Consider the following 114323-nt stretch of genomic DNA (forward strand, 5'->3'; position numbering starts at 1 on the left):
ACCGAACGGCGCTGGAAAGACCACCACCCTGGACGTGTGCACGGGGTTCGCCCGGCCCGACGGCGGATCCGTGCGGGTGCTCGGGCTCGACTCGTGGCGGGACAGTGCGGCGCTCAGGCCGCGGATCGGCGTCATGCTGCAGGCCGGCGGATCCCATGCCGCCGCACGGGCCGGCGAGATGCTGGACGTCATCGCCCGGTGCGCCGCCCGCCCCCTCGACACCGGTTGGCTGCTCAGCACTCTCGGTCTCCAGGACGCGGCCCGCACCCCGGTGCGACGGCTCTCCGGTGGCCAGGTGCAGAGGCTGAGCCTGGCCATGGCGCTGGTCGGGCGGCCCGAACTGCTCTTCCTCGACGAGCCCACCGCGGGGATGGATCCGCAGGCACGTCACCTGGTGTGGGACCTGCTGCGAGCGGCCCGCGCGGACGGTGTCGCCATTCTGCTGACGACACACCTGCTCGACGAGGCAGAGCTGCTCGCTGACCGGGTGGTGATCATCGACCGCGGCCGGGTGGTCGCCGACGGCACACCCGCGGAGCTGACGGGCGGGGCGACCGGGCAGTTGCGCTTCGCGGCCACCGCAGGCCTCGATGTCGACCTGCTGCGGTCGGCGCTGCCGGACGGCTTCGCGGTCCAGGAGACCTCGAGCGGCCGGTACCTGGTCGAGGGCGACATCGTCCCGTCGACGGTGGCCACCGTGACCTCGTTCTGCGCGCGGGTCGGCGTGATGCCCGGCGATCTGCAGGTCGGCCGCCGCTCGCTGGACGATGTGTACCTGGAACTGACGGGCAAAAGGATCCGAACATGACGTCACCACCCGCCCCGGCCTGGCAGGAGCAGTTCCCGCCCGGCACCTTCGCCGCCGATCCGGCTCCCGCACCGCCGATCCGGCGGATTACCGCCACCGCGGGTCTGGAACTCCGGTTGACGCTGCGCAACGGCGAGCAGCTGCTGCTGGCGATCGTCATACCGCTGGTCGCACTGATCGGCGGAACGCTGATCACCGTCGTCAGCCTGCCGGAGCCCAGGATCAACGCCGTCGTTCCCGGTGTGCTGGTGCTCGCCGTGCTGTCCTCGGCGTTCACCTCGCAGTCGATCACCACGGGGTTCGACCGGCGGTACGGGGTGCTCAAACGGCTGGCGGCGGCCGGAGTCAGCCGGTCGCAGCTCATCGCGGGCAAGTGCGCGGCAACGCTGGTCGTGATCGCGGGCCAGGTCGTGGTTCTCGGGGCTGTCGGGCTGCTGATGGGCTGGCAACCGCACGGCAACCCGTTGTGGTTGCTGGCCATCATCCTGCTGGGGACGGCCGCCTTCATGGGGCTGGCGCTGCTGATCGGCGGCACGCTCCGCGCGGAGGCGGTGCTGGCCGTCGCCAACCTGATCTGGCTGGTTTTCGTCATGGTCGGCGGCATCATCGTGCCGCTGGATCAGTCACCTGCCGCGCTGCGGACCATCGGCGAACTGACCCCGGCCGGTGCCATGTCGCAGGCGCTGCGGGCGGTCCTGCAGGACGGGGCGCCGCCGCCGCTGCTGGCCGTGGTGATCTTGGCGGCATGGACAGCGGTGGGCTGGGCGGCCACCGTACGGTGGTTCCAATGGCAATGACGACCACTTCCCGCGACGCGGCGCCCATCGACGGGCGGCCGTGGTGGCGCCGGTCGCCCTCCCTGCGCCTACAGCGGATCTTCGCCTGGGCGGCGGTGCTGACCAACGGCGGGATCGCCGTCACGGGTGCGACCGTGCGGGTCACCGGCTCCGGGCTCGGCTGCCCGACCTGGCCGGAATGCCATCCCGGATCTGTCGTGCCGATCAGCAGGGCGGACCTGTCGTCGTTCCACCAGGCGATCGAGTTCGGCAATCGCACGCTCACCGGCGTCGTGTTGATCGCCTCGCTCGGCACCTTCCTGCTGATCTGGCGGGCCCGACCGAAGCGGCCGAGCCTGATGTGGCTCGCCCTGGTGCTGCCGCTCGGTGTGCTGTTCCAGGCCGTCTGGGGCGGGATCACGGTGCTGACCGGGCTGGCCTGGTGGACCGTCGCGCCGCACATGCTGGTGTCGCTGCTGCTGCTCTTCGTCTCGATCGTGGTGCTGGTCCGGCTCGGTGAAACCGACGATCCCCCTGTGCCCGTCATTCCGCGCCCGTTGCAGGTGCTGACCTGGGTGACCGTCGCCGTCCTCGGCGCGCTGTGCACGGCGGGCACTCTGGTGACCGCGGCCGGCCCGCACGGCGGCGATGACGCCACCCCGCGACTGGACCTCCCGGTCCGGGCACTCGCACAGGTGCACGCCGACCTGATGTTCGCCTACCTCGGACTGCTGGTGGCGATGGCGGTGGGCTACCTCGCCGTCCGGGCCCCGCGCCGGCTGATGGTGCGGGCGTGGGTGCTCGTCGCCGTCACCGCCGGCCAGGGACTGATCGGCCTGGTGCAGTACGCGACCGGTGTCCCCGAGGTTCTCGTCGTCGCCCACGTACTGGGTGCTGTTGTGCTGACGGCTGCGGCCGCTGCGGTGGCGATGGCGACGCGCACCCGCGGTCCGGCACCCGGCGGGCCTCAGCCGGTGACCCGTCCGGCGGACAGGTCGGAGACCCGCACCGTCACCGGCGTCACGGTGGACGCGCTCGACACGTAGGCGGCGACGCCCACCGATCCCGCTGCCTGCAACGCCGCGGTGGTGTCGGTGGCGGTGAGCTGCCAGGCCGCCGGTTCGGCGGTTCCGGTTTTCCAGACCTTCAGCCGGAGCGTCGTCGGGGCGGTGCCGGTGACCTGGAAACGGGCGGCGACCGAGCCTCCGCCGGCGATCGTCAATCCGGTCGGCGCGATCTCGGGCTTGACCGTCACGGCGGTGCTGGTGCCGGTCAGTGCGGTCAGCTTGATCACGACGGAGCCGTCCGCACGGACCCGCGCTCCCGCCTGATACTCCAGGTTCGTGCCCACCCGCCGGCCGATCAGCGTGATGTAGGTGCCGTTCCCGGTCGCCAGCGCGCTCGTCTTCAGCGTCGTCCTGAAATCGGTGTCCGTGGACGACACGGCTTGCAGGACAGCGGAATCTGTCTCGCCCGCCTTCGCGGTCATCGACCCGACGCCGCCCCCGACGGAGTACTTCGAGGTCAGCCCGCTGACCGTCCAGGCTCCACCCTTGTCTGCCGATCCCCATCCGGCGGACAGCGTGCGCGCGAAGGAGTCGGCGGCGAACGGACCGGTGGGAGCCGCCGTCGGTGTCGCGGTCCGGCTGGTGCTCGCGGTTGCGCCGGCATTGTCGGTGACGGTCAGCGCAACCGGGTAGGAGCCGGCAGTGACATAGGTGTGCGTGCTGGTCAGACCCGTACCGGTGCCGCCGTCGCCCCAGCTCCAGGAGTAGGAGGCGATGGTGCCGTCGGGATCCGCCGATCCCGCGCCGCTGGCCGTGCACACCAGCTGTGCGCAGCTCACCGCGGCGACGGCGGACGGCGGCACGTTCGATCCGCCGCCGGTGACGGTGACGACGCGCGACACGCTCGAGGACGTGCCGCGGTTGTCGGTCACCGTCAAGGTCACCGTGTACGACCCGGCGACCGCATAGGTATGCTCGCCGATCGCCCCCGCGCCGGTCGTCCCGTCACCCCAGCTCCAGGCGTAGGACGCGATGCTGCCATCCGGATCCGCCGAGCCCGCGCTGTCCGCCGAGCAGTCCAGCAGCGTGCAGGCGGAGGTGAATGCCGCCGACGGCGGCTGGTTGGTCGGCCGCGCGGAGAAGTCCCGGAAGCGCAGCACGATCGGGCTGACGGTCGAGCTGCTGGACAGGTACGGGCTGACGCCGACCGATCCCGGAGCCTGGAGACCGGCGAAAGAGTCGGTCGCGATCAGTTGCCAGGCGGCAGGCTCGGTGGCCGTGGCCTGCCAGACCTTCGCCCGGATGGTGGTCGGGGCGGTGCCGGTGACCTGCAGGCGGATCTTGGCCGCCGCACCGTTCGCCATCGCCACCGCCGGAACGATGATCTGCGGCTTGAGGACGACGGCGGTCGACGTTCCGGCAAGGGAGGTCAGCAGCAGCCCGAGTTGCCCGTCGGCCCGGACCATCACCCGGGCGCCGTACTCGAGATTCGGGCCGGCCCGGCGCCCGATGATGGACAGGTAAACCCCACTGCCGGTCGGTAACCGGTCGGCAGCGAACGTGGTCTGCAGATCGGTGTCACTGCTGCTCACGGCGGGTAGCACTGCCGTGTTGGTCTGCCCGAGATTCACCGTGAGGGAACCGGTTCCGCCGCCGACCGCGGAGTTCGCGGACGAGCCGACCGTCCAGCTGCCGCCGACGTCGGCCGCCCCCCAGCCGCTGGCCCTGGTGCGGGCGAACGAGTCGACGGCGAACGGCTGGCCGGGTGCGCTGGTCGCCGTGATCACCTTGGACAGGGATGCACTGCGACCCAGGTTGTCGGTGACCAGCAGGGTCACCGTCCTGGCCCCCGCGGCGGCGAAGGAGTGGCTTGCCGTCACGCCCGTGGACGTCGCGCCGTCACCCCAGTCCCAGGCATAGGACGCGATGCTGCCGTCCGGATCGGCGGACGCGCCGGCGTTGACCAAGCACGCGAGCTCGACGCAGGATCCGGAGAACGCCGGTACGGGAGCCTGATTGGTCGGCGATGTCGCCCAGATGTCCGTCACCGCACCGGCTGTCGCACTGGCACCCAGCGGGGCGAGGCCGTACATGTCCTGCAGGGTGCGCAGCACGTTGTAATGCGTGATCCGTTCCGGGTACTGCCCGGCGCGGACGCCGGCGCCGGCGAAGATGGTCGGGATGCGGTTGCCGGCGGTGTTGTCGTCCTCGTCGAACGTGACGATCAGCAGGCTGTTGTGCAGCTTCGCCCACTGCAGATAGCCGTCGAAGCGGTCACGCAGCCAGCTGTCCGCCTGCCCGATCGTGCCGTCGTGCATGTCGTTGAGCAGGTTGGGAACCACGATCGACACCGTCGGCAGGGTCGCCCAGTCGGTCGGCAGGCTGGTGAGCGGCTGGTTGACGCTCGCCGGCAGGTTGGTGAAGTTCACCCACGGGTTGTGCTTGCGCGCATATCCGCCGGTCGCTTGGCAGCCGGTGTAGCCCGCACTGGGCATCGACTCGGAATACCCGGTGAAACTGAGCCCGGCGGCGATCAGCTGAGAACCGAGGTTGTCGGCGGTGAGGGTGTTGGGGCAGGTGTTGTCGACGACCCCCTGCAGCCCTCCGGAGAACAGGGCGATGTAGTTGGGCTGGCTCGGATGTGTGACGCCGTAGGACTGCGTCATCGAAGCACCCTCGCCGGCCAGCGAGTTGATGTACGGCGCCGCGGCATTGGGGATGATGCTGTCCGCGGAGTGGTTCTCCATGATCACCATCAGCACGTGGTCGTACCGGGGAACCGCCGTCGCGGCCACCGCTGACGGCGGCGCGATGGTGGCCCCCAGCACGAGCCCGACGACGAGCAGCAGCCCGACCGCACTGGATGACGACGACCGTCGCATGTTGGCCCCCCGGCTCACCCGGCGCGTCCGATATGGCTACGCCGTGCTGCGGAGCGTAGACCCCGGATCGCTCGGGAACTACCTTTTGTCCACTTTACAAGCCTTCCGAGGCCATCTGGTCACCCTGCGTGCTGGATCAAGTCAGATCGAGCCGAGCCCCGGAGCCGGCGCGTTCGCCAGCACCTCCTCGTAGCGGGCCTGCCGGATCCCGTTCACCAGTGCGCGGGATTCCTCGCGGTCGCGGATCACCTTTGACACCACGACGGTGGCGAACATCGAGCACAGGATGCCCATGCCGATGGTGTACCGCTGCTGCACGGAGACGTCGAGCAGCCAGATGTTCGCCAGGTTCCACGCAGCGGTCGTCACCAGGAAGGCGACGGCCGCACCGAAGAACGCGGACGTGTGCTCGTTGACCAGCTTGGGGTTGGACATGGCAAACCTTTCGGGGTCGGTCGTACCGGGGCAGAGAGGTACGCGGGAGGTGTGCTGTGCGGGACTGCTGGAGGGAGCGGCGGTCAGCTGTCGGAACGTCGTCGGGCCTGCCGGACCGGTGCCGCCGCCCGGCGGTGCTTGCTGCTGACGACCGCCTTGGAGAAGCTGTGCCGGCGGCCGTCCATCTGATGGACGCGCAGCACCTGCTCCAACTTGGTGTGACGGATGCGGGCGGCCTGTTTGCTGATGCCCTGCGCGTCACCGATCTCGCCGTAGCTGGGTTGCGGCACGGACGACCGCAGTGTGTGCACCGACTGGGCCTCGATGATGTCGAGGACCAGCCTGGCCTGGGAGATGAGCCGGATCTTGGTCAGCTCGAACTCGAGTTCGCTGTCCGACGTCGGCGGCACCGCGGCAGCGTCCGCGAGCAGCGTTGCGATGTAGTCGTACATCTCGTCGAGTTCCACGTCACAGACACTGCACCAGACAACGGAAGTTGTCAACGACAATTTAAATTGTCATTGCCGCGCCTCTCGGACGATGCCGGTCAGCGACCTCTTCCGGCCATCCGTTCGCGGTCTTCCGGGCTCGGGCTGATGGTCGCGGACAGCTCACGGTTCCAGCCGTCGGCGACCGGGATGCCGGCCTGCTCGCAGATCTCCGCGGCGATCTCGACGCTGCCGGCAACGGCGTCACCGAACGCACCGTCGTCGGCGACCACGACGATGCGGGCACCCACCCGGCCCAGATAATTGATCACCGCGACACCCTTGCCGCCGTGCGCGGCGACGAAATCTCGCAGCTCCCCGACCTTCGCCTGATCGGACCCGGTCAGCGCCGCGGTGCTGTGGTCGCCGGTGCCGGCCGAACCGGCCGGCGTGCTCACCAGGGCCAGCCGAGAACCGGCATGGCGACGACCGAATCGACCGCCCACGCCACCGACACGCCGGTCAGGTACAGGTTCGAGAAGTGGAACAGCGTCATCGGTTTCGCGGTCGACCCGCGCAGCACCCGCTGGTGCAACAGGTGCGCCATCGCCAGGAACCAGAGCCCCACCGGAACCGCGACAGCGGCGTAGATCCACGACGAGGCGGGCACCAGCAGGAGCGAGCAGGCAACCATGGCCCAGCTGTAGAGCACGATCTGCCGGACGACCTCCCGCTCGGTGGCGACCACCGGCAGCATCGGAACACCCGCGGCCGCGTAGTCCGCGCGGTACCGCATCGCCAGTGCCCAGGTGTGCGGCGGAGTCCAGAAGAAGATCACGCCGAAGAACACCCAGGCCGGCCAGCCGATGGTGCCGGTCACCGCGGACCAGCCGATGATGACCGGCATGCAGCCGGCCAGGCCGCCCCAGACGATGTTCTGCGAGGTGCGGCGCTTGAGCACCATGGAATAGACGAAGACGTAGAACAGGATTGCGACCACTGCCAGCACCGACGCCTGCCACGTCGTGGTCAGCCACAGCTCGACCGCGGCCAGTACGCCCAGCACGATCCCGAAGATCAGCGCCGCTCGGGTGGACACGGCGTGCCTGGCCAGCGGCCGCCCTCGGGTCCGGCGCATGAGGGCGTCGATGTCGGCGTCGACGACGCAGTTCAGCGCATTTGCGCTGCCCGCGGCGAGCGTGCCGCCGACCAGTGTCGCGATCACCAGGGTGATCGGCGGGACACCGCGCTGGGCGGCGAACATGGCCGGGATGGTGGTGATCAGCAGCAGTTCGATGATCCGCGGCTTGGTCAGTGCCACATAGGCGCCGACCCTGTCGCGAAAACCGACCGCGGGCCCGGGCTGCGGAGCACCGTCGGTCTGCTGGGCGGCGAGGGCCGCCGACGCGGAAGAAGCCAGGTCCGGCCCGTCCTGCTCGGCCGGGTCCGACCGCGATACGACCTCCACGTCACTCCTTCTCGACCTCGGGACGACGGGCCACGCAGGCATCGGCCCGTCCGCACGACGGTGCGACAGACGCAACCCGCAGTCATCCTATGTGGGCGACCCCGGGCGCGCCGTGACCGGGCCGTGCAAGCACCGCGCGCCCGACAGTTGGTCCCCCCGGCGGCCCTCCCGGCGATGATCACGCCGTGCGTTTGGTCCCCCATCAGGAGGTAACCCTGTCCGTACTACTGTTGATGTGCTGATCGCCACCGGCGTTCGGTTGATCTGCACCAATCAGACACGTTCCGCGATTGCCTCCGCGTCTGCTGTGGCGATCGCCCGCCCAGGAGGTCGCTCGCTCGTGACCATGTCAGCCGCCACTGCCGATATCGCCGCCCTCACAGCACCTCATGTGCCGGACGACTGGTCGGAGGTCGACACCCGTGCGGTGGACACTGCCCGGGTCCTCGCCGCCGATGCGGTGCAGAAGGTCGGCAACGGCCACCCCGGGACCGCCATGAGCCTGGCGCCGCTCGCCTACACGCTGTTCCAACGGGTGATGGACCACGACCCGACCGATCCGCACTGGGTGGGCCGGGACCGGTTTGTGCTGTCCTGCGGGCATTCCAGCCTGACGCTCTACATCCAGCTGTACCTGGCCGGCTTCGGTCTGGAAATCGACGACCTGAAGTCGCTGCGGACCTGGGGATCGCTGACCCCCGGGCACCCCGAGTACCACCACACCAAGGGTGTGGAGATCACCACCGGGCCGCTCGGACAGGGCCTGTCGTCCGCGGTCGGAATGGCGATGGCCGCCCGCCGCGAACGTGGCCTGTTCGACCCGGATCCCGCGCCGGGTGAATCGGTGTTCGACCACTACGTCTACGTCATCTGCTCCGACGGCGACATCGAGGAGGGCGTCACCTCCGAGGCCTCGTCGATCGCGGGCCGCCAGGAGCTGGGCAACCTGATCGTCTTCTACGACCACAACGAGATCTCGATCGAGGACGACACCAACATCGCACTCTCCGAGGACGTCGCTGCCCGCTACGAGGCGTACGGCTGGCACGTGCAGAAGGTGGAGGGCGGCGAGAACGTCGTTGGGATCCTGGAGGCCATCGAGGCCGCGAAGGCGGTCACCGACCGGCCCTCGTTCATCCAGCTGCGGACCGTCATCGGGTATCCGGCACCGAAGCTGATGAACACCGGCAAGGCGCACGGCGCGGCGCTCGGCGACGAGGAGGTCGCCGCGGTGAAGAAAATTCTCGGCTTCGACCCGGACGCCACCTTCGACGTCGACGACGTCGTCATCAAGCACACCCGGCAGGCCGTGGACCGCGGCGAGACGGCGAAAGCCGCATGGCAGCGACGTTTCGACGAGTGGGCGAAGGCCAATCCCGAGCGCAAGGCGCTGTTCGACCGGGTGACCGCACGCGAGCTGCCCGACGGCTGGACCGACGCCTTCCCCAGCTGGGACCCCGACCCGAAGGGGGTCGCGACCCGGGCGGCGTCCGGCAAGGTGCTCAACGCACTGGCCCCGGTGCTGCCGGAACTGTGGGGCGGATCGGCCGACCTCGCCGAGTCCAACAACACGACGATGAGCGGCGAGCCGTCGTTCGGGCCCGCGGCCGCGAAGACCTCGCACTGGGATGCCCAGCCTTACGGCCGGACGCTGCACTTCGGCATCCGTGAGCACGCGATGGGCGCCATTCTCACCGGCATCGTCATGCACGGACCGACGCGGCCCTACGGCGGCACCTTCCTGACGTTCTCCGACTACATGCGCGGCGCGGTCCGGCTGGCGGCGGTGATGGGCGCACCCGCGACCTACGTCTGGACGCACGATTCGATCGGTCTCGGCGAGGACGGCCCCACCCACCAGCCGGTCGAGCACCTCGCGGCACTGCGGGCCATCCCGGGGCTGTCGATCGTCCGGCCGGGCGACGCCAACGAGACCGCCTTCGCCTGGCAGGCGATCCTGGAGCGCCAGCACGACTGGTTCTCCGGCCCGGTCGGCATCTGCCTGACCCGGCAGGCGATCCCGGTCCTGGAGGGCACCAAGGCCGAGGGGGTTGCCAAGGGCGGCTACATCCTGGCCGACGCCGACGGTGACCTGCAGGTCATCCTGATCGCCACCGGCTCCGAACTGCAGATCGCGGTCGAAGCCCGAAAGACGTTGCAGGAGCAGGGCATCGGAACCCGCGTGGTCTCCATGCCGTGCCTGGACTGGTTCCAGACCCAGGACAGCAGCTACATCGAGTCCGTGCTGCCGTCGGCCGTCACGGCGCGGGTCTCCATCGAAGCCGGGATCGCCCAGCCGTGGTGGCGCTGGCTGGGCGCCCACGGCCGGCCGGTCTCACTCGAGCACTACGGCGCGTCGGCCGATTTCAAGACGCTGTACAAGGAATTCGGGATCACCTCGGAGGCCGCCGTCGCGAACGCGAAGGATGCTCTGGCCGCCGCATCCGATGGGACCGGACCGAGCACCGAGTCCAGCCCGGACCAGCTCGCGCATGCCGGCACGGACACCTCGGGACCCGAGCGCACCGCGCCCAACTGACGCATTGCACTCCATCACCAGCATCGACCTGACCACACATCGAGAAGGAAGCTGATCGCGATGACCACTCCCCAGAGCTCCAACAACCCGCTCGCCGATCTCGCCGAAGCAGGGGTATCGCTGTGGCTGGACGACCTGTCCCGCCAGCGGCTGCACTCGGGCAACCTCAAGGAACTGATCGCCGACAAGCACATCGTCGGGGTCACCACCAATCCCTCGATCTTCCAGGCGGCGCTCAAGGACGGGGCTTCGTACCAGAAGCAGCTCGACGAGCTGGCCGCCCGCGGCGCCGGTGTCGACGATGTCGTCCGTGAGGTGACCACTGACGACGTCCGGGACGCCTGCGACCTGTTCACCGCCACCTTCGAGTCGTCCGGACACGTCGACGGACGTGTCTCGATCGAGGTCGACCCGAGGCTCGCGCACGACACCGAGAAGACGATCGCGCAGGCCCAGGAACTCGCCAAGATCGTCGATCGGCCGAACGTCCTGATCAAGATCCCGGCGACTCTGGCCGGGCTGCCCGCCATCACCGCCGTGACCGCCGAGGGAATCAGCGTCAACGTCACGCTGATCTTCTCCCTGGAGCGGTACGCCGCAGTGATGGATGCCTACCTCACCGGACTGGAGCAGGCGAAGTCGAACGGTCAGGACCTGACCCAGATTCATTCGGTCGCTTCGTTCTTCGTTTCCCGGGTGGACAGCGAGATCGACAAGCGGCTGAAGGCGATCGGTAGCCCCGAGGCGCAGTCTCTGCTGGGCGAGGCCGCGATCGCCAACGCCCGGCTCGCCTACCAGGCGTACGAGCAGACGTTCACCGGACCCCGCTGGGAAGCACTCGAGGCCGCAGGCGCCAACAAGCAGCGCCCGCTGTGGGCCTCCACCGGCGTCAAGGACCCCGCTTACGACGACACCCGTTACGTCGTCGAGCTTGTCGCGCCCGGAACGGTCAACACCGCGCCCGAGAAGACGATCGACGCGGTCGCCGACCACGGCGTCATCCGTGGCAACACGATCCATGGCACCTACGGCGCGGCATCGGCCACGTTCAGCGCACTGGAAGCCGTGGGTGTCGATCTGAACGACGTGTTCGAGGTCCTGGAGACCGAGGGCGTCGAGAAGTTCGAGCAGGCCTGGGGCGAGCTGCTGGAGTCGGTCAGCCAGGAATTGGCCAAGCACTCCAAGGGCTGACGCGGCGCCGCCGAATCGACGATGCTTCGGTGTAGACAGGCGGAGCACCACCCGTTCGGCTCCCGCATTCTGACCTGAGAGGACCTCGGCCATGGCTCCCACGGCGCTCAACCCGCTCCGCGATCCGCGCGACAAGCGGTTGCCCAGGATCGCCGGACCGTCCGGAATCGTGATCTTCGGCGTCACCGGGGACCTGTCACGCAAGAAGCTGATGCCGGCGATCTACGACCTGGCGAACCGGGGGTTGCTCCCCCCCGGTTTCGCCCTGGTCGGGTTCGCCCGGCGGGATTGGGCCGACGAGGACTTCAGCAAGGTGGTCCACGACGCGGTCCGTGAGTACGCGAGAACCCCTTTCTCGGAAGAGGTCTGGCGGCATCTGGCCGAGGGGTTCCGGTTCGTCCAGGGCGCGTTCGACGATGACCTGGCCTTCGACAATCTTGCCCAGACCCTCACCGACCTGGACCGGATCCGCGGCACCGGCGGCAACCACGCGTTCTACTTCTCCATCCCGCCGGGTGCGTTTCCCCTTGTGCTGCAACAGCTCAAGCGTTCGGGGCTGTGCGAGCCGAAGGGCGAGGAGTGGCGGCGGGTCGTCATCGAGAAGCCGTTCGGGCACGACCTGAAGTCGGCGGTCGAACTGAACACCCTGGTGAACGACGTCTTCCCGTCCGAGTCCGTGTTCCGGATCGACCACTATCTCGGCAAGGAGACGGTGCAGAACCTGTTGGCGCTGCGGTTCGCCAACCAGCTCTACGAACCGATCTGGAACAGCAACTACGTCGACCACGTCCAAATCACCCAGGCCGAGGACATCGGCGTCGGCGGCCGCGCGGGCTACTACGACGGCATCGGCGCCGCCAGGGACGTCATCCAGAACCACCTGCTGCAGTTGATGGCATTGACCGCGATGGAGGAGCCCGTCGCCTTCGACCCCAAGGACCTCCGCAGGGAGAAGGTCAAGGTCCTCTCGGCGGTCCAGCTGCCCAAGGACCTGAGCACGGGCACCGCGCGCGGGCAGTACGCGGGCGGCTGGCAGGGCGGCAGCAGGGTGCTGGGATACCTCGAGGAGGAGGGCATCTCCAAGACGTCCACCACCGAGACCTACGCCGCCGTCAAACTGCTGGTGGAGAACCGGCGGTGGGCCGGCGTGCCGTTCTACCTGCGCACCGGGAAGCGCATGGGCAAGCGGGTCTCGGAGATCGCCGTCGTCTTCAAAAGAGCGCCGCACCTTCCTTTCTCGCACAACGACACCGAGGAACTCGGCTCGAACATGCTGGTCATCCGGGTTCAACCCGATGAGGGCGTGACGATCAGATTCGGCTCGAAGGTGCCGGGCCCGGCGATGGAGGTCCGCGATGTGTCGATGGACTTCTCCTACGGGCAGTCGTTCACCGAGGCGTCCCCGGAGGCCTACGAGCGGTTGATCCTGGACGTCCTGCTCGGTGAACCGTCGCTGTTCCCGCAGGACGAGGAGGTCGAGCTCTCCTGGAAGATCCTCGATCCGATCGAGAAGCACTGGGCCCGCAGCGCCGGTCAGCCCGAGCAGTACCTCCCCGGTTCCTGGGGTCCGGCGAGCGCCGACGCGATGATGGCCCGCGACGGCCGCGCGTGGCGGCGACCATGACAGCGCCGTTCGTATCTCGAGCCGCATCGCATCTGGGGAGCCACCGGTGATCGTCGATCTGCCCACCACGAATTCGTCCAAGATCAACAAGACACTGGTGGACATGCGTGAGAAGGGCGGCTCGGTCGCGCTCGGCCGGGTGCTCACCCTGGTGATCGTCACCGAGGACGCTGCCACCGAGGATCCGATCGCCGCGGCCAACGCCGCATCGTTCGAGCATCCCTGCCGGGTGATCGTGGTCGCCCGTGGTTCGCGGCGCGCCTCTCCCCGGCTCGACGCGCAGATCAGGGTCGGCGGTGACGCCGGGGCCAGCGAGGTGGTGGTGCTGCGGCTGTACGGTCCGTTGGTCGACCACGCCGCCTCCGTCGTCGTGCCGCTGCTGCTGGCGGATGCGCCGGTTGTCGCGTGGTGGCCCGGAGAGGCCCCGGACATGCCGGCCGAGGACCCGATCGGCAAGCTCGCCCAGCGGCGGGTGACCGATGCAGCGTCGGCCAAGCGTCCGGTGGCCCAACTGGCGAAGCGCCGGGAGTCCTACCGCCCCGGCGACACCGACCTGGCCTGGACCCGGCTGACCCGCTGGCGCGGCCTGCTCGCGTCCACCCTCGATCAGCCGCCGCACGACAAGGTCACGGCCGCGGTCGTCGCCGGTTCAGCCGATTCGCCGTCGGCCGATCTGCTCGCCGCCTGGCTGGCGCTGGCTCTCAAGGTGCCGGTCGAGCGGGTGAAGGCACCGAGCAAGGCCGGCCCGGGCCTGCATTCGGTCGTCCTGAGCCGCAAGGCCGGGGACATCAGCCTGGTCCGTCCGCAGACCATCACGGCCGAGTTGAAGGTGGGTGGCCAACCCGAGCGTCGCATCGCCCTCCCCCGGCGCGGCCTGCGGGACTGCCTGTCCGAGGAGCTGCGCCGCCTGGACGCTGACGACGTCTACGCGGAGGTGTTGAACAAGGGGATGTCCCTGGTGGCCAAGTACGCCGAGGCCAAAACGGCGTCCGCCGCCAAAGGCGGCACCCCTGCTGCGAAGACCGGGAAGTCGGCGCCGTCACGCAGGGCTCCGGCCAAGGCCGCGTCCGCGGAACCCGCACCGGACCGCGAAGAGGTTGCGAAGAGTGCCGTCGCCGCGTCGGAGGGACCGTCCGACGCACCCGGCGGCACCGAGGAGATGACCGCGGCGGGATCCGACGCGCCCTCCGCCTCGGCGTCACCTGGAGCTGACGGCGCGGGCCGCACCCGGGCCCGGCGGGCGTCGCGCGGCTCTTCGGGCGGTGCAGGCACCGGGCCCACCCGGCGCCGCAGTGCGGCCCGGAAGTCGGGGTCGTCGTGACGCCGGAAGTCGTCATCCACGGCACAGCGGAACTCCTGGCGGCGACGACGGCCGCAAGGTTGGTCACCAAGCTCGTCGACATCCAGTCCTCGGGCCGGATTCCCGCCATCGCGCTGACCGGCGGCGGTGTCGGCACCAGCGTGCTGGCCCATCTCAACGCCTCACCGGCGCGGGATGCGGTGGACTGGAGCCGGGTGGAGATCTTCTGGGGTGACGAACGTTTCATCCCTGCGGCCGATCCCGAGCGCAACGAGCTGCAGGCCAGGCAGGCCCTGCTCGACCATGTCGCGGTGGATCCCGCGCGGGTGCACCCGATGGCGGCGTCGGACGGACCGTTCGGCACCGACGTCGACGCGGGCGCCGGCGCCTACGCGGACCTTGTCGACGGCCGCGACGGGCTCGACCTGATCATGCTCGGGATGGGTGACGAGGGCCACGTGGCATCGATCTTCCCCGAGTCGCCCGCGGTGTACGACACCCGGCCGGTGGTCGCCGTACGGAACTGCCCGAAGCCCCCGCCGACCCGGATCTCGTTGACCCTGCCGACCATTCGGCAGGCGACCGAGGTGTGGATCATCACCGCGGCCGCGAGCAAGGCCGGAGCGGTCGCCATGGCGCTGGGCGGCGCCGGTGAGGTCGCCCTTCCGGCCGCCGGGGCGATCGGCAGGGCGCGCACGTTGTGGTTGCTGGATCGCCAGTCGGCGTCGGCGTTGCCCGCCGGCATTTCGCGTTCGCCGGTGTCCTGAGACGCTCACCACAACGGGAGGGCCCGTCGTCCCGCCGACTGCGAGTGCTCGCTAGCGTAGGTCCACAGCCCGCCGCATCCGCGCCCCGCCGTCCGGGCGTTGCGGCCGGCCCCGGATCAATCAGTGCTGGTGCCGTCACAGGACGGTGCGAGAACCCATCTCAAGGAGGAGATCGCATGAGTAAGCAGCCGGTCACGGTCACGGTCACAGGCGCAGCGGGTCAGATCGGATACGCCTTGCTCTTCCGCATCGCATCCGGCGCCATGCTCGGACCGGAGACCCCGGTCAAGCTCAACCTCCTCGAGATCACCCCCGCGTTGAAGTCCGCCGAGGGCACCGCGATGGAGCTCGACGACTGCGCCTTCCCGCTGCTCGCTGGTATCGACATCACCGACGACCCGAGAGTGGCGTTCGACGGCACGTCCGTGGCGTTGCTGGTGGGCGCACGCCCGCGCGGCCCGGGGATGGAACGCGCAGACCTGTTGCAGGCCAACGGCGGGATCTTCAAGCCCCAGGGTGAGGCGATCAATGCCGTTGCCGCCGATGATGTCCGGGTGCTGGTGGTCGGCAACCCGGCCAACACCAACGCACTGATCGCGCAGACCCACGCGCCGGACGTACCGGCCGAGCGGTTCAGCGCGATGATGCGACTGGACCACAACCGGGCGCTGACCCAGGTCGCCAAGAAGCTGGGCGTCGGCGTGACCGAGATCCGGCACATGACCATCTGGGGCAACCACTCGGCCAGCCAGTACCCGGACCTGTTCCACGCCGAGGTGAACGGCAAGCCGGTCGCCGACCAGGTGGAGAGTGCCTGGCTGCGGGATACCTTCATCCCCACGGTCGCCAAGCGCGGCGCGGCCATCATCGAGGCCCGCGGCGCGTCGTCGGCGGCCTCGGCGGCCAACGCCGCCATCGACCACGTGCATTCGTGGGTACTGGGAACTCCGGCCGACGACTGGGTGAGCGCCGGCATCGTCTCCGACGGCTCCTACGGAGTCCCGGCCGGCCTGATCTCCGGGTTCCCCGCCACCTCGAAGAACGGCTCCTGGGAGATCGTCCAGGGCCTGGACATCGACGACTACTCGCGCGGCAAGATCGACGCCTCGGTGGCGGAACTGGTCGAAGAGCGTGACGCCGTCAAGGGTCTCGGCCTGATCTGATCCCGGGTAGCCGGGTTCGGCGCCCACCATCAGCGCATCGCAACAACGTCCGTGTGCACCGGACAACCTCCGCGGAGGTTGTCCGGTACACACGGACGTTGTTGCGTCACGGGCGCCGCACATGCACGATTCAGTGGCTCGGCTGCAACGCCGCCAGCTGCCCGTCGATGATCGCCAGCGGACGGTACCGACCGATCTCGTCGCGGATTCGCGCCGCGTTGTCCCGGTAGCGCGACTCCCTGAGCACTCTGACCGTTGCACGTCTGATCCTGCGCGGGCTCGGCCGTTCGGTGTGCAGATTCACTCCCAAGCCGAGGTATTCGACGTGGGCATTGTTGTCGTTCTTCCCTTCTCGCGTGCCCGCCACGACCACCGGAACCCCATGGCTCATGCTCAGCAGCAGGCTGCCGCTGCCGCCATTGCAGATGAAGGCGTCGACCTTCGGCAGGACGGCATCGAAGTCGATCCAATCGGTGATCACGACGTTCGGCCGAGCCCAGGTGCGCCGCAGGCGTTGGGTGCCGTGCCCGCCGGTTGCCACGATCACCAGGCACGGCGTCTCGGAAAGAGCCTCGAGTGCCGGGATCATCAACTTGCCGGGGTCGATGTTGTCGACGGTTCCCTGTGAGACCAGGACCGTGTAGCGATAGCGCCCGATCTCCGGCGGCAGGTCCGCGACCTGGTTGGGGTCACGGTACGGATGACAGGCACCGATGTGGATCGAGGCGTCGGTTTGCTCCCGCGGGTAGGCCAGTCCCGGAACGCCGTTGAGAAAGGCGCGATCCGCGACCCGCACGGATTCCTCCAGCACCGACCAGCTGATCGGCGGCACCCCGAAATCGGCCAGTGTCCGATTGTAGACGGCCCGCAGATGGTCGTAGACCATTCGGTTCATCCCGTACCTCACCCCCCGGTAGACAGCCCGGCCCATTGCGGAGCGCACCGGCTTCAGACCCAGGAACCCCGGCGGGAGATGCGGGGCGTCCACGGGTGACTCCGACCCTGGTTCGAGTGTGAAGACCCGCTTGCCGAGCACGTCCCGGATCAACCGGGCCCCGTAGAAGGCCCCATCGCAGAACAGCAGGTCGAACGGGAACCGCTCATTGATCTGACGGACGTCCTCGAGGAACGCAGCGACGTTGGAGAGAAAAATCTTCTCGCCGTCGAACCTGATCAACGCCGGCCCACGCAGGGACGCCCGCTCCGGGAACAACTCCGGGATCGTCGCGCCGGTGACCTCGGTCGCCCGGTCGAACGGTTCGTGCGGGATGCCAAGGCGTTCCAGCCGGGGGGCCATGCTGGCGCCGGTGTACCAGCGAACCTCATGGCCTGTCCTGGCAAGGTGGACCGCGATGCCGGTCATCGGGTTGAAGTGCCCGTCTGCGGCCAGACACGCGAACAGGATTCTCATCTCACCGTCTCCCTTCTGGTTCGTAACGAGTCGCCGGCTGCGACTCGGCGTGGTTTCCTGCCAAGCACCCTGCGCGCCAACAGGATCGGCCAGACGGGGAACGCCAGGTAGGCCGGCAGACCGATGACCGCGGCGGCCGCCAGCAGGACCTGCTGCACCGTTGACGCCGCCGGTGCGAGCGCGCCGGCGGCAGCCAGGGCAGTGCCGACCAGCGCCGCGGCACCCACTGTCCGGCCGAATACGGCGACGGTGTCGGGCAGCACGCCCGCCCGACGACCGGCGCGGTTGACCACGACGAGCCAGCCGAAGATGACCGGCAGAGCCACACCGGCCACAGCGAATTGCGCGGTCAGCGACACCACCCCGGACAGCATCAGCGGGGCGACCACCGCCAACGCTCCCATCCCCGCGACAGCGCCGCCAGAAAGCAGCCTCAGCAATTCGGACGGCGGGACCGTCCGGCGGAGGTGGATCGCGACCGGGATCAGCGCCGCCATGGAGATCGCGCCGGTCACGTCGTTGACGGGACCCAGCCACGCCCACCGACTCGGGGTATCGGACCACGGCGCGGCCATCGCGAAGAACCCGGCCAGCGACACGTTCGCCACGATCCCCGAGACGCCGCTGATCACGGCGAAGATGGCAGTCCTTCGACGGCTCAACAGGTGCTTCATGGCACCATTTCTCCGTTACTCCGGCCGGTTGGCTGCCGCGCCGCCGAGCCGGAACGGGCTGGAGACGCCCTCGTACACGAGGTGCACCACCATCCCAGCGGTCGCGTGTTCAAGGTTGTGGCAGTGCGCCATCCAGATTCCGGGGTTGTCCGCCAGGAGAAGTACCTGCCATACCTCGCCGGGGCGAACGTCGAACGTGTCCAGCCAGAGTGGGCTTCCACTCGACGCCACGCCGTCCCGCGAGAGCACCAGCACCCGGTGACCGTGCGGATGCATCGGGTGCGTCTCGGAGCCCCGATTGACCACCGTCAGCCGGACAAGTTCGCCTGGGCGCACCACCATCGCGGGCACATGCGGATGCACCTCGCCGTTGACGGTCTGCGCGAAAGAGGGAACGCCACCCAGGAATCGCAACTGTCGATCCAGCACCAGAGTCAGGTCGCGGTCAATTGGACGGTCGGTGAACCCAGGCACAGCAGCGCGACGGCCGTACGACAGCAGGTCGAGGTCGGAGCCGTCGATGAACTGCAGACGGTCTCGAGGTGGATCCGCGTTCGGGACCAGTTCCAGCCCGGTTTCCGCTGCACCCTCCATGGCGAGTGACACCGGGTTGCCGGGCATCTCGAAGGTGGCGTCGTACCGCCCGCCGGCCGGGATTCGCAGAGTCGTGCCCTGTAATTGCGTCGGGCCGACGAGATCGCCACCGTCGACAGCGGCGACGGTGAACGCCGTTCCGCCGAGGGAGAACCGATGTGGCACCGAATCCGTGTTGATCAACCTGAGCCGGACCGCGCTGTGCGGTGTGACGGTCCGGCGGTCCACCCCGTCGCCACCGTTGATCAGCGGGATGCCCTCGATCGTGTGTGCCTCGACGACCAGATCGATTCCACTGCTGGTCCGGTCAACGGCGCCACCGGACGGCTCGACGACGAGCGCCCCGTACAGACCGCGACCGACCGCCTCGGAGGACACCTGATGTGCGTGGTACCAGAACGTCCCCGACACCGTTGCGGGGAAACGGTAGGTGAATTCCTTGCCCGGTCCCACGGCGTCCTGGGTGACTCCGGCCACGCCATCGTCACCGTTCGGGACCGGGTACCCGTGCCAGTGCACTGTCACACCGTCGGCAATGTCGATGTTGCGCAGGACCACCTCGACGAAATCACCCCGCTGCACACGTATCTCGGGTCCGGGAACGCTCCCGAAGGTCCATGCCTCGACCGTACGGCCGGACGGAAGGGTCAACGGCTGCTGCCGCGCAGTCAGGGTGAACGTTCGGATCCGTGCGTCGTCGGGGGCTGCCTCCCGCAGGTCTGCCACGGAGATGCCCGGTGCTGCAGCCACGCTCGTCGGACTGCCGGTCCCCTGGTGCGGATGACCCGTCGCGCCGATCAGCACCGGCTGCAGGTCCCGGTACAAGCCGAATGCAACACCGGTGGCGACCGGCAGCAGGCACAGCACCAGCAATGCCGCCGCCACCCTGGGCCGGTGGCGGCCGGTGACCTTGAGCCAGGTCAGTCCGGTCACTCCGAGCAGCATGGTGAGGACGATGACTGCAGCGGTGAGCGTGAGCGGGTAACCCACGGCGAAGGTGGTGATCACTCCACCGGCGCTGGCGAAACCGGCTGCGAACAGCGCGGCGGCGCCCCTCCTGATCCGGTTGGCCCGGCCCCCGTCGCGGGCAGTACGACGGCCGACTTCACGAAGGAGGACCGGACCGGCGAGTGCGATAGCCAGGCCCGCACCGGCCAACGCCAGCGGCACCGCCAGCATCACCTTCTCGGCCGTGAACCACCACCCCCGCGACAGCAGCACGACAGCGACGGTGGCGCGTCCCACGACGGCAACCACAGCCACCACGGCGACGGCCACTGCGGCGATCGCCCGCCTCCGGGTAGTGCCGCCGATCAGCGACAGCAGGAGCGACGCGGCGCCGACGAACAGCCCCGTCGCGAGCACGAGGAGCAGCAGGTCGAGCGCCGACAATTGTTGCGTCGTCACGGGTGGCTGCCCTTCCAGGTCCGGTCAACTCGCCGGAGAATCACGAGGTGGCGATGTCGCGATCACGCGGACGGAGCCCTGCGGCAGTATCTGAATCGTGCGTCACGGCGGCAGTCTCCACATCTTCGGTCGCCGGTGCGTTGAGAACAGGACCGGTGCCCAACCGGGCGAACTGCCTGGCCCGCAGGAACACAAGGATGCTGGTGCCCAGGACGCACAAACCGTTGATCGCATGCAGACCGAGAATCAATTGGCCGGCGAGATTGGTCCGGTCCTCCGACGCGCCCGCCAGACCGGCGATGATGAACAGCACCGTCTGCAGGATGAGCAGACCGAACGGGATCGCTGTCAGCCCGATCAACCGGCCAGGCGCCCTCGCCGCGGCTGCTGCCGCGATGGACAGCAGGCACAACACCGGTAGCACGATCCGGCCGTTCATCTGGTGCAGGATGAACTGTGAGTCGTTGTCCGGAGCCGTGAAGACACCGAAGGCGGCAAAGTAGAACTGGAGGATGACGGACACCATCAGTAGGCCGGTGATGGCGACATAGACCTTGCGCATGACGACTCCTGGGATCGACGACTCCTGGAAGCATCGCGGCGCAATGTCCCGGGCGTCACGGGACATCCGCCCCCCAGGACCAGGGATTTACGCGATTCCGCCGAGACCGGCGTCGCGTGCCTTTGCGATGGCGCCGGCGCGGTCCGCGACCTGCAACTTGACCAGGATGTTCGAGACGACATTGCGAATGGTCTTCTCGCTGATGCCCATGCTGCCGGCGATCGCCGGATTGCCCCAGCCGCGTGCAAGCAGGTCCAATGCTTCCCGCTCCCGTGGCGTCAGCTGGACGAAAGGCCCGCGGTCATCAGCGATTTCGTGAAACCACCCTGGGAGCCGGCGAGCCACGGCCGCTCCCAGGATCGCCTCACCACGGGCAACTGCCCGGATGGCGGCCAGAATGGCGTCGGGCTCTGCGGATTTCACCACGTAGCCGCGGGCGCCGGCCTGCATGGCCCTGAAGACCAGGGCATCGTCGTCGTACATGGTCAAGATGAGGATCGCGGTGTTCGGGGCCTGGTGCAAAATGCGACGGGCGGCGTCCACGCCGTTGAGCTCGGGCATGTTGAGGTCGAGGACAACCACCTGCGGCGACAGCGATTCCGCAAGCCGGACCGCCTCCAATCCCGTGGCTGCCTGCCCGACGACGGCGAGATCCACTGTTGCACAGAGCAATCCGGTCAACCCGTCACGGTAGACGGGATGATCGTCAGCGAGCAGGACCCGCACCCGGCCGTCGTCGACCATCACAGATCCTCGGACAGTGGGAGCACCGCTGCGACACGCGTTCCGCCGTCCGGACGCGTCAGGTGCCGGCAGTCACCGCCCAATTCCCGGGCGCGCTCGCGCATCGCCGTCACGCCGACCCCGGCACGGAAGTCGGCCGGCAATCCACTTCCGTCGTCATCGATGTCCACTGACAGCTCCGTCCCGGTGCGACGAAGACGCACCCAGCAGTGCGTTGCCTGGGCATGCCGTGCCGCGTTCGTCATCGCACCCATCGTGATGCGGTACGCCGCCACCTCGACGGCCGCGGGGAGTGCACGTCCGCCTGCCTGCCGATCGATGTCCCCCGCGTCGATGACGACCTCGAGGGGGGACAGTTCGGCGGCACGGTCCTGCAACGCGAGAACAAGTCCACGATCGTCGAGCGCGGGTGGACGCAGGTCGTAGGACAGCGCCCGTAGGGCACGGGCCGCGGCGCCGGCGTCGCGGCCGATGGCCGCGAGTGCGGAGGCGAATCCTGCCCTCCGATCCGGTTGCTCGACGAGCAGGCGCGCTGTTTCGGCGCGCAGCGCAATTCCGGCGACGGTGGGTCCGATCTCGTCGTGCAGCGTGCGACGCAGGACGCGTCGTTCCTCTTCCCTGGCCAGGACCAATCGCTCCCGTGATCGTTGCAGTTCCTGGGACAACAGCACCTCGCGAACCGCCGCGGCCACTTGCCTGGAAAGGTCGGCGATGAGCCTGCGTTCGGACGATGAGAAGTGTTCTGTCGGAGCTCTTCGAGCAATCCGCAGCTGCCCCACCTGTTCGCCTCGGAACAGGAGCGGTACGTCGTACAGCAGTGCGTCGTTCGCCGGTCGGCTCCCGACCGACGCTTCCCCTGGGTTGTCCTCGCCGTGCCAGACGATACCGACGTACGGCACCCGCAGCGCCCTCGCGACGTCGACGGCGACAGCTGGCAGGACCACGGTCCGCCGGGCTGCGGCGGTCAACTGCTCGGCGACACGACTCAGCGCTGTGTACGGGTCGTCCCGGTCGCCGTACAGCAGTGTGTTCACCGCGTGCTGCAGCCCCACCCGGAGCGGGTTGACCACGACCGCGACCACGGCCACCCCGGCCACGGCTGTCGGCGTCGTTGCCGGCGCCGAGAATGCCGCGGTCAGGACTGAGACAACGCCGAGGTAGAGGGCGACCACCAGGACCGTGAGCGCCGAGTACACCAACGTCCGACCCAGGAGGGCGTCCAGGTCGAACAGCCGGAAACGGGTCAGTGCCACCGTCAGGCCACCGACGAAGAGCAGGCCAGGTACACCGATCGCACCGGCCGGCAGCAGCGGTGTCCCGGTGATCAACTGAGGAATCATCCAGAACGCCAGAACCAGTAGGATCGATGCGGTTCCGGACGCTCCCACCCACAACAGTTGCTGCCGCTCGATGGAATTTCGCCCGGGAGGTGATCGGAAGATCCTCGAGCAATAGACACCCAGACCGGTCAGCAGGCAGCCAACGGTGATGAGGGACTGGACGACGATCGTCCCGTGCACCCAGCCGGTGAACGTCGAATCACCCGCGAGCGAGATGGCACCGAGGACGGCCCCGCCGACCAACCACAGCGCGAGCGGAGTGGTCTGCAGCACCATCCGTGGCATGACCCGGCCGGCGACACGGTGCCATGCCGTCGGGAAGAGGGCGGCGAAAGCGAGCAGCCCGCCCCAGGACACCGAATACGCTGCCCCGACGTTGGCCAGGAAGAGCCACCTCGGGAAGCCGCCGAACACGGAGTGCACCGGCAGGCCGAGCACCGTTGTGGTGGTGCTTGCGAGCAATCCGGATGACAGCAACAGCAGGGCGCCGGCCGCAGGATCCGCGCGGCGTCGTCCGAAGGCGTAGCAGCCGATACCGAACAGTGCGATGACGAACGCCATCGTGGACCACGATCCCGCAAGCAGCGACGGCACGCCCGAGGCCCGCATGGGTACGGTCAGCACGCTGACCGCGCCGTTGTCCACGATGGTCATCGACACCTGATCACCCAGCGCGGTTGCCGCAGTGACGACGGCCGTTTCCGGCACAGCACAATCACCGACCGCCTGCGGGCTGACGCCGAGTGCCGACCACTGCTGGGCGGCCGGGAACACCGTCGAGCATTCGGCCGGCGTGAACGCCCGCCAGCCCAGGAACCAGGCACCGACGGCAAGCAGCGCCGCGCACCCGGCTGCGATCCCCCACAGCGGTTCCTGACCGGTCCGAGCCTGCTCCACCGCTACAACTTGACAGGTGGTCGATTCGGTCACAAGGGGACAGCCACGCTGCCCGTCGGCGGATCAGATCTCGTCGGGCACCGGGGCGCTCGCGCCGGTCAGCGTCATGAGGACCTCGTCCAGCTCGTCCGGCCGGATCAGCACCTCACGCGCCTTCGAACCCTCCGACGGCCCGACGATGCCGCGGGTCTCCATCAGGTCCATCAGCCGGCCCGCTTTGGCGAACCCGACCCGGAGCTTGCGCTGCAGCATCGACGTCGAGCCGAGCTGCGAGGTCACCACCAGATTGATCGCCTCGATCAGCAGGTCGAGGTCGTTGCCGATGTCCGGGTCGACATCTATGGCGGCGTCCGCCTTCGCGGCCGTCACGCCTTCGTTGTAGTCCGGGGCGGCCTGCGACTTCGCGTACTCGACCACGGCATGGATCTCCGCGTCGCTGACGTAGGCGCCCTGGATCCGAATCGGCCGGGACTGCCCCATCGGCAAGTACAGCCCATCCCCCATCCCGATCAGCTTCTCGGCGCCGGGCTGGTCCAGGATGACCCGCGAGTCGGTGAGCGACGACGTGGCGAACGCCAGCCGGGACGGCACGTTGGTCTTGATCAAGCCGGTGACCACGTCCACCGACGGCCGCTGGGTGGCGAGCACCAGGTGGATCCCGGCGGCCCTCGCCTTCTGGGTGATCCGGACGATCGCGTCCTCGACGTCGCGGGGCGCCGTCATCATGAGATCGGCCAGCTCGTCGATGATCCCGAGAATGTAGGGGTAGGGCCGGTACACCCGCTCGGATCCGGGCGGCGTCACGATCTCGCCGCTGAGCACCTTCTTGTTGAAGTCATCGACGTGCCGCACTCCGTGCGCCAGCATGTCCTGGTAGCGCTGTTCCATCTCCTCGACGAGCCAGGCCAGCGCGGCGGCGGCCTTCTTCGGCTGGGTGATGATCGGCGTGATCAGGTGCGGAATGCCCTCGTACGGCGTCAGTTCCACCATCTTCGGGTCGACCAGGATCATCCGGACCTCGGCCGGTGAGGCGCGCTGCAGCAACGACACCAGCATCGAGTTGACGAAGCTGGACTTGCCCGAACCTGTTGCGCCGGCGACCAGCAGGTGCGGGGTCTTGGCGAGATTGGCGGTGACGAAGTTGCCCTCGACGTCCTTGCCCAGCCCGACCACGAGCGGATGATGATCAACCCGCGCCGCTGGGGCGGCGAGAACATCGCCCAGCCGGACCATCTCGCGATCCGAATTCGGCACTTCGATGCCGACGGCCGACTTGCCGGGGATGGGTGCGAGCAACCGCACGTTGTCGGTGGCGACGGCATAGGCGATGTTGCGGGTCAGCGCGGTGATCTTCTCGACCTTCACGCCCGGACCGAGTTCGACCTCGTAGCGGGTGACCGTCGGGCCGCGGGTGAACCCGGTGACGGCGGCGTCCACGTTGAACTGCTCCAGCACGCCGGTGATCCGCTCGATCATGTCGTCGTTGGCGGCGCTGCGGACCTTCGGCGGCGCACCGAGTTTCAGCAGTTCTGCGGGCGGCAGCTGGTAGGCGTTCCCCATCTGGTCGAGCCGCAACTGGGTGGGCTCGGTGACCTGGGTGCCCGCGTCAGGGTCCGGCACCGCCGGGCGAACCACTCGCGCACGACCGCCGCGCGGAGCCGTCGCCGGAGCGGCCGGTTGCGCGACGAGCGGGGTGGTCGGGGCACCGGCATCGACGACGACCGTGTCCGGGTCGGCCGCATCGTCGGCGTTGGCGGCCTGCCGGCGGCGGGCCGGCCTGCGCAGCCTGGTGGTGGCGAGATCGGCGTCCGGATCGAGGGAGACCTCCCCGCCGGCGCGGTAATCCTGAGCGTCGGTGTTCCCGTCCGGCGCGGCCCGGCCTTCCCGCACCCGACTCCAGTTGTCCCGAATCCGGCTCGGCACCTCGACCAGCGGCACCCCGGAGATCAACAGCACGCCGAACCCACCGAGCAGCACCAACAGCAGGATGGCGGGCACGGTCGTCACACCGATGTACAACGGCTGACCGACGAGCCAACCGACGGTGCCCCCGGCGTTCATTCGCTGGCCGATGGAGTCCGTGGCGCCGTCGGGGAGGTCGTCGGCGTGCAGGACGTGCAGGATGCCCGCGACCGACATGGTGACCGCCGCCGTGCCGACGATGCGCCGGCTGCGGTGCTCGGGGTCCGGCTCGGTGCGCATCAGGACGACGGCGATCACGACCAGAGCGATCGGGAAGACGACGGCGATCGCGCCGATCCAGACCCGCACCGCGTCATCGGCGAGACCGCCCACCGGGCCGGCGGCCTGCAGCCAGGTCCCGATGGCACAGACAACGGCGAGCGCGATGAGGCCGAACGCGATGCCGTCCCGGCGGTGCACCGGATCGATGTCCCTGGTAGCGGCCGCTCCGCGGCCGATGGCCCGCACCAGGCCGCCGAGCCAACGCGCGGCGACCAGCCACAGCCGTTTGAGCCCGCGCCCGATGCCCTTGACGGCGGTGACGAGCGGCGACGGCTCGTACGGCTGCGGAGCGGATGCTCGTGCTGTGCCGCCGGATCCGCTTCGTGAGCCGGTGCGGGCCGGAGCCCGGGTGCTGCCGCTGCGAGTTGCGCCCGTCTTGGGACCGGAACCCCTCGCCGGCGCCCGACCGGCCGAGCCGGCCGCACGCGGTTCGGCGCGCCCTCCGGATCGGGAGTTGGCGCGCGGGGGTGGTGCGGACGTCTTTCCGGCCATGGCGAGCACGCTATCCGTTCCGTCCCAGGAACCCCACCCGCCACACCGGCTCCGGCCCAGCCGCCGGGTTTGGGCGTCGCCGGCCACGGGCACTGTGCCAGCGAATCAGTCGATCGAGCGGCCCTGCTGCGGCCGGCGAAGGGCGGGCGCAGATGTCGACCAGCGAGCCGGATGCGTTCTCCGAGCGCGGCGATCACGCCGAGGCGGCGGCCTACCACGGCGGTGGCGTGTACAGCGGCGGTGAGTTCGCCGGTGGTGACGTCGAGCGGTACGACCGCGAGGCGCTCGACCCCGACAGCGCCCGTGGCGGCACCTCGCCCGACGGCGCAGACACGGCCGGGAGCGATCTGCCGGAGCGCGCCTGATGGCCCTGCTGATCGAGGACTACGCGCTCCTCGGGGACACCCAGACCGCCGCGCTGGTCGGACGTGACGGTTCGATCGACTGGCTGTGTTTCCCCCGGTTCGACAGCGGCGCCGTCTTCGCGGCCCTGCTCGGCACCGAGCAGCACGGGCGCTGGCTGATCGCCCCGGACGCTCCGGTGACCGCCACCCGCCGCCGGTACGAGGGCGAGAACCTCATCCTGGAAACCGAATTCGACACGGCGGACGGGACCGTGCGGCTGATCGACTTCATGCCACCCCGCGGTGAGGCGCCGGACGTCGTGCGGATCGTCGAGGGGGTGTCGGGACAGGTGCGGATGCGCATGCACCTGCGCATGCGGTTCGACTACGGCCGGGTGGTGCCCTGGGTGCGGCGCGAGGACGGTGCACTGGCCGCCGTCGCCGGGCCCGACTCATGTTGGCTGCGGACGCCGGTGGAGACCCGGGGCGAGGATCTGGCCACGGTCGCCGAGTTCGTGGTGGAGCCCGGCGATCGGGTGCCGTTCGTCCTCACCTGGCGCGAGTCCCACGCCAGCGCACCGGTTCCGATCCACGCCGACCACGCGCTGCGGGACACCCGCGAGTACTGGGCCGGGTGGCTGGCGCACTGCACGTATGACGGCCGGTGGCGCGAGGCCGTGATCAGGTCGCTGATCACCCTGAAAGCACTCACGTATGCACCCAGTGGCGGCATCGTCGCCGCACCGACGACCTCCTTGCCGGAGAAGCTGGGCGGTGTGCGGAACTGGGACTACCGCTTCTGCTGGTTGCGCGATGCGACGATCACCCTGCAGGCCCTGATGTACGCCGGCTTCGAGGAGGAGGCACGGGACTGGCGGAGGTGGTTGCTGCGGGCGATCGCCGGCGACCCGGCGGAGGTGCAGATCATGTACGGGGTGGCCGGCGAGCGCAGGCTGCCCGAATACCTGGCGGACTGGTTGCCCGGCTACGACGGCAACCCGGTGCGGATCGGCAACGAGGCGGTCGATCAGTTCCAACTGGACGTGTACGGCGAGGTGATGGACGCGCTCTACCAGGCACGGGCAACCGGCCTCAGCGGCGGGGCGAGTACCTGGGCATTGCAGAAGGCGCTGATGAAGATCGTCGCGGATCGGTGGCGCGAGCCCGACGAGGGCATCTGGGAGGTGCGCGGCGGCTCCCGGCATTTCACCCACTCCAAACTGATGGCCTGGGTGGCGGCCGACCGGGCCGTTCGCGGCGTCGAAAAGTTCGGCCTGGACGGACCTCTGGCCGAATGGCGCAGCCTTCGGGACGACATCGCCGCCGACATCCTCGAGCACGGCTACGACGCCGCACGCCGCACCTTCACCCAGTTCTACGGCTCCACCGAACTCGACGCGGCACTGCTGATGGTGCCGCTGGTCGGGTTCCTGCCGATCGACGACGAGCGGGTGATCGGCACGGTCGCGGCCATCGAAAAAGATTTGCTGGTCGACGGTTTCGTCCAGCGCTACACCCAGGACCACGAGACACGCACCGACGGCCTGCCTCCGGGCGAGGGCGCATTTCTGGCCTGCACCTTCTGGCTGGCCGACAACTATTCGCTGATGGGGCGGCAGGCGGACGCCGAGGAGATCTTCGAGCGACTGCTGGCCTTGCGCAACGACGTCGGCCTGCTCGCCGAGGAGTACGACCCGGCGGCCGGTCGGCTGGTGGGCAACTTCCCGCAGGCGTTCAGCCATGTCCCGCTGATCAATACGGCGCGCAACCTGTCCGCCGCCGGTGGTCCGTCACATCAGCGCGAGAAGACCACCGAGGCCGGCCGGGAGTCAGCCGAGAAAGCCTGATCGCCCTGGGCTCGGATTCGATCGGGCCCGGTCACCCCGGCCGGTGACAGACAGCCTCGAGATTGATCCCGTGCGGATCGTCGACGAACGCGCCGTAGTAGTCGACGTGATATTCGGGGTGGACCCCCGGTGGTTCCCGTGTTGTCGCCCCAGCGTCCAGTGCGGCTCGGTAGAACGTCTCGACGTCGGCGCGGGAATCCACCGTGAATGCCACGTGCATGTTGGTTCCGACAACACCCCGGTCGATCAGCCAGAAATAGGGTTTGACCTCCGCGAGACCGAAGCCGGTCATCGCCGGCTGGTCCTTGCTGTCGTCGGGCGGGATTTCCAGCATCTTGGTGATCCCGATGGACGCCAGGATCGGTTCGTAGAAAGCGACAGCGGCACCGAGGTCGGGGACGGCGATGTTGAGGTGGTCGATGCGGGATCCGGAACGGTCGATCATGTCTCTCCTTTAGCAGGGGTCATGATCAACCGTGACACGAGTCCCGGACAGGGGGTGTCCGCTATTGGCTGGTTGTCGTCCGGTCTTCTCGATGCTGGGAACGCTCCGCTGATCCGGCAGGGACCAGGATTGCTCACCGTCGGACTGGAAGGTCGCTGTGTCGACGATGACCACCCGGACCTGGCGCATGAGCAGCGAGAGGAAGAGATCACTCTGCTCGTCGAGGGGGCGGTAGGGATTGACGCCCACGACGAGCGCGCCGGCGGGGCCGACCTGCCCCCGCGGCGTCAGCGGGAGCACCAATGCCTGATCCGGCGTCAGCGGGCCGATCGGGCCGGCGAGCAGCAGTCCGTCCATCCGCCGACGCAAACCACCCTCCAGCGCGCCTCTTCCGGTCCGGACGACCAAATCGATGACGCCTTCGAACAACGCATCACCGGTTGCCTGCACGGAATCGGGAACCATCCCGTACTGGGCAACGCGGTCCCAGCGTTGGCCGTCCCCACGCAGGTAGACCATGGCGAACGGAGCCGTCTCGCGGTGCTGCGCCAGCACATCGACGACAGCGGCGCAGGTCTCGCCGGTTGTCCGGCCCTGGAGGACCGGGACCGCCCCGACGTCCCGGACGACCTCCATCTGCCGCTTGCCGAGGACCTGAGCGGTGGTCTCGCTGGATGTCATCACGTGGCCGAGAACGGCACCGTCGCCGTCCCGGATCGGCGTGCCGGAGAAAGAGAAATAGGATTCCTCCGGGCAATTGTCCTGCACGAGGATCAGCTGTTCGTCCGGACGACTGCTGACGGCGAGATCCGCAGGAGCGTCAAGACCGATAGTGATGCGGCCGGAAAGGTGCAATGGACACTGCCGGGCGGCGAGGCCGAGCGCACGAGGATGTTGATCACCGAGTTGGGGCGCGAAGCTGTCGTTGTAGACAGTCACGAGGTCGGGGCCCCATGCGACCAGCGTCGGCCCGGGCGAGTCCAGGCAGAATTGCATCGTCGACCTCAGCGCCGCCGACCAGGTGTCGACCCGACCCAGGGACGTCGCGGCCCAGTCGAGTCCTCGGCATAGACCGCGCATCAGGCCGGGGCCGGCGAAGAAACTCTTCGCTGAGTCCATACCTGTCACCAGCCCCGGTTGCCACAAGTCCCGAAAAAGCAACGACACGACACACTGTATTCGCCCGAGCGACCAGGAATCGCCCCAATTGGTCCAACAGGTGGCCGCGCGACGCCTTCGTGTCCTCGAAGCCCGTCACGGAACCTCGCCGAACACACCCCGACGGGTGGAGGCGGTGTCACGGTCGAGACCGAACCTGCGGTATCCGTGGAACGATGAGAGCCTGCACTTGACCGGTCAGCACAGATCACCCGGGGGATGGTCGCTGGTGGACGAAGAACACGTGGTCGTCGACGATGTCGGGAAGAACCGGGTGGCCGGCTCGGGCATGTTCCCGGCGATCGCGGACTATGCGTTCCTGTCCGATTGCGAGACCAACTGCCTGATTGCACCGTCCGGGGCGGTGGAGTGGATGTGCCTGCCGCGACCCGACTCCGCCAGTGTCTTCAACACGATGCTCGACCGGGGCGCCGGAGCTTTCCGGGTGGCGCCATTCGGCGTGACGGTGCCGACCGCGCGCCGGTACCTGCCCGGCACACTCGTCCTCGAGACGACGTGGCAGACCCCGACCGGTTGGCTCGTCGTCCAGGACGCGTTGATCATGTCGCCCTGGCACAACACCGACGATCGTTCGGCGACGCATCGGCGGACCCCGACCGACGACGACGCCGCGCACTGCCTGCTCCGCACGATCCGCTGCCTCAACGGCACCGTCGACCTCTCGGTCAGCTGCGAGCCGGTCTTCAGCGACGCCCGTAAGGCGGCCCGTTGGCGGTACCCGACGGACAGTTACACCGAGGTCGTCGCGACGGCGAAGGGTCAGCCGGCGTTGCGGCTGACCGGCTCCCTGCGGATGGGAGTGGAGGGACGCGCCGTCATCGGCCGCACGACGATGCGGCGCGGAGAGGTGCACCATGTCGCGTTGACGTTCTCCGAATTGCCGGCGCCGAAAGACACCGGCGAGGCCCTGGAATGGCTCGAGCACACCAACCAGTACTGGCGACAGTGGTTGGCGCAGGGCCGTTTTCCCGATCATCCTTGGCGCGGCTATCTGCAGTCGTCCGCGCTCGCACTCAAGGGCCTGACCTACGCGCCCACCGGGGCACTGCTCGCGGCGGCAACCACGTCGCTGCCACAGGTCCCCGGCGGCAATCGGAACTGGGACTACCGGTACACCTTCGTCCGGGACGCCACCTTCGCGCTGTGGGGTCTGTACACCCTCGGTTTCGATCGGGAGGCGAACGACTTCTTCTACTTCATCCACGACACCTGCCACGAGCATCCCGAGGATCTGCAGGTCATCTACGACGTCAGGGGAGATCGCCCACCCGGTGCCACCTCCCTGGACCACCTCACCGGCTACCAGAATTCGGAGCCGGTGCGGATCGGCAACGACGTTGCCACCCACCATCAGTACGGACCCTCGGGCGCACTGCTCGACTGCATCTACCTGCACACCCGAACCCGTGACCAGCTGCCCGAGGAACTGTGGCCGTTGGTCATCGCGCAGGTGGAGCAGGCGGCCGCCCACTGGACCGAGCCCGACCAGGGAATCTGGGACATCGGCGGTGCACCGCGGCACTACACCGCCACGAAGATCCTGTCGTGGGTGGCCGTCGACCGCGGGGTGCGGTTGGCGCGGCTACACGACTCGCACAGCACGGCGGACAAGTGGCAGCTGATCGCGGACGAGATCCATGCCGACATCCTCCTGAACGGTGTCGACGACAACGGCGTGTTCACCCAGCACTACGGCTCCAGCACTCTTGATTCCGCTCTGCTGCTCGCTCCCCTGTTCCGCTTCCTGTCGGCCGACGATCCGCGCATCCGGGCAACGGTGCTGGCCATCGCCGACCGGCTGGGCGTCCATGGCCTGCCGCGCCGGTACGGGACTGCCGGTGACGCCGAAGGTTTCGACGAACGGGAACCGCCGTTCCTGCTCTGTTCCTTCTGGCTGGTCTCCGCGCTCACCGAGATCGGCGAGATCGACAGAGCGCGGGCGCTGTGCGAAAGACTGCTCGCGCACGCCTCCCCGCTGGGCCTGTATGCCGAGGCGCTGGACCCGGTCACCGGGCGCCACCTCGGCAACTACCCGCAGGGCCTCACCCACCTCGCGCTGATCAACGCCGTCACCCACCTGATCCGCGCCGAGCACGCCTCCCGCACCCACACCTTCTCGCCGGCCAACCAGCCCGCCGGCTGAAATCCGGGGCGGTCGGTGCGGCGTGGTCTCCCCCCGTCGAGAGACGCCTGAGCAGGGTTTCCGACGCTCCACAGCGCCGATTTCCCTGCTGAGCCGTCAGCCGACCTGAAGAGCCAGGCCAGATCCGTCGAGCGACCGTGCCTGGCCACCAAGAACCCTGCGGAGACTCTTGATAGGAAACCATCTGGTTTCCTATACTCGACCCGTGGAGACGGTGTTCCGGGCGCTCGCCGACCCGACTCGGAGGGCGTTGCTCGACGCGCTCTTCGAGCAGGACGGGCAGACACTGGTCGCGCTGACGGCTCCGCACGACATGACGAGGATCGCGGTCGCGAAGCACCTGCGACTGCTCGAGGAGGCAGGTCTGGTGGTGAGCCGACGCCGGGGCCGGGAGAAGGTCCACTACCTGAACACGGTTCCGATCCGGCTCCTGCACGACCGCTGGGTCAGCAAGTACACCGAGCCCTGGGCCGCCGGTCTCGCCGGCCTGAAAGCCGAATTGGAGCATTCCATGGAGAAGGTGTTCGAGATCTATATCCGGACCACCCCGGAGCGGCTGTGGCGGGCCATCACCGACCCGGAGATCCGCGCGAAATACCATTTCGGTGCCGGCATCGCCTCGGAATGGACCACGGGCTCGCGGTACGAGCTGAAACATCCCGGAGCCGACGGCCCGCTCGCCGAGGGCGAGAACCTGGTCGTAGAGCCGCCGCGAAGACTCGTGCAGACAATGCACACCCTGTGGAGCGAGGAAGCAGAACGTGAGGGCACGTCACGGGTGAGCTGGGAGATCGAACCCGTCGGAGATTCCTGCAGGCTGACAGTGACCCATGACCAGCTCAGCGAAACCGCGCCACCCGAGATCTACGGCGGGTGGCCGATGATCCTCTCCGGCCTGAAGACCTGGCTGGAAACGGGCGAAACACTCACCACGCCCGGCTCACTCATGTACGGCTCGCCCGACAACGGAAGGTGAGAGCGCAGACCCGACAACGACTGTCGACCACCACCGCCCGACCCACGACAGCTCGTCCAACAAGCCAGGAAGGAATGCCATGCCGATGACCACCATCACCGACATCCGCACGATCGGAATCACCGTCGCCGATCAGGACAGGGCCCTCGAATTCTTCACGGCCGGACTCGGATTCGAAAAGCGCCTCGATGCCCCGATCAGCCCGACAATGCGCTGGATCGAGGTCGCACCACCCGGGGCCGGTACATCGATCGCCCTTGTCAGCGGAACGCCGGATCCGACCGGCGGCACCGACACCGCCGTCCGGTTCACCGTCCCCGATGCGGCGGCCGAGCATGCCGCATTGCGGGCGAGGGGAATCGACGTCAGCGACATCATGCGATGGGACGGCGTCCCGCCGATGTTCACCTTCGACGACCCCGACGGGAACAGGTTCGTGATCGTCGGGGTGCCCGAATGACCACGAATGACGCCACTGTTGTTGCCGGCGCGGAAACACCGCTGGACAAGACGTTCACCGCAACCCTGCAGAAGAGCGACGCCAAAGGCGGCTGGACATTCGTCGTCACGGACTGGACGGCCGAATTTTTCGGCACCCGCGGCCTGGTCAAGGTCGTCGGAACCGTCGACGGACACCCGTTTCGCAGTTCCTTCATGGCCCTCGGCGACGGCACGCACAAGCTGCCGATCAGCGCGGCGATCCGGGATCAGATCAAGAAGACGACGGGCGACTCAGTGACGATCCGGCTCACGGCGCGACTGCCGAAGTAACGCGCGTCAACGCGTTCTCCCACCGCCTGGTGGTGTGGCCGATGGTGCACGGCAATCCACCCGACGTCCGGTGGCGGCTGCGGCCCGGGGATCGCGCGTCACGAGACGCCTGATCCGGTTGTCCCGCTGACGAACCGCACCACGGCGGTTCGCCGGGTTGTCCGCATCGAGGTCGATCACATCAGCGGGCCGCAGCATTCACCACATCGGGCTGAAGAAGTACACGTCCTGTTCCGCACCACCATCCTTCCGTCGCGAGGGTCGGGGGTCCAGCGATCTCCGACGGATGAGCGATTATGTCGTCTCAGCAGTGCTGCAGCGGGAGTGCCGGGGGCCCCCGCTGCCGGCGCCACGCACGTCCGGGTGGCACCTGCCGGCCCCACGGCGGCGTTCGCGTCCTCCGCGTCCCCTGTGCGGCCGCCCCTGATCGTCCACCGTCGGGGGCGTCCGACACCGTCACCCTGGCCGGTGGTGGTGTGCGAAGCTCCGCGGCCTCACTGACGATGCCGTCGAACTCGGCGCGCAGCCACTCCTCGTCGTCACAGACCAGCGCCCAGAATTGGGCGTCCACAGTCTCGGAACCGAGCACTGCGTCGACATTCTCTGCTTGGGCGTCGGCGTGACCCATCGCTTCTCACCACCTGCCACGGTCATCGTCAGGGCGTTGATGTGTGTCACCTGGTGTCCTCTTCTTATAACATCCGCCGAGATCGGCACGCAAGGGTTCGACAGCAGTTTCTCGGCCAGCCGGAGTCGAGACAACGCCCGCAGCAACAACACTCGCGTGATCTCGGGTCACTGCGCCGACGGCTGCCGTTCTCCGGACCGGCTGCGTGTGCCGATCCGCCGCCAGACCCAGCTGGACGCGACATGCCGGTCGTGCAGGACGTATTCGCTCGTCGAGTCGTCGTACAGCGTGGTCTCCAGCAAGCGACGCTCGGAACCCCTGCCGGCGAAAAGGATCTCGTCATCGGCTTGCAGCCTGAAATCGTCGCCCGGGGTGAGCGTGCTGTCCTCGCCGCGCTGCAGGAGGAGTGGCACGACGGCGAGCCTGCTGTCCCGGTCATCGGGACTGCGCAGCAGATCACCGAGCAACGGGCCGTCTCCGGCCAGCCACTGACGCGCCCCCGGCGCCTGAGCATCCCGCAGCTTGATCTTCCACAGCTCCTGCAACCGCCGGCCGCAATTCTGGGTGATCCTGCCCAGCAGCTCAGACGCCCACTCGTCTCCCCGCGCCGGCATCTGCTGCAGGAAGCGCCAGAGCAGCGGGGTGCTCAGCTGCGCATACATCTCGTGCGCGACAACCTCCGTCGGCACCAGCAACGAGTCGACGGTCACCGCGGCGAACAGTGGCGCGCTGGTCTGCGAGTTCTGCCGGGCCGCTACGAACAGCCCAGGGTTGATCCGGCGGGCGGCGGCGATCAGCGACAGGTTCGTGGTGTCGTTGTCCGTGCCGGCGACGAAGCCCACCGCCGTGGCGAGGTCGGCCTTCGCCATCACGGTCGGTTCGGACCCGTCGCCGATCAGGATCGACGGGTCCGGGTCCGCCACCGCGGCCGGCTCGATGATGGTGACCTCGAGTCCTTCAGCGCGCAGGTCCGCGGTCAGTTCTTTGCCGAAGCGCCCGTAGCCGCACATCACCCATCGGCCCTCGGTCGGCGGCCGGCCACGCTTCGGACGCTCGGCACCCGGCCCGCTCTCCAGCCAGGTCAGCAACTGATAGGACGCCGGAGCCCGCAGCGCGAGCCGCAGGTGATCGCCGAACCTGTCGAAGGGGTTGACCACCGACGGTGTCCCGAACGCGTGCATCCGGAACTCGATGGCCGGCGACACCGTGCGGGCGATCACCGGCAGCTCCGGTCGCAGCAGCGACGCCGCCATCGTGACCGCGAGGTTGACCTCGTCATCGCTGGTCAACGCGAGCACGCCGGAACAGAACGGGTGGTCCAGCCCGGCGATGGCCAGATGGTGCGGGTTGCGGACATCCCCTGCCAGACCCGGGATATCGGCGTGGTAGGCGACCAGGTCCAGCGAGTCGATCCGTTCCGGTGACTGGTCGATGACGACGAACTGCTGGCCCAGCGCATCGAAGGACCGGCCCAGCAGCTCTCCGGTCTGGCCGTAGCCGGCGAACAGCAGGAACGGCTCCCGCAGCCGTTTGACCTTCCGGCGGAAGCGCTGCAGCGCCAACGCATTGCGGAATGCCCGGTCCTGGATCAAGGTGAGCAGCGACCCGATGGCGTAGGCCCAGCCGATCACCGTCAGGTAGATCGAGATGGTCACCCACATCCGCTGGTTGTCGGTGAACGGATACGGCAGTTCGCCGAAACCGATCGTCGACGCGGTGTAGCTCATGAAGTAGAAGGCGTCGAAGAACGTCATGTGGAACGGTTCGCCCGCCGGGTCCTCGCCCGGGATGAGCACCAGTCCCAGCACCGAGACGGCGAAGATCACGATCAAGGTGATCAGCGGCGCCCGCATCCGGCGCATGATCACGAAGATCGTCTCCGACGACTGGTCCCCCGTGCCGAGCCGGGCCCGCCAGCTGACCCGCGGGCGTTCCTCGTCGTCCTCGCCGAACAGTTGCTTCCAGAAGACGAGCAGGACGTTACTCACGCGGACACCGCGTCACCGGCGATGGAAGGAGACGGTCTCGACGACCAGCAGCACGACGGACACCAGGTTGGCCAGCAACGCTCCGCCGGACAGCGACACCACGCTCGACATCGCATGGGCGTCGACACCGGCCGCGGATACGTTGGCCGCGTATCCCCAGGCCAGGGCCGCGGCCAACAGCTGCAGGTCCGCCACCAGGCTCGTCGCGAGGTGAACGGCGCCGATCTGGGTGCGATCACCGAACTTCAGCACCGTCGCGATCAGGCTGACCACCAGCGCCGCGAACAGCTCGTACTCGTTGTGCAATTCCGGAATGGAGATGTCGCCGATGAAGAACCCGAAGTTCAGCGTGGCGGCCAGCAGCACGAAAAAACCGAAGATGACCTTCTCGAGATTCACGACACCCCCTCGGGCCTCGGACGGCGTCCGCCACGGTGACCATAAACGGCGCCGCGCCGTGCGGCCCGCTGAATCGCCCTATCGCTGGTCGCGAAGTGTGATCGAGCCACCGGCGGCGGTCTCCATCGGCATCACCATGCCCGGGGCTTCGTCCTGCACCGGCTCAGTCGCGACTCCGCTGACCCTGGACCGGTTCAGCCGGCGCTCCAACACCCTGGCCAGATAGGACAGCGCCAGGTTGATCACCACGTAGATCAGCGAGATGACGATGTACACCTGGATCAGCGTGTGGGTGCGCGCCGTCAACACGTTCGCCGTCCGCAGCAGTTCCGGGAAGCTGGCCGCGTAACCGAGAGTCGAATCCTTGAGCAGGGAGACCAGTTGGGTCACCAGCGACGGGATGATCAACCGGATCGCCTGCGGGAAGATCACCAGCCGCATCGCCTGCCAGTAGGTCAGCCCGACGGCCAGCGAGGCCTCCAATTGGCCGCGGGGCAGCGCGTTCACGCCGGCCCGGAAGATCTCCGCCAGAACCGCCGCGTTGCACATGACGATGGGCACGCAGATCTTCCAGAAGATCGGCAGGTTGATGCCCAGCGGCGGCAGCGCCAGGACGAACATCAACACCAGCAGCAACAACGGGACGGACCGGAACACCTCCACGTATGCCGTACCGAACCAACGCAGGGCCTTGTTGTGTGCGAGCCGGAGCAGTGCGAACAGGACGCCCAGCGGCAGGGCGATCAGTCCGGAGACCACGGTCAGCTTCAGGGTGTTGACCAGCCCGTTCCAGAGGAACGACCGCACGTACGGCAGGGTGAAGACATTCCACTTCTCCGCCGTCAGCTGTCCCGCGTCGGCGAACCGGGCGATCGCCACGTACACCACGGCGACGATCGCCAGCAGCGTCAGCACGGTCGCGATCCGGATGCGCCGCAGGGCACGTGGACCGGGCTCGTCGAAAAGCACCCGCGTCGCGGCACTCACGACGGGACCCTCACCGCTGCACCGTGACGCGGCGCTCGATCCAGCCGCCGGCTGCTCCCGACAGCAGCGCGATCACGACGTAGACAGCGGCGATCGAGGCGAACACCGCGAAGCCGCCCGCGTACCGGTTGTTCAATCCCTGGCCGATGGCGGTGACGTCCTGGATGCCGATCACCGACGCCAGTGAAGAGCCGATCAGCGTGCCGATCCAGACGTTGACCAGCGGCTGGACCATCGAGCGCACCGCCTGCGGGAGGATGACGTAGCGCAGCGACTGGGTGAAGGTGAGGCCGATCGACCTGGCTGCCTCGGCCTGACCGACCTGCACGGTGTTGATACCCGTCCGGATCGACTCGCAGACGAAGGCGCCCGCGAACATGGCCATCGCGACGACCGCGCTGTTGTAGAGGCTGAACAGGATCCCGATGTCCGGCAGGCCGAACACCACCAGGAACAGCAGGCAGAGCAGCGGAATGTTCCGGAAGAACTCCACGTAGACCAGCCCGACCGCCCGCAGCGGGGCGATCGGGCTGATCCGCATGACGGCCACCAGGACGCCGATCACCATCGCCCCGACGAAGCTGAGCACCGCGATGGACAGCGTGATCCGCAGGCCGTCGAGCAACGGTGCCAGGTTGGACAGCACGATCGTCACGGGCGTCTACTCCCTCGGTTCTGCCGGACCACCCGGCCGGCGGGCGGATCAGGATCCGGGCACGGACCCGATCGCCGGCGGCGCCGGTGCATCGCCCTCGACCACGGTGCCGATGGTGGCCTTCCACAGCGCGGCCCACGAACCGTCGTCCTGGATGGTCTTCAGCCAGGCGTCGACGAACTCTTTCGCGGACGGATCGTCCTTGGTGACTCCGATGCCGTAGGGATCCACGGTGAACGGCTCCCCCACCACCTTGACGTCCGGATTGCTGATGGCGTCGCTGATCAGGATCGACTGGTCGATGACATACGCATCCGCCCGGCCCTGGGTCAGTGCCGCGACGCATTCGGCGTCGTTGGTGTACGGCTGCAGCTTCGCGGTCGGCACCTTGTCCTGCAAAGCCGTCAGGGAGGTCGAATTGGTCTGCGTAGTGACGTTGCGGCCGGCCAGGTCCTCCACGCCGGTGATGTCGGTGTTGTCGGCGCGAACCATGATCGCGGCGCCCGAGATCAGGTACGGACCGGCGAACGCGACCTTCTCGGCCCTCTCCGGAGTGATCGAGTACGTCGCGAAAACCCCGTCCACCGACCCGTTCTGGATCAGCGTCTCCCGGGTGTCGACCGTCGTCACGGTCAGTTCCGTTGTGGGCTCGCCGAGGATGTACTGGGCGAGCATCTGGGACAGCCCGGCGTCGAACCCGACCACCTTCCCGGTCTCCAGGTCCAGCAGCGAGAACAGTGCGCCCGTCTCAGTTCCGCCAGTGCGCAGCACTCCACGGTCCTTGATCGCCTTCGCCCACGGGCTTGCCTCGATGGTGGCGTCATCGGCCTTCGGCGCGTTCGCGATCACGCCGTCGTAGGTGGCCACATCGATCTCTCCGGAGCCGCTGCCGGTGATCTGGGCGACGGAGGCGGAGCCGCCGGCCGATCCGGTCGCGGAGCCCCCGGCCGAGCCACCGGCACTGCCCGAACCCGCACCGCCGGACCCGGTGGCGCCGCTGGTACCGGCCGATGTCACCGCCGCGGCGCTGCTCGCCGGGCCGCTGGTGCCGGTCGCGGACGTCGCCGCCGGTTCGCTGCCGGACGAGCACGAGGCGACCAGGAAGGCGGCCAGCACGGCGGCGGCGCCGGCACGCAGCCGGCGGGTCGATGGCGGCATAGTTTCCTCCGATAAGTTTCCGTCGTGCCGGTGACAGCCGGACGGGAGGTCGATGGGGCGAGAATGGGGCGGGACGGGCGTCGGGCCGCACAAGAGATACCCGCCATTAGCGGCGGCAAACACCGGCTGCGGCACCCGGGAAAGGTGAATCGATGCGAACTGCGACGATTGTGGTGGTCTTCGTCAGCCTCGCCGTGATTCTCGTCCTGATCGGGATCATGCTGGTGCACTGGCGACGCTTCCGGGCCGAGACCGATCGATACCGCGCCTGGCAGGCCGTCTACGGGCAGCGCGGCGCAAAGGTCGCGCTGACGGCGGGATTCGTCGCGCTCGCCGTCCTCGTGGGGGCGCTGCTGGCCTTCCAGGACCAGCCGATCCCCTGAACTGTTCGAACGAATAGCCCGGGCCCCGACGGGTACTGCACTGGCAGCCGTACTCGAAGACCCGGGTGGAAGGCGGACCGGAGTGACCCATCTACAACAGTCCCCGGCGGAGCCGACCAAACCGGCCGGCGCATCGGAACCGAGCGAACCGGCTGGTGCGGAACGGGCGCCCGGCCGGGTGATCGCCGGGTCGTCGCCGGCCGTGACCGACTGGGTGCCATGGCATTTCGCCGGCCGCGGCCCGGTGCCGACGGCCACCGGCCGGGTCCGGAAGCGGTGGCGCAAGGTCGCTGCCCGGACGTTGAGCAAGGCCTGGGGCGATTCGCTGTTCGGCATGAGTTCACAGGCCGCGTTCTGGTGTGCGCTGTCCACCGCACCGCTGCTGCTGGCGCTGCTCGGGCTGGTCGGCTACGTGGCGAACTGGATCGGCCCGGAGACGATGGGCGAGATCCGGGAGCAGACCACCGTCTTCCTGCACACCGTCTTCAACGAGGAGGTTGCCGACAATCTGGTCGGCAACACGGTCGACGTCATCCTGAACAACGGCCAGGCGGACGTGGTCTCGATCGGCCTCATCATCAGCCTGTGGGCCGGATCCTCGGCGATGTCCGCCTTCATCGAGTCGATCACCATTGCGTACTGCCAGCACGAGGTTCGCCACCCGGTCATCGAGCGTTTCTTCGCGCTCGGCCTGTACGTCGGTGCGCTGACGGCAGGAATCCTGATTGTTCCGTTGCTGGCGATCGGGCCCGATTACCTGCCCGGAATGTTTCCCGTCTCGCTCCGGCCGACGGTGAGCACCATCATCGGGTGGGTTTATTACCCCGGCCTTGCCATCGGCATGATCGTGCTGCTGACGACCCTGTACAAGGTCGCACCGAAACGCCGGCACACCTGGAAACGGGGGCTGCCGGGCGCGGTCCTGGCCGCGGCGGTCTTCTTCGTCGCGAGTGCGGCCCTGCGGCTGTATCTGTCGTACGTCTACAGCCACGGCCTGACGTACGGGGCACTGGCGACGCCGATCACGTTCCTGCTGTTCTATTACTTCGCGTCGATGGCGATCATCATCGGCGCGCAGTTCAACAATGCGCTGCTCGAGTTCTACCCGCCGCGGCTACCCCGCCGGCTGCGGCGCCGCTACCAGGCCCGCAGGCCCGTTGGCCAGGATTCGGACCAGCCGGGCATGTTCAGCGGAGCACCCGACGCAGGGGATCATCAGCAAGCGGACGATCAGGAAAACGGCGCTGCGACAGGTGACGTCGTCACAACCGGACGTCCGCCGGCCCATCCGTGACCGGCAGTCCGGCGGCCAGCCAGCCCTCCACGCCGTCGATCATGTCGGTGGCCCGCCAGAGGCCGAGCGACCGCAGGCTGGCCGCCGCGAGCGAGGAACTGTACCCCTGCCGGCAGACGACGATGATCTCCATGTCGTGACCCGTTACCTCGGGGATCCGGTCGGGGCTCGCCGGGTCGAGTCGCCATTCCAGCACGGTCCGATCGATGACCAGGCCGAACGGCAGGGTGCCCTGACGGCGCCGCTGAAGGTCGGTGCGGGTGTCGATGACCAGCGCGCCCCTCGCGACGGCCGCCGAGACGTCCGTCGGCGCGACCCTACGCAGGCCCGACCTGGCCTTCTCCAGGATGGTGTCGACGCCGTCGGAGTCCGCCGCGCGGCCCGTGTCGTCCATTCCCGCACTGTCCATCCCAGCAGTGTTCCGCACGCACCGGCCGGCCAAACCCGCACCGCCCGATCAGCGCACGGCAGCGTGAGATCACCGATCGGGTAGCGATTCCCGGGGCGGGCCCGACCGATACCGGCGCAGCGGCAGCGACCCGGAGTCGATCGCCTCCCCGATCGCGTTGCGCACGGCGACCACCCGCCGCGGATCGGCCGCCGCGGGACCGGCGGAGCTTGCAGCGCTCGTGCCGACGCTGACGACCAGATCGCCCCGGCGGAGCACGGCCGGTGACCGGGCGCTCCCGGCCGCCGCGTTGTCCGAGCGGACGCAGAACGAGCGCTGCGCGTCGGCGTCGCGCTCGACGGCGCCGTCGGTCGCCGGGTCACCGGTGGCTGCGAAGACGAGCCATGCGCCCTCCAGGTCACCGGCCCGGTAGCACCGGCGACGCCAGCTGACCGCTCCCGCCCGATGCCGGTCGACGAGTTCCGGGCACGCCTGCGGGGCGACGAGCAGGACCGTCGCGCCGGCCTCGAGGCACCCCGAGACCTTCCGCGCGGCAACCGCTCCCGCCCCGACAACGACGACCCGCCGACCGGCCAGACTCAGGTGCAGCGGCAGGGTGGCCGCCGGGCTCTGTACCGGCAGGGCCATCGGGTGTGGCGTCATCGGGTGATCAGACGCCTTCCAGTTTCTTGGGAGACTCCCGGATGTAGACGAACCAGGTGACCGCGAAGCAGATCGCGTAGAAGACGATGAAGGCGATGTACGCCGCGTCGGCCGTCTTGTAGGTCAGGAAGGACTGGCGGAAGGCCAGGTTCACCAGCACTCCGCCGAAAGCGCCGATGGCGCCGGCGATACCGATCAGGGCTCCGGCGTGACGCTGCGAGCGGGCGATCGAGACGGCGGGGTCGGCGCCGTTGATGATCTCGGTGCCGGACTTGGACCGGAAGATGGCCGGGATCATCTTGTAGACCGATCCGTTGCCGATGCCGCTGAAGGCGAAGAGCATCACGAAGCCCACCAGGTACAGCGGGAGTGACTGCATCAGGGAGGCGGCGAGGACCACCGCGGCGCCCAACGCCATGGCGACGAAGTTGACGAAGGACACCCTGGCGCCGCCGAGCTTGTCGGCGAGATGCCCGCCGACGGGCCGGATCAGCGAGCCGATCAACGGCCCGATGAACGTCAGGTAGGCCGCCTTGACCGGCGTCGAGAACGTGTCGGCGAACTGCACCTGCAGCACCTGACCGAAGGCGAAGCTGAACCCGATGAACGAGCCGAACGTGCCGATGTAGAGCAGCGAGATGATCCAGGTGTTGCGGTCCCGGCTCACGTCACGCATGGCACGCTTGCTGTTCTTCATCTCCGTGAGGTTGTTCATCTTCAGCGCCGCACCGACGGCCGCCGCGAGGATGAGCGGGATGTAGATGACGACGAGCAACCGGGGCTCGCCAGCCCCGACCGTCGCGAGGATCAGCAGCCCGACCAGCTGCACGACCGGTACCCCGAGATTGCCGCCGCCGGCGTTGATCCCGAGCGCCCAGCCCTTGAGTCGCTGCGGGTAGTAGGCGTTGATGTTGGTCATCGACGAGGCGAAGTTGCCGCCGCCCACACCGGCAGTGGTGGCCATCAGCAGCAGCGCTGTGTAGGAGATCCCCGGCTCGAGGAAGATGCCGATCAGCGTGGTCGGGATCAGCAGCAGCAACGCACTGACGATCGTCCAGTTCCGCCCGCCGAAGGTGGCGACCGCGAACGTGTAGGGCAGCCGCAACAGGGCCCCGGCCAGGGTGGGCAGCGCCGTCAGCAGGAACTTGCCGGCCGGGTCGATGCCCCATTCCGGCCCCATGAACAGCACGATGACCGACCACAGGCTCCAGACGGAGAAGCCGATGTGTTCGGAGAGCACGGAGAACAGCAGGTTGCGCTTGGCGATCGGCGCACCCCTGTCGCGCCAGAACTCCGGGTCCTCGGGGCGCCAGTCTTCGATCCAGTACTTGCCGTGGTGCCCTTCCGGAATGGATGGGTCGGTGGGCGTGGTCGCCAGCTCGGTCTGAACCGGCGTCATCTCGGAGGGTGTGCTCATCGTTGTCCTTCTGTCGCGGGGAAGCGCCGCCGGCCTCGGAGAAGATCAGTGCGGCTGCAGCAGGATTTGCCCGTCGCTGTCGACATCGACATGCCAGGTCTGCAAAGGGTTCTGCCCGGTGGTGGAGCATCCGGTGGAGAGTTCGAACGCGTTCAGGTGCAGCGGGCACAGGACGATGGACCCGTCGATCTGGCCGTCAGCGATCGGCCCGCCGCGGTGCGGGCAGACGGCGGACACGGCGTGCACGGCGCCGCTGCGCAGCCGGAAAACGGCGATCTGCTGGCCGTCGACGCCGAAGGCACGGCCCTCCCCGATCGGGATCTGCTCGACGGGGCCCAATCGGTGTGCCGCTCCGTCGACGGTGACAGGACCGCTGGGGGCGGTCATCGGACCGGCACCTGGGGCAGCACTTCCAGCGGCAACGAGGTACGGAATTGACCCGCGGTGGCCGGCGCGGCGCCCTCCTGCCACGGATCGGTGTAGTCGTCGATGGAGGCCTGCATCCGGGCGTCGAGATCGGCCGCGATCCCGAGGCTGTCCTCGACGACGATCTCCCGCAGCAGCTCGATCCCGATCCGCGGCACGAAGGCGTACGTCCGCTCGAGCCACTTGGCATTCTCCCGGTAGTACTGCATGAAGCGCCCGGTGAGCGTCTTGACGATCTCCGGGTCGTCGACGGTGGTCAGCAGGTCACCCTTGCGGATGTGCGCGCCGGCCGCGCCGCCGACGTAGATCTCCCAGCGGCCGCCGTCGATCGCCACCACACCGACGTCCTTGCAGAGCGACTCGGCGCAGTTCCGGGGGCAGCCGGACACCGCGAGCTTCAGTTTCGCGGGCGATTCCAGGCCCTGGAAACGACTTTCGATCTCGATGCCCAGCTTGGTGGAATCCCCGACGCCGAACCGGCAGAACTCCTTGCCGACGCAGGTCTTCACCGTGCGGAAGCTCTTGCCGTAGGCATAGCCGGACGGCATCCCGAGGTCGGCCCAGACGCTGGGCAGGTCCTCCTTCTTGATGCCGAGCAGATCGATCCGCTGACCACCGGTCAGCTTCACCATCGGCACCTTCCACTTCTCGGCGACGTCGGCGATCCTGCGCAGTTGCGCCGGTGTCGTCACGCCGCCCTTCATCTGCGGGACCACCGAGAAGGTGCCGTCCTTCTGGATGTTGGCGTGCACCCGGTCGTTGATGAACCGGGCGTCCTTTTCGTCGATGTACTCGTCGGCCCACATCATCTTCAGCAGCGAGGCCAGACCCATCTTGGATTTGGCGTCTTCCGCGCCCGCCGGGGCGAGTTCGGCGAACACCGAGGACACCGACTTCAAGCCCTTGTCCCGGATGACGGCCATCAGTTCGGGCTTGTCCATCGGGATGCCCGGCACGTACCAATTGGCGCTGGGGTCGACCTCGACCTTGTCACCCGCCGCCCATTCGACGATCTGGCACACCAGGGTCTTGCACGAGCCGCAGCCCTTGCCCGCCCTGGTCTTGTCCATCACGCCGGTCACCGACGTCGCACCGCTCTCCACACAGGCCACCAGTGCGCCCTTGGAGATGCCGTTGCAGTTGCAGACCTGCGCGTCGTCGGCCAGTTCGGCGGCGCCCACCTCCGCCGCGGGTGCGCCGAGGTTGAACAGCATCTCCAGCCGTTCCTCGGGCAGCGGCAGCCCCTGGTCGAACGCCTGCATCAGGAACGCGACCTTGGACGTGTCGCCGAGCATCGTTGCGCCGATGAGCTTTTCGTCCCTGATCACCAGCGACTTGTAGACCCCGCGACGGGGCTCGGAGAACACTATGTGCTCGTCGGTGTCCCGCTCGGGTCCCTGCACGCCCATCGAGGCGACGTCGACGCCGGCCACCTTGAGCTTGGTGGCGGTCCGCGAACCGTGGTACGCGGCGGCCGGATCGGAGCCGGTGACATGGTCGGCCAGCACCACCGCCTGCTCCCACAGCGGTGCCACCAGGCCGTAGACCTCACCGCGGTGCTGCACGCACTCGCCGACCGCGTAGACGTCCGGGTCGTCGACGGTGCGCATCTGGTCGTCGACGATGATCGCCCGCTCGACGGTGAAACCGCTGGTGACCGCCAGGTCGATGTTCGGCCGGATCCCGGCAGCGACGACCACCATGTCGCACTCGAGCAAGGGATGGTCCAGCAGGTAGACCCCACGGACCTTGTCCTCCCCCATGATCGCGGTCGTCCGGGCCTTGGTGTGCACCTCGATGCCGAGCGCCTCGACGCTCTTGCGCAGGATGTCGCCGCCGGCCGGGCCGATCTGCGCGTTCATCAGGTGCGGTCCGGCGTGCACCACGTCGACCTGCAACCCGTAGGCCTGCAGCCCGCGGGCGGCCTCGAGCCCGAGCAGCCCACCGCCGATGACGACCGCGCGGCGGTGGTCGTCGTGCTGGGCGTAGGCGATCATCCCGCGGGTGTCGTCGATGGTCCGGAAGGCGAACACCCCGGGCAGCAGTTGGTCGTCGTCGGTGCGCAGTCCCTCGATGGCCGGCATGAAGGACCGGCTACCGGTGGCGATGATCAGCGTGTCGTAAGGGGTGACCTGGCCATCGTCTGAAAAGACGACCTTGGAGAACCGGTCGATGCGGGTTGCCCGGACCCCGGCGTGCAGGGTGATGTCGTTCTCGACGTACCACGGCAGGCTGTTGAGGAAGATCTCCGCGTCGGTCTCCTCGCCGGAGAGCACGTGCGAGAGCATGATCCGGTTGTAGTTGCCGTACGGCTCGTCGCCGAACATGGTGATGGTGAACTGCTCGGCGCCGCCGCGGGCCAGGATCTCCTCGACCGTCCTGGCGCCGGCCATACCGTTGCCGATCACCACCAGGTGGCGGCGGGTGTCTGCCTCGTCCATGTGCAGGGACTCCTCGAATTCGGCCATCGGGTCGTCGTTCAACTCCCCGTCTGCGGTATCCCGGTTGAGGACCGTCATCAGACCTCCACGAGGCCGACGTCGACGATCACGGAACCGGTGAGGCCGTCCGGCGCCGCGAGGTGCAGCTCGACAACCGTTCCGCCCTCGAGGTCCTCGACGACCCGGAGCGGGACGTGCACGTCGGACTTGGCGCCGATCGGGAAGTAGCGCATCGGGACGCCGTCGCGCATCAGCACCAGCGCGATGAGCTCGTCCGCGGTGTTGCCGCCGCGGAAGTACAGCGCCTGCGCGACGGAACCGTCCGGCACGACATAGCTCAGCGCGGGATCCAGCGGCGCGGCCTTGTCGATACCGGTTCCGGTGAATTGGTAGATCCCCTGCAGGAATCGATTCTTGGTGTGCATGCGGACGTCCTTCGGGCTCGTCGGGCGGGAAATGGACAGGCGGCGGGTCGGGAGGCGGGTCGGCCGGGGGGTCGGGATCGCTGGTCGGCCGGCCCGCGAGGCTGCGGTCGCCGTGGAGAAGGGCTGCACCGAAGGCTGCCTGGGCAGCAGCGCCAGCAGGTCGGTCTCGTCGGGACCGCCGACCCGGGTCAGGCTCACCGCGCAGGACTTGAACTCCGGCATCTTCGACAGCGGGTCCAGGGTCGGGTCGGTGAGCGAATTGGCGTTGGATGCACCACCCCAGTGGAACGGCACGAACAGCACGCCCGGCCTGATCGCATCGGAGAGTTGCACTCGGAAAACCGCTGCGCCCCTTCGGCTCCTGAGCTCGACGATGTCGCTGGCCTCGAGGTGGAGCCGCCGCGCGAGGTCGGGGTGAATCTGCACGTGCGGGTCCGGGACCATGGTCGGATTGAGCCGGCGGGTCTGGGCGCCGCTCTGATACTGGGTCAGCAACCGGCCGGTGGTCAGCACGTACGGGTACCCGGAATCGGGCCTCTCGCCGGGCGGCTGGAAGGCCACCGGCAGGAAACGCGCGCGGCCGTCGGGCGTCGCGAACTGCTCGCCGAACAACCGCGGCGTTCCCGGGTGATCGGCGCCGGGGCACGGCCAGAAGACGCCCTTCTCGGCGTCGATCCGCTGGTAGCTGATGCCGGAGTAGTCGGCGATCCCACCGGCACTGGCCCGGCCGAGTTCGGCGAACACCACCGCCGGGTCGTCCGAGAAGTACTGCCCACGCCCGAGTTCGCCCGCCAGCCGGGTCAGCATCTGCAGGTCGTCCAGCACCCCGACGGGTGGCGGCAGGGCCTTGCGGCGGCGGATGACCCGCCCTTCGAGGTTGGTCATCGTGCCGTCCTCCTCGGCCCACTGGGCCGTCGGCAGCACGACATCGGCCAGCGCGGCGGTCTCGGACAGGAAGATGTCGGACACCACCAGCAGGTCGAGCCCGGCCAGCCGGCTGCGGACCCGGTTCGCGTCCGGGGCGGACACCACGATGTTGGACGCGAGGACGAGCAGTGCCCTGACCCCGCCGTCGGTGCCGAGACGGTCGATCATCTCGAATGCCGACTTCCCGGGCCGCGGAAGATCTTCCGGGTCGATTCCCCAGACCGCGGCGACATGCGCACGGGCGGCTGGGTCGTCGAGCCGCCGGTAGCCGGGCAGCTGGTCCGCCTTCTGCCCGTGCTCGCGGCCACCCTGGCCGTTGCCCTGGCCGGTGATGGTGCCGTACCCGGACGCGTGCCTGCCGGGCAGGCCGAGCGCAAGCGCCAGGTTGATGAAGGCCTGCGCGGTGTCCGTGCCGTTGCTGTGCTGCTCGGCACCGCGCGCCGTGAGGATCATCGCCGATGGCGCCGACGCGAGGGCGTGCACGGTCTCCCGGAGGTGAGCGACGGAGATGCCGGTGATCCGCTCGACCCGGTCCGGCCAGTAGGCCCCGACCGCCGCCCGCACCTCGTCGAAACCGGTTGTCCGGCCGGCGATGTAGTCGGTATCGATCAGCCCGTCGCGGATCGCGATGTGCAGCAACCCGTTGGCCAGTGCCAGGTCCGTACCCGGTGCCGGCGAGAGGTGAAGGGAGGCACCGTCTGCCGTGGCGCTGCGCCGTGGGTCGACCACGATGTGCTTCGCGCCGGCCGACCGCCCCTGGTCGAAATATTGCATGGCCGGGGGCATCGTGTCCGCGGGATTGGCCCCCACCAACAGGATCGCAGCCGCGTCGGCGATGTCGGCCAACGGGAACGGCAGCCCGCGGTCCACACCGAAGGCCCGGTTGCCGGCGGTTGCCGCCGACGACATGCAGAACCGGCCGTTGTAGTCGATCGCCGACGTCCGCAGCGCCACCCGGGCGAATTTGCCGAGCGTGTATGCCTTTTCGTTGGTCAGCCCGCCGCCGCCGAACACACCGACACCGTCCCGGCCGTAGCGCTGCTGCACCGCACGGATCCCGTCCGCGACCAGCGCGAGCGCCTCGTCCCACGACGCGGGCCGAAGCGGGCTCGAGCGGTCACCGGGTACGTCACGCACCAACGGGGTCAACAGGCGGTCCCGGTGGTCCAACAGTTCTGCAGCGGTCCAGCCCTTGGAACAGAGCCCACCCCGGTTTGTCGGGAAATCCTCCTGCGGCTGCAGGGTCGCCGGCCTGTCGCCCGCCACCATCAGGATCCCGCACTGCAGCGAGCAGTACGGGCAATGGGTCGCGGTTGGACCGGCGGCGCTCGCGCGTCGGCCGGCTGTGCCGAGGGGAAGGCTCACCCGGCAAGTGTCGGGACCGGATGTTTCAGCAGCTAACCGTCCGTGTTACGTCGGCGATTGCAGATGCGTAATTTCTGTCATTGCGCGGAAACATCGGGAACGAAGTGCGGCAAAACGGGCTAACCGTCGTGGTCGCTGCTCGGATGGTCCTCGGTCGAATGCTCGTCGGTCGAATGCTCGTCGGTCAGGACGGCCGCCAACCCCTCCGCTTGGTCCGCCGCGTCCTGCAGCACCGCAGCCAGGCTGGTGGCCTGCGCGGCGGCATCGGTCAGCAGACCTGCGAGGTGCTCGGCCTCCGCGTCCGGCAGCATGGCCGCCGGGTCCGGGTCGCCGATCAGCAGAGCGGCCGCGTCGGAGTCGTGGACGAGCGGACCGACAACTTCCGCGATGGAGTCCGCGGTCGCCCGCAGTTCCGGGGCTGCGTGTTCCAGCTCCTCGGTGGCGGCATAGAGGGTGTCCGCGATTGCGGGCTCGCCGTCGATGTCCGGTACAGCGCGCTCCCAGTCACCCGGGTCGGCACCGCCGGTCGCGCCGGCCCGCCCGCCACCGTATTCCTCGCCGGCTGCCTGTTCGCCGCTTGCCCGCTCGCCGCTCATTCGACGCCACCCATTCGATGATTGTGGCGCGACACCGTCCCCATGACCACCTGTTCGCGATGGCCACGGGGACGGATCGTTGCCGCTTACGGCTTGAGCACGACCTTGATGCAGCCGTCGGACTTCTCCTGGAACGCCTTGTAGGCCTGCGGAGCCTGGTCCAGCGGCACGGCGTGCGTCGTCAGGTCCAGGACACCCAGCGGATCCGCCGGGTCCTCGACCAGCGGCAGGATGTCGTCGATCCACCTCTTGACGTTGCACTGACCCATCCGGACCTGGATCTGCTTGTCGAACAGGTCCATCATCGGCATCGGGTCGGCGGTGCCGCCGTAGACGCCGCTGATCGAGACGGTGCCGCCCCTGCGGACGATCCCGATGGCGTCGTGCAGCGCCGTCAGCCGGTCGACACCCGCGGTCTCGATCAGCTTCTGGGCGATCGCGTCGGGCAGGATCCCGACGGCGCTCTGTGCGAGCTTCCCGGCGGTGGCACCGGCGGTGCCGTGTGCCTCCATCCCGACAGCGTCGATCACCGAGTTCGGCCCGCGGCCGTCGGTCATCTCCTGCAGCGCCGCAGGCAGGTCCTCGATCCCGGTCGGGTCCAGCGTCTCGATCCCGTGCCGTTCGGCCATTGCCCGGCGCTCCGGCACCGGCTCGATGCCGATCACCCTGCTGCCGAGGTGACGGCCGATCCGGGCCGAGAACTGGCCGACCGGGCCGAGCCCGATCACCGCCAGGGTGTCACCGGCCGGCACATCGGCGTAGGCGACGGCCTGCCATGCGGTGGGCAGGATGTCGGACAGGAACAGGTAGCGCTCGTCCGGCCCGTCCGGGCTGACCTTGATCGGGCCGTAGTGGGCCTGCGGCACCCGCAGGTACTCGGCCTGTCCACCGGGCACCGATCCGTACAACGACGTGTAGCCGAAAAGTGAAGCGCCCTTGCCCTTCTCACGCACCTGGGTGGTCTCGCACTGCGACTGCAGACCTGCCGAGCACATGAAACACGTCCCGCAGGAGATGTTGAACGGGATGACCACCCGGTCGCCGGGAGCGATGTGCGTGACGTCTGCTCCCACCTCCTCGACGATGCCCATCGGTTCGTGACCCAGGATGTCGCCCTTGGCCAGGTACGGGCCGAGCACCTCGTACAGGTGCAGGTCCGACCCGCAGATGGCCGTCGAGGTGATCCGGACGATGGCGTCCGTCGGTTGCGAGATGATCGGGTCGGGAACCTCGGTCACCTGGACGTCCCGCTTGCCCTGCCACGTCAATGCCTTCATGTCGAACTCCTCTTCCGTCGGTGTCGCACCCGTCGAGTACCCGCGGTCCGGAGACGGAAAACGTTTCGGACGCAACCGGATCGGGCAATCGCCTGTTGGGGCCGATACCCGGCAGCGCGCATCCACCGGGTGTGCCGAGCAGGTAAAAAGCCCATAGGCATCCGCGCAGCGGGCACAGCAGAGAGGCAACTCGTGGCACTCGGATCAGCAATGGGCGGCGCCGGCACGCGCCGGCAGGTAGCCCTCGTCACCGGCGCCTCCAGCGGGATCGGCCGGGCCACGGCGATCGCCCTGGCCGGGCAGGGCTGGAACCTCGTCCTGGTCGGCCGCGCCCTGCAGAGTCTGCTCGAGGTCGAGGCGGACTGCCACGAGTTCGGCATCGAAATCCTCGTCACCGCCGCCGATGTCGGCGAGCAGGAGGAGGTGGACCGGGCCTTCCAGGCCGCCGTCGAGCGTTTCGGGCGGGTTGATGCGGTGGTCAACTCGGCGGCCGCCGTCGGCTACGGGCGCTTCGAGGACGTGCCGGCGGAGGTCTTCGACCGGGTGATCGTGACGAACCTGCTGGGCACCGCCAACGTCGCCCGGGCATCGTTGCGCCGGTTCCGCGAGCAGGGCGGTGGGCACTTGATCCTGCTGGGTTCCCTGCTCGGCAAGATCGCCGTGCCGTTCATGAGTCCGTACGTGACGAGCAAGTGGGGCGTGCACGGGCTGGCCCGCATCCTGCAGATCGAGGCGCGGCAGACGCCGGGCATCGACGTCAGCGTGGTCTCCCCCGGCAGCGTCAACACCCCGGCGTACCTGCAGGCCGCCAACTACGCGGGCTGGGAGGGACGACCGCCGCCGCCGATCGACCCGCCGGAGAAGGTCGCCCGGGCGATCGTCCGGACGCTCACCTCACCCCGGCGCGACCGCTCCGTCGGCGTCGCCAACCACGTCGTGGTGCTGGGATTCCGGCTCGTGCCCGCCGTGTTCGACGCACTGGTGACGCCGCTGATGCGGCTGGGCGGGCTCTCCAAGCGGCCGCTCGCCCCGCACAGCGGCAGCGTTCTCGAGCCCCAGCCGGCGGGCGACGCAGCACACGGGCCATGGGCCCGGCTGGGCCGGCGGACCACCGAGCACCCCGCCGATGCGTCCGCGGGTGCTCCGGCAAGTGCGCGCGTCGGCTGAGACCTAGAGCTCCGGAGCCCGCCAGCCGGTGTCGTCACGGTGCAGTTCGATGACGGCGGTGACAGCAGCGACCGGGATCGGTCCGTAGATGTGCGGGAAGAGTTCGTCGCCGCCGGTCAGGTTCTCCGCCACCACCGGCGCCCCCACCAGCTCCGGGTCGATGGTCAGCAGACAGAGCGGTTCCTCGAGGTCGGCGTAGAAGCGCTGCAGCACACCGGGAACCTGCCCTGCGTAGGAGGCGTGCACGAACCCCTCCTCGGCCAGGGTGCGGCCCCGGGACGAGATCGAGTACGTGCCCGACCGCTGCGCCGATTCCCAGTCGCTGACCAGGCTGCAGTGGTAGATCGGCCTACTGGTCGCGGAACTGATCGGCGCGCCCACGGGGTCACACAGCCAGGACGGTGGGCACGATCATCGGCCGGCGGCGGTAGGTGTCGCCGACCCAACGGCCCACGATCCGGCGGACGGATTGCGCGACCCGATGCGGGTCGGTGACCCCGTCCGCCTCCATCCGGGCCAGTTCCGCCTCGACCAGCGGCACCACGGCGTCCAGCGCCTTCGGATCCGCGGAGAAACCGCGCCCGGAGATCGTCGGTGACGCCACCGCCCGCCCGGTGTGCGAGTCGATCGCGACGGTGATCGAGATGAACCCGCCCTCGCCCAGGATCAACCGATCCGACAGGGTGTCCTCGCCGACGTCACCGACGGCGTTGCCGTCGACGTAGACCATGCCGACCTCGATGTGGCCGCTGATCCTGGCCTTGCCGTTGATCAGGTCGACCACGGTGCCGTTCGGCGCCTGTACGACCCGCTCCGGTGGGACACCGGTGGACACCGCGATCCGTGCCTGGGCCCGCAGATGCCGCCATTCGCCGTGCACCGGGATGACGTTCTTCGGCCGGACGGCGTTGTAGAGGAACAGCAGTTCGCCGGCCGACGCATGGCCCGAGACGTGCACCTTGGCGACGCCCTGGTGGACGACGGTGACGCCGACCCTCGCCAGCTCGTTGATGACGGTGAAGACGCTGGTCTCGTTACCGGGGATCATCGAGCTGGCCAGGATGACGGTGTCGCCCGAGCGCAGGTTGACCTGACGGTGCTCGCCGCGGGACATCCGGGAGAGCGCCGACAGCGGCTCACCCTGCGATCCGGTGGAGATCAGCAACACCTGGTCGGGCGGCAGGTCCAGCACCTTGTCCAGGGACCGGACCAGCCCGTCCGGAACGGTCAATAGGCCGAGATCCTGGGCGATCTGCATGTTCCGCACCATGGAGCGGCCGACGAAGGCGATCTTGCGGTTGTTCCGGTAGGCGGAGTCGATCATCTGCTGCACCCGGTGCACGTGCGAGGCGAAGGACGCGACGATCACCCGCTGGGTGGCCTTGGAGATGAAACTGTCGAGCACGGGCCCGATCTCACGTTCCGGCGCGACGAACCCGGGGACCTCGGCGTTGGTCGAGTCCACCATGAAGAGGTCGACACCTTCGTCACCGAGCTTGGAGAATCCGCTCAGGTCGGTGAGCCGGCCGTCCAGCGGCAACTGGTCCAGCTTGATGTCGCCGGTGTGCAGCACGGTCCCGGCCGGGGTGCGGATGCCGACCGCCAGGGCATCGGGGATGGAGTGGTTGACGGCGTAGAACTGCAGGTCGAACGGACCCACGGTGCGCCGGTCGCCCTCCGCGACGACCTCCAGCTTGGGGGTGATGCGGTGCTCGCGGGACTTCGCGGCGATCAGCGCCAGCGAGAACCGCGCGCCGATGACGGGCAGATCCTTGCGCAGCCGGAGCAGCCACGGCAGGGCGCCGATGTGGTCCTCGTGGCCGTGGGTGATCACCACGGCCTCGATGTCGTCGACCCGGTCCTCCACCAGCCGGAGGTCCGGCAGGATGAGATCGACGCCCGGCTGGCCGTCCTCGGGGAACAGCACCCCGCAGTCGACGACGAGCAGGCGGCCGTTGTACTCGTAGACCGTCATGTTGCGGCCGATCTCGCTGATCCCGCCGAGCGCCACCACCCGGAGCGCTCCCTTCGCCAGCCTCGGCGGCGGGTCGAGCTTGGGCGTCGGCGGTACGTACGCGGCGGAGCCGCTGGATGGAGTCACAACAAAGGCCCGATCTCGTCGAGGTCCCGGGCGATCTGCTCGGTCTGATGGTGGGTGGCGGGGATCTGCGGCAGCCGGGGGTCACCGACGCCGAACCCACGCAGCCGTAGCGCGGCCTTGGCGAACACCAGGCCGGCGCCTCCCCCGCAGCGGCCCATCGCACGATGGGCCGGCAACAGTTCCATGTGCAGCCGACGGGCGGTGACGTAGTCGCCGGCCTCCGCAGCATCCACCATCGCCCGGACGTGCGGCCCGACGACGTGCGCGATGATGCTGACGATCCCGACCGCGCCGACGCTCATCCACGGCAGCGTGAGCGGGTCGTCACCGGAGTAGTAGGCCAGGTCGGAGCCGGCAATCACCTCTGAACCGGCCAGCAGGTCGCCCTTGGCGTCCTTGACGGCGGTGATCCGCGGGTGTTCGGCCAGCCGGAGCAGGGTGTCCGGGGCGATCGCGACGACCGACCGCGGGGGGATGTCGTACAACATGATGGGCAGGTCGGAGGCGTCCGCGATGGCGGCGAAATGGGCCAGCAGGCCCTCCTGCTGGGGCCGGGAGTAGTACGGCGTCACCACGAGAGCGCCGTGCGCACCCGCCTTCTCGGCCGCCTTGGCCAGCCGCACCGAGTGCGCGGTGTCGTAGGTGCCGACCCCGGTGACCACCGTCGCGCGGTCGCCCACGGCGTCAACGACCGCCCGGATGACCTGCTCCTTCTCGGCGTCCGTGGTGGTCGGCGATTCGCCGGTGGTGCCGTTCACCACCAGGCCGTCGTTGCCCTCGTCCACGAGCTTCTCGGCCAGCAGGCCGGCGGCCTTCACGTCCAGCTCGCCGGTCGCCGTAAAAGGTGTGACCATTGCCGTCAGGACTGTGCCGAACGGTCGACCTTGCCGCCCTGCGGGGCCGGCGATGAGCGTCGTCATATCTGAGAAACCTACCGGCCCGGGGCAGCCCGCTCGGCCACGACCCGGTGCGACCGGGAAAAGCGATGCCCTCAGAGGCCGCGGTTGAGCTGTTCGAGTGCTCGAACGGCCTGCGGATCACCCGTCAGCTCGACCCGGCAGGCGTCCCGGCCGGAGAGCCAGATGAGGATCTCCCCCGGCTCGCCGGTGATCGTTACGGTCGGCTCACCCGCCTTGAGCTCGATCAGGTCGTTTCCCGGGACCGCGGCGACGACGCCGACCGGTGATTTCCGGACGGCGAGTTTGGAGATCCGGGAATCGACCATCCCGATCAGCGTCTGCCTGGTGTCCTCATCGAAGGTGCGCGGCTCCCAGCCGCTCTGTCCGCGCCTGGCGTCCTCGTGGTGGATGAACATCTCGCCGCCGTTGGCGATCTCGTCGACCTTGTCCCAGCTCATCGGGTTCCACTTCTGCGGGCCCGCCCGGTATTCCTCGACCAGCTCGGTGAAGGGTCGGCCGCTGTACCCGGCGGCGACCTTCTTCGTCCACCCTTCCAGTGGCTTGACCATCGTCCCGATCGCGGCATCCGGGCGGCGTTCGCGGATCAACAGGTGGGTGAGCAGGTCTCGGGTGTCCCAGCCTTCGCACAGGGTGGGCTGGTCGGGACCGAGGGTGACGAAGAGATCGGCGAGGGCCGCTCGTTCGGATTGCGCCAGGTTCATGTTCTGCACCGTACGTGGCGACCCGCGGCGGTCCGGCCCGATGAGCCCGGTTTGCTGCGGCGGCGGCCATAGGCTGGCCGGGCGCAGCGGCCTGCAACCGATCAGCGCGGGCGACCGTCTGTTCCGTGACGGCCGGAGCAGCACCAGCATCAGGGGAGACCACGTGACGCAGAAACCGACAGGATCCTTCCGCCGAGCACTCACGGTCGCCGCTCTGGTGACCTGCGTCGGGGGCGTCACGGCGTGCAGTTCCGGTGCACCCAGCACACCCGCGCCGTCCGGTGGGTCGGCGGCGGTGTCGTCGACCGCCTCCAGCGCCTCCAGCGCCTTCACCGCGTCCGCCGAGGCGACGACCTCGGCAGCGCCGGCGCCCCCTGTCACCGGCATGCCTCCGGCGCCGACGTCAGTTCCCATCGCCCCGCCTGCCAGCGAGTCCTTCGTTCCGAGTTCCGCGCAGGCCGGCGGCACGGTGTCCCAGCTGCGCGGCACCCTCGAGGCGGGAGTGGAATCGGGCTGTGTCGTGCTCACCGACGACAGCGGGACCGTGCTGGCCAACCTGATCGGGGTGGACACGGTGACCACGCCACTCGGCTCGACCGTGGTGGTCACCGGGAAGTTCCAGCAGGACCTGATGACGACCTGTCAGCAGGGCAAGCCGTTCGCGGTGGCGTCGATCGAACTGCCCTGATCCGGCCGACCCCCCTCCGGCTAGCCCTCGCCGACCAGCGGTGATGCCGCGACGGCCGTGCCGTCCGGTAGCTCGCTGACCCTGAAGTCTGCGAACACGTTGGGCGCCAGCGCTTTCAGCTCCAGCAGCAGCGCGACCGCGAGCGCCCTGATGTCCACATCGGCGGCCTCGGTGGCGCGCATTCCGATGAAGTGGCGCCACGCCCGGTAGTTCCCGGTGACCACGATCGCCGTCGTCGTTGCGTTCGGCAGCACCGCCCGCGCGGTCTGCCGGGCCTGCTTGCGGGCCAGCGTGCCGTCCGGAGCCGATGCCGCCCGCTCCTCGAGCGCGGCGAGCAGAGAGTCGTAGGCCGTGGTGGAACTGGCGGCCGCCGCCGTGAAGATCTCGTGCAGCTGGGGGTCGGCCGCGATCACCTCGGGTTCGACCAGCTCTGGGCCGCCGGGCGGCACGAAACGCTGGGAGAGCTGCGAGTAGGAGAAGTGCCGGTGCCGGATCAGCTCATGGGTGACCGAGCGGGAGATGCCGGTGATGTAGAAGGTCGCGGTGCTGTGCTCGAGCACCGACAGGTGGCCGACCTGCAGGATGTGGTCGAGGTAGCCGGCGTTGGTCGCGGTGGCCGGGATCGGCTTGGACCAGGACTGGTAACACGCCCGGCCGGCGAACTCGGCGAGCGCCTGCCCGCCGTCGGCGTCGGTCTCCCAGTCGATGTCGTCCGGCGGCAGGAACTCGGTGCGGCCGATCAGCCGGACGCGGAACCTGCCGACGGAGCTCAGAGCCCCCCTCCGGCGGCCGCCGGCGCGCCCGAGTCATGACCCGAGTCGCCCACGTCCTCCCGCGCGAGGTAGGTCTCGACGTCGAACCAGTCGTTCCCGGCGCGCTGGGCCACGTTCAGCAGCGTCGTCATCGAGGCCACCTCCTCGACCTGCTCCTTGAGGAACCACAGCATGAACTGCTCACCGAGGAAGTCGCTCTCGGCCCGCGCCGTGGCGAAGAGGGTCTTGATCTGGTCGGTGACGGTGCGCTCCTGGGTCAGGGCCAGGGCGATCGGCTCGACGATGGTCTGGAAGTCGCCCTTCACCTCGTCGACCCCTGGGATGGTGATGGCCAGCTCCCGGTCGAGCATCCATTGCACGATCATCATCGCGTGGTGCCGTTCCTCGGTGGCCTGCCGGTAGAAGTGCCCGGCCAGTTGCGGCAGGTCGTGCGAGTCGTACCAGACAGCGATGGCGATGTACTGCTGGCTCGCGTTGAACTCGTGTCGCACCTGCTCCCGCAGCAACGTGACGAAGTGGCTCGGGCTGTCGGTCTGGGGGACGCTCATGACGGCAGTTTAGGCATGACGTCAACTGCCCTTGAAGTGGCGTCAGGATGGTGTCATAGTGGTGTCATGGACCTCACCAAGTACCTGCAGAACCTGCGCGACGACCTGCTCACCGCAGCGTCCGTCGGCGACGAGAACGCCCGCAACGCGGCGGCCATGCTGGCCGGCGCACTGGAGCCGGCCGCCCGGCTCGCGATCATGAACGCACTGTCCGACCTGGCCGCGGAGGTGACCGGCGCGCTCCAGGACACCACTGTCGAGCTCCGGCTGGACGGCCGCGACGTCCGGGTCGCGGTGACCCGGCATGCCGAGGAGCCGGCAGCCTCGTCCCGCCAGGACGACTCGTATTTCACCAAGCGCACCAACGACGCCCGCAACGGATCCTCCGACACCACCGGCGAGGACGCGTCTGCGGACGATCTCCGGCACGCAGTGCAGGACGCCGGCGGCGAGCTCTCCCGGACCACGGTGCGGCTGTTCAACGAGCTGAAGTCGCAGGCCGAGCGCGCGGCCTCCGAGCAGGGCGTCTCGCTCAACACCTACATCTCCAGGGCGGTCTCCGATTCCGTCCGCTCGGCGGTCCCGGGCAGCAAGCCGGGTTCGCGCGGACCGGGGTCCGGCGGGCGGCACGTCACCGGCTACATCCGCGGCTGAGCGTCGGCACCAAACGTCCGGCACTGGGCGTCCGGCACCGCCTCCGGGCGGTCCTTCCGTCGAGCACGAACCCCCTTCAGCACAGATGAGGAATCAGACATGCACACCTTCCTGACCCCGGAACCGATCACCGTCGAGATCCGCAACGCCTCCGGCGAGATCCGGGTCGACCTGGCCGACGTCGCCTCCACCACGGTGGACGTCGTGGCCAGCACGTCCCACCCGCTGGGCTTCCTGGACGACGTCATCCGCGCCGCCAAGTCGCAGTTCGCCGGCGACCGCAAGGCCTTCGCCGGGGGCCGGCCGCGGTTCGACGACCCTGCCGGTGCCAGCGGTGACTTCGCCGACGATCCGGTCGAGCGCGTCCGGGTGGACCTGCGCGACGCCGTCGACGGGCAGGCCGGAACGCTGATCGTGGACACCGACCCGGCCCGCAACGGCTGGAAGTCGTCGTTCACCGTGCACGTGACGGCTCCGCTGAACTCCGGGATCCGCATCCAGAGCCAGTCCGCCGACGTCTCCGTCACCGGCCGGGCCGAGCGACTGGAGGCCAGGACCGCCTCGGGCGAGGTTCGGGTCGACGACGTGACCGGACCGTCCGTGGTGCAGACCGCGAGCGGTGACATCCAGATCCGGACGACCGGCAGCTGCGACCTGCGGAGCGCCTCCGGCGAGATCCGCGCCAGGGCGGTCACCGGAGAGGCCGTCGCGCACTCCACCTCCGGCGACGTCGAACTGGACGCCACCGGCGGGAACGTCAACGCCCGCACGGTCTCCGGTGAGATCAGGGTGCTCGACCTCACCGCCGGCCGGGCCGAGTTGACGACCGTCTCCGGCGACGTCGAGATCGGGCTGCACGCCGGGTCGTTGGCCGCCGTGGATCTGAGCACGGTGTCCGGGCGGACCGATACCGATCTGCCGGTCAGTGACGACGCGCCGGCAGAGCAGGACGACGATGCCCTTCGGCTCGAGCTGAAGGTCAAGACCACCTCCGGTGACATCCGGATCCGCCGGGCAGCCACCGCCCAGTAGCGCGTTCGTTGCCCTGACCGGGCACCCGTGTCGGGCATCCGGTCAGGGCGTCCGGTCAGGGCACCAGCCGCAGCGCCAGCCCGCCGCGCCGCGGGTCGGCGGCCGGACCGTCCGCCGCGACGACGGCGACCCCGCCGAAGTACGGCCGCTGCTCCGGCCACTGGACGACCTCCTCGCCGTCCTGTTCCAGCGCGGCGATCACGTCCTGACCGAAGCCCGGTTCCAGGTGTACGGTGTGCGGCGCGACCGACATCCGGGGCGCAGCAACGGCTTCCGCGGCGGCGTGCCGGTCGATGACGATCTTCGTCAGCACCTGCAGCAGCGCCGACCTGATCCTGCTGCCGCCGGCCGCGCCGCCGGCGAACAGCAGGCCGCCGGCCCGGTCGGTGACGACCATCGGCACCATCATCGACGGCATCCGCTCCCCCGGCAGCAACGCAGCGCGCAGCAGTTCACCTTCCCCCAGCATCGAGTTGCCGTGCACCCCTCCGGTCCAGATCCCGGATCCGAGACCGAGCGAATGTGTTGCGGCACAGGCATTTCCCTGCTCGTCGACGGCGACGACGGTGGTGGTCTCGGACCGCACCGCCGTGGCGCGTAGTGCGCGCACCATGCTTCGTGCCCGTTCGACGGCCCCGGTTCGGTGCAGCGTCTCGTTCAGCACGGCGGCCGTCCGGCCGAAGTGATCGAGGTCGTCGGCCCTGACATGGATGACACCCGGGCCGAACGGCACGTGCTCGACCGGCAGCTCGCGGACGTGGTACTGCGACATGTCGTCCTCGGACAGCGCGCCGCCGTCGGCCCGCACCTCGGCGACGAAATCCCTTCCCCTGCTTCCGGTCGTCAGCGCTTCCGGTCCGAAGTTGAGGTAGTCGTCGAGGGTGTCCGCGAGCCCCTCGTGGTGCAGCAGTTCGCCGCCGGCGAGGGTCCGGCGGCCGCCGTTGCCGTCCGGCTTGGAGTAAATGGCGACGCCGTCACCGAGCACCATGGCCGCCGCGACATCCGGCAGCAGCTGGGCGTGCTGCAACGGAAAGGGTGTCCCCTCGTGCGCGAGGCTCCTGGCCGGGGCGACGATCTCCGACCAGGGCAACCTGCCGAAGGCGTCGTGCAGGGCCGCGACCCCCCGCGGCGTGCCCGGCACCGCCACGCTGGGTCCGCCCACCGCGTAGGGCACCTCGACCTCACCGAAGGCGACCCGGATCGCCCTGGCCGGTTCGGGCACGGTGCCGTCCAGGCCGGGTACGGCGACGAAGAAGTCCAGGCAGTGCACCTGGCCGGTGGACGCCTCGTACACGGTGGCGAACCCGCCGCCGCCCAGCCCGGTGAACAGCGTCTCGGCGACGCAGCCGGCAAGGATCATCGCAGCGACCGCGTCGGCCGCCGAACCGCCCGCGACCAGGATGTCCCGTCCGACGGTCGCGGTGGAGGGATGGCCGGCAGCGACCGAAGCCGGCAGAGTTGTCACCCGGGCAGGCTACCGAGCGTCATCCCGGGCCGCGCCGCGAGTGTTCGCCACAGATCGCCCCGTTGCATGACGACGATCTCGTCCAGTCCCAGCCACTGGGCCATCCGCGTCAGTTCGACGGCTGCGGCGTCCGCCGCGACGACCGGGTCGGCGGCAGTGACCGGGTCGGCCTCGATCCAGGACGCCTGCACCAGCAGCCGGGACGTCGCCCGATCGGCCTTGAGGTCGAACCGGCCGGCCAGAGCGTCACCGACGAGCAACGGGAAGACGTAATACCCGAAGCGCCGCTGCGGTTCCGGGGTGTAGATCTCGATCCGGTAGTGGAAACCGAACAGCCGCTCGGTCCTGGCCCTTTCCCAGACCAACGGGTCGAACGGGCACAGCAGGGCGGCGCCGGTGACCTTCCGCGGGATCCGCGCGTCCGTGTGCAGGTAGGCCTGCTCCTTCCATCCCTCGACCCGCACCGGCCGCACCCGGCCTTCCTCCACCAGCTCCTGCAGACCGCGGCGGGTGGCGGCGACGCTCAGCCGGTAGTAGTCGGCGATGTCGCCGGCGGTCCCCACGCCGTGCGACCGGACCGCCAGTGCCGTCAGCTCGCGTTGCGCATCCTCCACCGAGGGCGTCGACGTTGCGCTGACCGAGCGTGGCAGGACGCGTTCGATCAGGTCGTAGCAGCGTTCGAACCCCCTGCGGTAGGACACGCCGATGGCTCCGGTCAGAAACAGGTACTCGCACGCCGTTTTGGTGATCGACCACTCCCACCACCCCGAGGTCCCCCGACCCGGTGCCTCCAGCGCCTTCTCGATGTCGCCGGCCGAGCTGGGCCCGCGCTCGTCGATCACCCGCAGCACCGTGTCCAGGAAGCCGGGGTGCTGCCGATGGATGGCATCCACCCGCGGCGAAGGCCTCCGTGCCCACTCCTGTTGACGCCAGCGCAACAGCGGGTGCACGTGGACCGGGATCAGCGACGCGACGTGCGCCCAGGCCTCGACGAGCAGGCGTTCACTGCTGCGCGCGGGCCAGGCGGCGCCCTCCAGCAGCGAGTACGGGTAGGGGCCCAGCCGGCTGAAAACGGGCAACAGATGCGCACGGGCCAGCACGTTGACCGAGTCGATCTGCAGCAGGCCGATCGCCTTGACGAGCCGGTTGAGGTGCCCGCGGTTGACCGGCCGGCGGGTGTCCGACCCGTCCGGCGGCAGCGACCCGGCCGGCGGCAGCGACCCGGCCGGCGGCAGGGATCCGACCGGTAGCAGCGGGGCGACCGGAGGCAGAGCGGAACCGAGCTGTTGGGCGGCGATGGCGATTCGTCTGGCCTGACCGGCGGTCAGCAGCTGCTCGGCCGAGCGCGATGGCCGCCGGGCGGTCAGTGGCGAACTCATTCCCGGCATGCTGCCACCGGCCACCGACACCCCGGGCATCGCACTGTCACCACAGACGCCCTGGAGGTCGGGTGGGCCGCCGGCTGCTGGCATGCTGGAGCCGACCGGCGGTCCGGCAGGACGGCTGCGAGAGGGAGGTTCGGTGGCGTCCAGCACGGTACGGCGGGCCACGGCGCTCGACGCGGCCACCATCGCCGGCCTGCAGATCCAGGTGTGGCAGCAGGCGTTCTCGGACCTGTTGCCGGCCGAGGTGGTGCTGGCCGATCCGACCGCGCACGCAGCGGTGTGGGATGCCAGGTTGCGTCAGGGCGGTCCGGTTCTGATCGCCCATGAAGGCAGCGAACCGGTCGGCTTTGCGGCGGTGTCCGGTGAGGTCGACGACCACAATCTGCTCGCGCCGATCGGCGAGATAGAGGTTCTGTACGTGGTACCGCGGTGGGGCCGGCGGGGACACGGCGGACGGCTACTGGCCGGTGCCGCAGCGGAACTCCGCCGGTTGCGGGCGACGAACGCGACCTGGTGGATACCCCAGACGGACAAGGCCAGTGCGGGATTCCTCACCTCGGCAGGCTGGTCCGCCGATGGCCTGCGCCGTGAACTCGACACCGGCGGTGAGCCCATCTTCGAGATCCGGTTCTCCGGCGGCGTCGACCTGGTCGCCGTCTGAGGCCGGGATACCGCCCGAGTCCGGGACACCGTTCGAAGGCCGGGACACCGTTCGAGGGCCGGGACACCGGCTGCTCAGGCGTTCGGCGGCCCGTCCGCCGAGCCCGCCAGCTCTATCGCGTGCCGCATGGTGGAGCGGGCGCGCTTGCGATCACCGGCGATGTCGTAGGCATGCGCGAGCCGGTACCAACCCCGCCAGTCCTGTGGCGCGGCTTCGACTTCCGCCCTGACGACCTCGAAATGGGCGTCGGCGGCGTCTCTCTCGATCCGGCCGGACGCCCGTCGCGGTAGGTCCGTGTCGTCGGGCAGGGCGTCCTCCGCGGCCAGCCGGCGGGCAAGCCGCTGCGTCTGCAGTCCGAACCGGAGCTCGTAGCCGACCAGCACGATGCCGATGATCGGCAGGATCAGCACCCCGATCCCGAGCGCGATCCCCGCCGCGGAACCGGAGGTGATCAGCGCGACGGCGCGACCGGCGAGCAGACAGAAGTAGACCAGCAGGACGGCGACGAGAATGCCGACGACGATCCGGATCCGGACGCCTTTGTTCACGGGTCGATCACCGTGCCGGGTCGATCAGAGTCGCGACAGCGGAACTTTCAGGACGCGCCAAGTCAGTCCAGACCCAACAGTTGCTCGAGGCCGACGGTCAGCCCCGGCCGTCCGGACACCGCGCGAACGGCGGTCAGCACGCCCGGCATGAAGGAAGACCGGTGCAGCGAGTCGTGGCGGATGGTGAGAGTCTCGCCGGCACTGCCGAGGATCACTTCCTGATGCGCCACCAGGCCCGGCAACCGGACCGAGTGGACGTGGATGCCGTCGATGATGGCACCGCGGGCGCCCTCGGTCTCCAGGGTGGTGGCATCGGGGACGTCGCCGAGCCCCGCCTCCTTCCGGACGGCGCCGACCGCACGGGCCGTGGCCACCGCGGTGCCGGACGGGGCGTCGGCCTTGCCGGCGTGGTGCAGTTCGATGACCTCGGCGGATTCGAAGAAGCGGGCTGCCTCACGGGCGAAACGGGTGGTCAGGACGGCCCCGATAGCGAAGTTGGGCACCACCATGACGCCGATCTCCGGCTTGGCGGTGAGCCACTGCCGAATGGTGTCCAGCCGCTCGTCGGTGAATCCGGACGTGCCCACCACCGCGTGGATGCCGTGGTCGACGGCGAACCGGATGTGCTCCATGACCGCTGCCGGGTGGGTGAAGTCGACGACCACCTGACTGCCCGCGTCGGCGACGGAGAACAACCACTCGCGCGCGTCAACAGTCGCGACCAGGTCCATGTCGTCGGCCTCGTCGATGGCCTGCGCGGCCTCGGTGCCCATTCGGCCCCGGGCCCCGATCACCCCAACGCGCAGCAACTCGTCGGTCATCGGATCTCTCCCGGTGTCTGCGTCATCAGGGCGCGCCTCGTTTCGCTCGTACCGCGGACCGACCCCGTTGGGCCGACGCTTGCTCAGCCGACGAGTTGGGTCAGCTCCGCGGGCAGATCATCGCTGGAAGCGTACGGCCCGACCACCGCAGCCGACAGCGGACGGCTCAGCAGGCGTTTCGCCAGGGCGCCGACATCGTCGGCGCTGACCGCCCGGATGGCGGCGAACTCGTCCTCGATGGTGCGGAATTCCTTCCGCACCAGCACCGTCTTGCCGATCCTGCTCATCCGCGACTCGGTGTCCTCCAACGAGAGCGCGAGCGAACCGGTCAGCTGACCCTTGACCCTGGCCAGTTCGGCGGGCTGCAGGCCGGACTCGGCGATCAGCGCCAGTTCCTGGCCGATCAGCTTGGAAACCTCGGCGAGATGTTCCGGGTGGCAGCCGGCGTAGACCGAGAAGGAGCCGATGTCGGCGTAGGCGGACGTCGCCGAGTAGCACGAGTAGGCCAGGCCGCGTTCCTCGCGGATGCTGCGGAACAGCCGTGAACTCATCCCGCCGCCGAGCGCCGCGGAAAGAACAGCCAGCGTCGTGCGCCGTGGATCGTTCCGGTCGCCGGCCGGCACGCCGATACACAGGTGCGCCTGCTCGGTGTCCCGCTGCTCCACCGAGGGCAGGCGGAGCGGGACGACGGTCCCCCGGCTACCGGTGCGGAACGCTGCAGGGGAGGATGCCGCGTCGGCCGCGGTCAGTCGCTCGCGGAACGCGGCCCGGACCCAGCGCAGCACGTCCGCGTGCTCGACTCCGCCGGCGATCGCGATGACCATCTTGTCGGGGCTGTACCGGCGGCGGTAGTAGCCCGCCACCTGGGTGCGGCTCATCGCACTGATCGTGTCGACGGTGCCGATCACCGGAGCGGCCACCGGGTGTCCGGCGAAGACCGCGCCGGCGAACAGATCGGCGAGGGTGTCCTCGGGATCGTCGTCGCGCATGGCGATCTCCTCGAGAATCACCATCCGCTCGGTGTCGACGTCGGCCGCGGCGATGGTCGCGTCGAGCACCACCTCGCAGACGATGCCGACCGCGAGTTCCGCCTCCTCGGCGAGAATCCTTGCGTAGTAACAGGTGTACTCGTGGGAGGTGAAGGCGTTCAGCTCACCGCCGACGGCGTCGACCGCATCGGCGATGTCGTACCCGGTTCGGTGCTTCGTGCCCTTGAACAGCAGGTGTTCCAGGTAGTGCGAGGCGCCGGCCAGGCGTGGGGTCTCGTCGACCGACCCCACGCCCACCCAGACACCCACCGAGGCGCTGCGCGCACCCGGGACGCTCTCGGTGACGACCCGCAAACCGCCGGGAAGTTCCGAGGATGTCACCGTCGAACCGTCGGTTCCCCGTTCGAGGACCCGGGTCCTGGTGCGCGCCGCCACCGGTCTCAGACCTGCGCCGCTACGGCGTCGGCCGCTCCATTGGCTGCTGCGTCAGCAGCCTCTTTGTCCTCAGCGCCGGCCTGCACCGGAACCAGGCTGATCTTGCCGCGGGCGTCGATCTCGGCGATCTCGACCTGCAGCTTGTCGCCGACGTTGACGACGTCCTCGACCTTGGCGATCCGCTTGCCGCTGCCCAGCTTGGAGATGTGCACCAGGCCGTCGCGGCCCGGCAGCAGCGAGACGAACGCACCGAAGGCGGTGGTCTTCACGACGGTCCCGAGGAACCGCTCGCCGACCTTGGGCAGCTGCGGGTTGGCGATCGAGTTGATGATGTCGATCGCGGCCTGCACGGCGATGCCGTCCGGCCCGGACACGAAGATCGTGCCGTCGTCCTCGATCGCGATGTCCGAGCCGGTCTGCTCGGTGATCGAGTTGATCATCTTGCCCTTCGGCCCGATGACCTCGCCGATCTTGTCCACCGGCACCTTGATGGTGGTGATCCGCGGCGCGAACTGGCTCATCGGATCGGGCTCGTCGATCGCCTCGTTCATCACCTCGAGGATGGTGAACCGGGCGTCGCGGGCCTGCACGAGCGCACCCCGCAGGACCTCGGACGGGATGCCGTCGAGCTTGGTGTCCAGCTGCAGCGCGGTGACGAAGGTCTTGGTGCCGGCGACCTTGAAGTCCATGTCACCGAAAGCGTCCTCGGCGCCGAGGATGTCGGTCAGCGCGACGTACTGCACGGACGAGGTGCCGTCCTCGGCGGTGACCGTGTCGGACACCAGACCCATGGCGATGCCGGCGACCGGTGCCTTCAGCGGCACACCGGCGTTGAGCAGGCTCAGGGTGGAGGCACAGACCGAGCCCATCGAGGTGGAACCGTTGGAGCCCAACGCTTCCGAGACCTGCCGGATGGCGTAGGGGAACTCCTCGCGGGTCGGCAGCACCGGCACCAGGGCGCGCTCGGCGAGCGCTCCGTGGCCGATCTCCCGGCGCTTGGGCGAACCCACACGACCGGTCTCACCGGTGGAGTACGGCGGGAAGTTGTAGTTGTGCATGTAGCGCTTGCGGTTCTCCGGCGACAGCGTGTCCAGCTGCTGCTCCATCCGCAGCATGTTCAGCGTGGTGACGCCCAGGATCTGGGTCTCGCCGCGCTCGAACAACGCGCTGCCGTGCACCCGGGGCAGGTAGCCGACCTCGGCGCCCAGGGTGCGGATGTCGGTCAGCCCGCGGCCGTCGATGCGGACCTTGTCCTTGAGGACGCGTTGGCGGACCAGCTTCTTGGTGACCGAGCGGAACGCGTTGCCGATCTCGGAGCTGCGGCCGGCGAACTGCTCGCCGAGCTGCTCGTAGACGGCGGCCTTGATCTCGTCGGTGCGGCCGTCACGGTCATGCTTGCCCGGGATGGTCAGCGCCTCGGCGAGACCGGCGGCCTCGGCGGCTGCGGTGACGGCCTCCAGGACGTCGTCCTGGTACGGCGGGAACACCGGGAAGTCGGCGACCGGCTTGGCGGCCTTCGCGGCCAGCTCGGACTGCGCCTCGCACAGCACCTTCAGGAACGGCTTTGCGGCCTCGAGGCCCTCGGCGACAACCTCCTCGGTCGGCGCGGTGGCACCGCCCGCGATCAGCTCGATCGTGTTGGAGGTGGCCTCGGCCTCGACCATCATGATCGCGACGTCATCACCGGCGATCCGGCCGGCGACGACCATGTCGAAGACGGCCTTCTCCAGCTGGGAGTGGGTCGGGAAGGCGACCCACTGCCCGTCTATCAGCGCCACCCGGACACCGGCAACCGGCCCCGAGAAGGGCAGGCCCGAGATCTGGGTGGAGGCCGAGGCGGCGTTGATGGCGAGCACGTCGTACAGCTCGTCCGGGTTGAGCGCCATCACCGTGATGACGACCTGGACCTCGTTGCGCAGGCCCGCCTTGAACGTCGGGCGCAGCGGCCGGTCGATCAGCCGGCAGGTCAGGATGGCGTCCTCTGACGGACGGCCCTCACGACGGAAGAACGAGCCGGGGATGCGTCCCGCGGCGTACATCCGCTCCTCGACGTCGATCGTCAGCGGGAAGAAGTCGAACTGCTCCTTGGGGTGCTTGCCGGCCGTGGTGGCGCTCAGCAGCATGGTGTCCTCGTCGAGGAACGCCGCGACGGATCCGGCGGCCTGCTGGGCAAGCCTGCCGGTCTCGAAGCGGATGGTGCGGGTGCCGAACGCGCCGTTGTCGATGACGGCTGACGCGCTGAAGGCGGTGGTGTCTGACATGGGTCTCCTCTTGTGCCCAGCCGGATCGGCTGGATGGAGCCACGGACGTCCCGTCACGAGCACCGGCGACGGCGCTGAGTTCTTCGGCGTGCCGGCCTTCGATCGAAGCCGCCGGAACGTCGGGCGCGGGCGCACGCCGCAGACGTTCCGGTGGCCACTACCGAGGACCGGCCGTGATGGTCGCCGCGAACTCAGTCACGCTGAGGATGCGGGCGGGCACGTGGGTGGCACTGGTGTTGTTCAGTTGTGGGTCACCCGGGGTGACCGTGCGGAAGGGGGCGAGCGTGGTCCGTTGTCCCCCTGGACTGACGCCCGGCCCGCTGCGGCAATCAATCACCGCAGCGCCGGCGCCCGCGCCGGGACAGGCGGTTCGCACTGTCCCGACGCCGGCGGAGCACTATCGGCGCAGGCCGAGCCGCTCGATGAGTGAGCGGTAGCGATTGATGTCGACGGTCTGCAGGTAGCGCAGCAGCCGGCGACGCTTGCCGACGAGGCCGAGCAGGCCGCGACGGGTGTGATGGTCGTGCTTGTGTTCCTTGAGATGCTCGGTCAGATCGGCGATCCGCTTGCTCAGCATCGCAACCTGGGCTTCGGCCGACCCGGTGTCGGTCTCGTGCAGGCCGTACTCGCTCAGGATTTCTTTCTTCTGCTCAGTGGTCAACGCCACAGGTAGTACTCCTCGGTGTGTCTGTCACGTGCACGTCCCGCTCCGGACGGAATCTGCCGGGGGGATGACGGTACCGGCCGCCACGGACTGCAGCCGGACCCAACAGGTGATCCTACCAGCGGCAACGATGCGTGACGATCAGCTGTGGTCGCGGTGCGGCGGAAGCCGACTGTCAGCTCACGGACAGTGCTTCTGCCGGCGCGCTACCGGCCCGCTCGTGCGGGTTCACGTTCGCCCCCAGAGCGTAGGTGAGGTGCCCGCCGAGGTAGCCGCCGGCGCTCAGCAGACCGGCACCGGCCAGGGCGAGGACGGCGCCGCGGCGGTGTCGTCCGGCGACCCGGGCCCGCCAGGACGCGGTGTACAGCGCAAGCGCGGCCGTGTTCGCGGTCATATGCACCAGGCCCACCCGGCGCGCGGTGCCGGTGGTCCCGCGCCAGTCGGACAGGCCGGTGACGACGGCGCCGGCGGCGCAGACGATGCCGAGACCGACCAGCCGGCGGGCGGCGACCTCGTTGCCTTTGGTCGCGTCGAGGGCACTGGCCGACACCCACGCACCGATCGGCGCCGTAACCAGGAGGGGGTGAACCGGGTGGCCGAGCCAGAAGCCGCTCAGCGCCGAGCGGATCGGCGGCGTGAGCACCGTGTCCAACCCGCCGGCCAGCCGGTCGGCCGGCCCGTCGAGCGCATCGGCGTTCTCGATCGAGGCAACAACGTTCTGGAAGAGAGGCACGCCCGGGTAGTACCCCATCAGGGGCCGTCGCACCGCGTTAATCAGGTCCGCGTTAATCAGGTCTGCGTTAATCGGGTCCGCATCAATCGGGTCCGCGCTCATCGGGTCCGGGCCGGTCGCGGGTGGTGACCACGACTGCGACGCCACCGCAGGTTCTGGGGTACGGCGATCGCCGTTCCGCCGCCCGCGCGACACGGCTCACGTCGTTCTCGTTGGCGCAGGTCAGCCGCCGCCTGGCAAGATGGAGCCGTTAAGTTACCGACCGGTAGGGGGCTCCCATGGCCAAGCTGGGATGGCGTGTGCGGTCGCTCGCGTGGGTGCTGGCGCACGCGCCCGGCGGATCCGTCGACACGATGACGCCGGAGCAGATGGTCCGAGCGCAGGAGCGACTCGCCGGGCACGGCAAGCTTGCCGTCGGTGTGACGGGCACCGTTGCCAAGGGCGTCATCACCACCAACCGGCTGATCGAGCAGGACGGCGCCAGGGTGCCGGTGCGGATCTACCGTTCGGAGAGCCAACCGGACGGCGGCCCGGTCATCGTTCACTTCCACGGGGGTGGCTGGACCCTGGGCGCGCTGGACCAGTCGGACTGGCTCTGCAGCGAGGTCTGCCTCGGGGTCGGTGCCGTGGTGGTCTCGGTCGACTACCGACTGGCGCCGACCCACCGCTTCCCCACCGCCGTGCTGGACAGCTTGGCGGCCGTCACCTGGGTCGCGGAGCACGCGGACGAACTCGCGGTGGACGCGGGCCGGCTCGCCGTCATGGGTGACAGCGCCGGCGGGAACATCGCGGCCGTCGTCACGCAGATCTTGCGCGACCGGGGCGGCCCCCGGATCACCCATCAAGCCCTGATGTACCCGGCCACTGACCTGCGGACGCCGGAGGACTTCGACCCCAGCAATCCGGCGAGGTCGGACTGGCCGATCCTGTCGTCGGCCAGCATGGTCGGTTTCCGCAATCACTACCTGGGCCCGGACGGCGACGCGAACGATCCGATGGCCTCGCCGATCCTCGCGGCGGACCTGTCCGGATTGCCGCCGGCACTAATCCAGGTGGCCGAGTACGACCCGCTCCGCGACGACGGCATCCGTTACGCGCGGGCGCTGCAGGCCGCCGGCACCCCGGCCCGGCTGACCGAGTACGTCGGCATGCCGCACGGCTACTTCAGTTTCCCGAAGGTCGTCCGCGGCAGCACGATGCAGGCGCTCGCCGAACTGTGCGCCGAGCAGCGGTACGCCCTGCACGGGGTTCCGGTGCTGGATCGCAGCGTTCCGCACAGCCCGCCCCGCCCCGGCGAAACCCCCGTTCCCGCAACGCCTCCCGATCCGGCCGCGTCACGTCCGGTGGAGGGCCACGACGTGGGGCGGCATCAGGTACCGCAGCACACGGCGGGCGCAGTGGCGGACTGACGTCCGGAATTTCACCAAAGCCGCCCGAGACCGTCGCGGGCCGTACTTTTCATCCCAAAATATCCGGGTGCAGACAAATTCAGGTGGATTCTTGGCCTCAATGTGACCCGCCGTATGTGTAGAGTCACTGACGGATGTCATCACCACGCTGTAGCGCTGGTTGAACTCGATCGGTGCGGGGGCGCCTACTGAGAGTTGAGGCGACCAAGTGAATACCCGTCGTCAGCGCGGACTCGCCACCATCGTTGCAGTGTGTGTCGCGTTCTCGGTCGCATCGACGACGCCCGCGGCGGCTGCCGATCCACCATTCGTCGGTTGGTCGGCGACGATTCCCGCTCTGACATATCGGTACGAACCGACCAGCCTTGACGACTGCGTTGCAGGCCGGCCGTCGTGTGTGGCAGACACCATCCGGGAAATGCACAACCGCTTCACGCCATTGGCATGGAGCTGCAGCCACCAGGCCATCTTCACCTTGGCCTATTTGCGCACCACCGAGCAGTACCTGAGCTTCAGCGGAGAACCGGGGTTTCTCCGGGATCCGGCTTTTGTCAACCATCAGGATGTCGCGTTCGCGCAGATGTATTTCGACGCCTATGACAATTTCGCGGCGGGCCGGATCGCCCAGGTTCCCCCCGCCTGGCGGGTGGCATTCCGCGCAGCCGACGGCAACCAGGTCGACGGCATGGGGGATTTGCTGTTGGGGATGAGTGCCCACGTCAACAGGGATCTGCCTTTCGTGCTCGCCGCCATCGGTCTGACGATGCCCGACGGCTCCAGTCGCAAGCCTGACCACGACCAGATCAACATCATGTTGAACCACGTCGTCCAGCCCCTGGTGGAAGAGCTGAGCGCCCGCTTCGACCCGTCGATGGCGATCGCCCCCACGCCGTACGGCATCGGCTTCACCGGGCTGATGCAGACGCTCATCGTGTGGCGTGAGGTGGCCTGGCGGAACGCGGAGCTGCTTGTCGCGGCGCCGACCGCCGCCGCCCGGGACGTTGTCGCCGCTCAGATCGAGGTCTCCGCTGAGGTGACCGCCAACGCGCTGATGGCAGCCAGCAGGTACCTGCCGCCACTGAAGACGACGGAGCGGCGGGACGACCATTGCGCCGCGCACCGTAGCCGGTGACACACTCCATCGGCAGGCGCTGGTGGGGATCGATCGGGTCCCTCGAGAGCGCGCGCGACGCCTCGCCTGCCGCTGGGTTGAGCCCCCGTCTGCGCTTCGTCATCGATGGCGTCCTGATCGCGACGGCCGTCACCGTCGCCGTGCTGGCAACCCAGCGGGTGCTGCCCGCCGAGCTGATGCCGTGGTGTCTCGTGTGGGTTGTTCTCGCGGCGTTCGCGCTGCTCCCGCCCCGCCGGGCAGCCGCGCAAGCCGCTGTGGTTCTTGTCGTCGGCGCGCTGTCAGCGGTTGCCGTGGGACTCGATGCCGGTAACGGGGATGGCGGTCTCTCGCCCGCCGCCCAGTGGCTCCCGGTTGCCATCACCGTCGCAGTGATCCTGGTGGTGATGCGCCGGATGAGCCGCTTCTTGCACCAGCGGGCCGTCATCGCAGAGGCGGTCGCCCAACTCGGCCAGCAGGCGCTGGTCGTCAGCGAACCGGATGAGCTGCTCAGTGCAGCGCTCGGCGTAGCGGTGCGGGTGTTGCGCACCGAATACGGAACCGCTCTCCGGCGGCTCGCCGATGGCCGGCTCGTGGTGGCCGACGAGTTGGGCCCCGACTCCTTCCCCGCAGGAACCATCATTCCGCTGGCAGCGCGTGGCTCGTACGCCCTGCACGTGGTCGAGACCGGAATGCCTTTCGTCTCTTCGGATTTGCGGCGGGACGGTCGGATCACGCCGCCGACTCCGCTGATCGCCCGCGGCATGGTGAGCGGGATTGCCGTGCCACTGCTGGGCGGACAGGGGACCGTGGGCGTGCTGGCAGTCCATGCGCGTCGGGTTCGCCGGTTCACCGCCAGCGAGGTCGCGATGCTGCAGGCGATGGCCAGTGTGGTCGCCACCGCGTGGGAGCAGGTAGAGCTGCGGGAACGGCTCAGCCACCAGGCGCTGCACGACCCGCTGACCGGTCTGCCGAACCGGGCTCTGCTCCTCGATCGGCTCGGCCAGGCCCTGAGCCGGCGGCCAAGTTCCCGCGACAGCGCGGCGCGGGTCGCCGTTGCCCTCATCGATCTGGACGAGTTCAAGGCAGTGAACGACGGACTGGGCCACGCCGCGGGGGATGACGTGCTCAGAACGGTCGGGAATCGGCTTGCGTCGGCCGTCCGTCCCGCCGACACCCTCGCCCGGTTCGGCGGCGACGAGTTCGCGTTGCTCTGCGACGGCGTGCCTGACGAGCAGGAGGCGGTCGCGATCGTGAACCGCCTGCTCGTGGCGGCCGCGGCCCCGCTGGCAGTGGAAGGGGCCGTGCTCACCATCACCGCAAGCGCAGGTGTTGCGCTGACCCCGGGCGATTTCTCACCCGTACCGACGGCCGAAGCGTTGCTGAGAGAGGTCGATACGGCGCTGTACCGGGCGAAGCACCATGGCGGCGCAAGGGCCGAGCTTTTCGACCAAAACATGCAGATCCAGGCCCAGGCACGGGTGTCGTTGGAGGTCGAGTTGCGCCGGGCAATCGACCGGGACGAGCTGGTGATCCACTATCAACCCATCCGATCGGTCGTGGACCACCACGTGACGGCCGTGGAAGCCCTGGTCCGCTGGCAACACCCCGTGCGCGGGCTGCTCGCCCCTGCCGAATTCCTGCCGCTGGCCGAGCAGACCGGCCTCATCGTGCCGCTAGGGCGGTGGGTGCTCCGTACCGCCTGCCGTCAGGCTGCCGAGTGGCAACAGGGAAGGCAGGGGGGCCCGGGCGGCCGGCTTCGCATCGCGATCAACGTTTCTCCTCGTCAACTCGAGGATCCTAAATTGCCGGCTTTGGTGGCGGAGGTCGTCGAGGTCACCGAGCTGAAGCCCGGCACGCTCAGCATCGAGCTCACCGAGACCGCCCTGTTCGACGAGAGCGACGTCGGGCACGTCGCCCTGACCAGGTTGGTCGCCGCAGGAGCCACCTTGATTCTGGACGACTTCGGCACGGGGTACTCGTCACTCACCCACCTCGCCCGGTTCCCGATCGAGGCGTTGAAGATCGACCGCAGCTTCACTGCCGGGCTGGACAAGGATCAACGGGACACAGCCATCGTGTCCGCAGTCATTGCGCTCGGTGCGGAACTGGGCGTCGACGTCATCGCCGAGGGCGTCGAAACGCCTGCGCAGCTCGCGACGCTCCGGCGAATGGGGTGCCCCGCGGTTCAGGGATTCATGTTCGATCACCCGCGGCCCCAGCCGATATGGGAACCATCCGTTGGCCGGGTCTTGGCCGCCGGTCATCGCGGAATGGCGTGATCAGGTGCCGCGGCGCACAGCGGACGTCACCGTCCGACTGACGGCTCCGACCGTTCCGCCGGTGGGCAGCGGCCGCCGCGATCACTGCAGGTAGTGCTCGACCTCGTCGACGGGGCGCGCCTGGGCGTCGTCCGGGTTCTGGCCGAACTCGCGCTTCGCGCGCCGCTGGCGGAGCAGGTCCCAGCACTGGTCCAGAGCGCCTTCCAGCTGGGCGAGCCGGTCGCGCTCCTCCTCCGCCGAGAGTTCGCCGTCCCGCAGCCTCGTCCGGAGCTGGTGCTCCTGGTCGACGAGAGTCGTTATCTGGGAAAGGATCTGGTGCTCATCCACCTGGGTTGCTCCTTCTGGTTCCGGCGCCGACATCACGGTCGTCATCAGCTGACCGCACGTTACGCTCCCGTCAGATCTCGATCACGGTCACCAGGTGATCGATTCCGCGGAAGTCGGCGCCGTCGCGGGTGTAGAGGTCGAGTCCGTTGGCGTGCGCGGAGGCGGCGATAAGAAGGTCGGCGAATCGGCTCCGCGGCGTGCGCCCTTCGGCCAGGATGGCCGCGACCACGAGCCCGTAACTGCGCACCGCCGCGGCGTCGAAGGGAATCGGTTCCAGTTTCGACTCGACCTCCTGCAAGCGAGCCTGCCGTCGCGCGGCTTCGTGCGGCCCGTGCGCGAGGTGCGGACCGGCAGCGAGCTCCGCCGCGGTGATCGCCGAGATCGCTGCCTCATCCGGCAGAGCCCTGACGACAGCCGGGTCATGCCAGTCGATGACGACCGACGTGTCGAGCATCCCGGTGGACATTCACCACCCCTGATCGATCGCGGCATCCAGATCCGCACGGAACCGCTCGCGGTCGATGCGCACGTTCGCGGCGGCCAGCGCCGCGACCTCCGCCCGGGAGATGAACGTGCGCCGACCGGCTCGTAGGGGTCGAAGCTCCGCGACCGGTTCTCCGTTCCGGGTCACGATGAACGTCTCGCCGGCCGACACCGCCTCGATCACCTTCGCGTTGTCGTTGCGCAGCTCGCGCTGTGCGATTGTTCTGGCCATGCCCAACCGTAGCGCGTGATGCTACGTCCGGCTACGCCCCGGCGAACGAAACCGCTGCACGTGCGAGCCCACCTCAGGGCGGACAAACCGGTCGCCGCGTACGGTTGCCGCACCGTCAAGAGTCCAGATCTGACAAGGAAGGTGGGCCGGTGGGCGACGGCGACGCTGCGCCAACGGACACCATCCGACTTCCGCTGGACCCCGCCAAGGCGGTCCGGAGCGGGACCTTCGATCCGCTCGCGCTGCTCATGCTGTGGGCACTGCGCTGCGCAACCATCACCGTGGTGATCGCCGGCCTCATCTATGCGCGAGTCGTCACCGAGCGGTTCGACGTCGTGCCGGAGATCAGCACCCCCGCCCAGGCCCTCCGCGTCCTGCTCACGCCGTTCGCGGGCCTCGCCATCGCGGTCGCCCTGCGTTTCGCGGTCGACATCGGCGCGCTCGCGCTCGCCTACCCGTTCAGCCGGCGGGCCACCGGATCGGCGGTCGGTCCGGACCTGCGCCGACCGTTCCTGGTCTGGGCCGACCGGCTGCATCTGGTCCGCGCCTACCGGTCGCTGCGTTGGACGACCTCCGTTCGCGCCCACGCCGCCGACCGGCTCGGGCGGTGGGGGCGGGTCCTGAAGATGGCCGGACCCGCCCTGCTGATCGCCGACATCGTCCTCGTGCTCGCGCTGGTGGTCGTGGTCCTCGCCGCGCATTCGTCGTGACGACCACGCCCGGGCTTCACGCGGCCGGCGTTGGCGCTTGATTATCAGCCGGCAACCCCGAGCACCGTCCTGGTCCGCGCGACGTCGTCGTCGATCTGCGCGATGAGCGCCTCGACCGAGTCGTAGCGCACCGTGTCACGCAGCCGTTCCACGAAGTCGAAAGCGACGCGTCGACCGTAGAAGTTGCCGCCCTCGTCGATCACGAACGCCTCTACCGTCCGCACCCGCCCGGAGAACGTCGGGTTCGTGCCGATCGAGATCGCCGCGGGCGAGCGCCGGGTGCCCAGCACGAACCAGCCGGCGTAGATCCCGTCCGCCGGGATCGCGGCATGCGGCACCGTGTCGAGATTGGCGGTGGGGTAACCCAACTCGCTGCCGCCGCGGCCCTCGCCGTGCACCACGAAACCCTCCACCCGGTGTGGCCGGCCGAGCGCCTCGGTGGCCGCCGTGACGTCACCCGCCGCGACGCAGGAGCGGACATAGGTGGAACTGACGGTGACCGCATCGGGTTCGGTGACCAGGCCGATCCCGTTGACCGTGAAGCCGAACCGCGGGCCGAGCTGCCGCAGCAACTCCACCGAGCCGGCCCCGCGATGGCCGAACCGGAAGTTCTCCCCCACCACCACGTTCGCCGCGTGCAGCCGGTCGATGATCACGTCGTGCACGAATTCCTCCGCGCTGACCTGGGACAGCGCGACGGTGAACGGCAGCACCAGGAACGCGTCGACGCCGAGTTCGGCCACCAGCTCCGCCCGCCGGCGCAGGGTGGTCAGCTGCGCTGGGTGGCTGCCCGGCCGCACCACCTCGGCTGGGTGCGGGTCGAACGTCATCAGCACGGTCGGCATCCCCAACGCCCGGCCGGTGCTGACCGCCTCCCGGATCAGCGCCTGGTGGCCGCGGTGCACGCCGTCGAACACTCCGATGGTCAGCACGCAGCGCCCCCAGCTCGCGGGGATCTCGTCGGTGCCGCGCCAGCGCTCCACGCCATTGCTCCCTCGGGGTCGGTGCTGCTCGCCGCTCAGCGTGCCACGCGCGGCGGCACCGGACGTGATCCGGGTGTCAGCCGCTCTGCCAGCCGAGAACGGATCGGGCCACGCCAGCGGTTTCGACCACCAGCGCGACCAGCGCGCCCGCCGGATCGAAGGCGCCGTACGTGCCGGCAATCCCGGCGGCGGTGACGGTCCGACCGTGCCGCAGGTCGAGCGCCTGCGTCTGGTCGACCTGACGGGTGGGAAAGGCCGCACGGACCGCGTCGGCGGCCGGCAGCACCCGGGCGGCGATCGCCGCGGCGGCCTCCTCGGTGACCGGCGGCCGTTCCCCCGGTGCGCGTCCGCCGTAGACGTCGACCGCGTCGCCGACTTCGAACGGCCCGACCCTGGCCCGCCGGAGCGCGGTGAGATGACCGCCGACGCCCAGCGCCGCGCCGAGATCCCTTGCGAGCGAACGGATGTAGGTGCCGGTGGTGCACTCGACGACGACGTCCAGATCGATCAGGTCGTCACCACGGCGGATCGGGCCGACGATCTCGAACCGGCTGATCGTCACGGGGCGGGCGGCCAGTTCGACACTGACGCCGCTGCGCACCAGGTCGTAGGCGCGCCGGCCGCCGACCTTGATCGCCGACACCGAACTCGGCACCTGCAGGATCGGTCCGGTGAGCGCGGCGATTCCCCCCTCGATGTCGGCCTCGGCCACACCGTCGACCGGGGCCGACGCGATCAGCGTCCCGTCGGCGTCGTCGGTATCGGTCTGCCGGCCCAGCCGGATCGTCGCCGAGTAGGTCTTGTCGGTCAGCGCCAGGTGGCCGAGCAGCCTGGTCGAACGATCGACGGCCAGCACCAGCAGGCCGGTGGCCATCGGGTCCAGGGTGCCGGCGTGCCCGATCCTGCGGGTGCGCAGCACATGTCGCAGCCGGCCGACGACGTCGTGCGACGTGCAACCGGAGGGCTTGTCGACCAGCAGCAGGCCACCGCCGGGCGGCAGCGGCGGCGCGGGCCGATCGTCGACCGGTCGGGGCGCTCTCATCCGGCGTTCTCCGGCTCGGCGTTCTCCGGCCGGGCCGGCGGGCACCCGCTGCCAAGCGAGGTGCCGGGTGAGGTACCGGGCGGCATGTCGACCAGGTCCCACCGGTGCGCGGTGAGGACGACGGGAACGTCCTCGCCGCGGGCGGCCGCCTCGAGGACGCCCGCCCGGGTGCGGAGCAGCCAGGTGACCATCCGGAAGATGCCCAGCGCGGTCACGGTGGCGATGGCGACGAACGCCAGCCGGTAGGCGTCGACCGAGTGGCTCTCCACACCCGGTTCGGCCCAGTCCAGGATCTGACCGACCGCGAACACCATCGCGACGGACCCGAAGAAGCCGCCGATGTTGACCAGGCCGGTCGCGGTCGAGATGCGGTGCGCGGGGTTGTAGTCCCGGGCCAGCATGAAGCCGACCGAACTCGCCGGGCCGCCCACCGAGAAGATCGCGACCACGAGCACTACGACCGCGAACGGCGGCCGGCCGCCGGGCCAGAGGATCAACGTCAGCCACCCCGTGAGGCAGGACAGCGCCACCGCCACGGCCAGCGGCCCACGGATCACCGGGCGCCTGCTCAGCAGCGGACCGATGATCAGGTTCGCCATCAGACCGCCCACGACCAGCACCAGCAGCAGCGATGACGCGGTCGCCGGTGCGTATCCCAGCGCCTGGGTCAGGTAGGGGAAGCCCCACAGCACGGCGAATGCGGTCGGCCCGGCCATCGTCGACAGGTGGACCCAGAACGCCAGCCGCCCGGCGGGCAGCCGCCAGGCGCCGCGCACGTCGCGCAGCACGCGACGGCCGCCCGGTTCGCCGTCGGTGCGGACGGGATGGGCGTACGGAGCGGCCACCCCGGGCCGGAGCAACAGCAGGGCATAGGCCAGCGAGATGCCGCCGGCGATCGCGAACGTGGTGGTCCAACCCAGACCGGACAGCATCAGGGTGAGCGGCACGGTGGCCACCACGTTGCCCGCCATCCCGGCGAGCCCGGTGAACGTGACCATCATCGGGTAGCGCCGGCCGGGGAACCATCCCGCGACCAGCCGCAGCACCGACACGTAGGTCATGGCGTCGCCGCAGCCGAGCAGCCCGCGGGCGACCAGCGCCATCGGATAGTTCTCGACCTGGGAGAACAGCAGTTGGGCGGTTCCCATCGTGAGCGTGGCGGCCAGCAGCATCCGGCGGGGGCCGAACCGATCGACCAGGACACCTGTCGGCACCTGCATGGCCGCGTACACGCCCAGTTGCAGCATGACGAAGGAGCTCAGCTGCGCCGCGGACAGGTCCAGTCGCTCGACGGCCTGCGGGCCGGCGACGCCGAGCGTGCTGCGATGGAAGACGGCCAGGAAGTAGACGCCGGCGCCGACGGCCCACACCCATCCCGACGCAGCCCGGGCCCGGCTCAGCAAGACTGCGGGCGTCATACGGTCACCCCGCGCAGGTGCCGGTCGGCGGTGGCCAGGTGCTCGTCGGTCAGCCGCCGGGCGAGCGACAGATCGGCGGCGCCGATGGCTGCGGCGATCGCCTCGTGATCGCTGATGGTGACCGCCATGCGGATCGAATCGGGCCGGCCGTCGGCGGTGCGCATGGTGGTCGCACCCATCCGCAACTGCCGGTCGCGCAGGCCGGCGTAGACCTTGATCAGGATCGCGTTGCCGTCGGCGGCGACGATGGTGGCGTGGAATTCGCGGTCGGCGGCGGTGTAGCCGGCGATGTCTCCGGCGGCGGCCGCTGCCCGCAGGTCGGCCAGCGGCGTGGCCAACGCGAGCGCGACGGCGGGTCCCCGACCGCAGGTGATCGCCGATGCGGTGCAATGGTTCTCGATCAGCAACCTGGTCGCGAGGACGTCCCGCCATTCCTGCGCCGTCACCGGCAGCACCAGCGCGCCGCGCTTGGGCAGCAGCCGCACCATCCCGTCCGACTCCAGCCGCAACAGGGCCTCCCGGACGGGCGTACGGGACACCCCGGTCTCCAGCGCGATGTCGCCCTCGGAAAGCAGGTCGTGGTCGGCGTAGCGGCGGTCGAGAATCCCGGCGCGCAGGTGGTCGTAGACCCGGTCGGCGGCCGACCGGTGGCGTGATGCATCCATGATGTATCTATCCTGCGGGGAGCACCCTCCGCCGATCAAGCCCACCGTGCCGGGCAGTGGGCGATCTCACCGAGCGGGCTTCACTTGTCCAAGACGGCGCGCAGGGCATCGACGGCCAACTGCGGATCCCCGTGGTGGGTGAAGCCGGCGGCGCGGACGTGCCCGCCCCCGCCCAGCAGCTCGGCGGCCGCCGCGACGTCCACCGGCCCCTTCGACCGCAAGGACACCTGCCACTGCTCGTCGTGGGTCTGCTTGAGGACGGCGGCGACCCCGGCTTCCTGCGCGGTCCGGATGATGTCGATGACCGAATCGAGCTCTTCGGCGCGCAGCCCCTCCCGGGTCTGCGTGTCGATCACCGTGTAGACCAGCCCCTCGCCGTGAGCGGCGTCCGGATCCAGCACCGCCGCACCCAGCACGTCGGACAACATGGACAGCCAACCGAACGGGTGCGAGTCGGTGATCGCGTGCATCAGCTCGGGTGGGCGGACGCCCGCGTCGATCAGCCGCGCCGCGAGCAGGTGCGAGGCAGCGTCGGCGTGCCGGAAGTGATGGGTGTCGGTGGCGAGACCCGCGTACAGGTTCTCCGCGATGTCACGGTCGATCGGCACCCCGAGGCGATCCAGGATTCGTGCGACCAGGATGACGGTGGCCTGCGCCGCGGCGTCGACCAGGTGGAACTGGCCGAACCTGGTGTTCGAGGCGTGGTGGTCGATGACCAGGCTCTGCCTGCTGGTGGTGAGCAGTGCGGCAAGTGCCCCCAGCCGCTCTGCCGATCCGACGTCCAGGCTCACCAGCAGATCGGGCCCGGCGGGCAACTGGTCGATCGGCAGCACCAGGTGGGCGCCGGGCAGTCCCTGCAGCGATTCCGGGATGCCACCCGGTTCGGCGAACGAGACGGCGACCGGGATCCCGCGTCGGGACAGACCGAGGCCAAGGGCCAGTGCGCTACCCAGGGCGTCGGCGTCGGGCTGGATGTGCGCCAGCAACACGACGTCCTTGGCCCGCAGCAGAAGCTCGACCGCAGTGTCCAGATCGGTGTCGACGGAGCCGTCGACATCGTCCAGCACGACGTCCTGAAGGGGTGGCACGATCGCCGGCGTGCGGCGCGCCCTGGTGGTACGCGAGCGCGACCTGGTCGCACGGGTATCCGTCACGTCACCTCCCGGTCGTGCTCCCCGGCAGCCCGGGCGGTGTTGCTGGCGATGGTGTCATCGATCTCTGGTGGCGTCCATGCCCGTCCCGCTGGCTGGACCCACCAATCTGCGGTGCCCGAACGCAGGCACCGCTGTGTCACCGTACCCGTCGGCTCGCGGGCTCGGTGGTGCCGGCGAAGCCGTCGTGGACAACCTGCGGACTGCCGTCCACCGGATCGCCGTTGGATGCGTCCGCATCGAGGTCCTCCGGGTACCGGTCGTCGGCGCCGGTGGTGTCCTCGTCGTCCGCCTCGGCAGCCCTCGGCACCCGGTACGGGTCGGGCTCTCCCGCATAGCTGGCGCCCGCGGCCCGCTCGGCGACCTGCGCGTCGGCCGAGCGTGCAGCCTCCAGCAGTTCGTTGATCCGGTAGGCGTTCTCGGGGACCGTGTCGAGCTTGAACACCAGGGTGGGGGTGAACTTGATGCCGGTCTGCGCGCCCACCGCCGAGCGCAGGACCCCGGTCGCGCTGGCCAGCGCCATCGCGGTGCCCTGGATCTCGTCGTCATCCCCGTAGACCGTGTAGAAGACCGTCGCCTCGCGCAGATCGGGCGTGACCGTCGCGGCGGTGATGGTGACCATGGCGAGCCTGGGGTCCTTGACCTGGTGCTGCAGCTCGGTGGCGACGATCGCCACGATGCGCTTGGCCAACCGACGGGCCCTCGCGGAATCTGCCATGGCTGATGGTCCTTCCTCTCGTGCCGGGCGCTTCTGGCTCCGCGCCCGTCCCAGTTCTGTTTCGGGTCAGTCGTCGTTCGTGCCGATCAACCGCCGCCGGGTCGACAGCAGTTCGATCTCCACCTCACCCGCCACCTCCCGCTCGCAGGTGTCCAGCACACGGTGCACCTGGGCGGCCTCGCCCGCGACGGCGGCCACCGCGATCAGTGCCCTGCGGTGCCGGTCCGGGTCCCCGGTCTCGGCGACCGCGACGTCCAGCCGCCGCAGCCGAGCGATCACCGGCCGAATGACGGCGCGCTTGTGCTTGAGCGAATCCACCGCGCCGAGCAGCACGTCACACTCGAGGATTCCGACGAAGGTCTCCCCTGCGCCTCCACCCGCGATGATCATGACGAAACTCGCACGAATGTGGCTCGACACGCCGTGTCGGGCGCAAGCTTTGCCATGATCAACACCAGCCGGATCAACACCAAGGGGAGGGCGCGCCGCGGGCCGCCGTCAACGACGACCCGCGCGCACCCCACCTGGTGACCGCTACGCGCGCGGCTTCTCCCGCGTCTCGTAGGTCTCGATGGTGTCCTCGATCTCGATGTTGTTCCAGGAGCCGAGCCCGATACCGCACTCGAAGCCCTCGCGGACCTCGGTCGCATCGTCCTTGAACCGGCGCAGCGAATCGATCTGCAGGTTGTCATTGATGACCACCCCACCTCGCAGCAGCCGGGCCTTGGCGTTGCGGCGGATCTCTCCGGACCGCACGATGCAGCCTGCGATGTTGCCGAACTTGGAGGACCGGAAGATCTCCCGCACCTCTGCGGTACCGGTCTGCACCTCCTCGAACTCCGGCTTGAGCAGACCCTTGAGCGCGTTCTCGACCTCGTCGATCGCCTGGTAGATCACCGTGTAGTACCGGATGTCGACACCCTCGCGGTCGGCGAGTTCCTGCACGCCGCGCACCGGCTTCACGTTGAAGCCGATGACGATGGCCTGCGTCGTCGCCGCCAGGTTGATGTCGTCCTGGGTGATGCCACCGACACCGCGGTGCACGACCCGCAGGTCCACCTCGGCGCCCACGTCGAGCTTGAGCAACGAATCCTCGAGCGCCTCGACGGTGCCGGAGTTGTCGCCCTTGATGATCAGCGTGAGCTGCTCGATCTTGCGCTCGGCCAGGGCTGCGCCCAAGTCCTCCAGCGAGATCCGCCTGCGGTTGCCGATCTGTGCCTTGCGGGCACGGGCCTGCCGGCGCTCGGCGATCTGCCGGGCGACGCGGTCCTCCTCGACGACCATGAACGAGTCGCCGGCGCCGGGCACCGAGGTGAACCCGAGCACCTGCACCGGACGCGACGGGGTCGCCTCCGACACCTGCTCGCCGTGATCGCCCAGCATGGCGCGAACCCGGCCGTAGGCGTTACCGGCGACGATCGAGTCGCCGACGTGCAGCGTTCCGCGCTGGACCAGGACGGTCGCGACGGCGCCGCGGCCACGGTCCAGGTGTGCCTCGATGGCCACACCCTCGGCGTTCATGTCCGGGTTCGCCCGCAGGTCGAGAGCCGCGTCGGCGGTCAGCAGCACGGCCTCGAGCAGGCCGTTGATGTTGAGCATTGCCTTCGCGGAGATCTCGACGAACATGGTGTCGCCGCCGTACTCCTCGGCGACCAGCCCGTACTCGGTCAGCTGCTGCCGGATCTTGTCCGGGTTGGCGCCTTCCTTGTCGATCTTGTTGATCGCCACCACGATCGGCACGTCGGCAGCCTTGGCGTGGTTGATCGCCTCGACCGTCTGCGGCATCACGCCGTCGTCGGCCGCGACCACCAGCACCACGATGTCCGTGGACTGCGAACCACGGGCACGCATGGCGGTGAACGCCTCGTGACCCGGGGTGTCGATGAAGGTGATCAGCCGCTCCTGGTCGTTCAGGTGGGTGGCCACCTGGTAGGCGCCGATGTGCTGGGTGATCCCGCCGGCTTCCTTGTCCACCACGTGGGTGTTACGGATGGCGTCGAGCAGCTTGGTCTTGCCGTGGTCGACGTGACCCATGACGGTGACCACCGGCGGCCGGATGACGAGATCGCTCTCGTCGCCCTCGTTCTCGCCGTAGGACAGGTCGAAGGAGTCGAGCAGCTCGCGGTCCTCGTCGTCCGGGGAGACGATCTGCACCTCGTAGCCCATCTCGGAGCCCAAAAGCTCGAGGATGTCGTCGGACACCGACTGTGTTGCGGTCACCATCTCGCCGAGATGGAACAGCGCCTGCACCATCGAGGCCGGGTTGGCATCGATCTTGTCGGCGAAGTCGGCGAGCGAGGAACCCCTGGCCAGCCGGACCACGCTGCCGTTGCCGCGGGGCAGCGCCACGCCACCGATCGACGGGGCCTGCATGTTGTCGAATTCCTGACGGCGCTGCTTCTTGGACTTGCGACCCTTGCGGGCCGGTCCGCCCTGACGCCCGAAGGCGCCGGCAGCTCCACCACGGCCGCGACCGCCGCCACCGGGACGGGCTCCGCCGCCTCCGGGACCACCGGTCGAACCGCCGGGACCGCCGCGGTAACCGCCGCCGCCGGCGGGTGCCCCACCGGGACCGCCAGGGCCGCGGTAACCACCGCCGCCGCCGGGTGCGCCGCCGGGACGGGCGCCACCGGGTGCCGGGCGGCCGCCCGGGGTGCCGGGACGCGGGGCGCCGCCGGGCGTGCCGGGACGCGCACCGCCGGGGCCGGGCCTGGTGCCGGGTGCGCCGGTACCCGGAGCGCCGCCGGGGCGACCTGCGGGTGGGCGCGGCACACCGGGAACGCCGCCGGGACGCGGCGGTGCACTGCGCTGCTGGGTGCCGAACGGGTTGTTGCCCATCCGCGGCGGGCGCGGGGCTCCGGGAACGCCGCCGACCGGCCGGGCCGGCCGGGGAGCGGGCGCCGGTGCATCGGCCCTGGCTGCCGGAGCCGACGCGCCGTTGCTCTCGGCCGCGGCGGCCGGACGCTCGGGCGCGGCCGGTGCCGTTGTCGGTGCCTGGAATCCCGGACCGGCTGAACCGGTCACCGGAGCGGCGGACGTCGCCGCGGCCGGTGCAACCGGCTGCGCGGCTGCCGGTGCTGCGGGTGCCGGAGCTGCCGGAGTTGTCGGTGCTGCCGGCGCTGGAGCCGCGGCGGCCGGTCGGGCCGGAGCGGGTGACGAAGGGCGGGCGGCCGGGGCCGGGGCAGCTGCTGCTGCCGGCCGGGGGGCTGCACCGCCGGGACGACCCGGACCGCCGGACGGCGCCGGGGAGGTGCGGGGTGCCGAACCGTTGGTCGGCTGGTCCGACTTCGCTGCGGCCGGCGCGCTGGCCGGGAACGCGTCACGAAGCTTGCGGACGACGGGGGCCTCGATGGTCGAGGACGGGGATTTGACGAACTCACCCATGTCGGTGAGCTTCGCCATGATCTCTTTGCTGGTCTTGCCGAGCTCTTTCGCAAGCTCGTGTACGCGGGCCTTGCCTGCCACTGCTCTCCTTAGGGATGAGGGTGGCGGCCGGTCGTAACTGCCCGCGCGCCCTCTAGATGTGCCGGTTGCTGCTCATTGCTGCTTCACGGCGTGCTCACGTTGGGTCGACCTGCTTTCTTGTTCTTCAGGCGGCTCTGCGATCGGCTGCCGGTGGCGATCCGATCGTCGGTTCCGATGTTCCCCTGAGGATCCAGGAGTACGCGAACCCGGGTCGTGTCGAGTTGTCCGGGGACCCGGAGGGCCCGACCGAACGCCCGACGGCGCTCTGCCGCGTCAAGGCATTCTGTGGAGGAATGCAGCCACGCTCCCCGACCGGGGAGCCGGTGCCGAAGATCAGGGATGACAACCCCGTCGTCAGCCACGACGCGCAGTAGATCAGTGGACCGTTCACGCCCCCGGCAACCGATGCAGGTCCGAACCGGAACGTGAGGTCCAGCTGGATCTGCGGTGACACTCGATGCGGCGTCCGGGATCGACGAACGTGCCGACATGGAAGTCTACCGCCTCTGTCGTTGGATGGACGACGTCGTCACCGGTTGATCGCCCCACGGGTGCCGCGCGCTCGCCGGCCTGCGCGTCCCGCTCACCGCGCACCGGGTCAACGCGGACTGGGGGCGTCGGCGGGATCGTCGGATGCGGCGTCGCTGCGGATGTCGATCCGCCAGCCGGTCAGCCGGGCGGCGAGCCGGGCGTTCTGGCCTTCCTTGCCGATGGCGAGCGAGAGCTGGAAGTCGGGCACCACCACCCGCGCCGCGCGGGCCGCGGCGTCGACGACGGTGACCGACAGCGCCCTGGCCGGTGACAGCGCGTTCCCGACGAACGTTGCCGGGTCGTCGTCGTAGTCGATGATGTCGATCTTCTCGCCGCCGAGTTCGCTCATCACGGCGCGGACCCGCGAGCCCATCGGGCCGATGCAGGCGCCCTTGGCGTTGACCCCGGGGACGGTGGGCCGGACGGCGATCTTCGACCGGTGACCGGCCTCTCTGGCCACCGCGGTGATCTCCACCGAGCCGTCGGCGATCTCCGGCACCTCGAGCGCGAAGAGCTTGCGGACGAGGTTCGGGTGGGTGCGCGACAGGGTGATCTGCGGTCCCCGCGGACCGCGGGACACCGACACGACGTAACAGCGCAGCCGCTGCCCGTGCGTGTAGGTCTCCCCCGGCGACTGCTCGGCGGCCGGGATGATGCCCTCGACGTCACCGAGGCTGACGACGACCACGCCGCGGGCATTGACCTTGGCGTCGGCGGAGACGGTGCCGGTGATCAGGTCGTGCTCGCGACCGGCGAAGTCGCCGAAGGTGCGCTCGTTGTCCACATCGCGCAGCCGCTGCAGGATCACCTGGCGGGCCGTGGTGGCCGCGATCCGGCCGAAATCCTCCGGCGTGTCGTCCCACTCGCGCAGCACGTCGTCGGGCGAGTCGCCGGTTTCCTGCGCCCAGACGGTGATCTCGCCGGTCTTGCGGTCGATCTCCACCCGGGCGTGCCCGGCGTGGCCGAGGGTGTGCCGGTAGGCGGTGAGCAGCGCGGTCTCCAGGGTGTCGATCAACGACCCCAGTTCGATGCCCTTCTCCTTTTCGACGGCGCGCAGCGCGGCAATGTCGACGTTCATCGGGTCACTCTCTCGTCTTCGTCTTCGGCATCGTCTTCGTTTTCGTCCGCGTCCGTGTCCGCGTCTTCGTCGTCGTCGGGGTCGGCATCGTCGGCGTCCACGTCTTCGAGTTCCGCGTCGTCGTCCGGCTCGACCGGCGGCTGCACACCCAGCAGACTCAGCACCGCGGCCGACGGCGGGCTGAACTCCACCTCGACGCGGGCCCGGGTGATCTCGGCGAGCGGGATGGAGATCTGGCTGACCCCCTTGCGACCGGACAGCACCAGCGTCACCGCGGTGTCGTCGACCCCGAGCACGTGACCGGCGGTGTCCTTGCCGTCCACGGTGGTCACCGAGACGAGCCGGGTCCTGGCCCGGCGGAAGTGCCGCGGCAGGGTCAGCGGCCGGCCGATGCCGGGACTGGTGACCTCGAGCGTGTAGGGGGCGGATCCGGTCGGGTCTGCCTCCCCCGCCGCGTCGAGCCGCTCCGAGATCGCCCGGCTGACCTCCGCTGCCGCGTCCAGCGTCACACCGTCGTCGCCGTCGATCACCACCCGGACGATCCGCCGGCGCCCGGCAGCGCGGACGGCGAGCTCTTCGAGGTCGAAGCCGGCAGCGGTGACGACCTCGTTGACCACCTCGTGAAGCTGACGTTCGTCGCCGCTCCCCATCGTTGCCTCCTCCTGCGCCATCGGCGACCGAGCAACCCGCGGTATGCAGTTGTCGTGGTCCACGGCCGGCCGGACGTGCCGGTGACCGATCCGGAAGCCTATCGGGCTTCCGCGGCGCCGTTGTCCGATCCAGCGCCCACGTGACGACCAGCACGGCCTGGAGGTGGGACGCCGGCGGCGGAGGTCAACCGGCGAACCCGGGCGGCACCCGGCGTCGGCGCGACCGACGTGGTGGTCGGCCTGTCATGATGGCCGGGTGGGAACAGGTCCGGGCGCGCCGATGTCGCGACGCACGTTTTTCGCCGGAGTCGGCGTTGTCGGAGCGACGGCGGTGCTCGCCGGATGCAGCTACTTCGGTTCGGACGAGCCCGCGGCACCGACCGTCGAGCTGACGCCGGCCGCACTCGATCCGATCAACGGCCTGATCGCCACCACCCGCCTGCACCTGCTGCGGCTGGATGCGGCGATCGCCGCGGACAAGGCCGATGCGGCCCGCCTCAAGCCCCTGCGCGACGACCGGCAGGCGCAGCTGACGGCGCTGGAAAAGGAGTACGCGCGGGTCAACCCGTCGGACCCGGGCGCGAGCGCCGTTCCGAGCCAGGCGTCGCCGACCATCGGCGCCGTGACCCTGCCCGAAGAGCCGGAGGAGATCATTTCCGCAGTGCGAGGCGACGCCGCCACCGCTCAGGTGCAGTTCACCGACGCGATCTCGTCGGCCACCCGGTACCGGGCCGCGCTGTACGGCTCGATCGCGGCGTCACTGGCGAGCCATCGGGCGGTGCTCGCATGACCAGCCCCGCCCCCGACAGTTCGACACCCACGCCCGGTAGTGAGGGTGCTAGCAGCGCGCCCGCCGGGACGCCGCAGCCCAGCGCAGCTCCACCAGGCCCGCTGTCGCCGGACGCGCTGGAGGCGCTGCAGTCCGCGCTGGCCGCCGAGCAGGCAGCGGTGTGGGCCTACGGCCTAGTCGCGGCCTACGCGCGGGAGCAGGCGGACATGATCACCGAGGCACGGTCCGGGCACCTGCTCCGGCGGGACGCGACCACCGCCCGGTTGATCGACGGTGGTGCGACCGCACCGGAACCGGCTGCGGCGTACCAGGTCTCGGTCGATGTCAAGGATCCGGCGTCGGCCCTGAAGCTCGCGATGGACATCGAGACGGACGCCGCGGCGGCCTGGCGGGTCGTCATCGGATCGACCGATGACGCCGAGTTGCGCGGGTTCGCGCTGACCGGCCTGTCCGACGCGGCGGTCCGGCTGGCGATGTGGAAGCAGGTCGCCGGCGTGAAGCCGACGACCGTCCCGTTTCCCGGCCAGGAGTAGCGCCGGTCCGCTCAGGCCTGCCGCTCCCGCAGATGGCCGGTCCGGACCACAGTGACGACCTCGCCGGCCACCTCGGCCAGCGAGATCTCCCGCCGGTCACCGGTGAACCGATCGCGGAACTCGACGACACCGGTCGCGACGCCGCGGCCGACGACCACGATCGTCGGCACCCCGAGGAGTTCGGCATCGGTCAGCTTCACGCCCACCGAGGCGGTGCGGTCGTCGAGCATCACCGAGATCCCGACGGCGTCGAGCGCCCGGGCGAGGTCCTCGCCGGCATCGATGATCTCCTGCGTCTTGCCGGCGATCACCACGTGCACATCGGCCGGCGACAGCTCGCGCGGCCAGATGAGACCCCTTTCGTCGTGCGAGTTCTCGGCCACCGCGGCGACGGCCCTTGACACCCCGACGCCGTACGAGCCCATCGTGACGGTGACCAGCTTGCCGTTCACGTCGAGCACCTTCAGGTCCAGTGCCTCGGCGTACTTGCGGCCCAGCTGGAAGATGTGCCCCATCTCGATGCCGCGGGCGCTGACCAGCGCGTGGCCGCACAGCGGGCAGGCGTCCCCGTCGAGGACCTCGGCCGCCTGGATGGTGCCGTCGGCGGTGAAATCGCGGCCGGCGACCAGCCCCAGGACGTGCCGACCGGGCTCGTTGGCCCCGGTCACCCAGGCCGATCCGGGCGCGACCCGCGGGTCGAGCAGGTAACGGATGCCCGATGCCCGCTCGACGCCCAGCACGTCGGGACCGATGTAGCCCTTGACCAGCGCCCGATTGGCCGCGAAGTGCGTCTCGGTGAACGGCTCGATCTCGGCCGGCGCGACCTGCGCCTCCAGCCGCTTGGGATCGACCTCCCGGTCGCCCGGCAGGCCGATCGCGAGCGGTTCGGTGCTGCCGTCGGGGTGACGCAACAGGACCAGCACGTTCTTCAGCGTGTCGCCCGCCACCCACGGCCGGTCGGCCCGCGGGAACCGCTCGTTGAGCAGCGTCACCAGGGTGTCGATGGTCGGCGTGTCAGGGGTGTCCTCGACGTGCGCGGCCGCGAGTCCGGTGGCATCGATCGGTGCGGCCGCCGGGACCACGACCGCTTCGACGTTGGCAGCGAAATCGCAGTTCGTACACCTGACGTAGGTGTCCTCGCCGACCTCCGAGTCGGCAAGGAACTCCTCCGAGGCGGAGCCGCCCATCGCCCCCGACAGCGCCGCCACGATCACGTACCGCAGACCCAGTCGCTCGAAGATCCGGATGTAGGCGTCCCGGTGGCGCAGGTACGACGCCTCCAACCCGGCGTCGTCAAGATCGAAGGAGTACGAGTCCTTCATCACGAACTCCCGGCCGCGCAGGATGCCGGCCCTCGGCCGCGCCTCGTCCCGGTACTTCGTCTGGATCTGGTACAGCGCCAGCGGCAGTCCCTTGTAGGACGAGCAGATGTCCTTCACCAGCAGGGTGAACATCTCCTCGTGGGTGGGCCCGAGCAGGTAGTCACCGCCCTTGCGGTCCTTGAGCCGGAAGATGTTGTCGCCGTACTCCTTCCAGCGCCCGGTCGCCTCGTACGGCTCGCGCGGCAGCAACGCGGGGAAGTGCACCTCCTGGGCGCCGATGCCGTCCATCTCCTCGCGAACGATGCGCTCGACGTTGCGCAGCACCCGGTAACCGAGCGGCAGCCAGCTGTAGATGCCGGGGGCCGCCCGGCGGATGTACCCGGCGCGCACCAGCAGCCGGTGGCTCGGCACCTCGGCGTCCGCCGGATCCTCCCGCAGGGTGCGAAGGAACAGCGTGGACAAGCGTGTGATCACCGCGGTACTCCCTGGAGCTCGGACATTCGAAGCGCCCGCCACGTGCTCCACCTGGAAGCGCGGACAGACCGTGGCCACCGTGCAGCAGCGCCGGTCAGCCTAGTGGAGTGTGCCCGGCGGCCGGACGGGTCGCAGCGACTCCCTTTCCCGTCGGGGTTCGCCGCCCTCAGAACCGTTTGCCCACCACCATGCCGCGGTCCGCCACGGCGAATCCGAGCCGCTCGTAGAGCCGGCCGGCGCCGGTCGGCGAATCGGCGTCGACACCCAACTCCGCCTGGCGGTAGCCATCGGCGGCCATGCTCTCGAGGGTCCTGCCGATGAGTGCGGCGGCAATACCGCGGCCCCGGGCCCGGCGAAGGGTGCCGATCCGGGCGAGGTATCCGGTGCGGAAGCCGCGGAGCTCGGTGTCACCGTCGAACTCCGAGTTCAGCGCGAATCCGACGATCTCGCCGCCGATCACGGCGACCCACGAGTGAGCCGGCCGGAACGACGACGAGCCGGAGAATTCGGCTCGCCACCTGGGCAGGTCCATCGGGGTGGAACCCCAATGATCGGCGAACGACTCGTTCGAGGCGCTCAACAGCTCTTCCTCGTCCGACGCCTCGTACCGGCGGATCGTGACGCCGGGCGGCTCGGGAACCACCGGCAGCGACCCGTCGAAGTTGCGCAGCATCCGGAAGAAGTAGCGCCACGTCTCGTACCCGGACGAGGCCAGCAGCCTCCTGGCCCCCTGGCGGGTCTCGTCGACCCAGACTTTCAGCTCACCGGGAAGATCCGGCGCGTCACGGGCGCGATCGCGGGCGGCCATCGCCTCCAGATCACCGATGATCCGGCGGCCGATGCCCCGGCCCGTGTAGTCCGGCAGGACCCCGCCAACCAGAACAGCCTTCCAACTCGCGGCGGGCACACTCACCGTCAGGAGGCCGTATCCGACCAGGTCCGACCCGTCGAACACGCCGACACTGGAACTTTCCAGGTCGACCGACGGAGCGGTGAGCTGCTCGAGCACATCAGTCTCGGTGGTCAACTCGTCAACGGGTTCGGCGCGTTCGATGGCGGCATGCAGCGCCGCGATCGCGGCGGCGTCGGCCGTCGTCAGCGCTCTCTGGGTCAAGGTGGTTGCCACCCCGTGCACGCTAATGCGAGGCAGGTACCGGAGGCGACGGGATAAACCCGGGTCCAGGGACCGCAGCCGGGTCGTTCGACCCTGGTGCTCCGGTCCACCGGCCACTCACAGTGGTTTGCGGGCAACGACTTCGCTCACCAAGGGCGACATTGGCATGCCGGAGTCCGCATCGGAAGGGATCTGGAAGATGTCAACACGGCAATTGGATCGTTCGGGCCTGGGTGTCCTCACCGTCGAGGAATGCATCGACCGGCTCCGCACCGCCCGGGTCGGCCGGCTCGCCTTCTTCGACCAGGGCGAACCGATGATCCTGCCGGTCAGCCACGGCATGGACGGCAACGCGGTCGTGTTCCGGACGGCACCGGGCTCGAAGTTGTTGATCGCGGAGAACGAGATGCCGGTCGCGTTCGAAGCGGACGGCATCGACGCGGACCGCCGGGCCGGCTGGAGCGTGGTCGTCCGCGGTATCGCCCGGACGGTCGAGGCACGCGCCGATATCGCCCGATTGGCCCTGCTCGGTGTGTGGCCGTGGGCCGATATGGCCGAACGGAACCATTGGATCAGGATCTCGCCGACCTCGGTCACCGGCAGGGTGGTCATCCACCCGGCCTGGTGATCCACCCGGGTCGCCCTGCCAGTGCCCCACCCGTGCCGCCGCGCAGCAGAACCGCCCGCGCCGGGGCGTTGCCCTGCGTGTTCCCCCTATTCGGTTTTCTCGTCACCGATTTCTGTGAGGACGGTGACAGGCGCCGATCCAGCTGGTTAGCTGAGCGTCAGCTAACCTGCTAATCAGCGCGCCGGCCAGCAGGAGCGGCGCAACCACCGACCTGCACGGCAACGATCGGGGGAACGAGTGGCGTCACGAAGCGGTTCGACAGGGTCGGTGGCTTTCGCGCCGCGCCGGAACGGCAGACCCGTTGGCGGACAGGCGCTGTCGTCCCACGGCCGGACGGCGACAACGCCCGCGGCCGATGTGGACGCCGCTCTGCGGGCGATGCCCTCGCACGGCTGGCGGATCGGCTGGACCGGTCGGCGCGATCGCGCTCTGCTCGTGCTGTCCCAGATGGCCGGCCTGACCTACCAGAGCATCGCCGAGCTGACCGTCGGCGACATCTCCATCGAGCACGGCGTTGCCATCGTCCGCACCCCGGGTGGCACGACGACGCTCCGCCGCGCCGATGACGTCGTGATCTGCGGACCGTGCGCGCTCGCACGGTGGATCCACGCGCTCGATCTCACCGCGCTGTACCCGACCGGGCAGGTCGCGGCAGCCATCATCGCCAGGGCCGCTCCGCTGACGTCGCGCTCGCCGCATCTGTGCGAGGGCCGCCTCGAGGTCGCCGGAGCCACCAGGCTGATGCCGGTGCTCCCGACGACCGACGCCTGGGGCCCGCACACCGTGATCGCCGGCCCGGGGACGACACCGGCGCTGGAGCCGGCCACGAACCCGAGCGGCTACATCAGGGCGACCGCGGCTTCGACGACCCTGCCGACACAGGATCCCGACCGTGCCCCGCGGCTCGCCCTGCGACTGTCGCGATACCCGGCCGACGGCGCTCCTGCGGCCAACTGCGATCCCAGCCACACTCTTCGGGAGCGGACCCTGCGACTCCTCGGGCAGTCGGCCGAACAGACGCGATAGGCCTCTGATGGGCTCCCTTTCCGGCCATGACGGCCGATCCCGACGGGCCGTCGGGCGACGCGCTCCGCCACGTCGGTGAGGTTCCCCAGCACAGAAATGCGCCCGGCGAAAACCGCCTATTTGTCTGGATCGTGCGTGTGACCACCGTCACCGTCACTGCCGGAGCCCGTTAACTCCGTCACAGCTAGCCTGCTGGAGAAAGCACCGCGGGTGGGCATTCTCGGGCCACACGGACCCGGACCCACGGGCCCTTTGCCCCTATCTCGCGCCAGCTCTTCGGCAGCAGGCTAAGTCGCGCCCGTCGACCGGACGCGGCCACCGATCAGATTTGCGGCGTGTTTGGAGGCATCGAAAACATGCGGGAGGCTTTTGAATACTGTGGATTTTAGCCTTCCATCCCGGCATTTCAATTTAAATTAGGAGATCCCATGAGTAAGGATGTTGTCGTTCTGAGCGCAGTGCGTTCTGCCATTGGTACTTTTGGCGGTGCACTGTCCAACATGGAGCCTCCGGAACTTGCCGGAATGGTGATGAAAGAGGCGATCGCCCTCTCAGACGTTGATGCCAGTTTGATTGGCAATGCTGTGGTGGGCACCTGCGTCCCGACAGACGGGCGTTATGCCTACGTGTCGCGCGTGGCATCCATTCAGGCTGGCATGCCGATGGACTCTATTGCCATGCAGGTCAGCCGTCTTTGCTCCTCAGGTCTGCAAGGCATCTTGACCGCAGCTCAGAACATCATGCTGGGTGATTTTGACTACAGCATCGGCGGCGGCGTTGAAGTCATGTCGCGCGGTGCTTACACGCTGCCAGCCATGCGTTCAGGTGCACGCATGGGCGACACCAAATCCATCGACCTGATGGTGGCCATCCTGACTGACCCGTTTGGTGCGGGTCACATGGGCATCACGGCTGAAAACCTCGCCACCAAGTGGAATATCTCGCGCGAAGAGCAAGATGCCCTGGCTTGCGAGTCGCACCGTCGCGCCTCAGTCGCCATCGCCGAAGGCCGTTTCAAGTCACAAATCGTGCCGATCGTCCAGTCAACCCGCAAGGGTGACGTGGTTTTTGACACCGACGAGCACGTCAAAGGCAACACCACCATGGAGACCCTGGCCAAGATGAGGCCAGCGTTCAAGAAGGATGGAACAGTAACCGCCGGCAACGCGTCGGGCATCAACGACGGTGCGGCCTTCTTCGTGCTGGCTTCCGCCGATGTGGCAGCCAAGGCTGGCCAACAACCAATGGCCCGCATCGTGTCTTATGCGGTGACCGGTGTACCCAATGACATCATGGGCGAAGGCCCGATCTCGGCGACCAAACTGGCGCTCAAGAAAGCTGGTCTGACGCTTGATCAGTTGGATGTGATTGAAGCCAATGAAGCCTTTGCTGCGCAGGCGATTGCTGTCAGCAAGGCACTTGGCCTGGATCCGGCCAAGACCAACGTGAATGGTGGTGCCATCGCGCTGGGTCACCCCATCGGCTGCTCAGGCGCTTTCATCGCGACAAAAGCGTTGCACGAGTTGGAGCGCGTCGGCGGCAAATATGCGCTGGCCACCATGTGCATCGGCGGCGGTCAGGGCATTGCGGTGATCTTCGAGCGGCTGTGAGTTTGCCCGGTGCTTGTGCGGTGTTGTACTGAGCGCAGGCAACGCCTCGCAGATCTCCGACGGTGCGGCGGCCGTGGTTCTGATGTCGAAGGACGAGGCGGAGCGTCGCGGCCTCGAGTGGATCGCCGAGATCACCGCCTACGGCTCGATCGCCGGGCCCGACTCCTCGCTGCAGGACAAGCCCGCCCGGGCCATCGCGCACGCCTGCGAGAAGATCGGCATCACGCCGCAGGATCTCGATCTGATCGAGATCAACGAGGCCTTCGCCGCGGTCGGTCTGGCGTCCGAGCGTGAGCTCGGCGTGGACGGGGACAAGGTCAACGTCAACGGCGGCGCCATCTCCATGGGCCACCCGGTCGGCATGTCCGGCACCCGCATCACGCTGCACCTGGCGCTCGAGCTGCAGCGTCGTGGCGGCGGCCGGGGTGCTGCCGCACTGTGCGGCGGTAGCGGCCAGGGTGACGCCATCCTGATCACCGTGCCGAAGACCAAGGCCTGAGCTCACCGGCACTGACCATCGACAGCGTCCGGCGGATCACTCCGCCGGGCGCTGTCGGCTGTCCTGGCCGGTTTCGCTGCGGCTCGGCGGGGACGGCGAACGACGTGCCGTGATCGTCGCCGTGAGCCGTTGCCAGGCCCGGGGACTCAGCCCGCCGACAAGGCGCATGGCCCAGGCGTCGGCGCCGACGAGCACCCTGGGCCGGCCGCGGGCGGCCCCGCGCAGGATCACCTCGGCGGCTCGTTCCGGCGAGGTGCGGGCCAGCCTCCGCTCGAAGATCTCCACCGAACCCGCGGGGTCGTCGCCTTCGTTGACAGTGCCGTTGCGGGCGATGGCCGTCGCCACCCCGCCGGGGTGCACACAGGTCACCGTCACCGGGTGCCCCGCGGCGAGCATCTCGACACGGATCGACTCGGTGAACCCGCGAACGGCGAACTTCGCGGCGACATACGCGCTCTGGCCCGGGAACGGAACCAACCCGAACACACTGGAGATGTTGACCAGCGTGCCGCGCCCGGACGCGATCAGCTGCGGCAGAAACACTTTAGTGCCGTTGAGCACACCGTCCAGGTCCACCGATAGCACCCGGTCGATGTCGGCGAAGGACATCCCGGTGAACTGTCCGCCGTGCGCGACACCGGCATTGTTGATCAGCACCGACACCCCGCCGGCATCAGCCGCCAGGGCGTCCGCGTAGCGGGTCATCGCGGACCGATCGGTGACATCCAGGCGGTCCACCGCGATGACGTCGCCCAGCCGCCGTGCCAGGTCGGCCGTCGCGGCCAGTCCCTCCTCGTCCACATCCGAGATCGCCACCCTCGCACCGTCGGTCGCCAACCGGCAGGCCAGCGCCCGGCCGATCCCGGAACCGGCGCCGGTGACCACGGCGACCCTGCCGGCGAACGGGCTCATCCGGACGCCGACCCGGTGCCGACCAACGACGGTTCCTGCTGCCGGGTCGAGCGCACGTCAGCGTCGGGCCGGGGCGTGCTGCGGTAGGCGTGCAGGTCGAACCGGCGGGTGAGCGCACGGAAGGCGAGCGCGAATCCCGGCCACAGCGACGTGTTCCGACCCCGGCGGTCCAGATACCAACTCGCACAACCGGTGGTCCACACGGTCCTTCGCATGCGCCGCTGCACCGTGCGGTTGAAGTTGTCCTGCGCGCTGCGCCGCACCTCGACGGTCGCCAACCGGTAACGGTCCATCGCCCGCAGCGCATCGAGCAGGTAGTTCAGCTGCGATTCGATCATGTAGATCAGTGACATGTTCCCGGTGCCGGTATTCGGCCCGACCAGCGAGAACAGATTCGGGAAGCCGGCGACCGTGCTGCCCTTGTAGGCCTCCTGGCCCGATGTGCGCCACTGCTCCCCCAGGGTGCGCCCGTCGGCCCCGGTGATCAGGTCGGCCGCGGGGCTGTCGGTGGCCCGGAAACCCGTTGCCACCACGATGACGTCGACCTCGTAGCGCTGCCCGTCGGCGGTCACGATGCCGTCTTCGGTGACCGCCTCGATGGCCTCGGTGACCAGTGCGACGTTCTCCCGGGCGAGCGCCGGGTAGTAGGTGGTCGAAAAGAGGATGCGCTTACAGCCGAGGTGGAAACGTGGTGTCAGTCGTTCCCGCAGTGCGGGGTCGGCGATCTGATCCCGCAGCAACGCGCTGCCCTGCCGGGCGGCGACATCGAGAAGCCGCGGGAAGTAACTGAATCCGAGCGACGTCGCCTCGAAACGAGCGAAGATCAGTCCACGGCGCAGCCGCTGATATCCCGGGATCCGCCGGAATGCTGTCTGCTGCCGCCCCGTGAACCGGTGGTTGCTCCTCGGCAGGATCCACGGCGCCGTCCGCTGGAACACGTCGAGATGACCGACGGTAGGGGCGATCTCGGGAATCACCTGGATGGCCGACGCGCCGGTGCCGATCACGCCGACTCTTTTGCCGGCGAGGTCGATGTCGCGGTCCCAGCGGGCGGTGTGGAACAGCTCGCCCCCGAACCGCTCGATGCCGGGCAGCGCGGGCATCCTCGGCTCGCTCAGCCCACCGAATGCCGTCACCAGGATGTCTGCGGTGAATGCGCCCCGGGCCGTCCGCACGAGCCAGCGGCAGGTGTCGGGATCCCAACGGGCAGAGCGCATGTCGCAATCGAAGAGATGCCGGTCGAGGGTGTCCGATTCCTCGGCGGTGCGCCGCAGATAGTCCAGGATCTCGGGCTGCGGTGGGTATTCCCGGGACCAGTCGGGGTTGAGGGCGAACGAGAACGAGTACAGCTGCGAGGGCACGTCGCAGGCTGCGCCCGGGTAGGCGTTATCCCGCCAGGTGCCGCCGACCTCGCTCCCCCGTTCGATCACCAGGAAGTCCCGCATGCCTGCCCGGTCGAGGCGGATGGCCGCACCCAGGCCGGCGAAACCGCTGCCCACGATCAGCACCCTGACCTGCCTCGGCTGCTGCATGCCGACAGGCTAGTCCGGGCGGAAACGCCCGCAGCGGCGGCCGGACGGCGGAAATCCGGTTGCGCACGGGGCCGTCGCGCCGGACGCTGATAGCAGTCGCCGACAGGGCTGACGACCACCACCGGCAGAAGGGGGAGACGACATGACCGCGGTTGCTGTGCTGTGCCACCACCAGCCGACCATCCCCCCTCACCCGGGTCTTCACTGACTCATCGCCGACGTCGGTGCAGCCGGGTGCCATCCGCCCAGGAGAACCCGAAGTGCCACGTTTCCGCCTCACCGGCATCACCAGCGAACACACCGACCACGACAGCGATATCGACGACCTGCACGACGCTTTCGACGACAAGCGGACCCCACGACGCCGACGGCCGACCACCGACAGCGGCCCGCGGGTCGTTGCGCAGGGCAAGTCCGGTCGTGCCGTCGTCGAGATCGATTCCCCGGTCGACCGGGCCGACGAGTTCGGCGGTGCCGCGTCCGTTGACGGTTCAGCCGTTGACGGTTCAGCCGTTGACGGTTCAGCCGTTGACGGTTCAGCCGCCGACGGCGCAACCGACACGGGCAGCCCGTATTCCAGCTACGACGTGGCCACCCACGGACCCGATCCGGTCCCGGACTGGCTGGTCACCTCACTGTCCGCGCTCGACACCCGGCTCGGCACCATCAAGTCGGGCAAGGAGGCCGACGTCGCGCTGCTGGACCGGTCGCTGCCCGGCGGGCCCGGCTGCCTGCTCGCGGTCAAGACCTTCCGCAGCGCGGAACACCGGATGTTCCACCGGGACGCCGGCTACCTGGAGGGCCGCCGGGTACGACGGTCCCGGGAAACCCGGGCGATGGCCGCCCGTACCGGGTTCGGCCGGGAACTGCTGGCGGGTCAGTGGGCCGCGTCCGAGTTCGCCGCGTTGTCGTCCATCTGGAAGGCCGGGGCCAGGGTTCCCTACCCGGTCCAGTTGATCGGCTCCGAGGTGATGATGGAGTTCATCGGCGAGCCGGACGGCAGTGCCGCACCGAGGCTCGCCGCGTACGACGCCGACACCGCGGAGTTCACCGATCTCTGGCACGACCTGGTGGCGAGCCTCGAGGTGCTGGCCGAATCCGGTGTCACCCACGGCGACCTCTCGCCGTACAACGTGCTCGTCGACGAGCAGGGGTGCGTGCTGATCGACCTCCCGCAGGTGGTGGATCTGGTGGCCAATCCGCAGGGCCTGGACTTCCTGGACCGGGACTGCCGGAACATCGCGGAGTTCTTCGCCCGGCGCGGCGTGCTGGCCGCGGACGCCGAGACGCTGGCGCTGCACCTGGCCGGACTTGCCGTCCCTTGAGCGGGTGAACCGGCCCGGGCTGACGTGCACGGGCTGACAGGCCGGGCTGACTGGCTCGGGCTGACAGGCCGGGCTGACAGGCGGCAGCGGAACTCCTGGCGGTAGCGTTCGGCGCGTCACCCGGATGACCGCATGCCGCAGACCGAGAGGAACGCCGTGAGCCTGGACCGCCCCGTCGCCCCGGATCCGTACGACCTGCTCCCGCTGGTCGGTTCCTTCACCGTCACCAGCACGGACGTCACCGACGGCCGAACCATCGATCGTGAGTTCGTCTACGGGCCGGACGACCCCGGCGGGCAGAACCGATCGCCCGCGCTGGCCTGGTCGGGTTTTCCGGATGGCACCCTGTCGTTCGTCGTCAACTGCTTCGATCCCGATGCGCCGACGCCGTCCGGTTTCTGGCACTGGACACTCGTCGACATTCCGGCCGAAGTCACCGAACTCGCCACCGGAGCCGGCAACTCGGCGGCGGCGGTCCCGGCGGGTGCGTTCCACGTCGCCAACGACTTCGGCACCGTCGGCTACGACGGGCCGGCTCCGCCGCAGGGCGACCAGGTGCATCGGTACTACTTCGCGGTCCACGCGGTCGATGTCCCCACGCTGGGGGTCGACGAGTCGGCCGGCCCAACGGTCGTCGCCTTCAACCTCGCCTTCCACACGCTGGCGCGGGCGCTGATCGTGCCGGTCTTCTCGTACTGACCTGCGGCTAGCCTGGGGCAATGCAGCATTTCGACCTGGTGATCGTCGGTGCCGGATCCGGCAACAGCATCGTCGGCAAGGAGTACAGCGGCCTCTCGGTGGCGATCATCGAGTCCGGCCCGTTCGGCGGCACCTGCCTGAACGTCGGCTGCATCCCGACCAAGATGTACGTCTACCCGGCCGACGTCGCGGAGGCGGCGCGGCGGGCCGGCGAGCTGGGCGTGTACGCGAGCATCGACCGGGTCGACTGGCCCGCCATGCGGGACCGGATCTTCGGCCGCATCGACCAGAACTCGGCCGACAGCAAGTCCTTCCGGGAAGGCCCGAAATGGCCGAACCTGACGGTGTTGTCGGGCACGGCGCGGTTCACCGGGCACAAGGCGATGACGGTCGCCCTGCACGGCGGCGGCTCATTGGCGCTCACCGCCGACCGGTTCGTGATCGCCGCCGGCGGGCGGCCGGTGATCCCCGACATCCCCGGCCTCGACGAGGAAGCCATCGGCCGCGGGCTCATCCACACCTCGGACACGATCATGCGGATCGACGACCTGCCGCAGCGACTGGCCGTCATCGGCGGCGGGTACATCGCGGCCGAGTTCGCGCACATCTTCGCCTCACTCGGCACGGCCGTCACCCAACTGGTCCGCGGCTCCCGGCTGCTGCGCCACCACGACCGGGACATCGCCGACACCTTCAGCGCCCTGACGCAGCGGCGCTACGACCTGCGCCGGGATACCGATGTGTGCGGTGTAAAGCCGACCACCGCCGACGGCGACGGGGTGACCCTCTTCGTCGAGGGTCCTTACGGCGAGGCGACCGTCGAGGCCGACATGCTGCTGCTCGCGACGGGTCGGCGACCGAACTCCGACCTGCTCAACGTCCAGGCAACGGGCGTGACGGTGAACGACCAGCATCTCGTCGTCGTCGACGAGTACCAGCAGACCGTGGTGGACGGCATCTACGCGCTGGGCGACATCAGCTCCCCGTACGCGCTCAAGCACGTCGCCAATCACGAGGCCCGGGTGGTGCGGCACAACATCATGCACCCCGACCAGAGGGTCGCCACCGATCACCGTTTCGTCCCCGCCGCGGTCTTCACCGAACCGCAGATCGCCGCTGTCGGCCTGACCGAGGAACAGGCGGAACAGCGCGGGATCGCCTACGTCGTCGGGCGCCGCGACTACGCCGGAACGGCGGCCGGCTGGGCGCGCGAGGACACCAGCGGATTCGTCAAGGTCCTGGCCGACCCGGCCACCGGCCTGCTGCTGGGCGCCCACGTCATCGGACCCGAGGCGGCCACCGTGATCCAGCCGCTGATCCAGGCGATGTCCTTCGGACAGCGCGCGCACGATGTGGCCCGCGGCCAGTACTGGATCCATCCCGCACTGTCCGAAGTGGTCGAGAACGCGCTCCTGGCGCTACCCCGCCCGACGGGCTGAGGGGACCGGACGACAACGATCCGCAGCAAGGCGCCGACGTCAGACCGGATGCGTGGATAGGCTAGCCTTACCTCGCTGACGACCGGTGCCGCTCGAGCGGCTCACCACTCCATCAGGTCGTCACGACCCCCGATCCGCTGGAGGATTTCGCGTGTTCCGTCGTGGCCGTCCGCTCCGAATCGCCGCGTGTGCCGCGGCCGCGCTCGCCCTGCTGAGCGCCTGCGGCTCGGGGGGCTCCGCAAGTTCGTCGAGTTCCCCCGCGACGTCCGCCGCCTCCTCCGGATCCCCAGCGTCAGGATCTGCAGCATCAGGATCGGCAGCCTCCGGATCGGCAGCCTCTGGATCGGCAGCCACTGGCGCCACCAGCGCAGCAGAGGAAGCCGAGCCGACCGGTACCGGCTCCGGCGGGATCGTCGTCTACAACGCGCAGCACGAGAACCTGACCCAGGCGTGGGCCGAAGAGTTCACCAAGGAAACCGGGATCGCCGTCGAGATGCGCAACGGCAGCGACAACGAACTGGCCAACCAGCTGGTCGCAGAGGGCCCGGGCTCACCCGCCGATGTGTTCCTGACGGAGAACTCGCCGGGGATGAACATCGTGGAGAAGGCCGGTCTGTTTGCGCCCGTCGACGCCGCCACCGCCGCGCAGGTCCCCGCGGGCTTCAATCCGTCCACCGGCAACTGGGTCGGCATCGCCGCGCGGTCGACCGTCTTCGTCTACAACACCGACCTGCTGCAGGAGTCGGAACTGCCCGCCTCGATCATGGATCTGCAGGACCCGGCGTGGGCCGGCAAGTGGGCGGCCTCGCCGAGCGGCGCGGACTTCCAGGCGATCGTCAGCGCGATCCTCGACCTGAAGGGCACCGACGCCACAGCGGCGTGGCTGGACGCGATGCAGAGCGGTGCGCGCGCCTACCGCGGCAACGGAACCGTCATGAAGGCCGTCAACGCCGGAGAGATCCCTGGCGGTGTGATCTATCACTACTACTGGTACGGCGATCAGGCGGGAACGGGCGAGAACAGCGACAAGACCAAGCTGCTGTACTGGGGCAACGAGGACCCGGGAGCGTTCGTGAGCGTCTCGGGCGGCGGCATTCTCTCCTCCAGCACGAAACAGGCGGAGGCCCAGCAGTTCCTGAAGTTCATCACCGGGAAAAGCGGTCAGCAGATCGTGGCCGATACGGTCTTCGAGTACCCGATCGGTAGCGACGTCCCGGCCAACCCGGCGCTGAAGCCGATCGACGAGCTGCAGCCGCCGACCATCGACCCGGCCGGGCTGAACGGTCCGGAGGTCACCGACTTGATGACGCAGGCAGGTCTCATCTGAGCAACAGCACGCGCGACGACCCGATCGCCGCCGGCCCGGTGCCGGACGATCGGGTCGTCGTCGTCTCGTCTTCCGGCACCGCAGTCCGCCCGCCGCCGCGAGAGCCCGGCCTGCCGGCCCGGTTGCGGCCGGAGCGATCCACCTTCCCGCCGGCCCTGCTGGTGGTGATCGCCGTCGCGGTCACCGTGCTCTGCCTGATCCCGCTCGGTTTCATCCTCTTCTCCACCGTCACCGCCGGGTGGGACACCGTCCGCAAGCTGATCTTCCGGCCCCGGGTCGGCGACCTGCTGGTCAACACGGGCCTGCTGGTGCTGCTCTCCTGCACCGCCACCGCGGTGCTCGGCACCGCCGCCGCCTATCTGGTCGAGCGTCTGCAGGTTGCCGGTTCCCGGATCTGGAGCGCGCTGCTCGTGGCGCCCCTGGCCATCCCGGCGTTCGTCACCAGTTACGGCTGGGTGTCGGTGTTCCCCGGCATCGACGGCCTGTTCGGCGCCACCCTGATCATGACGCTGGCGTACTTCCCGTTCGTCTACCTGCCCGTCGCGGCCGCCCTTCGCGGACTCGACCCGGCCTGGGAGGAACAGGCCCGGACCCTGGGACTGCGCCCCGCCGCGGTGTTCGTCCGGGTGGTCCTGCCGCAACTGCGGCCGGCGATCCTGGGCGGCGCACTGCTGGTCGGGCTGCACTGCCTGTCCGAGTTCGGCGCGTTCAGCATGCTCCGGTTCGCGACCTTCACCACGGCCATCTACGACCAGTACTCCTCCAGCTTCGCGAGCACCGCCGCCAACATGCTGGCTGTCGTGCTGGTGGCGTGCTGCCTGATCCTGGTGGCCGCCGAGACCGGGCTGGCGGGCCGCGCACGGCAGGCCCGGGTCGGCGCGGGTGTTGCCAGAAAACCGGAACGGCCGCGCCTGGGCTTGGGTCAGTTGCCGGCGGTCGGCTTCTTGATCCTGCTGATCGGTGCGGCACTCGCGGTACCGCTGTCCAGCGTCGCCTACTGGTTGGGGCGCGGGAGCGATTCGTGGGGGCAGGCTCTGTCGACGTCCCTGACGACCATCACGCTGGCGGGCGCGGGCGCCGTGGCCACCGTTCTGCTTGGCTTCCCCGTCGCCTACCTGGCGGTCCGCTACCGAGGCCGGGCCACCGTCATGCTGGAGCGGCTGACCTACGTCTCCGGGGCGCTGCCGTCGATCGTGGTGGCGCTGGCGCTGATCACCGTGACGATCCGCTTCGCCCGGCCGGTCTACCAGAGCGTCATCACGCTGATCGCGGCGTATGTGCTGCTCTTCCTGCCGAGGGCGATGGTCACCCTGCGCGCTGCCCTGCTGCAGGCACCGCCGGAACTGGAGGACGCCTCCCGCGCCCTCGGCGTCGGGCCGCTGCAGACGCTCCGCAGGGTGGTGCTGCCACTCGCCGCTCCCGGCATCTTCTCCGCGGCCGCGCTGGTGTTCATCGCCGGCGCCACCGAACTGACGGCGACACTGCTGCTGTCGCCCACCGGCACCACGACGCTGGCGACCCGGTTCTGGAGTCTGGCCAGCGGCATCGACTACGTGAACGCAGCGCCGTACGCGGCGATGATGATTCTCATCTCGGCCCCCGTCACCTACCTGTTGCTGCAGCAGTCCCGTAGGGTGCGTGGCCGATGAGCACGCAGCAGGCCGCCCCGCTCCCCACCGGGCAGCGGCCGGAAACCGCCCCGGTGAACGCCCTGACGGTGGCCGGCGTCCACAAGTCGTTCAACGGGGTGCCGGTGCTGCGGGGCGTCGGTCTGGACGTCGCCGACGGTGGCATCACCGCCATTCTCGGGCCCTCCGGATGCGGGAAGACGACGCTGCTGCGGCTGGTCGCCGGCTTCCTGCGGCCGGACGCCGGGTCGATCCACATCTCCGGTCAGCAGGTCAGCGGACCGGCCGGTCACGTCCCGCCGGAGGAACGGCGGCTGGGTTACCTGGCGCAGGAAGGCGCGTTGTTCCCGCACCTGTCCGTGGCGCAGAACATCGCGTTCGGCCTTCCCCGCCGGGAACGGAAGGACCGCGCACGGCTGTACCGGCTGCTCCAACTGGTCAGTCTGGACCGGGCCCTGGCCGACCGTTTCCCGCACGAACTCTCCGGCGGGCAACAGCAGCGCGTCGCGCTCGCCCGGACGCTGGCGCCAGAGCCGCGGCTGGTGCTGCTCGACGAGCCGTTCTCCGCCCTCGACGCCTCGCTGCGGACCGAGACACGGTCGCTGGTGGCAGCCGCACTCGCCGCCGCCGGGGTGACCACGCTGCTGGTCACCCACGACCAGGCGGAGGCACTGTCGTTCGCCGACCAGATCGCCATCATGCGGTCCGGTGTGCTGGCCCAGGTCGGCGATCCGCGCCAGGTGTACGACGAGCCGGTCGACCTGCCGACAGCCGAGTTCATCGGCGACACCTGCACCGTCCCGGGGTTCGTCGCCGGTTCGGCGGCGCACGGCCCGCTCGGTGATCTCGCCATCAGGCACCCGGTCGGCGCCGACCGCTTCGACGGTCCGGCGCTGCTGATGCTCCGACCGGAACAGTTGCAGATCCGCACCGAACCACCGGCCGGTACGCCCGGCGTCCGGGCCGTCGTGTCGTCGGTGGAGTACTTCGGGCACGACTGCGTCGTCACCGCGGAATTGCCCGGCGACCCGCAGACACCGGGAACCAGCGTCACCTGCCGATTGCTGGGCGGCGAGCGGTTGGCGGCCGGTTCCACGGTGGCGATCTCGGTCTCGGGCGCCGCCCTGGCCTACCCGATGAAGCCCGCACCCGGCACCGGCTGAGCCGCCACCTATCTGACCGCAGGCGCACGCGGAGGATCCCCGTCCGGCGCGAGGGCCGAACGGGGATCTCGATCTGAATCAGAGTCAGCTCGCCAGGGCCAGATCGTTGCCCATGTAACAGAAGTCGGACGTCTCCGAGTACTCGTAGTCGTAGTACTGCTCGTAGGTCTCGATGTATTCGCCGGAGAAGTCGTAGTCGACGCCGTTCCACTGAGCGTACGCGACATAGACCATGTAGTAACCGGTCTCGAAGGTCAGGTCGGCGACGTTGAAGGTCGAGTCGTAGTTGGCCTCGACCCAGAGGTCGTCGGTCACCCATTCCTCGGTGGTGGCGTCGTACACCCAGATCTGCGCATAGCTGCCGTCCTCGTAGTCCGAGTTGACGGTGAACAGCAGGGCGTCTCCACCGCATTCCACCGTGCTGGTGAAGTACGCGTCACCGGCGTAGGTGTCCGCGTGTGCCGTCGCGGCGGAGCCCGCGACGGCGAACCCGATCAGCATCGCGGCGGTGGCGACGATGATGCCGGTGATCTGCCGCAGCAGCCGGCGCGTGCGCGAGGCGGTGTTCTTCGATGCGGTGTTCTTCTGAGCGGTGCTGAACATGATGTCCTCCAGGGGATCGGGGTGATGGGCCGCTGGGACAAAGGTGCGCCCCGGCCCTGAAAGGACCCCAAAACCCGGCTGAAACCCCGCTGACGGCGCTGTCCGCCCGCTGGAATTCGGCTGCTATTCCTCCAGCCGGAAGGTCATCCGGGTGCCGCCGATCTGGATGACGTCACCGTCCCGGAGCACGTGGCTGTCCAGCACCCGGTCCCCGCCGACCAGGATGCCATTGGTGGACCGCAGATCGTTGACCGCGAATCCGTTCGGCAGCGGCGCCACCACCGCGTGGTACCTGCTGACCTTGCTGCCCTCGATCACCATGTCGTTGTCGTCCATCCGGCCGATCCGCAATCCGCGGGACGGGACCGGATACGACTTCCCGGACGGCAGCAGCACACTCGCCCGGCTGAGCACCACCGCGGTGTCGCTGACGGTTCGCTGCATGGCCGGCGTCGGCGCTGGTGGCGCCGGATCGAGTGACTCCTGGCGCAGGATCCGTCCCTCGAGTTGTTGCAGCGCCGGACTGGGGTCGATGCCCAGTTCGTCGCCGAGCAGCTCACGGATCCGCCGGCTGGCATCCAGCGCGTCGGCCTGCCGGCCGAGCCGGTACAGGGCGGTGATCAGCTGGATCCAGAACGGCTCGCGCAACGGGTGCCGGCCGGTCAGTGCGGTGAGCTCGCCGACGACGGCGGAATCCAGTCCCCGGTGCAGGTCTGCCTCGATCCGGCTCTGCAACGCGACCAGGCGCTCCTCGTCGACGGCCGCGGCGAAGTCGTTCGCGAACCGGAGCCCCTGCAGGTCGGCCAACGCCGAGCCGGTCCACTCCGCCAGCGCGGCGCCCAGGGTGGCGGACGCTTCCGCATACCTCTGCGCCCGGAGCAGCTCGTTGCCCGCCGCGACCCCGCGGGTGAACCGCCCGTAGTCCAGACAGCTGTCGTCGACGAGCATGCGGTATCCCGGCGCCTGGGTCGTCACCACCGCCTGGGACTCGATCCCGGCTGCGCGCAGCGAACGCCGGAGGGTGGAGATGTACACCTGCAGGATTGCCTGATAGGTGTCCGGGCTGTTGCCGTCCCAGATGGAGTCGGCGATGGCTGCCGACGGCACGACCCGGTTGCGGTTGATGAGCAGAACCGCCAGCACCCCTTTGGGTTTCCCGCCCGGCATCGGTTGCGCAGACCCGTCGACCAGGATCTCCAGGGGCCCGAGGATGCGGAAGTCGACCTCGGACGGCGGGGTGTCGATCACCCGGGAAGGGTATCGGCGAGCCGATGTCCCCCGCCCAGCCTCACCCCGGTCGGCTCACTCGGGCCGGTCCCCCGGCTCGCCCGCTGCGCGCCGAGCGGCGATCAGCCCGGCAAGCCGGCGGACGAGGTCGTTCGGGCGGCGCAACCGGAGACCGCCGCTGATTCCCGTCAAAAGCGCGTGCAGCCCTGCCGGATCCACGTACCGCAGGGACGCCGCGTCGACGTTCCGATGGCCGGCGGCAGCGGCCGCGGCGACGACACCCAGTGCCTCGGCATGGTTCTGCGGACTCCACCGGCCCGCGAGCCGCAACCACCCCGGGTACGGGCGGGTGATCCGCAGGGCGCCGTCGTCGTACTCGGCCGAATCCTGCACCTCGTGGTCGTGCAACTCCCGCACCCGGTCGACCTGCTCGGCCGCCAGCCCGGACTTCTCGTACGCGCAGAACACCGTCAGTGGAACGCTTTTCACCAGCAGGCCAAGGGTCCGTTCGTGCGGGCCGACACCCGAACCCGGATAGATGCCGCCCAGCCGCAGGCCGTTGAATCCCTCGTCCAAGGCCTGCTGGATCTGGTCGGTCAGCAGCCCGGCGAGGTGCGCGGCCGGTAACTCGAGCAGTTCGCGCGAGGCCTCCGCCGGCATGACCAGCAACTGCCCGGACGCCGTCGGCGGAGCCGGATCCACACCATCCTCGTGCAGCCGGCGGAGCAGGGCGTTTGCCTGGTCGACGCGCAGTCCGTCGATGATCAGCTTCTCGTGATCACCGAGGCCGTCGCCGACGAAGGTGGACAGTGCCTCCCAGCCCTGTTCCGCCGTGGACAGGATGGTGCAGCCGTGCCACCGGGACGCCATCGCCTGCGCCGACATGCCGAGTATCGACCCCCTCCCGCCGACTGACCGCGGACGCTACCCGGACTCGGGTTCGCAGGAAAGATCCAACACACGACGTCGGGGCACGCCGGCACGATCGGTCGACGACAGTGACTGACGGACTGACTGGCGGACGGGACCTTCGGCACTGCCTCTGGCGGTCCCCGCATTTCTACGATCGTCAGATCGCAGACGTTTCCCGAGCACGCTGGAGTACCGCATGAAGCCCCCATCGATGTGTTCTGGCTCGGCCCGTCTCTCATGACGACCGTCGGGGAGCTGATGGGGCCGCCCTTTCCCTCGGTCCATCACGCGGAGTCGGTGGTCGCGGCCGCCCGTCGGCTGCGGGCGCATGCCGTGCCGACGGTCCCTGTGCAGGGTGACAACGGTGAACTGCTGGGCATGTTGTCCGCGCGGGCGATCGTCGACCAGTGCGTGGCAGATGCGCGCGACCCGCGGACGACCAGTGTCGGCTCCTTGATCAGCTCACCCGGGCCGGCGGTCTGCCCTGACGATGAGGCCGGCTTCTCCGTGCTGAACCTGATTCTCGGTCTGACCGAACCCGTGCTGCCGGTCGTCAAGGACGGCCAGCTGGTCGGGCTGATCACCCTCGACGCCCTGGCGGATCACCTCGTCGACGTGTTCGACGACGACCATGCCAGCGTCTCAGAGCCAGGCTGGTCGTGACCGTCGGGTAGCCCGCCGATGTCACGCAGGATCAGCTCGCGCAACAGGTCGTTCGCGGCGTCCACCCCCGCCCGGTCGCCGGTGACCAGCAGGTCGAGCAACAATCCACGCGCGGCCGCCAGCCCGAGCCGGGCGTGTGCCGGGGCCCTGGCGGGGCTGATGCCGATGCGTTCGTACAGCTTGGCAAGCGGCTCGATCCAGCTGTCGACCATGCCGTCCAGCAATCGCACGGTATGCGGTCGGCCTTGCAGTGCCTGACCGGTCAGCTCGAAGAACAGCGGCCCGAAGACTGTTGCGTTGTCGATGATCTCGTTCCAGAACCGGTCCACCTGCTGCAGCGGCGGCGCGTCGTCGTCGGCCAGCAGCCGGGCCAACGCGGCCCGCTGCTGACCTTCAACCACACTCACCACCTCGGCGATCAGGCCGTCCTTGGAGCCGAAGTGATAGATCAGCATGCGGTGACTGGTGCCGAGCTCGTCGGCCAGCCGACGCAGGCTGAGGTGACTGACCCCGCCCTTGCCGGCCAGTTCGACGGTCGCCAGGATCAGTCGATCGCGCGGGGTGGCCGCCGGTGGCGGAGTGGTGCCGGAACCGCCCTCGGTCACGCTTCGCACAGTTGTTTCAGGCCGGCGCCTTCCATGGCCAGGTAGCGGCGGGTCAGGCCCTTCGTCAGCAGCCCAACGGGTCCGCTGAGCGGGCCGGTGTGCTCGATCGCGAGCGTCACCACGGAACCCTCACCGGACGGCACGACGACGTGGCGGCCGGTGGTCGTGACCCCGGGGGCCTGTGACTGCCAGCTGAACAGGCGGCCGTCCTCGACTTCGGTGACAATCCATACTGTCTCGCGCAATCGGGGCTGCTTGACCCTGGTCCGCGAGCCGACCACCAGGGGTCCCTCGTCCAGGCGCCGCACCCAGGTCATCGTGTCCGACCATTCCGGCCATCGGGCGACGTCAGCCAACACATCGAACACGACGCGGGGAGGCGCGGCAATCGTGACGGTCGCTTCCAGCAGCATGTACCAAACGGTACATGGTCAGTCCGGTTGCCACCGATAGGAGCGGTCGACGAGTTCGCGAAGGGCATCCTGATCGGCGTCGGCTGGATTCTTGAGATAGAGGCAGGCCTTGCCGAGGGAATGCCGGCCGAGCCGCGGCAACAGATCCTGATACCGGTCGAAGCCCCCGCTGACGTACACGACGCTCTGCGCCTTCCGCGGCGAGAACGCGATCCGCGGGACGTCCAGTTCCCGACCCGACTCGTAGGTCAGATGCAGGGCGCCGAACCCCACGATGGCGGACCCCCACATCACCGGCGGTTGGCCCGTCGTGTCGGCCATCACCTCGACCAGGAACTGCGCCTCGGACCGCCGCTTCTCGTCCGGGATCGCGGCAATGAACGCGCCGACGTCGTCATCGGTCGGGACGGTCTTGTTGCCCGACGATGTGCCCACCATCAGCAGTACCGCCTCTCCGGTCTTCAGCAGCTGTACAGGGCCGGCCGGGCCGACACCACCGACCTCAGAACCGGCCGCCGGGAGACTACCGGGCGGTGGGACCAGAAGTCGACGACGATGGTCGCCACCTTCATGGTCGACGTGCGGCCCTCCAGCGCTGTCCGGTGCAACCAGCGGGCGGCAGCGGCCTCGGTCAGCCGCAGGTGCGTCATCAGCAGGTTCTTGGCCCGTTCGATGAGTTCACGGTGCTCGCCGCGACGGTCGGCCTCCAGCGTCGCCGCGAGCAGCGAGATGTTGTCGGCCTGCCGGGCGAGCACCATGTCGGCGGCTGCCACCACGGACGCGGGGCCCGGCTCCACCAGCGCGGCCATCGCGCCGGCATCGATCGCCTGGTCGACCAGATCGGCGTCCGACGCGGTCAGCACCATGACCACCGGTCCCACGCCCTGCGCGGCGATCCGGCCGGTGACGCTGATCCCGTCCAGCCGCGGCAGTGCCGCATCGACGATGACGACATCCGGCCGCAGCCGCATGGCCAGCTCGACCGCCCCCGGCCCGTCGTGGGCGACGCCGACGACATCGAATCCGGCCGCGGCGAAATCGTCCCGCACCAGGGGTTCCGCAACGGCTGCCTGTGCCACCAGCACCCGCCGACCCGCACCCACCACTGTCCGTCGGTCCATGCCCGGTCTTCACCATCCGCTCGACGCGCCGTCATCGACGGGCCGCGAGGACTGCGGCCGTCCGTTCTGACCGCTACGTACCCCTTCCGGAGGATCACAAACACAAGTACGACCCGGCCTCAGCTACGACCGGATCGGCACGGACGGCGCCGTCACGGCAGCGTGAGCACCTCGGCGCCGGTGTCGGTCACGACGAGCGTGTGCTCGAACTGCGCTGTCCAGGACTTGTCCCTGGTCGTAACGGTCCAGCCGTCGTCCCACACGTCCCACTCGATGCCACCGAGAGTGATCATCGGCTCGATGGTGAACGTCATCCCCTTCTCGAGAACCGTGGTCACGCCGGGATCGTCGTAATGCAGGATGACCAGTCCGGAATGGAACGTGCGGCCGATCCCGTGGCCGGTGTAGTCGCGGACCACGCCATACCCGAACCGCTTGGCGTACGACTCGATCACCCTGCCGATGACGTTCAACCGGCGACCGGGAGCGACCGCCTTGATCGCCCGTCGCAGACATTCCTCGGTCCGCTCGACGAGCAACCGGTTCTCCTCGGAAACGTTGCCCGCGAGGTAGGTCGCGTTGGTGTCCCCGTGCACACCGTCGATGAAGGCCGTGACGTCGATGTTGACGATGTCGCCGTCCTCGATGACGGTCGAATCCGGGATGCCGTGACAGATCACCTCGTTCAGCGACGTGCAGCACGACTTCGGAAAGTGCTTGTAGCCCAGGGTGGACGGATAGGCGCCGTGGTCGCAGATGTACTCGTGCACCACGCGGTCGACCTCATCGGTGGTCACCCCGGGTGCGATCACCTTCGCGCCCTCCGCCATCGCCCGCGCAGCGATCCGGCTCGCGACCCGCATCTTCTCGATGATCTCCGGCGGCTGCACCCAGGGGTCGGTGCTCTTGGCCGGGCGGTCCCGTCCCACGTATTCCGGTCGGGCGATCGAGGCGGGGACGGCCCGGATGGGGCTCTGCCGTCCCGGTGTCAGGGCAGTGCGCAGCATGGCTCCGAGACTACGGGCGGCCGACGGGCGGATCCACGACCCCTGCGGCCGGGATCGCTCAGGACGTCAGCGTGCCCAGGAACTGGCCGATCATCGCGGTGGTGACGGTCGAACTCTCGCCGCCGACGACCAGCGCGGCGAAGGCGAGGTCACCCCGGTAACCGATCATCCAGGCGTGCGCATGCGTCTTCCCGTCTTCCCCGGTGAACTCGGCGGTGCCGGTCTTGGCGTGCACGTCGCCGAAGGCCTGGAGATCGGAGGCCGTTCCCTGGTCGACCACCGCCTTCAGGTAGGACTGGATGTCCTTCTGGACCTGCGCGGTCCGCACCGGAGCCGGCTTGTCGACCGTCGTCTTCGTGCCGCGGATCAGCACCGGCATCGGCATCGTCCCGTTGGCGGCGGTGGCGGCCATCAGCACCGCCGAGAAGGGCGTGATCACCACCTGGCCCTGGCCGAAGCCGTTCTCCGCTCGCTGCACCTCGGACGGGGCGTCGGGGACCTTTCCGGTGAGGGTCGTCGCCCCCGGCATGACGAAGTCCAGCCCGATCCCGTAGTCCGACGCCGCAGCCGGAAGCGCATCGGCCGGCATCTGCGCCGAGAGACCGGCGAACGTGGTGTTGCAGGACTTGGCGAAGGCCACCGTCGAGTCCACCGTGCCCAGATCGAAGTCGTGGGAGTTGCGGATCTGCCGGCCGTCGACCGTGAAGATGCCGGGGCAGTCGACGGGCTTGCCAGGCACGATCAGGCCCCGATCGAGGGCAGCCGTTGCGGTGACCACCTTGAAGGTCGACCCGGGCGGGTACTGCCCGGTCAGCGCAATGCTGCCCTCCGCGTTGGCGGCGGCGTTCTGGGCGACCGCGAGCAACTCACCGGTCGACGGCTGCATCACCACCAGGGCGGCCGGCTGCGGCCGCTTGGCGAGGATGGCCTCGGCACTGCGCTGCAGAGTGCTGTCCAGGGTGAGCGTGACGCGCGCCCCCGCGACCGCCGGATGGTCGGCCAGCGTCTCGAGTGTCCCGCCGGTGGTGTCGACGATGATGACCTTCCAGCCCTTGGTGCCGGTCATCATCTCCGCGGC

At 69.1% G+C, this 114323-nt stretch carries 107 protein-coding genes and 1 pseudogene (2 of these 108 cut by a window edge); 39 read left to right on the forward strand and 69 right to left on the reverse strand.

The features are described from left to right. The 3 genes in view from ACVBEQ_RS02610 to ACVBEQ_RS02620 are tightly spaced (each overlapping or abutting the next) and all read left to right on the forward strand, a layout consistent with a single transcriptional unit that may run on beyond the window. Window positions 1-808, forward strand: the 3' portion of a protein-coding gene (locus ACVBEQ_RS02610; protein ID WP_447152163.1) for an ABC transporter ATP-binding protein. 140 nt of this gene lie to the left of the window's left edge; the window shows 808 of its 948 coding nt (coding positions 141-948); its start codon lies beyond the left edge, outside the window; the stop codon is at window positions 806-808. Further along, window positions 805-1605: an ABC transporter permease gene (locus ACVBEQ_RS02615; RefSeq protein ID WP_447151871.1), complete on the forward strand. Its 801-nt coding sequence runs from the start codon at window positions 805-807 to the stop codon at window positions 1603-1605. Before ACVBEQ_RS02610 ends, ACVBEQ_RS02615 begins: the two co-directional genes overlap by 4 nt. Continuing rightward, a complete protein-coding gene (locus ACVBEQ_RS02620; RefSeq protein ID WP_473163155.1) occupies window positions 1602-2630 on the forward strand; it encodes a COX15/CtaA family protein in 1029 nt (342 codons plus the stop codon). Before ACVBEQ_RS02615 ends, ACVBEQ_RS02620 begins: the two co-directional genes overlap by 4 nt. Here ACVBEQ_RS02620 and ACVBEQ_RS02625 read toward each other — a convergent pair. From ACVBEQ_RS02625 to ACVBEQ_RS02645, 5 genes are all read right to left on the reverse strand, one after another. Next, on the reverse strand, window positions 2552-5491 hold the full coding sequence (locus ACVBEQ_RS02625; protein ID WP_473163156.1) for a PKD domain-containing protein: 2940 nt from the start codon (window positions 5489-5491) through the stop codon (window positions 2552-2554). The genes ACVBEQ_RS02620 and ACVBEQ_RS02625 overlap by 79 nt on opposite strands. A 123-nt stretch (window positions 5492-5614) precedes the next feature. Continuing rightward, window positions 5615-5908: a hypothetical protein gene (locus tag ACVBEQ_RS02630; RefSeq protein WP_447151874.1), complete on the reverse strand. Its 294-nt coding sequence runs from the start codon at window positions 5906-5908 to the stop codon at window positions 5615-5617. 83 nt (window positions 5909-5991) lie between these two features. Beyond that, complete coding sequence (locus tag ACVBEQ_RS02635) at window positions 5992-6375, reverse strand: hypothetical protein (RefSeq protein ID WP_447151875.1); 384 nt, start codon at window positions 6373-6375, stop codon at window positions 5992-5994. A gap of 80 nt (window positions 6376-6455) precedes the next feature. Next, window positions 6456-6794, reverse strand: a complete 339-nt coding sequence (locus tag ACVBEQ_RS02640; protein WP_447151876.1) for a hypothetical protein — start codon at window positions 6792-6794, stop codon at window positions 6456-6458. Beyond that, complete coding sequence (locus tag ACVBEQ_RS02645) at window positions 6791-7804, reverse strand: heme o synthase (RefSeq protein ID WP_447151877.1); 1014 nt, start codon at window positions 7802-7804, stop codon at window positions 6791-6793. Before ACVBEQ_RS02645 ends, ACVBEQ_RS02640 begins: the two co-directional genes overlap by 4 nt. Window positions 7805-8150: 346 nt before the next feature. Here ACVBEQ_RS02645 and tkt point away from each other — a divergent pair, with 346 nt between their 5' ends. The 6 genes from tkt (at window position 8151) to ACVBEQ_RS02675 (ending at window position 16388) form a co-directional block, all read left to right on the forward strand. Continuing rightward, window positions 8151-10343 carry a transketolase gene (gene tkt, locus ACVBEQ_RS02650; RefSeq protein ID WP_447152164.1) on the forward strand — a complete coding sequence of 731 codons (2193 nt, stop codon included), beginning with the start codon at window positions 8151-8153 and terminating at the stop codon, window positions 10341-10343. Between the two features lie 60 nt (window positions 10344-10403). Beyond that, window positions 10404-11534, forward strand: a complete 1131-nt coding sequence (gene tal / locus ACVBEQ_RS02655) for a transaldolase (protein ID WP_447151878.1) — start codon at window positions 10404-10406, stop codon at window positions 11532-11534. Window positions 11535-11625: 91 nt separating this feature from the next. After that, on the forward strand, window positions 11626-13158 hold the full coding sequence (gene zwf, locus ACVBEQ_RS02660) for a glucose-6-phosphate dehydrogenase (RefSeq protein WP_447151879.1): 1533 nt from the start codon (window positions 11626-11628) through the stop codon (window positions 13156-13158). 46 nt (window positions 13159-13204) lie between these two features. Next, window positions 13205-14479 carry a glucose-6-phosphate dehydrogenase assembly protein OpcA gene (locus tag ACVBEQ_RS02665; protein WP_447151880.1) on the forward strand — a complete coding sequence of 425 codons (1275 nt, stop codon included), beginning with the start codon at window positions 13205-13207 and terminating at the stop codon, window positions 14477-14479. Further along, on the forward strand, window positions 14476-15225 hold the full coding sequence (gene pgl, locus ACVBEQ_RS02670) for a 6-phosphogluconolactonase (protein ID WP_447151881.1): 750 nt from the start codon (window positions 14476-14478) through the stop codon (window positions 15223-15225). The genes ACVBEQ_RS02665 and pgl overlap by 4 nt, the downstream gene beginning before the upstream one ends. Window positions 15226-15401: 176 nt before the next feature. Further along, window positions 15402-16388 (forward strand): malate dehydrogenase, encoded by a 987-nt coding sequence (locus ACVBEQ_RS02675; protein ID WP_447151882.1) that lies wholly within the window; start codon window positions 15402-15404, stop codon window positions 16386-16388. Window positions 16389-16518: 130 nt separating this feature from the next. On the opposite strand, the gene ACVBEQ_RS02680 is transcribed toward ACVBEQ_RS02675, so the two are convergent. From ACVBEQ_RS02680 to ACVBEQ_RS02710, 7 genes are all read right to left on the reverse strand, one after another. Continuing rightward, on the reverse strand, window positions 16519-17799 hold the full coding sequence (locus ACVBEQ_RS02680) for a glycosyltransferase (RefSeq protein WP_447151883.1): 1281 nt from the start codon (window positions 17797-17799) through the stop codon (window positions 16519-16521). Further along, window positions 17796-18473: a hypothetical protein gene (locus ACVBEQ_RS02685; protein ID WP_447151884.1), complete on the reverse strand. Its 678-nt coding sequence runs from the start codon at window positions 18471-18473 to the stop codon at window positions 17796-17798. The genes ACVBEQ_RS02680 and ACVBEQ_RS02685 overlap by 4 nt, the downstream gene beginning before the upstream one ends. 15 nt (window positions 18474-18488) lie before the next feature. Continuing rightward, the gene (locus tag ACVBEQ_RS02690) at window positions 18489-20474 is read right to left on the reverse strand and encodes a multicopper oxidase family protein (RefSeq protein WP_447151885.1); all 1986 of its coding nucleotides are present in this window, start codon (window positions 20472-20474) and stop codon (window positions 18489-18491) included. A gap of 40 nt (window positions 20475-20514) precedes the next feature. Next, complete coding sequence (locus tag ACVBEQ_RS02695; protein WP_447151886.1) at window positions 20515-21036, reverse strand: DUF6220 domain-containing protein; 522 nt, start codon at window positions 21034-21036, stop codon at window positions 20515-20517. An 87-nt stretch (window positions 21037-21123) separates the two neighbouring features. Then, on the reverse strand, window positions 21124-21780 hold the full coding sequence (locus ACVBEQ_RS02700; RefSeq protein ID WP_447151887.1) for a response regulator transcription factor: 657 nt from the start codon (window positions 21778-21780) through the stop codon (window positions 21124-21126). Then, entirely contained in the window at window positions 21780-24017 is a 2238-nt protein-coding gene (locus ACVBEQ_RS02705) for a sensor histidine kinase (RefSeq protein ID WP_447151888.1), read from the reverse strand. Before ACVBEQ_RS02705 ends, ACVBEQ_RS02700 begins: the two co-directional genes overlap by 1 nt. Before the next feature lie 63 nt (window positions 24018-24080). Further along, on the reverse strand, window positions 24081-26753 hold the full coding sequence (locus tag ACVBEQ_RS02710; RefSeq protein WP_447151889.1) for a DNA translocase FtsK: 2673 nt from the start codon (window positions 26751-26753) through the stop codon (window positions 24081-24083). A 152-nt stretch (window positions 26754-26905) separates the two neighbouring features. Here ACVBEQ_RS02710 and ACVBEQ_RS02715 point away from each other — a divergent pair, with 152 nt between their 5' ends. Both ACVBEQ_RS02715 and ACVBEQ_RS02720 read left to right on the forward strand, forming a co-directional pair. Next, window positions 26906-27118: a hypothetical protein gene (locus tag ACVBEQ_RS02715; protein WP_447151890.1), complete on the forward strand. Its 213-nt coding sequence runs from the start codon at window positions 26906-26908 to the stop codon at window positions 27116-27118. Further along, window positions 27118-28944 carry a glycoside hydrolase family 15 protein gene (locus tag ACVBEQ_RS02720; RefSeq protein WP_447151891.1) on the forward strand — a complete coding sequence of 609 codons (1827 nt, stop codon included), beginning with the start codon at window positions 27118-27120 and terminating at the stop codon, window positions 28942-28944. Before ACVBEQ_RS02715 ends, ACVBEQ_RS02720 begins: the two co-directional genes overlap by 1 nt. Before the next feature lie 31 nt (window positions 28945-28975). Here ACVBEQ_RS02720 and ACVBEQ_RS02725 read toward each other — a convergent pair whose 3' ends face one another. Both ACVBEQ_RS02725 and ACVBEQ_RS02730 read right to left on the reverse strand, forming a co-directional pair. Then, entirely contained in the window at window positions 28976-29389 is a 414-nt protein-coding gene (locus tag ACVBEQ_RS02725) for a VOC family protein (protein WP_447151892.1), read from the reverse strand. A gap of 9 nt (window positions 29390-29398) precedes the next feature. Continuing rightward, on the reverse strand, window positions 29399-30508 hold the full coding sequence (locus tag ACVBEQ_RS02730; RefSeq protein WP_447151893.1) for a hypothetical protein: 1110 nt from the start codon (window positions 30506-30508) through the stop codon (window positions 29399-29401). A gap of 328 nt (window positions 30509-30836) precedes the next feature. Here ACVBEQ_RS02730 and ACVBEQ_RS02735 point away from each other — a divergent pair, with 328 nt between their 5' ends. The 4 genes from ACVBEQ_RS02735 to ACVBEQ_RS02750 all read left to right on the forward strand — a co-directional run bounded on the left by ACVBEQ_RS02735 (window position 30837) and on the right by ACVBEQ_RS02750 (window position 34458). Continuing rightward, complete coding sequence (locus ACVBEQ_RS02735; protein ID WP_447152165.1) at window positions 30837-32711, forward strand: glycoside hydrolase family 15 protein; 1875 nt, start codon at window positions 30837-30839, stop codon at window positions 32709-32711. Window positions 32712-32916: 205 nt separating this feature from the next. Further along, window positions 32917-33687, forward strand: a complete 771-nt coding sequence (locus ACVBEQ_RS02740; RefSeq protein WP_447151894.1) for an ArsR/SmtB family transcription factor — start codon at window positions 32917-32919, stop codon at window positions 33685-33687. A gap of 85 nt (window positions 33688-33772) precedes the next feature. Continuing rightward, window positions 33773-34147, forward strand: a complete 375-nt coding sequence (locus ACVBEQ_RS02745; protein ID WP_447151895.1) for a VOC family protein — start codon at window positions 33773-33775, stop codon at window positions 34145-34147. Continuing rightward, window positions 34144-34458, forward strand: coding sequence for a DUF1905 domain-containing protein (locus ACVBEQ_RS02750; RefSeq protein ID WP_447151896.1), 315 nt, complete (start codon window positions 34144-34146; stop codon window positions 34456-34458). Before ACVBEQ_RS02745 ends, ACVBEQ_RS02750 begins: the two co-directional genes overlap by 4 nt. Window positions 34459-34762: 304 nt before the next feature. Here ACVBEQ_RS02750 and ACVBEQ_RS02755 read toward each other — a convergent pair whose 3' ends face one another. From ACVBEQ_RS02755 to ACVBEQ_RS02780, 6 genes are all read right to left on the reverse strand, one after another. Continuing rightward, a complete protein-coding gene (locus ACVBEQ_RS02755) occupies window positions 34763-35086 on the reverse strand; it encodes a hypothetical protein (protein ID WP_447151897.1) in 324 nt (107 codons plus the stop codon). A gap of 167 nt (window positions 35087-35253) precedes the next feature. After that, window positions 35254-37074, reverse strand: coding sequence for a potassium channel family protein (locus ACVBEQ_RS02760; protein WP_447151898.1), 1821 nt, complete (start codon window positions 37072-37074; stop codon window positions 35254-35256). Window positions 37075-37086: 12 nt separating this feature from the next. After that, complete coding sequence (locus tag ACVBEQ_RS02765) at window positions 37087-37473, reverse strand: DUF6394 family protein (protein WP_447151899.1); 387 nt, start codon at window positions 37471-37473, stop codon at window positions 37087-37089. 78 nt (window positions 37474-37551) lie between these two features. Next, a complete protein-coding gene (locus tag ACVBEQ_RS02770; protein ID WP_447151900.1) occupies window positions 37552-38460 on the reverse strand; it encodes an amino acid ABC transporter permease in 909 nt (302 codons plus the stop codon). Between the two features lie 10 nt (window positions 38461-38470). Beyond that, window positions 38471-39115, reverse strand: a complete 645-nt coding sequence (locus ACVBEQ_RS02775; RefSeq protein WP_447151901.1) for an amino acid ABC transporter permease — start codon at window positions 39113-39115, stop codon at window positions 38471-38473. 48 nt (window positions 39116-39163) lie between these two features. Continuing rightward, window positions 39164-40273, reverse strand: coding sequence for a glutamate ABC transporter substrate-binding protein (locus ACVBEQ_RS02780; RefSeq protein WP_447151902.1), 1110 nt, complete (start codon window positions 40271-40273; stop codon window positions 39164-39166). A gap of 152 nt (window positions 40274-40425) precedes the next feature. On the opposite strand from ACVBEQ_RS02780, the gene ACVBEQ_RS02785 reads away from it, so the two are divergent. Then, complete coding sequence (locus ACVBEQ_RS02785) at window positions 40426-40656, forward strand: hypothetical protein (RefSeq protein ID WP_447151903.1); 231 nt, start codon at window positions 40426-40428, stop codon at window positions 40654-40656. An 82-nt stretch (window positions 40657-40738) separates the two neighbouring features. After that, complete coding sequence (locus ACVBEQ_RS02790; RefSeq protein WP_447151904.1) at window positions 40739-41950, forward strand: YihY/virulence factor BrkB family protein; 1212 nt, start codon at window positions 40739-40741, stop codon at window positions 41948-41950. On the opposite strand, the gene ACVBEQ_RS02795 is transcribed toward ACVBEQ_RS02790, so the two are convergent. From ACVBEQ_RS02795 to ACVBEQ_RS02830, 8 genes are all read right to left on the reverse strand, one after another. Beyond that, window positions 41919-42344 carry a rhodanese-like domain-containing protein gene (locus ACVBEQ_RS02795; RefSeq protein WP_447151905.1) on the reverse strand — a complete coding sequence of 142 codons (426 nt, stop codon included), beginning with the start codon at window positions 42342-42344 and terminating at the stop codon, window positions 41919-41921. The genes ACVBEQ_RS02790 and ACVBEQ_RS02795 overlap by 32 nt on opposite strands. An 84-nt stretch (window positions 42345-42428) precedes the next feature. Then, window positions 42429-43001 carry a precorrin-2 dehydrogenase/sirohydrochlorin ferrochelatase family protein gene (locus ACVBEQ_RS02800; protein WP_447151906.1) on the reverse strand — a complete coding sequence of 191 codons (573 nt, stop codon included), beginning with the start codon at window positions 42999-43001 and terminating at the stop codon, window positions 42429-42431. Window positions 43002-43008: 7 nt separating this feature from the next. Next, window positions 43009-44418: a nitrate/nitrite transporter gene (locus ACVBEQ_RS02805; protein WP_447151907.1), complete on the reverse strand. Its 1410-nt coding sequence runs from the start codon at window positions 44416-44418 to the stop codon at window positions 43009-43011. Between the two features lie 45 nt (window positions 44419-44463). Next, complete coding sequence (locus tag ACVBEQ_RS02810; protein WP_447151908.1) at window positions 44464-44805, reverse strand: Rieske (2Fe-2S) protein; 342 nt, start codon at window positions 44803-44805, stop codon at window positions 44464-44466. Then, on the reverse strand, window positions 44802-47312 hold the full coding sequence (gene nirB, locus ACVBEQ_RS02815; protein ID WP_447152166.1) for a nitrite reductase large subunit NirB: 2511 nt from the start codon (window positions 47310-47312) through the stop codon (window positions 44802-44804). Before nirB ends, ACVBEQ_RS02810 begins: the two co-directional genes overlap by 4 nt. A gap of 50 nt (window positions 47313-47362) precedes the next feature. Continuing rightward, on the reverse strand, window positions 47363-49906 hold the full coding sequence (locus ACVBEQ_RS02820) for a molybdopterin oxidoreductase family protein (RefSeq protein WP_447152167.1): 2544 nt from the start codon (window positions 49904-49906) through the stop codon (window positions 47363-47365). Between the two features lie 215 nt (window positions 49907-50121). Next, window positions 50122-50598, reverse strand: a complete 477-nt coding sequence (locus ACVBEQ_RS02825; protein ID WP_447151909.1) for a hypothetical protein — start codon at window positions 50596-50598, stop codon at window positions 50122-50124. Between the two features lie 86 nt (window positions 50599-50684). Then, window positions 50685-51875, reverse strand: coding sequence for a zinc-dependent alcohol dehydrogenase (locus ACVBEQ_RS02830; RefSeq protein ID WP_447151910.1), 1191 nt, complete (start codon window positions 51873-51875; stop codon window positions 50685-50687). Between the two features lie 192 nt (window positions 51876-52067). Between ACVBEQ_RS02830 and ACVBEQ_RS02835 the strand changes: the two genes are divergently transcribed. Then, on the forward strand, window positions 52068-53042 hold the full coding sequence (locus ACVBEQ_RS02835) for an SDR family NAD(P)-dependent oxidoreductase (protein ID WP_447151911.1): 975 nt from the start codon (window positions 52068-52070) through the stop codon (window positions 53040-53042). A 3-nt stretch (window positions 53043-53045) separates the two neighbouring features. On the opposite strand, the gene ACVBEQ_RS02840 is transcribed toward ACVBEQ_RS02835, so the two are convergent. From ACVBEQ_RS02840 to ACVBEQ_RS02855, 4 genes are all read right to left on the reverse strand, one after another. Then, window positions 53046-53423, reverse strand: coding sequence for a DUF952 domain-containing protein (locus ACVBEQ_RS02840; protein ID WP_447151912.1), 378 nt, complete (start codon window positions 53421-53423; stop codon window positions 53046-53048). Between the two features lie 4 nt (window positions 53424-53427). After that, window positions 53428-55143 carry a ribonuclease J gene (locus tag ACVBEQ_RS02845; protein WP_447151913.1) on the reverse strand — a complete coding sequence of 572 codons (1716 nt, stop codon included), beginning with the start codon at window positions 55141-55143 and terminating at the stop codon, window positions 53428-53430. Next, window positions 55140-56063: a 4-hydroxy-tetrahydrodipicolinate synthase gene (gene dapA / locus ACVBEQ_RS02850; protein WP_447151914.1), complete on the reverse strand. Its 924-nt coding sequence runs from the start codon at window positions 56061-56063 to the stop codon at window positions 55140-55142. The genes ACVBEQ_RS02845 and dapA overlap by 4 nt, the downstream gene beginning before the upstream one ends. Window positions 56064-56134: 71 nt before the next feature. Continuing rightward, window positions 56135-56764 (reverse strand): TIGR03085 family metal-binding protein, encoded by a 630-nt coding sequence (locus ACVBEQ_RS02855; protein WP_447151915.1) that lies wholly within the window; start codon window positions 56762-56764, stop codon window positions 56135-56137. Between the two features lie 163 nt (window positions 56765-56927). Here ACVBEQ_RS02855 and ACVBEQ_RS02860 point away from each other — a divergent pair, with 163 nt between their 5' ends. Further along, window positions 56928-57452, forward strand: coding sequence for a hypothetical protein (locus tag ACVBEQ_RS02860; protein ID WP_447151916.1), 525 nt, complete (start codon window positions 56928-56930; stop codon window positions 57450-57452). A gap of 20 nt (window positions 57453-57472) precedes the next feature. Here ACVBEQ_RS02860 and thyX read toward each other — a convergent pair whose 3' ends face one another. Continuing rightward, window positions 57473-58225, reverse strand: a complete 753-nt coding sequence (thyX, locus tag ACVBEQ_RS02865) for an FAD-dependent thymidylate synthase (protein ID WP_447152168.1) — start codon at window positions 58223-58225, stop codon at window positions 57473-57475. Beyond that, window positions 58222-58773 (reverse strand): ferritin, encoded by a 552-nt coding sequence (locus ACVBEQ_RS02870; protein WP_447151917.1) that lies wholly within the window; start codon window positions 58771-58773, stop codon window positions 58222-58224. The genes thyX and ACVBEQ_RS02870 overlap by 4 nt, the downstream gene beginning before the upstream one ends. A 66-nt stretch (window positions 58774-58839) precedes the next feature. On the opposite strand from ACVBEQ_RS02870, the gene ACVBEQ_RS02875 reads away from it, so the two are divergent. Together ACVBEQ_RS02875 and ACVBEQ_RS02880 are read left to right on the forward strand one after the other, a co-directional pair. Continuing rightward, on the forward strand, window positions 58840-59427 hold the full coding sequence (locus tag ACVBEQ_RS02875; protein ID WP_447151918.1) for a toxin-antitoxin system HicB family antitoxin: 588 nt from the start codon (window positions 58840-58842) through the stop codon (window positions 59425-59427). Between the two features lie 99 nt (window positions 59428-59526). Next, window positions 59527-60459: a DUF4097 family beta strand repeat-containing protein gene (locus tag ACVBEQ_RS02880; RefSeq protein WP_447151919.1), complete on the forward strand. Its 933-nt coding sequence runs from the start codon at window positions 59527-59529 to the stop codon at window positions 60457-60459. A gap of 55 nt (window positions 60460-60514) precedes the next feature. On the opposite strand, the gene ACVBEQ_RS02885 is transcribed toward ACVBEQ_RS02880, so the two are convergent. Then, window positions 60515-61924 (reverse strand): gamma-glutamyltransferase, encoded by a 1410-nt coding sequence (locus tag ACVBEQ_RS02885; protein ID WP_447151920.1) that lies wholly within the window; start codon window positions 61922-61924, stop codon window positions 60515-60517. After that, a complete protein-coding gene (locus tag ACVBEQ_RS02890; protein WP_447151921.1) occupies window positions 61921-63303 on the reverse strand; it encodes a winged helix-turn-helix domain-containing protein in 1383 nt (460 codons plus the stop codon). Before ACVBEQ_RS02890 ends, ACVBEQ_RS02885 begins: the two co-directional genes overlap by 4 nt. Window positions 63304-63445: 142 nt before the next feature. Here ACVBEQ_RS02890 and ACVBEQ_RS02895 point away from each other — a divergent pair, with 142 nt between their 5' ends. After that, window positions 63446-63970: a GNAT family N-acetyltransferase gene (locus tag ACVBEQ_RS02895; RefSeq protein ID WP_447151922.1), complete on the forward strand. Its 525-nt coding sequence runs from the start codon at window positions 63446-63448 to the stop codon at window positions 63968-63970. 74 nt (window positions 63971-64044) lie between these two features. Here the strand turns inward: ACVBEQ_RS02895 and ACVBEQ_RS02900 are convergent, their stop codons facing one another. The 6 genes from ACVBEQ_RS02900 to ACVBEQ_RS02925 form a co-directional block, all read right to left on the reverse strand. Then, window positions 64045-64518: a tetratricopeptide repeat protein gene (locus ACVBEQ_RS02900; RefSeq protein ID WP_447151923.1), complete on the reverse strand. Its 474-nt coding sequence runs from the start codon at window positions 64516-64518 to the stop codon at window positions 64045-64047. 62 nt (window positions 64519-64580) lie between these two features. After that, window positions 64581-65339, reverse strand: a complete 759-nt coding sequence (gene dapB, locus ACVBEQ_RS02905; protein WP_447151924.1) for a 4-hydroxy-tetrahydrodipicolinate reductase — start codon at window positions 65337-65339, stop codon at window positions 64581-64583. 83 nt (window positions 65340-65422) lie between these two features. Beyond that, a complete protein-coding gene (locus tag ACVBEQ_RS02910) occupies window positions 65423-66772 on the reverse strand; it encodes a M16 family metallopeptidase (RefSeq protein WP_447152169.1) in 1350 nt (449 codons plus the stop codon). Continuing rightward, window positions 66769-69024 (reverse strand): polyribonucleotide nucleotidyltransferase, encoded by a 2256-nt coding sequence (locus ACVBEQ_RS02915; protein WP_447151925.1) that lies wholly within the window; start codon window positions 69022-69024, stop codon window positions 66769-66771. Before ACVBEQ_RS02915 ends, ACVBEQ_RS02910 begins: the two co-directional genes overlap by 4 nt. Window positions 69025-69421: 397 nt before the next feature. Then, complete coding sequence (gene rpsO / locus ACVBEQ_RS02920) at window positions 69422-69691, reverse strand: 30S ribosomal protein S15 (RefSeq protein ID WP_447151926.1); 270 nt, start codon at window positions 69689-69691, stop codon at window positions 69422-69424. A gap of 172 nt (window positions 69692-69863) precedes the next feature. Continuing rightward, window positions 69864-70421, reverse strand: coding sequence for a DUF2231 domain-containing protein (locus ACVBEQ_RS02925; protein WP_447151927.1), 558 nt, complete (start codon window positions 70419-70421; stop codon window positions 69864-69866). 278 nt (window positions 70422-70699) lie between these two features. Between ACVBEQ_RS02925 and ACVBEQ_RS02930 the strand changes: the two genes are divergently transcribed. The 3 genes from ACVBEQ_RS02930 to ACVBEQ_RS02940 all read left to right on the forward strand — a co-directional run bounded on the left by ACVBEQ_RS02930 (window position 70700) and on the right by ACVBEQ_RS02940 (window position 75220). Then, complete coding sequence (locus ACVBEQ_RS02930) at window positions 70700-71830, forward strand: alpha/beta hydrolase (protein WP_447151928.1); 1131 nt, start codon at window positions 70700-70702, stop codon at window positions 71828-71830. Between the two features lie 397 nt (window positions 71831-72227). Further along, a complete protein-coding gene (locus ACVBEQ_RS02935) occupies window positions 72228-72962 on the forward strand; it encodes a DUF5995 family protein (RefSeq protein WP_447152170.1) in 735 nt (244 codons plus the stop codon). Continuing rightward, window positions 72959-75220 (forward strand): putative bifunctional diguanylate cyclase/phosphodiesterase, encoded by a 2262-nt coding sequence (locus ACVBEQ_RS02940; RefSeq protein ID WP_447151929.1) that lies wholly within the window; start codon window positions 72959-72961, stop codon window positions 75218-75220. The genes ACVBEQ_RS02935 and ACVBEQ_RS02940 overlap by 4 nt, the downstream gene beginning before the upstream one ends. Before the next feature lie 81 nt (window positions 75221-75301). On the opposite strand, the gene ACVBEQ_RS02945 is transcribed toward ACVBEQ_RS02940, so the two are convergent. The 3 genes from ACVBEQ_RS02945 to ACVBEQ_RS02955 form a co-directional block, all read right to left on the reverse strand. Then, window positions 75302-75547 (reverse strand): DUF2630 family protein, encoded by a 246-nt coding sequence (locus ACVBEQ_RS02945; protein ID WP_447151930.1) that lies wholly within the window; start codon window positions 75545-75547, stop codon window positions 75302-75304. Between the two features lie 70 nt (window positions 75548-75617). Next, window positions 75618-76013 carry a type II toxin-antitoxin system VapC family toxin gene (locus ACVBEQ_RS02950; RefSeq protein WP_447151931.1) on the reverse strand — a complete coding sequence of 132 codons (396 nt, stop codon included), beginning with the start codon at window positions 76011-76013 and terminating at the stop codon, window positions 75618-75620. Beyond that, the gene (locus ACVBEQ_RS02955) at window positions 76014-76262 is read right to left on the reverse strand and encodes a type II toxin-antitoxin system Phd/YefM family antitoxin (protein WP_447151932.1); all 249 of its coding nucleotides are present in this window, start codon (window positions 76260-76262) and stop codon (window positions 76014-76016) included. It abuts the gene before it with no gap. A 149-nt stretch (window positions 76263-76411) separates the two neighbouring features. Between ACVBEQ_RS02955 and ACVBEQ_RS02960 the strand changes: the two genes are divergently transcribed. Then, window positions 76412-76972, forward strand: coding sequence for a hypothetical protein (locus ACVBEQ_RS02960; RefSeq protein ID WP_447151933.1), 561 nt, complete (start codon window positions 76412-76414; stop codon window positions 76970-76972). Window positions 76973-77016: 44 nt separating this feature from the next. Here ACVBEQ_RS02960 and ACVBEQ_RS02965 read toward each other — a convergent pair whose 3' ends face one another. The 11 genes from ACVBEQ_RS02965 to rimP all read right to left on the reverse strand — a co-directional run bounded on the left by ACVBEQ_RS02965 (window position 77017) and on the right by rimP (window position 88673). Then, window positions 77017-77955, reverse strand: a complete 939-nt coding sequence (locus tag ACVBEQ_RS02965) for a bifunctional riboflavin kinase/FAD synthetase (RefSeq protein ID WP_447151934.1) — start codon at window positions 77953-77955, stop codon at window positions 77017-77019. Window positions 77956-78031: 76 nt separating this feature from the next. Then, entirely contained in the window at window positions 78032-78997 is a 966-nt protein-coding gene (truB, locus tag ACVBEQ_RS02970; RefSeq protein WP_447151935.1) for a tRNA pseudouridine(55) synthase TruB, read from the reverse strand. Next, the gene (locus ACVBEQ_RS02975; RefSeq protein ID WP_447151936.1) at window positions 78994-80415 is read right to left on the reverse strand and encodes an MFS transporter; all 1422 of its coding nucleotides are present in this window, start codon (window positions 80413-80415) and stop codon (window positions 78994-78996) included. The genes truB and ACVBEQ_RS02975 overlap by 4 nt, the downstream gene beginning before the upstream one ends. After that, window positions 80412-81080, reverse strand: a complete 669-nt coding sequence (locus ACVBEQ_RS02980) for a GntR family transcriptional regulator (protein WP_447151937.1) — start codon at window positions 81078-81080, stop codon at window positions 80412-80414. The genes ACVBEQ_RS02975 and ACVBEQ_RS02980 overlap by 4 nt, the downstream gene beginning before the upstream one ends. Before the next feature lie 80 nt (window positions 81081-81160). Next, window positions 81161-82168, reverse strand: a complete 1008-nt coding sequence (locus ACVBEQ_RS02985; protein WP_447152171.1) for a DHH family phosphoesterase — start codon at window positions 82166-82168, stop codon at window positions 81161-81163. Between the two features lie 202 nt (window positions 82169-82370). Further along, on the reverse strand, window positions 82371-82949 hold the full coding sequence (gene rbfA, locus ACVBEQ_RS02990; RefSeq protein WP_447151938.1) for a 30S ribosome-binding factor RbfA: 579 nt from the start codon (window positions 82947-82949) through the stop codon (window positions 82371-82373). A 66-nt stretch (window positions 82950-83015) separates the two neighbouring features. Next, complete coding sequence (locus ACVBEQ_RS02995) at window positions 83016-83339, reverse strand: DUF503 domain-containing protein (RefSeq protein WP_447151939.1); 324 nt, start codon at window positions 83337-83339, stop codon at window positions 83016-83018. A gap of 144 nt (window positions 83340-83483) precedes the next feature. Beyond that, window positions 83484-86414: a translation initiation factor IF-2 gene (infB, locus tag ACVBEQ_RS03000; RefSeq protein ID WP_447151940.1), complete on the reverse strand. Its 2931-nt coding sequence runs from the start codon at window positions 86412-86414 to the stop codon at window positions 83484-83486. 83 nt (window positions 86415-86497) lie between these two features. Next, window positions 86498-86905, reverse strand: a complete 408-nt coding sequence (locus tag ACVBEQ_RS03005; RefSeq protein ID WP_447151941.1) for a YlxR family protein — start codon at window positions 86903-86905, stop codon at window positions 86498-86500. A 107-nt stretch (window positions 86906-87012) separates the two neighbouring features. After that, entirely contained in the window at window positions 87013-88023 is a 1011-nt protein-coding gene (nusA, locus tag ACVBEQ_RS03010; RefSeq protein WP_447151942.1) for a transcription termination factor NusA, read from the reverse strand. Then, window positions 88020-88673, reverse strand: coding sequence for a ribosome maturation factor RimP (gene rimP / locus ACVBEQ_RS03015; RefSeq protein ID WP_447151943.1), 654 nt, complete (start codon window positions 88671-88673; stop codon window positions 88020-88022). The genes nusA and rimP overlap by 4 nt, the downstream gene beginning before the upstream one ends. A gap of 256 nt (window positions 88674-88929) precedes the next feature. Here rimP and ACVBEQ_RS03020 point away from each other — a divergent pair, with 256 nt between their 5' ends. Together ACVBEQ_RS03020 and ACVBEQ_RS03025 are read left to right on the forward strand one after the other, a co-directional pair. After that, window positions 88930-89463, forward strand: coding sequence for a hypothetical protein (locus ACVBEQ_RS03020; RefSeq protein WP_447151944.1), 534 nt, complete (start codon window positions 88930-88932; stop codon window positions 89461-89463). Beyond that, window positions 89460-89996 carry a ferritin-like domain-containing protein gene (locus ACVBEQ_RS03025; protein ID WP_447151945.1) on the forward strand — a complete coding sequence of 179 codons (537 nt, stop codon included), beginning with the start codon at window positions 89460-89462 and terminating at the stop codon, window positions 89994-89996. Before ACVBEQ_RS03020 ends, ACVBEQ_RS03025 begins: the two co-directional genes overlap by 4 nt. An 11-nt stretch (window positions 89997-90007) precedes the next feature. On the opposite strand, the gene ACVBEQ_RS03030 is transcribed toward ACVBEQ_RS03025, so the two are convergent. Next, window positions 90008-91792 carry a proline--tRNA ligase gene (locus ACVBEQ_RS03030; protein ID WP_447151946.1) on the reverse strand — a complete coding sequence of 595 codons (1785 nt, stop codon included), beginning with the start codon at window positions 91790-91792 and terminating at the stop codon, window positions 90008-90010. A 166-nt stretch (window positions 91793-91958) separates the two neighbouring features. Beyond that, window positions 91959-92918 (reverse strand): GNAT family N-acetyltransferase, encoded by a 960-nt coding sequence (locus tag ACVBEQ_RS03035; protein WP_447151947.1) that lies wholly within the window; start codon window positions 92916-92918, stop codon window positions 91959-91961. Between the two features lie 187 nt (window positions 92919-93105). Here ACVBEQ_RS03035 and ACVBEQ_RS03040 point away from each other — a divergent pair, with 187 nt between their 5' ends. From ACVBEQ_RS03040 to ACVBEQ_RS03055, 4 genes and pseudogenes are all read left to right on the forward strand, one after another. Then, entirely contained in the window at window positions 93106-93534 is a 429-nt protein-coding gene (locus ACVBEQ_RS03040) for a pyridoxamine 5'-phosphate oxidase family protein (RefSeq protein WP_447151948.1), read from the forward strand. Window positions 93535-93801: 267 nt separating this feature from the next. Beyond that, the gene (locus tag ACVBEQ_RS03045) at window positions 93802-94560 is read left to right on the forward strand and encodes a hypothetical protein (protein ID WP_447151949.1); all 759 of its coding nucleotides are present in this window, start codon (window positions 93802-93804) and stop codon (window positions 94558-94560) included. A 428-nt stretch (window positions 94561-94988) separates the two neighbouring features. Beyond that, complete coding sequence (locus tag ACVBEQ_RS03050) at window positions 94989-96170, forward strand: acetyl-CoA C-acyltransferase family protein (RefSeq protein WP_447151950.1); 1182 nt, start codon at window positions 94989-94991, stop codon at window positions 96168-96170. A 28-nt stretch (window positions 96171-96198) separates the two neighbouring features. After that, window positions 96199-96669, forward strand: a pseudogene (locus ACVBEQ_RS03055) (acetyl-CoA C-acetyltransferase); the annotation flags it as partial. A gap of 36 nt (window positions 96670-96705) precedes the next feature. On the opposite strand, the gene ACVBEQ_RS03060 reads toward ACVBEQ_RS03055, so the two are convergent. Both ACVBEQ_RS03060 and ACVBEQ_RS03065 read right to left on the reverse strand, forming a co-directional pair. Beyond that, window positions 96706-97581, reverse strand: coding sequence for an SDR family NAD(P)-dependent oxidoreductase (locus ACVBEQ_RS03060; RefSeq protein WP_447151951.1), 876 nt, complete (start codon window positions 97579-97581; stop codon window positions 96706-96708). After that, entirely contained in the window at window positions 97578-99113 is a 1536-nt protein-coding gene (locus ACVBEQ_RS03065; RefSeq protein WP_447151952.1) for a flavin-containing monooxygenase, read from the reverse strand. The genes ACVBEQ_RS03060 and ACVBEQ_RS03065 overlap by 4 nt, the downstream gene beginning before the upstream one ends. A gap of 260 nt (window positions 99114-99373) precedes the next feature. Between ACVBEQ_RS03065 and ACVBEQ_RS03070 the strand changes: the two genes are divergently transcribed. The 6 genes from ACVBEQ_RS03070 to ACVBEQ_RS03095 all read left to right on the forward strand — a co-directional run bounded on the left by ACVBEQ_RS03070 (window position 99374) and on the right by ACVBEQ_RS03095 (window position 106694). After that, on the forward strand, window positions 99374-100438 hold the full coding sequence (locus ACVBEQ_RS03070) for a serine protein kinase RIO (RefSeq protein WP_447151953.1): 1065 nt from the start codon (window positions 99374-99376) through the stop codon (window positions 100436-100438). Window positions 100439-100594: 156 nt separating this feature from the next. Then, window positions 100595-101137: a YbhB/YbcL family Raf kinase inhibitor-like protein gene (locus ACVBEQ_RS03075; protein WP_447152172.1), complete on the forward strand. Its 543-nt coding sequence runs from the start codon at window positions 100595-100597 to the stop codon at window positions 101135-101137. A 20-nt stretch (window positions 101138-101157) separates the two neighbouring features. Further along, window positions 101158-102576 carry a mycothione reductase gene (locus ACVBEQ_RS03080; RefSeq protein ID WP_447151954.1) on the forward strand — a complete coding sequence of 473 codons (1419 nt, stop codon included), beginning with the start codon at window positions 101158-101160 and terminating at the stop codon, window positions 102574-102576. 151 nt (window positions 102577-102727) lie between these two features. Beyond that, window positions 102728-103903, forward strand: a complete 1176-nt coding sequence (locus ACVBEQ_RS03085; RefSeq protein ID WP_447151955.1) for an iron ABC transporter substrate-binding protein — start codon at window positions 102728-102730, stop codon at window positions 103901-103903. Between the two features lie 38 nt (window positions 103904-103941). Continuing rightward, window positions 103942-105552, forward strand: a complete 1611-nt coding sequence (locus tag ACVBEQ_RS03090; RefSeq protein WP_447151956.1) for an ABC transporter permease — start codon at window positions 103942-103944, stop codon at window positions 105550-105552. Beyond that, window positions 105549-106694 (forward strand): ABC transporter ATP-binding protein, encoded by a 1146-nt coding sequence (locus tag ACVBEQ_RS03095; protein WP_447151957.1) that lies wholly within the window; start codon window positions 105549-105551, stop codon window positions 106692-106694. The genes ACVBEQ_RS03090 and ACVBEQ_RS03095 overlap by 4 nt, the downstream gene beginning before the upstream one ends. An 84-nt stretch (window positions 106695-106778) precedes the next feature. On the opposite strand, the gene ACVBEQ_RS03100 is transcribed toward ACVBEQ_RS03095, so the two are convergent. From ACVBEQ_RS03100 to ACVBEQ_RS03110, 3 genes are all read right to left on the reverse strand, one after another. Continuing rightward, entirely contained in the window at window positions 106779-107297 is a 519-nt protein-coding gene (locus ACVBEQ_RS03100; protein ID WP_447151958.1) for a hypothetical protein, read from the reverse strand. Between the two features lie 123 nt (window positions 107298-107420). Further along, a complete protein-coding gene (locus ACVBEQ_RS03105; protein ID WP_447151959.1) occupies window positions 107421-108545 on the reverse strand; it encodes a BTAD domain-containing putative transcriptional regulator in 1125 nt (374 codons plus the stop codon). 54 nt (window positions 108546-108599) lie between these two features. After that, window positions 108600-109409: an MEDS domain-containing protein gene (locus ACVBEQ_RS03110; RefSeq protein ID WP_447151960.1), complete on the reverse strand. Its 810-nt coding sequence runs from the start codon at window positions 109407-109409 to the stop codon at window positions 108600-108602. 264 nt (window positions 109410-109673) lie between these two features. On the opposite strand from ACVBEQ_RS03110, the gene ACVBEQ_RS03115 reads away from it, so the two are divergent. Next, window positions 109674-110099: a CBS domain-containing protein gene (locus ACVBEQ_RS03115; RefSeq protein WP_447151961.1), complete on the forward strand. Its 426-nt coding sequence runs from the start codon at window positions 109674-109676 to the stop codon at window positions 110097-110099. On the opposite strand, the gene ACVBEQ_RS03120 is transcribed toward ACVBEQ_RS03115, so the two are convergent. The 6 genes from ACVBEQ_RS03120 to ACVBEQ_RS03145 all read right to left on the reverse strand — a co-directional run. Beyond that, window positions 110039-110704, reverse strand: coding sequence for a TetR/AcrR family transcriptional regulator (locus ACVBEQ_RS03120; protein ID WP_447151962.1), 666 nt, complete (start codon window positions 110702-110704; stop codon window positions 110039-110041). The genes ACVBEQ_RS03115 and ACVBEQ_RS03120 overlap by 61 nt on opposite strands. Next, on the reverse strand, window positions 110701-111117 hold the full coding sequence (locus ACVBEQ_RS03125) for an SRPBCC family protein (protein ID WP_447151963.1): 417 nt from the start codon (window positions 111115-111117) through the stop codon (window positions 110701-110703). Before ACVBEQ_RS03125 ends, ACVBEQ_RS03120 begins: the two co-directional genes overlap by 4 nt. Window positions 111118-111135: 18 nt before the next feature. Further along, window positions 111136-111555: a DUF1801 domain-containing protein gene (locus tag ACVBEQ_RS03130; protein WP_447151964.1), complete on the reverse strand. Its 420-nt coding sequence runs from the start codon at window positions 111553-111555 to the stop codon at window positions 111136-111138. 23 nt (window positions 111556-111578) lie between these two features. Further along, window positions 111579-112238 (reverse strand): ANTAR domain-containing response regulator, encoded by a 660-nt coding sequence (locus tag ACVBEQ_RS03135; protein ID WP_447151965.1) that lies wholly within the window; start codon window positions 112236-112238, stop codon window positions 111579-111581. Window positions 112239-112390: 152 nt separating this feature from the next. Continuing rightward, a complete protein-coding gene (gene map, locus ACVBEQ_RS03140; protein ID WP_447151966.1) occupies window positions 112391-113245 on the reverse strand; it encodes a type I methionyl aminopeptidase in 855 nt (284 codons plus the stop codon). A gap of 58 nt (window positions 113246-113303) precedes the next feature. Further along, a protein-coding gene (locus ACVBEQ_RS03145) for a penicillin-binding transpeptidase domain-containing protein (protein ID WP_447151967.1) crosses the window boundary here: on the reverse strand, window positions 113304-114323 show its 3' portion. 918 nt of this gene lie beyond the right edge of the window; 1020 of the gene's 1938 nt are visible here — the last part of the coding sequence; its start codon lies beyond the right edge, outside the window; the stop codon is at window positions 113304-113306.

Source organism: Nakamurella sp. GG22 (assembly GCF_052976845.2).

What these genes read in the sequence shown, in the direction of transcription:
- ACVBEQ_RS02745 (WP_447151895.1), top strand. Translation starts at nt 33,773, where the DNA reads ATGACCACCATCACCGACATCCGCACGATCGGAATCACCGTCGCCGAT.
- ACVBEQ_RS02875 (WP_447151918.1), top strand. Translation starts at nt 58,840, where the DNA reads ATGGACCTCACCAAGTACCTGCAGAACCTGCGCGACGACCTGCTCACC.
- ACVBEQ_RS02820 (WP_447152167.1), bottom strand. Translation starts at nt 49,906, where the DNA reads ATGGTGGCGGGCGACAGGCCGGCGACCCTGCAGCCGCAGGAGGATTTC.
- zwf (WP_447151879.1), top strand. Translation starts at nt 11,626, where the DNA reads ATGGCTCCCACGGCGCTCAACCCGCTCCGCGATCCGCGCGACAAGCGG.
- ACVBEQ_RS03125 (WP_447151963.1), bottom strand. Translation starts at nt 111,117, where the DNA reads ATGCTGCTGGAAGCGACCGTCACGATTGCCGCGCCTCCCCGCGTCGTG.
- ACVBEQ_RS02800 (WP_447151906.1), bottom strand. Translation starts at nt 43,001, where the DNA reads ATGACGCCACACCCGATGGCCCTGCCGGTACAGAGCCCGGCGGCCACC.
- ACVBEQ_RS02720 (WP_447151891.1), top strand. Translation starts at nt 27,118, where the DNA reads ATGGCCCTGCTGATCGAGGACTACGCGCTCCTCGGGGACACCCAGACC.
- ACVBEQ_RS02975 (WP_447151936.1), bottom strand. Translation starts at nt 80,415, where the DNA reads ATGACGCCCGCAGTCTTGCTGAGCCGGGCCCGGGCTGCGTCGGGATGG.
- ACVBEQ_RS02825 (WP_447151909.1), bottom strand. Translation starts at nt 50,598, where the DNA reads ATGAGCGGCGAGCGGGCAAGCGGCGAACAGGCAGCCGGCGAGGAATAC.
- tkt (WP_447152164.1), top strand. Translation starts at nt 8,151, where the DNA reads ATGTCAGCCGCCACTGCCGATATCGCCGCCCTCACAGCACCTCATGTG.
- ACVBEQ_RS03115 (WP_447151961.1), top strand. Translation starts at nt 109,674, where the DNA reads ATGACGACCGTCGGGGAGCTGATGGGGCCGCCCTTTCCCTCGGTCCAT.
- ACVBEQ_RS03005 (WP_447151941.1), bottom strand. Translation starts at nt 86,905, where the DNA reads ATGTCGGCACGTTCGTCGATCCCGGACGCCGCATCGAGTGTCACCGCA.
- ACVBEQ_RS02615 (WP_447151871.1), top strand. Translation starts at nt 805, where the DNA reads ATGACGTCACCACCCGCCCCGGCCTGGCAGGAGCAGTTCCCGCCCGGC.
- ACVBEQ_RS02685 (WP_447151884.1), bottom strand. Translation starts at nt 18,473, where the DNA reads ATGAAGCACCTGTTGAGCCGTCGAAGGACTGCCATCTTCGCCGTGATC.
- ACVBEQ_RS02735 (WP_447152165.1), top strand. Translation starts at nt 30,837, where the DNA reads ATGTTCCCGGCGATCGCGGACTATGCGTTCCTGTCCGATTGCGAGACC.
- ACVBEQ_RS02755 (WP_447151897.1), bottom strand. Translation starts at nt 35,086, where the DNA reads ATGGGTCACGCCGACGCCCAAGCAGAGAATGTCGACGCAGTGCTCGGT.
- ACVBEQ_RS03095 (WP_447151957.1), top strand. Translation starts at nt 105,549, where the DNA reads ATGAGCACGCAGCAGGCCGCCCCGCTCCCCACCGGGCAGCGGCCGGAA.
- ACVBEQ_RS02890 (WP_447151921.1), bottom strand. Translation starts at nt 63,303, where the DNA reads ATGAGTTCGCCACTGACCGCCCGGCGGCCATCGCGCTCGGCCGAGCAG.
- dapA (WP_447151914.1), bottom strand. Translation starts at nt 56,063, where the DNA reads ATGACGACGCTCATCGCCGGCCCCGCAGGGCGGCAAGGTCGACCGTTC.
- ACVBEQ_RS02630 (WP_447151874.1), bottom strand. Translation starts at nt 5,908, where the DNA reads ATGTCCAACCCCAAGCTGGTCAACGAGCACACGTCCGCGTTCTTCGGT.
- ACVBEQ_RS02870 (WP_447151917.1), bottom strand. Translation starts at nt 58,773, where the DNA reads ATGAGCGTCCCCCAGACCGACAGCCCGAGCCACTTCGTCACGTTGCTG.
- ACVBEQ_RS03110 (WP_447151960.1), bottom strand. Translation starts at nt 109,409, where the DNA reads ATGTCGGCGCAGGCGATGGCGTCCCGGTGGCACGGCTGCACCATCCTG.
- ACVBEQ_RS02830 (WP_447151910.1), bottom strand. Translation starts at nt 51,875, where the DNA reads ATGAAGGCATTGACGTGGCAGGGCAAGCGGGACGTCCAGGTGACCGAG.
- ACVBEQ_RS02915 (WP_447151925.1), bottom strand. Translation starts at nt 69,024, where the DNA reads ATGTCAGACACCACCGCCTTCAGCGCGTCAGCCGTCATCGACAACGGC.
- nirB (WP_447152166.1), bottom strand. Translation starts at nt 47,312, where the DNA reads ATGGCCGAATTCGAGGAGTCCCTGCACATGGACGAGGCAGACACCCGC.
- ACVBEQ_RS02695 (WP_447151886.1), bottom strand. Translation starts at nt 21,036, where the DNA reads ATGCGCAAGGTCTATGTCGCCATCACCGGCCTACTGATGGTGTCCGTC.
- ACVBEQ_RS03060 (WP_447151951.1), bottom strand. Translation starts at nt 97,581, where the DNA reads ATGAGCCCGTTCGCCGGCAGGGTCGCCGTGGTCACCGGCGCCGGTTCC.
- ACVBEQ_RS03025 (WP_447151945.1), top strand. Translation starts at nt 89,460, where the DNA reads ATGACCAGCCCCGCCCCCGACAGTTCGACACCCACGCCCGGTAGTGAG.
- ACVBEQ_RS02785 (WP_447151903.1), top strand. Translation starts at nt 40,426, where the DNA reads ATGCGAACTGCGACGATTGTGGTGGTCTTCGTCAGCCTCGCCGTGATT.
- ACVBEQ_RS03080 (WP_447151954.1), top strand. Translation starts at nt 101,158, where the DNA reads ATGCAGCATTTCGACCTGGTGATCGTCGGTGCCGGATCCGGCAACAGC.
- rbfA (WP_447151938.1), bottom strand. Translation starts at nt 82,949, where the DNA reads ATGGCAGATTCCGCGAGGGCCCGTCGGTTGGCCAAGCGCATCGTGGCG.
- ACVBEQ_RS02880 (WP_447151919.1), top strand. Translation starts at nt 59,527, where the DNA reads ATGCACACCTTCCTGACCCCGGAACCGATCACCGTCGAGATCCGCAAC.
- ACVBEQ_RS02710 (WP_447151889.1), bottom strand. Translation starts at nt 26,753, where the DNA reads ATGGCCGGAAAGACGTCCGCACCACCCCCGCGCGCCAACTCCCGATCC.
- ACVBEQ_RS02995 (WP_447151939.1), bottom strand. Translation starts at nt 83,339, where the DNA reads ATGATCATCGCGGGTGGAGGCGCAGGGGAGACCTTCGTCGGAATCCTC.
- ACVBEQ_RS02980 (WP_447151937.1), bottom strand. Translation starts at nt 81,080, where the DNA reads ATGGATGCATCACGCCACCGGTCGGCCGCCGACCGGGTCTACGACCAC.
- ACVBEQ_RS02725 (WP_447151892.1), bottom strand. Translation starts at nt 29,389, where the DNA reads ATGATCGACCGTTCCGGATCCCGCATCGACCACCTCAACATCGCCGTC.
- dapB (WP_447151924.1), bottom strand. Translation starts at nt 65,339, where the DNA reads ATGACCGACGAGTTGCTGCGCGTTGGGGTGATCGGGGCCCGGGGCCGA.
- ACVBEQ_RS02715 (WP_447151890.1), top strand. Translation starts at nt 26,906, where the DNA reads ATGTCGACCAGCGAGCCGGATGCGTTCTCCGAGCGCGGCGATCACGCC.
- ACVBEQ_RS02795 (WP_447151905.1), bottom strand. Translation starts at nt 42,344, where the DNA reads ATGGACGACACGGGCCGCGCGGCGGACTCCGACGGCGTCGACACCATC.
- ACVBEQ_RS02950 (WP_447151931.1), bottom strand. Translation starts at nt 76,013, where the DNA reads ATGTCCACCGGGATGCTCGACACGTCGGTCGTCATCGACTGGCATGAC.
- ACVBEQ_RS03040 (WP_447151948.1), top strand. Translation starts at nt 93,106, where the DNA reads ATGTCAACACGGCAATTGGATCGTTCGGGCCTGGGTGTCCTCACCGTC.
- map (WP_447151966.1), bottom strand. Translation starts at nt 113,245, where the DNA reads ATGCTGCGCACTGCCCTGACACCGGGACGGCAGAGCCCCATCCGGGCC.
- ACVBEQ_RS02675 (WP_447151882.1), top strand. Translation starts at nt 15,402, where the DNA reads ATGAGTAAGCAGCCGGTCACGGTCACGGTCACAGGCGCAGCGGGTCAG.
- ACVBEQ_RS02750 (WP_447151896.1), top strand. Translation starts at nt 34,144, where the DNA reads ATGACCACGAATGACGCCACTGTTGTTGCCGGCGCGGAAACACCGCTG.
- ACVBEQ_RS03100 (WP_447151958.1), bottom strand. Translation starts at nt 107,297, where the DNA reads ATGTTCAGCACCGCTCAGAAGAACACCGCATCGAAGAACACCGCCTCG.
- ACVBEQ_RS03050 (WP_447151950.1), top strand. Translation starts at nt 94,989, where the DNA reads ATGAGTAAGGATGTTGTCGTTCTGAGCGCAGTGCGTTCTGCCATTGGT.
- ACVBEQ_RS02730 (WP_447151893.1), bottom strand. Translation starts at nt 30,508, where the DNA reads ATGGACTCAGCGAAGAGTTTCTTCGCCGGCCCCGGCCTGATGCGCGGT.
- ACVBEQ_RS03065 (WP_447151952.1), bottom strand. Translation starts at nt 99,113, where the DNA reads ATGCAGCAGCCGAGGCAGGTCAGGGTGCTGATCGTGGGCAGCGGTTTC.
- tal (WP_447151878.1), top strand. Translation starts at nt 10,404, where the DNA reads ATGACCACTCCCCAGAGCTCCAACAACCCGCTCGCCGATCTCGCCGAA.
- ACVBEQ_RS03135 (WP_447151965.1), bottom strand. Translation starts at nt 112,238, where the DNA reads ATGGACCGACGGACAGTGGTGGGTGCGGGTCGGCGGGTGCTGGTGGCA.
- ACVBEQ_RS02855 (WP_447151915.1), bottom strand. Translation starts at nt 56,764, where the DNA reads ATGAACCTGGCGCAATCCGAACGAGCGGCCCTCGCCGATCTCTTCGTC.
- ACVBEQ_RS02805 (WP_447151907.1), bottom strand. Translation starts at nt 44,418, where the DNA reads ATGAGCACACCCTCCGAGATGACGCCGGTTCAGACCGAGCTGGCGACC.
- ACVBEQ_RS02700 (WP_447151887.1), bottom strand. Translation starts at nt 21,780, where the DNA reads ATGGTCGACGACGGCCGGGTGCGGGTCCTGCTCGCTGACGATCATCCC.
- ACVBEQ_RS02780 (WP_447151902.1), bottom strand. Translation starts at nt 40,273, where the DNA reads ATGCCGCCATCGACCCGCCGGCTGCGTGCCGGCGCCGCCGCCGTGCTG.
- rimP (WP_447151943.1), bottom strand. Translation starts at nt 88,673, where the DNA reads ATGGGGAGCGGCGACGAACGTCAGCTTCACGAGGTGGTCAACGAGGTC.
- ACVBEQ_RS02810 (WP_447151908.1), bottom strand. Translation starts at nt 44,805, where the DNA reads ATGACCGCCCCCAGCGGTCCTGTCACCGTCGACGGAGCGGCACACCGA.
- ACVBEQ_RS03130 (WP_447151964.1), bottom strand. Translation starts at nt 111,555, where the DNA reads ATGGTGGGCACATCGTCGGGCAACAAGACCGTCCCGACCGATGACGAC.
- ACVBEQ_RS02680 (WP_447151883.1), bottom strand. Translation starts at nt 17,799, where the DNA reads ATGAGAATCCTGTTCGCGTGTCTGGCCGCAGACGGGCACTTCAACCCG.
- truB (WP_447151935.1), bottom strand. Translation starts at nt 78,997, where the DNA reads ATGAGAGCGCCCCGACCGGTCGACGATCGGCCCGCGCCGCCGCTGCCG.
- nusA (WP_447151942.1), bottom strand. Translation starts at nt 88,023, where the DNA reads ATGAACGTCGACATTGCCGCGCTGCGCGCCGTCGAAAAGGAGAAGGGC.
- ACVBEQ_RS02955 (WP_447151932.1), bottom strand. Translation starts at nt 76,262, where the DNA reads ATGGCCAGAACAATCGCACAGCGCGAGCTGCGCAACGACAACGCGAAG.
- ACVBEQ_RS02930 (WP_447151928.1), top strand. Translation starts at nt 70,700, where the DNA reads ATGGCCAAGCTGGGATGGCGTGTGCGGTCGCTCGCGTGGGTGCTGGCG.
- ACVBEQ_RS02620 (WP_473163155.1), top strand. Translation starts at nt 1,602, where the DNA reads ATGACGACCACTTCCCGCGACGCGGCGCCCATCGACGGGCGGCCGTGG.